Origin of the sequence: Vibrio sp. THAF64, assembly GCF_009363455.1 — a bacterium.
GTDB lineage: Bacteria > Pseudomonadota > Gammaproteobacteria > Enterobacterales > Vibrionaceae > Vibrio > Vibrio coralliilyticus.
Genome location: NZ_CP045355.1, coordinates 1,382,109 through 1,497,451, shown reverse-complemented (window position 1 = coordinate 1,497,451; position 115,343 = coordinate 1,382,109). Strand labels below are relative to the sequence as shown.

Sequence of the window (115,343 nt, the reverse complement as noted above, 5' to 3'; positions counted from 1 at the left end):
CCATAAACACAAAAACTAAACTGTGAGCCAAAACTGCCAAGCGTTGGTTGTCCGATTAAACGCTTGGTTATGGAAACCTGAGACAACCACTACACTCACCGTACAATACGAGCGCTTTGCAACCACAAAACACAACAAACTTGTATGCAGCAACCCAATGAGTCCAAAGAAGAAACCTAACAACAACGATACAGCGAACTAAAACAAAGAAGGGCCGCCCCGCTGAAGCCAAGTTTCAGGTAATTGCCGCAATACCGATATCACTTGGAAGCAGAACGCAAACGGCAGATTAGCCTTAATGAAAAACTCAAAGCGGCTTTTCACCAGAGATAAAATTTGGAACCTAGTGGACATGTGAGAATGGCTATGAAACTCACCTCTAACGCCAAACCACCAAGACAAATAACAACTAAATCTTGCTGCACCATAACGCTTGCAATAAGGTGTGCCACGATAAACTCACCAAGCACACTGAACTCCGAACCAAAACCGCCGAGTAAAAAGCATCACCTTGATTGCTTTGTTATGTGTCAAACTCTTCAGCAGTTGAGCTTTCTAAACTCATTGCTAAAAAACGAATTCCCGGACCCGACTCAAAATTTTGGACTTCAATCTGAGCATGTGACCACTGACGACAACTTATATCCACAATAGCCATACCTCCAAGATAACCATCGAAACCTTCTTCAATGGTTAGATTGGATACATTCATAAACTTAAATTTTCGGAAACCGCCAGCCCTATCATGAGTTGTCAGTTCGATAGAACTATTCAAAGGCTCCCAAGGGTCAATATTATATTTAAACTCAACTAAATCTGTGTTTGCGAAATCTGCAAACATCACCTTTTTTTGCATGTTTGCCTCCTGACACATAACGCCGCGTTAATGGGCAGACAACGCTACCACATACTTAACCCATTGTGGCATAAACACTAATGCCAAACTGTGAACCAAAACTGCCAAGCGTTGGATGTCCAATTGAACGCTTGGTTATGGAAGGTTAAGGCAGCCACTACACTCACAGCAAAGCATGAGCTTCTTTGCGGCCACGAAACCAAACAAACCGCTATGCAGCAACCAATTAAAGCCCGAAGAAGAAACCTACAACAGAGATACGGCCAACTAAAACTAAGAAGGGCCGCCCCACTAAAGCCAAGATTCAGCTAATTGCCGCAATTCCAAACCCACTTGGGAGCCAATTTCAAACGGCAGATTAGCCTTAACAACTTACTCAAAGCGGCTTTTCACCAGAGAGCAAAATTTGGAATCAAGTGATTGAGCAAAAACTGCTTTGAAACACGCAGCGAGCGATAAACCAACAAGCCAAACAAGAATAAACTTTGCTGCACCATAACGCCGCGTTAATGGGCAGGCAACGCTACCACAAATTTAAATCATTGTGGCATAAACACTAAAGCTAAACTGTGAGCCAAAACTGTCAAGCGTTAACTGTCCAATTGAACGCTTGGTTATGTGGAGACTAGCTCCACTTTTGCAACGCACAATCTAATGCCTTTAGAACTCTTTTACGATTGGATGTTTTGTTTAAGCCTTTTGGTAATTTACAATACCAAGGATGCCAAAAATGTTCAGATGGTGGGTGAGAGTCACGCGTTGAGGGATGAACTTTCTGCACAAAATACGCTTTGCATTCAATGATCTGCTCAATACTGACAAATTGAAATGTAAAACCACATACGTTGACAAAGTAAACCCATTGCTCCAAAAGGTTATCCCTACTTTTCTTTACAGGTACACCACCTTCATTATATGAGCTCATGAAATCAGAGTGCACTTTAGGGTCCGCTAACTCTCGCCATATTTTACTCATACTTTCTCCACATAACGCTCTGTTAAGGGGTGAGCAACGCAATACTGATGCCTCTGAAAACCACCTTAATCACTAAAACCAACGCATAGTGAAAATGCCACGCGTTGCGAATCCCTCTTGAACAGTTTGTTATGCATTTGCCACGTATTTCACATGAAGCTTTTCAAACTCAGCAACCAGAACCTTTAGGCAATCACTTAACTCATCCTCTAACTCAAAGAATTCATGTGATTTCTCATGGAGTGTATCCATATTCGGATTGTTGCCAATAGTAACAAGTAGAGCTTCATGGGCTATATAATTTCGCTGCTTTCTGAGTTTATTGAGACGTTTATGTAATTCTTTGTTGTCGTTTAACTTAACGAATGTGTTGAGTAGTCTTTCTAACGGATAATTTTCTACATCGTCAATCGAAAAACCAAAGTGGATTCGGTCACCAACAAGAGCATGAATAAAGTCATATGACTTTCCAATATACATTTTCAACGAAAGCTCTAGGAGCTGAAAATTCGTTAACAGCCCAACCGTTCTTTCGCGGTAAAACTCTTGCTCTTTCTTCATTTTATCTCCTGATGCATAACGCCGCATTAAGGGGTGAACAACGCAGCCACCCGACTTAACATATTGTGCCATAAACACTTAAATTGAAGTAGAAGCTGAAATGCCAAGCGTTGAGAATCCCTCTTAAATGCTTGGTTAGGTGTGGAGCCTTTATTTACGCTGGCAAAGCTTGTACTCGTTAGGCATTGTGCGTTCTAGTAAAAGTTTATTAGGATGACCTTTGGGTGCTTTGTGAAGACCATGATATACGATCCACTTGCCTATCTCTCGATGCCTAATTTCATGGCACTTTCTCCAAAAGCTAGGAGTAAGCTCTATCTCAACTAATTCATCATCTATTAGCAACCTTATGTTTGGCTGCGATTGAGAAAAGTTGGAATCTCGATCCACCCGAGCAATACGAACTCCTAAACCTGCACCTGTCTCATAATTGGGCTTACCACTCGTCCAAACTTTGACTTCCATTGTATTGGCCCCTTATGTAAAAACACCTAACGCCCGCTTAAGCGGTGAGCAACGCAATGCGATGTTTGCGCATACCACCTAAATCACTGAACTTAACGCATAGTAAAAATGCCACGCGTTGCGAATCCGTCTTGAAGCGTTTGTTAACTGTTTTTTTGTTCCGAAAAGCCTTGAAGATAATCTACCTCACATAGTTCAAATGATGTGATAGTTTGATCTGGCTTGAAATAACCTTTCATATCTAGGTCTTCGACATTCTCTGAATACAAAACATCAACGGTATACTCGCCAACTGTGTAGTAAAAATGAGCATATATCAGTCTTCCGTGTTTATCATGAAACACCTCAAAATCTGACACTGCACAATAACTTGCTGATTTACCATTATCACTATGGCGAAACTTTAAATATATATTAGGGTGAACGTCATTATTAACAATGGAGCTCGCTGTACAGGTTAAGTCAACGTCTAGGCCTGACTCTATTGCTTTGCAACCAAACAACTTAGCAAAGAATAGCTGTACATTAATCACGCTCTGGTAAACAGAGGATGGGAACACTTTCTTTAAGTCAACAGTCGAACAACGCTGTCTAGTTAATGACATTAAGGTATTTGATAGTGTTCGCCATGACTCATCATGTCGTTGAGTTAATCCGCCATTACAGTTTGAACATATACTTTTTTCGTATTTCAATGCTTCAGCATTAAGACTACCAATAGGTCGTTTTTGTTCTCCATTTTTTCTATGAAAGATAGGAGATTGCTGATTTACGACCCCAGGAAACATCTGTTTCAAATCACTTTTTTTGACTATGTGCTCACCACTATTAGCTGGAGCATTACAAATCCAACAATTGCTCAACTTTAATACCTTACTAAAAACAGTTAACGCCGCGTTAAGTGGTGAGCAACGCAGACCACTGCACTTAAAGCATTGTGCCTTAAACACTAAAGACGAAGTAAACCAAAAATACCATGCGTTGGGAATCCGTCTTAAACGCTTTGTTAAGTAGCATTCAAATTGCGTGCACTGACTAACGTAAGCAAGATTATCTTGTTGACCATAGGCACCATTAGCTTAGACTACTCACAATATGAAACTTGGCTCTATATAACATAATGAATACATGCATTGAAGTGCTCTCCTACGAGCAACTGTCAGCAATTTATGCACAGCAAACATCTGGTTTGATGGCTCAAACTTATTCTTGTGGCATAAAGTGGAACGATGGAAAAAACTCTAAAGCATTTATTAAACGTTTTAGCAAAACACGTACATTGGCTTTAGTGAACGAAATAACAGGTTATATCATCGCCAAACACTGTGGTTTGCCTGTCCCGCAACATGCCGGATTAATTAATACCACTCCGCAACAATTTGATGACGAAACAAACCAGTATGAAAACTGGGCGTTCGTTGTCAGTAGCCTCGATGGCGCAACACCAGGTAGCTTCTACGAAGTTGAAGATATTAAAGAATGTACAACCTTAATGAACTTGGTTGCTGGTTGGGATAAGGTTTCCGATGCCATCGCATTTGATGACTGGGTTGCCAATGAAGACAGGCACCTAGGCAATATAATGGTTGCGGGGAAAAACCGAATTTATCTTTTTGACCATAGCAATTTACCTATTACGTTGAATTGGCAAGCAAGCCAATTAGATCCTAACCACGTAGCAAAAAATGTTTTAACTAATAACCTCTTCGCCTTAAACTGCACACCATTACCAGTAAAGTCGATGGTTGCTCACGCAACGAACGCTCATGAAGAGGTCTACAATAACATAAGGCAGGAGCTATGTTATTGGTGGGATGTTTTACTTGCAAAAGATCCTGAAAGACGTGAAGCCCTTGAAACATTTATTGAAACAAGAGCTACTTTAGGTAATGAACGTGTTTGCGAAAGCTTGAGAATGTTGGCATAAATGATGGATACCTTAAACGATATTTTAAATTCCACCGCGCGTGTGACAAATGTTTCTGGGAACTGGTATCAGTTTCAGTGGACACCAGATATTTCAACGGGCGAAACGCTAAACATAGGTGTAGGATTCAAAGAGCAATCTGGTGAGTTCAGCGTACAGATGCTTGACTACTACGAGCGCATAAATTGCTTTTACGGTAAAGAAATGCAATTTCAGCTTGAACTAGCATGTAACGTTGCCCGAGAACTGGTCTTTAGAAAAGAGTTAAATGACTCACAAAACCTAACCCCACAAATAACATTAAAACGAATTGGTTTTGCCCAAGGGAAAGACGTTGCTGACGTACTGAATAACTTATACAAAAACACTATCCCATTGGGCAAAAAAGTACGTAAAGTTGCTACTAATCGATTCTCGTCGACGTCGAGAGATAACGTTTACAATAGTTTAAAGGAAAAACTCAAAGCTAATTTGGATGTTGCGTATTCAATGCATGTGCCTGAGAATCCATATCAAACGGTTAGTGAAGGAAACGTAATACATAACTTGTTTTTACCTTATAAGAAAGCAAACGGTACAGCCACGCTTGTATCTACAGCCTATTCAGACGTTCAGCGAGTGAAGTGCAATTTGTTTGACGGTTATAGAGATATAGATATTGCCTCGAACCACCTAAAAACCCATGCTAATGCAGTGTTTTTAATGCTACCTGATGACTCATTAAAAAAAGAAACACAGATTGAGATTGAGAACGAATTAGACAAATTCATTTGGCTTCTAAAACCACATAATTTCCATGTTGGTTCGCATGTAGAGATAGATTCATTAGCCGATGAAATTTCGGAATGGTGTAACGTCGACGTTGCGTAATGCTTTCAATGCAGCTTGTGTTTAAGTTACTTTTTACGAGCTGCTACTTAACATTTGTATACTACGCATGCTCATTTCTAAATGCCCGATTTTCAACAAATCTCCCTGATTCCTCTACAGAAAGATTGAAATAACGCCTGAACAAAACGCGCATGCGCACTTTGGTTGCGTAGTATCTCTTCACCAACTCACCTAACCCGTTGATTTTAAATTTACTGTGTTTTTATCACAAACATAAGTGAGCACAGGCGTGGTGATGATCACCATCTGCTTGGCATCTTCGATTCTAATTAGAAAAAACCGCTGGGCATGAGTGCCAGCGGTTTAAAAATTACATTGATGTAACAGTTAAGATTGTATTTATGCGACTTCGGTAATTGGTCGGGAGAAATACGTTGGGTACTTCTGGCGAATATGGCGTTGCTCTTCGACCATATTCTTAAACGTTGGTCCTTTCTTTAGCTTCACAATCACTTCATTCTGATCAAAACGAAGCACTGCGCCTTCAAAAGTCACTTGCTTGTTGTTGTGTAAATTGAGGGTACCTGACATAGCCAGCCCTTTGTACCAGTCGGTAAATGTATTCTTTACAACTCGAATACCACCTTCAGAAACTTCGGTCACGTGAAACAGCTCGTTAGAAATACGCACAGAAGGCCGTGCTCTTCTTGGGTATTTCAAGCGATAGAATTTACGTTTTTGTTCAAAATCACTCATCAACAATCTCCTATTACTTCGAGTGATAGCGTCCCGAAGATCCTTACCTTGTACTGGTGGTTTTTCGTCACCAATATCAATTAAATTTCCAGATAGTATAACTGTCGACTATTAAAAGAAAATCTTTAGCGCTTAGTTTTGAGCCTGTGATCTTGATACACTGTATAATCACTTAATCAAATCATTGTACCTCATTGTTTTTAAATGAATAAAAACCAGAAAACAACGACACAACAAACTTCTTTACAATACGCAGTTTTGCGCATACATTGCACGCATATTAATCGCTAGGTTTATTCGATGTCACAAGAACGTACCGGTAACTGGATGGCAGCGCTTTCATTCCTTCTATGGGGTTTACTGCCACTCTATTATCAATATTTGCCTAACGCGGCTTTAGACGAGCTACTTACCGTTCGATTGGTCGCGTCTGTGCCCTTTGGCATACTGATTGTGTTATTTGTCACCAAGCGAATGCCTGACTTTTCAGCTATTTTCGCGGATCGCCGCTCTCTTGCCATTACATTCCTTGGTAGTACCTTGATGTCTATCTCCTGGTGCGCTTTCACATGGGCAATCACCAATGATCGCGTTATCGATGCCAGCTTAGGCTTTTTTATCAGCCCATTGACGATGACGGCACTGGGCGTATTTGTGTTGGGAGAAAAGCTTTCACTTGGCAAGAAGGTCGCGCTGGTGCTGGCCAGCGCTGGTTTAAGCTATCAAGTGATGCAATATGGACAGGTACCCGTTATCGCACTCACGATGGCGATCTTCTTTACGCTGTATGGTTGGTGCAAGAAAAAGATCCGATACGAGTGGAGCACCTGTCTGTTTGTTGAAGCTCTAGCACTGACGCCATTTGCACTGGGCTACCTTATTTTCAAAGAAGCGACGGTTGGAACGGAATCTCTTAACTCTGGCTGGGAGACTTTTGCCCTCTACGTTGGCGCAGCTCCGGCGACTTTGATTCCACTGCTTTTCTATTCTCTCGCGATTCGTTTAACCAGTATGTCGACCGTCGGCCTAATGCAATATATTGAGCCGTCTATCCAGTTTTTGTTGGCGATCTATTTATTTGGCGAAGTCTTCGATGAAGTCAAACTAGTGAGTTTCAGCCTAATATGGGCAGGCTTGCTGTTCACCATTGCAGAAAGCGCCAAAAACCGAGTTGTACTAAAACGCTCATAAAAAATCCCCCAGTTGGGGGATTTTTTTAAAATGAAAGGCTAATCATGCCTTGCCACAACAGGCCAACAGCCAACACGGCGACCACACTCAATAGTCCAGCCCCTACCTTCTCTTTACCTTCGAATGGGTTAATACCCTGCTCTTTTTTAGCCTGAATGTAAAAGTACAAACCCGGCAGATAAAGAATGGCAGAAAGCAGTAAATAATTGAGCCCGGAAGCGTACAGCAACCAAAGCCCATACAAGGTTGCACCGATACCAATGGCTAGCAGGCTGCCTTTATTTTTCTGCTCTAGCGCCAGTTTTAGTACAAATGCGCCCACCAAAAAGTAAGGCACTAGGATCATTTCGGAGGCAATAATCAGTAAGGTATCGTACGTGCTACCCGCGAACATCACAAAGATGAGAGAGATTTGAACCCAAACATTGGTCAGGGTTAACGGTCTTACCGGACTGCCCGCCTTGTTTAACTTAGCGTACTTGGCTGGGAACATTTTCTCTTTGGCACATAGATACGGAGCTTCTGACGCCAAAACCGTCCAGCTCAAAAATGCACCACAAACAGACACCAATAAACCAATACTTATAACGTATTGCCCCCAAGGCCCAAGGATATGAGTCAGCACTTTTGCCATTGAAGGGTTCTGATAGTGGGCGAGTTCCGTTGGTTTAATAACGCCCATCGACAGTAACGTCACTAACACATAGATAGATAACGCGGTAAGCAGGCCTAATATCGTTGCGCGGCCAATGTCTTTCCGGTTTCGAGCTCGACTTGATACGACCACCGCGCCTTCAATACCGATGAAGACCCAAACGGTCACCAGCATGGTACTTTTTACTTGCTCCAATAACCCATGTCCTTCACCGAAATGAAGGCCACTAAAATCGAGCGTAAATGTGTCCCAGCTAAAAGCAAACAGAGCACATAGTATGAAAACAAATAGCGGCACCAACTTGGCGTAAGTCGTGACCATGTTAATCAAAGCCGCAGTCTGGACGCCGCGTAAAACCAGAGCATGCACCATCCACAACAAGGCAGAAGCGCCTAAGATCGACACCCAAGTATTACCCTGACCAAAAATAATATTGTCTGGTGTGTCAAACAGCATACCCAACGTGCTAAACACAATCACCAAATAAGAGACATTGGCTAACATCGCACTGAGCCAATACCCCCACGCAGAGCAAAAGCCGACGAAATCGCCAAACCCTTCTTTGGCGTAGCCGAATACACCACTCTCGATATGAGGCTTGTGGAAAGCTAACTTTTGAAATGAGAGAGCGAGAAAAACCATGCCGATCCCCGTGATCGACCAACCGATCATCACGGCAGCGGGGCTCGCAACAGCAGCCATGTTTTGTGGCAAGCTAAATACACCTGCGCCTATCATTGAGCCAATGACGATCGCAGTAAGAGAACTGAGCCCGAGTTTGTTGTTCATTGTTGTTTCCGGATTATAAATTCGAACGCTATGGAAGTGGTCATATTACGAAGAAATATCAATAAGCGGCAGAGCAGTTGTGATTGCTGTCGCAAAGATAGGTTCATAATCAAACACTTCATTGTTACTGATCAAACCAAGTCGCCATGGTAATATTTAATTCCACATATGCAATATATATTAGAATTTAAAACCACCACGAAACAAATTGGCAAATCAATAAATTATCAAGAAATCAAACCAAAGAATGTATGAAACCATCAAGAGGGGTTGGTTGACTGTGAATACCCAAACGAGAGAACGAAAAAAAGCGGGGCACTGTCGCCCCACTTTATTGTAGATTAATGGTGAGAGCCAGAAGGGTCATACCCGAATTCTGACTGCTGGTAAATGTCCGATAGCGCTTTTGTTTTTTTCGACTTAGCTGAACGCTTTGAAGTCCCTATATAGTGAACCTCTTGAGATTCTAACGCTTTCTCATGCGCTTTTGCCGAGCGAATAAATTCTGGGTCGTTAAGCGCCTCCTGACGCAGGCGATTAACACGTTCAAGGGTTTCCCACAACATAACTCACCTCCAGAAACTGTATTTATATACAGTATAGATATCCTCACCAATAGTTCAAGAAAAAGACTGTTTATTTAAACAGTATCTTTATTGCATATATGCATTAAGCATCCACATTAGCTTTTCTTGCTCTCGAATGTAGTCACCCATCAAGGCAGCTGTACCTTCATCTTCTGCATCCTCAGCTTGAGCCAAAATAGCGCGTTGCTGAGTCAGTAACGTGCTGAAACCATGAACAAGGCCTCTCACACATTCTTTACCTGTTGTCGCATTCTGGTGTTCTTCAATATCACTCTTGGCCAAGTATTGGCTAAAGCTGTGGTCTGGCGTTGATCCAATCGTCAGAATACGTTCCGCCAACTCATCAATTTTGGTTTGAAGATCTGTGTAGATCTCTTCAAATTTCACATGCAATTCGAAAAACTGCTGACCTTTGATGTTCCAGTGATAACCGCGGGTGTTCATGTAAAGCACTTGGTAGTGCGCTAACAACGCATTCAACTCGGCCGCCAGTGCTTGTGATTTTTCGTTGTTTAGGCCGATTAAGTTAATTTGGTTTGTCATCATGCATTCCTCATTAATTTCAATATTCTTAGGCTGTTGCCCTTCAATGACTTCACTATATCCATCACGATAAGATAGTTAAAAACGTTCATTTCTATACTTTCAATAGGAGTTTCCTATCTATAGTTTTTGCCTATTTCAATGATGCCTAGATCCGATTATCCGATGTCGTTCGCTGGCGTTATTCTGGATAAAACAATTGGTTGAGGACAAGATAGTGAAGGCTCTTGTTGTTGAAGGAGGCGCAATGCGCGGCATTTTTGCTGCGGGTGTGCTCGATACATTTATTGACGATGATTACTACCCTTATGACTTTGTCATTGGCGTTTCGGCGGGTGCGTCCAATCTACTCGGCTATCTTGGTAAGCAGATCGGCCGTAGCTATCATGTCATTACTGAACTGGCCACTGACCGAGATTTTTACAACCCTAAACGGTTTGTAAAAGGTGGTGATCTTATTGACGTGCATTGGTTGGTGTCAGAATCCGAGAAGCGCTATCCGCTAGACACACACCAAGTGTTCCAGTCGGCCCCAATGCTGGCTGTTGCCACTAATATCAATACGGGACAAGCTGACTACTACCAGCTCAATCACAGCAATCTCAGCCAGATCATTGAAGCCACCAGCGCACTGCCTATAGCGTATAAAACAACGCCCTGCTTCTCTGGTGGCTGCTACACCGATGGCGGCGTCGCAGACTCCATTCCTGTGATGGAGGCGTATCGCCGCGGTGCGACGGACATTACGGTTGTCCTATCTCACCCACTCAGCTACGAGATGCCTAAGCCGAAAAGCTCTTGGGTAATCAAAAAGCTGCTACGTAAATACCCGAAAATTGCCGAGGCACTGACTAGAAGAGCCGAAGGATACAACCAAGCGTTAGCCTTTATTCGCAATCCACCAGAAGGGGTTAAAGTGCGTGTCATCGCGCCACCAGAGAATTTCACCGTGAAACGATTAACAATGAAAAAACTGGCTTTAGATGAAGGTTATTTCATGGGGTTCGAAGAAGGGAGAAAGCACCTAGCCAGCCGCAAAGGCGCTTATGGATTAGATGCGGAGAATTGTCATTTCTGCCTGTAAAAAAAGACCGCCGATGGCGGTCTTTCCTATTTAAACAACGAATGCTTCGAGGGATTTGTCAGATTCGTTTTGGTCTTTCAGTTTCTGAACAGCTGTTCGCGTGTTCGACACCAGATCCGTCACCTCGCTGGATAAGGTATAGATGTTTGTCGCATTGGTGCTGATCTCTTCGACAACTAAACTTTGTTCTTCAGCGGCAGTCGCGATCTGTACGTTCATATCGTTGATCGATTGAACAGACTCATTAATAGTATTAAGACCCATCTCAACCTGCTTCATTCCACTAATCGCCTCATCCGCTTTGGTCAGGCTGACTGACATAGACTGCCCTACTTGCTCAGTACCAGTCTCCAGCTCTTCGAGAATTTTACCAATATCCGCCGTTGCGCTTTGTGTACGCAGTGCAAGCTGGCGAACTTCATCGGCAACAACAGCAAAACCTCGACCTGAATCCCCTGCTCGTGCTGCTTCAATCGCTGCATTCAGTGCCAACAAATTGGTTTGATCTGAAATGTCAGAAATGACGCTCAGAATTCCCTTAATGTTATCGGCAGACACATTGAGCTGTTTGACATCCTGTTCAGACTGAGCGACCTGCGCTGACAGCTCTCCGATGATGCAGCTGGCGTTTACCGCCGTCTGAACACCTTCAACCGATGCGTCGTGTGCCTGACTGGCGGCGTGAGCCGCACTTTGAGTGTTGCGCGCCATTTCCTGCGCGGTGCTGCTCATTTCATTCAATGCCGTCACAAGCTGCTCAACTTCTTGCTGTTGTTTAAGGATGGAAGCTTCAGAGCGCTCCGAGTTCTCCACAGCAGTTCTGGTTGTCGAAGTCAGGTCATTGGCAAATAGTTTAGAGGTTTGAATATTGTTTTGTAGCATTTCAACAAAGCCGTTAAACGCGCCCGCAATATGTGCAAACTCTTTATCAACTTTAGTTTCAAGGCGGTAAGTTAGATCTTTCTTATCACCTTCGCCCGAGATACTGTTAATGCCAGTCGTCATGTTCGATAGCGGCTTCATCAGTAGGTTGACCACGAAGCCCAACACAACAACTGAGATCATGATGACGGCCAGAAGATACATCAACGTCTGGTCACGCATGTCATCCAGTGATTGGAAAACAATATCTTCTTTCAGTACAGAACCGATGATCCAATCATGGCCTGTCAACGGTAGTTGCTGGACGATGTTCTTTTCACCATCAAGGGTCAGTACCTGGTCATCACCACCCAGTTTTAGCTCTGGGTACACCTCAGACAGCTGCTTACCGTTATAGTCTTTGTTTGGGTGAGAAATGATGTTGCCGTCTTTGGTCATCAAAAACAGATAACCCGCATTCAATGGTGAAATTCGGTTAATTTTCTCACTCAATACCGCAAGGCTAACATCAAAGAAAGTGACCCCTTTAAACTCCCCTTTTACAACGACAGGCGCTGAGATGGAGATCATCTGCTGCTGAGTATTAACATCGATATAGGGCTCAGTAATGATCAAAGAACGATGTGTCTTTGCATCCTGATACCAAGGGCGTTCACGAGAATCCCATGTGCTGTCTGGCACCCAGCCTGGTACATTTTCAATAATACCGCCATCTTCTTCTATGCCGATACCCGTCGCGACAAACAGCTCTTTTAATTTTGGTTGTTCAATGATCTGTTCGATACTTTTAGGTGCGTATTCGTGTTCAATGGTCTGAGTGGTCGATAACGCAAGGTTTTTCCACCCATCAATATCAGATTGCACGGTATTCTCTACACCAGTCAGAACTGATTCAATGGTGTTGTGGATCTCTTTTTCTCTGTCACTATGCAAAAATGAATACTGAAAATAAGCGAGTGCAACGAGTGAAATAACCAGTAGCGAAAGTTTGCTGATAAGTAGCTTGGCTTTAAAACTAAACACGTATACCTCTTGGCAAATAGCCTAGGCTGCGCGCTTAATCAAACTGCACTTTTCAGCCTAGTAGTATGATGACTGGCCCTCCTGGCATTCCCCGAACATCCGTATGGGCCAAGACAGTACATAAACCAAGCTGAAAAAGTTAATGATTAGTGATTAATCATAATTAACAGTGATAGCCATTATCGTTAAAATAGTAAATTATCCAAGTCTAATCAGTAAGGTAGACATAAAAACTTCTAAAAATATCATTTCCACAAGTGATAGATAAAACCAATAAATTTGCGTGATAAATGCAAGTTATCTAAAACGAAGATAGATTCAGTTCAACAGGTTTACCCAACCAGTAGGCAAACTCCGTATGATCTTCTAAGTCATTATCTGTTAGCGCATGGACCAAAACTGACAACTCGCCACGGGATTTATCCAACCACGGGATAAGAGCATCGAAGTCACCCGCTGTAAACGTCACAGAAAAGCTCCACATCGTATGAGGGCCGACGAGTTTCTGGTTGAAGCGCCCGACAGACAAGTCAAACTCGCGACGGATTTGCTCCCTCAGTTCAGAAGCAAAATCGTTGCTGTTAGCGTCAAAATAGACGTGTGCGTGGTAATCTTGATGGGTATTCTTAGGATAGGTCATAACAATAAAACAAGAACGTGTTCGAATACTTCATCCTAACACGTTCCCGATATTAACTCTCAAACACTTACATTCATTACACTTGGGATTAGCCGAGCAGCCCCTGCTCCACTGCGTACTTTGCGAGTTCAGCCGTACTGTGCAAATCCAGTTTCTGCTTGATGTTCTGTCGATGGGTTTCAACGGTTCGATAACTAATACTGAGCAGCGCTGCAATTTTTTTGCTGCTGTTTCCTTCCGCAACCAATTTAAGAACGGCTTCCTCGCGTCGACTGAGAGGGTTAGGTTTTTGCGCAGCAGGAATCACTTCTTGAGAAAACAAGGTTTGTGTAACCGATTCGCAAAAATAGGTGGAGCCTTGGTAAACCGTTTTAATCGCCTGCACCATCCGACGGGCACAAATCTCTTTCAGCATGTAGCCAACAGCACCAGCCTGCATCACCTTCATGATGTATTCGCGGTTATCATGCATGGTCAGCATCAACACCTTAATCTCTGGCAGCTCTTCCTTGATAAGACGCGTGGCATCGATGCCGTTCATTAATGGCATACTCACATCCATCAACACAACGTCTGGAGTTAGCTCCTTAACCTTTTCAATCGCCTCCAAGCCATTGCTGGCCGAGCCAATCACCTCAATTTCTGGTTCCAGTTGGAGCCGAGCGATAAATCCATCTAAGACGACCTGGTGATCGTCCACTATCACCACTTTGATCGGTTTATCCATATATTAATCCATCTAATTTCAACAGAACGGTAATCTCTGTACCAAACCCTGGTTCGCTTTCAAGCTCAAAATCGCCGCCCAAAAACTCTACTCGCTCACGCATATTGCGTAAACCAATACCCGACTTCCTTAACGTCGAGCCTACATCAAATCCGACACCATCATCACGTATGATCAGTTGAAGCATGTCACCCAATTGCTGCAGTATCACCGTCACCTGCTTGGCTTGGGAGTGCTTCTCTATATTGGTCAGCGACTCCTGTGCCACTCGGTAAAGCGTGGTCGCTACCTCTGATTTTAGCCTGCTCTGACTGGTTGACAATGACGCCTCAACATCGACGCCAGAATGCGCTTTAAAGTCCGTCAGCAAAGTCGTCATCGCAGCCTCAAGACCGATATCATCAAGGGCACTCGGTCTTAACTGATGAGAAATATGCCTAACTTCATTAATCGCTGTCATGAGAGAATTTTGCGATTTAGCCAGATGCTGCTTTTGAGTTTCGTCATCAAGTTTAGTGCCAAGCAACTCCAAATGGCATTTGCTTGAGATCAGAAGCTGGTTGATACCATCGTGAAGCTCCCTCGCTAAATGCTTTTTCTCGTCTTCCTGAAACATCACGGTTTTATGCGCCAGCTCTTTTAAGCTCTTATCCGCCAGTCGATGCTCATGTAAATTAACGGCTAATGTCAGAACCAGAATCACCGCAACGGTCACCACTACAATCACAATGAGTGAAAAGAAGGTCGTCTCGATATTATCGTTGACCGCTAATTGGAGGTTTGCCACTTCTTCAGTGACATCTTCAATGTACAAACCCGTACCGATCATCCAGTTCCATTTGCTTAACCAAGCCGCGTAACTCAGTTTAGGAACGCTTTCTCCTGTGGATGGCTTTTGCCACAAATACTGATGAAAACCGCCACCGGATTTTGCCTGCGCCAATAAAGATTCAATTAAGTGGTTGCCGTTTTCATCCTGAATGTGCAGCAGGTTTTGCCCCACCAGCTCAGGCATAATAGGGTGAACTAAGTTAGTCCCGTTCTTATCGTAAACAAAGAAGTAGCCATCTGTACCATATTGCAGACGACTGATGATCGCTTTGACCTGCTCCTTGGCCTGATGCTCTTCGATATTAGGATCGTTATAGATGTGCTCAATGGCATCAAAGGCCAAATCAACCAGATCCTTGAGCGCCGATTCTTTTGACTTAATGAGGCTGGAATGGAAGATTTTCACTTCTTTGTCACCCAGCGTTTTGGTTTGGTAGATAGCGATCCAACTTGTCAGCGCCATCACTAACAATAGCGGCAACAAGCTCAACAAAATCAACTTAGCTTTTAGAGGCATTCCTTCTCCCATACTAAAAAGCTGCCCATACGAGCAGCTTTACTTTAGCAAGAGTTGTTACATTTCTGTAATCGGGCGATCACATTCCATAGAATCCAGGGAAGACTAACAGTGATGCCAACACGAGGATCTGAATACCGATGAATGGCATCACGCCTCGGTATATGTCTCGAGTTGTCACCCCTTTCGGTGCTACACCTTTGAGATAAAACAGGCTGAAACCAAATGGTGGGGTCAGGAAGGAAGTCTGCAGGTTCATCGCAATCAAGATCGCAAACCAAGTCATGTTGATGCCCATAATCTCGGCAACGGGTGCGATGATTGGAACGATGATAAAACAGATTTCCACAAAGTCGATGAAGAAGCCCAGAACCAGAATCACTAACATAGTGATGATCAGGAAGCCCCATTTCTCACCCGGTATTTGTAGCATCCACTCTTCAACCAGGTAGTCACCACCCGTGTAAGTAAATGCCATAGAGAACGCTGTAGCACCAAGTAGAATCGCAAACACCATAGCGGTCACTTTAACCGTCTCTTTCGACGCTTCATACACCATGTTCCAGCTGAATTGCTTGTAAAGCAGAGACAGAACTATCGCACCAGCCCCACCAAGCGCAGCGGATTCTGTTGGCGTCGCAACACCAGCAAAGATGGAACCAAGTACCACTACGATAAGCGCAAGTGGCGGGATCACAGCTTTAAGCGCAGTGATGACTTCCTGCTTACGGCTTACCGATTCATCACGAGGAATTGGCTGCGCAGCTTCTGGATTCAGTTTGGCGTAAATCAGAATATAGAGAACGTAAGCGCCAACTAAAACGAGCCCCGGCCAAACTGCTGCCTGAAACAAATCCCCAACGGGTACACCTAACACATCACCAAGAAGGATTAAGACGATAGAGGGTGGAATGATTTGGCCTAACGTACCTGAGGCACAAATCGTTCCGCACGCCAGCCCTTTGTCGTAGTTGTACTTGAGCATAACTGGCAGAGAGATAAGCCCCATCGCTACAACAGACGCACCAACAACGCCTGTAGACGCCGCCAGTAAAGCACCCACTAACACGGTAGAAATCGCGATACCACCGCGCACACCACCAAACAGCTTACCCATGGATTCAAGCAGCTGTTCCGCTAGACGTGTTTTTTGAAGAACCAAACCCATGAAAACGAACAATGGCACTGCCATCAATACCGTGTTTTCCATGATGGATTGGATGCGATATGGCATGAAAGCAAACATATCCATGCCTTCGGCCCAAACGCCGAATATCAGTGCAATACCACCAAAGGTGAACGCAACTGGGAAGCCAAGCAGCAAAGCAAACAAGGCAACAAAAAACATTACAATACCGACCATTTTTGTCTCCTTACTTTTGCTCTGTTGAGTTGGCGTAAATTAAATGCGGGTTAAAAATCTTATTGAGAGAATGAAGCAGTAATCCAACACCACTTATTGCCATAAACATAAACGACAATGGAATCATGGCTTTAATTACCCAGCGATAGGGTAAGCCACCAGGGTCACCAGACGTTTCACCTAGGGCGAAACTCTCTTTAGCGAAATCAACGCCGTACCAAGCCACCAGCAGACAAAACGGAAAAAGAAAAACGATGGTACCGATTAAATCAATGATCGCCTGTGCTCGATGAGACAAACGCTCGTAAAAAAGGTCTACCCTGACATGGCCACCCGCTTTAATGGCATAAGGTACACCCAGAAGGAATACGGCAGAGAACAAGTGCCACTCCATTTCCTGAAATGCAATGGAAACATCGTTAAACACGTAGCGCATCACCACATCGTAAACGACATTTGCGAGCAATAAGATAAACAGGATACTCGACAGCCATCCTAGGAAATCGCCGAAGCGATTAAAGATGCGCTCTATATAGATTAGATTTCTCATTCCCTACTCCATGGAACTTTGAAATAACTCCGCTTGGCCGAAGCCTGCGGAGCTTTGTTATAGACTCTTCAAATTATAAGAGAGTTTTCTTGGGCTTCTCGTTGCCAGCTCAATCAAACTGGCAACGAATTTTTATGATTATTGTTGTGCCTGACTGTTTAGGTATGCGCGGTGCGAGATGTCAGACCAAGGACGAACTTGCTCGATGTAAGCAGCCTGAGACGCTTGGATCTCTTTTGCCATTTCATCTTTGTCAGCATGTTCTTTAAGTAGACGCTCGTTAGCTTCACGAAGTGCTGTCATGACTTCCGCTGGGAAGTTTTTCACCTGCACATTTGGATATTCAGACTTGATTGACGCCCAGTTCTTACCACTTTCGTGTTTAGACTGAGTGTACATATCGTAAGCCGCAGTCTTCATGGCAACCTGAAGAATCGCTTTCAGATCGTCAGGCAGGCGGTTCCAAGTGCGCTTATTGATCAGGAATTGCAGCTCTGTACCTGGCTCATGCCAACCTGTGTAGTAGTAAGGTGCAATCTTGTGGAAACCCATACGTAGGTCAAGTGATGGCCCTACCCACTCAAGTGCATCGATAGTGCGGCGCTCAAGCGAGGTATATAGCTCACCCGGTGCGATGTTGGTTGGTTTTGCACCCAGCTCCGCCAGAATCTCACCGGCAAATCCAGGGATACGCATTTTCAGACCTTTTAGGTCATCAACAGAGTTGATCTCTTTCTGGAACCAACCACCCATCTGAGTATCTGTGTTACCTCCAGGGAAAGACATCAGGTTATGAGGTGAATAGACTTTCTCCATTAACTCCATACCACCGCCGTAGTAGAACCAGGCGTATTGCTCTGTCGGCAGCATACCAAATGGCATTGAGGTGAAATAAAGCGTATTAGGCACTTTACCTTTCCAGTAGTAAGACGCAGAGTGCCCCATGTCATACTGGCCCGATTTCACCATATCAAACACACCCAGTGGCGCTTTGTGCTTATTTGCAGAGTCGATTCGAATCTGAAGGCGGCCATTAGACATTTCTTCCGCCATCTTCGCCATGTTTTTGGTTGCATCACCAAAGATTGGGAAGTTTGGGCCCCAAGTTTCCGCCAGCTTCAAGCGGTACACTTTTTCAGCAGCATTCACTGATGTCGCAGCAACAGCTAGTGCTGCTGCCATAGCCGTACCTTTCAGTACTCGTTTCAAAGATTGTCTGATTAGACTCATGTTCACGTCCTTTGTTAGATTCAGCAACTTTCCAGTTACCTTCTGTTCCATTACAGAGTGGTTTATCTACGAGAAATAGGAAATCAGCGCGAACACGGAGAAAAATTAACAAACCCAAATATACTTCAACCTTAGAATTACGTATTACTACGTAGGATAAAGGATATAAAAATTATAATTTACTAAGATTCAAATACTTATAAAAAATTGAGACACTATAAGTTTGGAGTAATACGTAGAGAACGATGCGTGGAAGATATAGAGTAAAAGATTTTATAAATGTGACAAATGTTAAATATTGATAGATATAATGATAAATCAATAAAAAGGAAGGTCCGAATGGAGAAAAACCCCGATAGGCATCGAGGTTCTTCTATTCGTCTGAAGAAGCAGAGGTGTCTGCTATTTCAAAAGAGGTCGCTAACAGTATGAATTAAACTGCTTTGTAGATAACTTTGTTACCTGCTAACTGCTCTTTTGCTACCAGGTTTTCTTCTAGTAGTTTTTTCAGTGCGCCAGTTGCCCAAGAAGCCGCTTTCGCTTCTTCCTGACCCGCCGCTAGGCCAATACCCTTAGGGTTGATGCCTTCAACGTTAGCAACAACAATGTCTAGTACTTGTTGTTGTTTTGGAGTTAGTGCAACGCTAACTTCTTTAGCCGCAACAACTTTCTCCGCTGCTGGTGCTACAGCTACTTTCTTCTCAACTACAGGCTTAGCTTTCTTAGTTGCTTCTACATTGGCAACAGTCGCCTTAACGCGTTTTTGCAATTTCATCTGCACTTTACGCTTATGAGCAAGTCTCATCGAGTTTCTCTCCATTTCACTGCATACGGAGCAGTGGTGAAAATTTGAAGCGCGATTTATACCAAAAAAATGCGGCCATTTACAGGGTATGAGGGGCTTTATCGAGCAAAAATGCGTGATATGCTGTCATCAGGCTACAATTTAATCAGTACCAATTATGATCCTTTTCATAACTACTGAATATATAAACAGAGGTTTAAGTTATCGCCAAGGAGTCGTAAATGCAGACATTGCATCTTACCAATCAACCTATTCGGCTATCTTCACCGATTGCCAAAATCCTTGCGACTATAGCTTCTATTGTATTGATTTCTCTTGTAATGTTTTCTCCAGATTTCCAGCAGGCAGTTTTGACGCTGGTCGCTATCCTGTCTATGCTCGGATTTGGCTACCTGTTGATTCTCAAAAGCACCGTCTCCTACACATTAACAGCCACCCACTTTCAGCAGCACCTGTTCAAAGGCGGTTGGGTGGTAAAATGGAGTAATGTCAGCAAGATTGGCATCTGCCATTATGATCAAGAAGGATGGCAGCAGCCTCTGCCTTGGATCGGAATTAAACTCAAGCACTATTCACCATACCTCGATAGTATTTGCCCTCGAATCGCCACGGAGATTCTGCTTAGCCAAAGAGCCTTGCTGTATCTTGGGGCCAAACAGAGCCAGCAAGGTACCCAATTTGAGGATATAGTTTTGGATTCCAAGCCGTATAAAAATACGCAAGGCGAACAGTATTCAGGACTACAAGCCATGCTTGCCAATAGAATGCGCTATCAGAGAAGTTACTTTGATTACGACATTTTCATTTCCGCACATGACTTAGACCGTTCTGCAGAAGAATTTGTCGGACTTGCAAGACGCTATCTTGCCGCTGCTGAGCCTGAAGAAGAATACGAATAATGGAATGACAGGCAATATAAGAAAAGGTCGCGCGAGGCGACCTTTTTCAGTAATTAGTAAAGTGGCATTTCATCCGCCACAAATGGGTTGGATGCACGCTCTCTACCAAAGGTAGATTCAGGACCATGGCCCGGCACGAATCGAACGTCATTACCTAGAGGCCAAAGTTTGGTTTTGATCGAGTTAATCAGAGTATCGAAGTCACCTTTAGGAAAATCTGTGCGTCCGACTGAACCGTTAAACAACACATCACCAACAAAGGCAAGCTTAGCTTCTTCACTGAATAGCACCACGTGACCTGGTGTATGGCCTGGAGTATGGTAAACATTGAGTATTTGATTACCAAACGCTACGGTATCGCCATCATTCAACCACTTTTGCGGTTCGAATGCTTCAGTTAATGGAAAACCAAACATCTGGCTCTGCCCAGCTAAGCCTTGAAGCCAGAAGTTGTCATCTTTGTGTGGGCCAACAATTTCAATACCGCCCAGCTCAGCGGACAAAGACTCTGTGCCACCAACATGATCTAAGTGACCATGTGTCAGAACCAAATTGACGACCTTAACACCCAACTCTTTAATCAGTGCCGCCAGTTGTTTTACGTCGCCGCCGGGATCAACCACTACGCCTTCCATGGTTTCATCACACCATACAATCGAGCAGTTTTGCGAAAAAGAAGTGACAGGAACAACTTGGTACTTCAGAGACATATTGAAACCTTACTGAATATCTAAACTGGCGAAACTATGACATTTGGTAAGGTTTTTGACAACCTTGTCTTATATGAAGACGCTTACCAGTGGCGGACTGGCCCAGTATCAATGTGGACAAAATTGCTTCTAGGGTAATAGCCGACACCGCCCGCTTTAAGCTCAATCGCAGCGTCGCGGACTTTTTTCAGATTGACACCGTCAAGACGAAAATCAATCGCCTGCCCTAGCATGTGGTAGCTCTTCTTCGCCACCCCACTTGATTTTGAGCGTAACGCTGCATTGGTGGCAGGAGAGCGGTAACCAGAAATGATCTGAACTTCTGCTTCAACACCAAGCTCAGATTGAATCAGTGAAATCTGATCGAACAGGTATTTGTCCATTTCATGGACTTCATTGCGGCGGAAGTCTCGGCAAATGTTATCAATGCGACTCAGTTCGTTTGCTACATAGTCCCGACCATCGAAGTAGCAAGATTCCAGTTCTTCCCCTGTATGGAGGTTATTAAAGGCCAATGCGCGAGGTTGATCTGGGTGAGCAGCGAAAGCAAGAGAAGGAGCACAGCTGGCTACAACTAAGCCACTACCAGCTAACTTAATAAAATCTCTACGAGAAAAATCCACGGTGAACAGCCTTCATAAAATCGTTGATGGAAACGTGTCGAACGGCGACACTACCTAACTCTAATATGAAGTGCAAATGCATAAACCATGCTCATAGATAGATTCTGAGCATAGAAATTTGCTTACTGCTTGACCTTATTAATAAAAAACTTTGTTGTGAGAAAATGTTATTTTTTGGTCAGGCTCACCCTTTGCCGTAACTAAAACGATCCCAGCGGTATATATCGTCCCTGTAATGGATCTTGCCGCCCTCTGACCAAGCTGTTTGGTAGATGATGTGCACCGGCACACGCTGTTTGAGCGGAATCGATTTGTTTGCCGCCAACTCTTCTTCGTCCAGCGTCGACATATCCAAGCCTTGGCTCTCTAGCAAACGCGTGGCAAATTGATCCGCGTGCTCAACCCTAATGCAACCTGAGCTGAATGCCCTGCTGGCCTCATCAAACAAATTTTTACTTGGTGTATCATGCAGATAGATCGCACGGCGATTAGGGGTGTTAAACTTGTATAGGCCGAGCGCATTGTTGTTTCCTGAAAGCTGCGTCATTCGATACGGAAACGCGCTGGGGCGCATGTTCTGCCAATCAATGTCCTCTGGATTAATCAACTCTTTCGATCCCCACTTAGGCACAATCGTAATATTTTGGCGAACCAGATACTCAGGATCCTCTTTCACTTTGGGGATGATATCTTCAACCATGATTTTCCATGGCACATTCCAAGTAGGATTAAGGATCAATGAATCCAGCTTGGTCGTCATCATCGGTGTTGGCCTGCCCTTACGCCCTACAACCACCTTAGACTCAAACACTTCTTGACCTGAGTACCAATACTTCATCTCAAACCCGGGCACATTCACCACAATGATGGTGTCACGCTCAATCGGCCATAACCTGCCGCGTTCTGCATTGAGCGCCAGTATAGATAACCGTTCACTCGGGCTGATGTTCAACCAACGAATCGTATCAGGGCCAATAATGCCATCGTCCGTTAAGCCATGGAGACGTTGGAACTGTTTTACGGCGGTTTCTAAGGTGGCGTCATACCAGCTTACATCTCGCCGAACATCTGACAAATCAACGTCGACCATTTCCATTCTGACTAGCAGAACTTCTCGATTTTTCAGTTTGTCCCCGACTTTTCTTAACCCTCTTTGGGTGTACTTAGGTAGATTCAGCTCTTCAAACTTTACAACGTGTAAGTAGCTGTCGATCAGCTTTTGGTAGTCGTCGCTATCCGGGGTGTAGACTTCTATTAGCTCACTGAGCTGCTGATGGTCCACCGCCACAGCAACGGCAATTAAATTGGTTTGGCTCAGTTTCGGTAAAGGTTTGTACAATTTGGATTCGAAGAACCAGTCATAACCAAGCAGTTTCGCTTGCTCAGCGTAGCTAATGTAGAGAAGTAACGTATCGGTGGCAAGTAGGTCATATTCATGCCAGCGATTGCTCTTACGATAGTACTCAAGGTATCTCAATTGACGGGCAAAAAGAGGGCTGAACCCCGCACTGGTGATGATTTCAAGTTGAAACTCAAGCCGAGTGCTTTGTTGAAGATCAAACCAGATCAACTGGTTGTGATTGCTCTGATAAATGTGTTCGACATCTTTGGAATATTGCAGGACCCGAAGGACATGACTGTCTGGCTCCAACCACCCAATACGCTCAAAATAGCTACTGGCCCAAGTCGGTATAGGAATAATTATCAGCAGTAATAGAAGGGGGTTAAGTCTAGCCATCTTACTCTCCAATCTAATCGCCCGAGATCAAAGTATGGCAGAGAAATAAGAGGCTAGGATGAAATGATGATGAGAATATTAATTTTCCCAAGCTTTACAATGAAGTAGGCTAAGAAATCATCGACCAGTGGTTATCCCATTGAATTCCCGACTGAATTTTTTTCTTCTCTTCTGGTGAGTATTGTGTGATCACGCCGCCAGCCCCCGAGCTAACTCGGAAAAAGCCGTTCTGTACAACGACACCTGAAGCGTCTGGCAATGAGGCCAATTCCACCATTTTTCTGGTTTGCTTAGACCAGATCCCGTAGCAGTTTCCGCGAGGTGATGTTGCCAAGATCCACTCATCCGTTGCCGCAATACTCGCAATGTAATGATTGAATCTTGCCCACTGTTCTGGTTCCCCTTCAAGAGGGATCATTTGACCACCTTGAGTATGCATTGCCAAAAGAGAAGGATACTCATCAGGCTCACCACGGTACTGCTGACCACACAGGACAGTTTTGCCACCATCATGCGCAAGGTGTCGAATACTCAAATGGTTATCTGGTAAAGCCACTTGCTCTGTCAGCTCACCATTGGAGTCCAAGTAGCTCAAGCTAGGTTTCATGGTTGCAATATTGAGCGGCTGTCGGCCATTGGTATGAACGCCGCCAACACCAATCGCTAGTGAACCATCCGGCATGGCAATCACTTCATGAGGCCCGAGGCCAAAGTTGGTAAACTCTGCCACCTTGTCGTACCCAGCCAGCACATCGTAAACACCAATAATGCCTCGGCTAGTACCACGCTCACCTTCTGTTGCGTACAGCCACTTGCCGTCGTTTGAATACACGCCATGACCATAATAGTGACGATTGGAATGGGCGGCTGAGGATTTGATCACTTCGCCAGTCACATAGTCAAAAACAACGAAAAACGTACCCGGACGACGAGCAAACGCCACCGCATGGTTAAGTTTCGCGTTTGTTGCGACGCCATGCCCTCTTGCAGGAAGAGGAACTTGTCTTATCGGGTGACCAAACTCATCCGCGACTACCGCAGAGTACTTGTCTCGACCATATAAGGAGCAACCGATCAGTGACGGCTGGCCCAATGTCTCTGACTTACTCGCGCAACCGAAAGGCAGCAAAGGCGTAGCAGCGCCAAACAGCGCTGCCTTGAGAAGGTTTCGTCTTGTGTTATCAGTCACCATCTGTTGCGTTAAACCCTATTACGACACCAAGTTCAATCGCCACTTCTTCGTGGATAAGATACTTCAGCTGCTCCAGCTTATTGTATTGAGCGTAAGCTTTGCGATAACCCTCTTTTGTCTGCAGCATGTCAAACAAGCTTTCATCGGTTGGCCATGTTTCCAATGCAGTATCAAACTGTTGAGCGATGCTGTCAGCAAGCTGTACTTTGCCACGCTCACGCAGCAGTTTATCCAGCCCGTTACCACCCGCTAAGTACAACGCCTGCATCGCTTCAATGTTAGCTTTGAGATTCTGCATGGAAGTTTCCGAGCGCCAGGATTCAGCGAAATAAGGTCTTGGTTTACCAAAGTTCGCTAAAGGACGACTCATCTTTTTCATGCTGTATTCAAGCTGATTAGAAAGAAGAGAAATGTACTCAGACGTCCATGCTTTTTCATCCAGCTCAACCCAAGGGTTAGTTTGCCATGCCGTAGCAATGGTCTCAGCATTCGCAGCAATGTTCTCTGCGATTGCAATACCGGTTTGGCAGGTAGCTTGTGATGAACTCAAAGAAGAGGCTTGGTCATACAACAGCCATTCTACCGAGCCTAAACCTTGAACCGTCACGCTCTGCTGTGAAATTTGTGCTTGCGTCCAAGTCTTGCTTTGGCCCGTCAGTGCAGTCATCTTGCGACCCGTCGTATTTTTCTTGTCTGGCCAAAACTGAATATTCCAGCTCTGCTCAAGTGCCTTTTCAGGCCCCCTTTCCTGCCCTTGTAGAGCCATCCAAGCAACCATGGTTTGATGCCATTGTGACTTCAGTGACTCCAATTCCGTCGCGTCCGCACAATAAGCTGCCATTTGAGCGGCCAGCTTATCAGCCTGATTAGAGAAAGTGTGCGCTGCGGCAAACTCTACTTGATAAACACCCTGACTAGGATGAGAGGTTTTCTGAGCGACAGGCATTGTGCTGCTGGTTGACTGACAGCCAGCCAGTAGCGTCATCGAGGCAGCCAGTGCTGATAAAGAAAAGATCTTCATCGTGATTCCTTACAATGAATTCAAGAAAGCGATCAAGGCATCGCGCTCTTTTTGATTGAACTTGAGAACGGTTTGTTTCGCGGGCTCAGCTTCACCACCATGCCACAATACCGCTTCCATCAGGTTACGTGCTCGGCCATCATGAAGGAAATAAGTATGGCCGTTGACTTCTTCGGTGTAACCGATGCCCCATAATGGCGCAGTTCGCCACTCGCGTCCATTCGCCAAATACTCAGGCCTGTTATCTGCAAGTCCTTCACCCATATCATGAAGCAGTAAATCGGTGTAAGGATGAATTTTCTGATTCGATAAAGCCGGTAGGCCTTCTCTCTTCATAGTTCTGGCTTCGCTCTTATGGCAGCTATCACACCCTGCTTTGGCAAATAAGTTCTGACCAAGCTTAACTTCCGGAGCATCCATATTACGACGAATCGGTACGGCTAAGTGCTGAGAATAGAATTCAACGAAATCGAGAATGTTGTCGCTCACTTCAGGAGCTCCACCGTTTGGCAATTCAGCACAAATAGATTGCTTCGACGTGCAGTTTTCATTCGGGAACAGGTTGCTGGTCAGGCCAACATCGCCGTTAAATGCTGCAGCATTTTGTTGCATCAGCGTAGGTTGCCCAGACTTCCAGCCAAAGCGACCAATGGCGAAATCATTCTTCTGTACATCCCAAACTTTGTTCACCTTGCCTGAGATACCATCGCCATTGGCATCATTTTCATCTGCCCAAGTTTGCAGCGTTTCATCAGAAATACTTTCTAATAGCCCCAGTCCAATCATTGGCGGCGCAACGCGGGCGGAAAATTGGGTATCAGAGTGCATCTCGCCGTAACCTAAATCGGTAATTTTTAGGTTGGGCTTACGTAGCACTACTTTTGTACCATCGGTAAAGGTCACTGGTACATCTGTGTAAGTAATGTTGATCTGTCCTTCAGGAGTTTGATCCTGAAGTGAAAAATCTTGTAGCTGACCACCATACGTTGGTTCAGGGATCACACCATCTTTAATGAAAGCTTTTTTCTGCTCTGGTGTCATCGCAGGAATGCTCAAACGCACCAGCATGGAAACGGCATGAATGTCCCCTTCTTCTGGTGGGTGACCACGACCATCTTTAATATGGCAGTTTTGACAACCATTGGTATTAAAAAGAGGCCCTAAGCCGTCACGGGCATCGGTAGAAGCCGGCGCTTGTACCCATGGGTTACGGAAAAAACTGTTACCTACACTGAAATCTAGTCGCTTGGACATTGGCAGGTTTCCAGCAGGCAAAGAGTATGCGTTTGCACCCTCTTTCTTAACCGCGGTACCGCCGCCAGATTTCATTTCATAACCAGAAACAGAAGCACTCACCAGTATTAGAGAGGCTAATATGGACTTTTTATACAACTTCATACCAATAGTTCTCGGGTAAAGACCAGCACCTTGTTAAGAAATATTCTCATTAAAAGTGTGGTTATAGAAACAGCAAAAGGGCTCACTAAGAGCCCTTAAAATTAATTAATTGTTTTTAGAATTCGTGGTCAGCTGTATCTGGGTTCAGGCTGTTGATACCAACGATTTTCGCCGCACGTTCGATAGATGAAGTTTGGGCAACTAGAGACATGATTGTCTCGTTTACTAATGCGTTACCTTGCGCGTTACCTGCTGCAATTAGCTGGTCAAAGTACTGACCGTGCTTTTCAGCAGAAGTTACAAGTTGACCTACTTGAGAACGTGTTACGTCGAACTGCTTCTGGATCTCTTTCGCCGCTGCTTTGTCTTTCTGAGCTACAAGATCTGCGATGCTAGGACCAGATAGAAGCGTACCGTCTTCACGTTTGTACAGACCAGTGTATACGTTGTAGATACCCTGCTCGTTGTAGTAGTGAGAGTTGTGCGTGTTGTCAGAGAAACAATCGTGCTCATCTTCAGTAGAGTTTGCTTCTAGAGCGACTTTCATACGCTCACCAGCAAGCTCACCTAGAGATAGAGAACCCATGCCGAATAGCATTTTGCGAAGGCCGTTGTCCGCAGAGTCGTTCAGAAGTTCTTCACGGTAGTTACCTTTTACATCTGAAGACCACTGTTTTTCCATCCACTGTAGATCTTGAACCAATAGGTCAGCCGCTGCTTTTAGATACTCACCACGACGGTCGCAGTTGCCGTTAGTACAACCTTTACCAACAACGAAGTCAGTGTAAGCACGCTCACCAGCACCAGCGTTAGTACCGTTTAGGTCTTGACCCCATAGCAGGAATTCAATCGCGTGGTAACCAGATGCAACGTTAGCTTCAGAACCGCCCACCTCGTTCAGATCAGCAATCGCTTCTGGAGTCAGTTGAGCAACGTCAAGTTTAGTTGCACCAATCGTTAGCTGCTTATTTGCAACGATATTTGCGCTTGCGCCTTCGTTACCTAGCTCATACTGGTAATCAGTTGATACGTAATCAATTAGGCCTTCATCAAGAGGCCATGCGTTTAGTTGACCTTCCCAATCATCAACAACCGCGTTACCAAAACGAAATACTTCAGACTGTTGGTACGGAACGCGAGAGTCAAGCCAAGCTTGTTTTACTTCAGCAAGCTTGGCTTCAGATGGAGCTGCAAGGAAAGATTCGATAGATTGGTCTAGTGTCTTAGCAGTTGTTAGTGCATCGGCAAATACTGCGTGAGCAACATCTGCGTAGTGTTCTACTACTTGCTCTTTTGTCACGTTCGCTGCAAAAACAGAACTGCTAGCAAGAACGAGAGAAGTTGCAACAGAGCGCGCTAAAAGTGATTTTACATTCATTGAAAAGCATCCTTGTTGAGCTTAATAATTATTCTGCATAATAAGTGCTAATTATTCTCATTTACACTTATAGGCGCAGATAATACAAACTTACATTTTTTTTGCAAGGGTTATACAAAAAAGCCTCACAAAAGTGAGGCTTTTATCAACATAGGCTGCTATTGGGCTAGAGCTTAAGATCGTGTTTTCCGTGTGATACCTTAGCTTTAAGATATCCTTCGTTACCATCTTTAATATGCGCAGAGGTGTTGACAGTATCTTCGATTTCAACGCCATGTTCTTTCAGTTCACGGATCTTCTTCGGATTATTCGTGATTAAACGGATCTTATTAACATCCAACGCTTTAAGCATTTGCGCCGCTTCCGTAAAATCACGCAAGTCATCACCAAAGCCTAAATGGTTGTTCGCTTCATAGGTATTCAGACCTTCACTTTGTAATTTGTACGCGTCAATCTTGTTGTAAAGGCCGATACCACGACCTTCCTGGCGCAAGTAAAGAATAATCCCGCCTGATTCACCCATTTTATTAATCGTCTCATCCAACTGTTCACCACAATCGCATCGAGAAGAATGGAAAACATCACCTGTCAGGCATTCTGAGTGCAAGCGAACTAAAGGGCTGGACTGAGTCTTGTCGGCTTGTTTGAAAATGATGGCTACATGCTCTTTGTCGGTCTTGAGTCCTTTAAAAGAAAGAAGCTCCGCTTCTATATCACTGTTTTTACCGACTTTAAAATCTACTCTGGCTCTAACTTCCGCCATATCCCTACTCACTTGAATCTTGCTATCTTCTATTTCTATCATTTTAGAAATCTCTTATGTATCTAACTATGGGGATTGATATCCGAGAAATCAATGGTCAGATCACTTTTTGTTATAATATAACAATTTATATTTAAGACAATAAAAAACCTCAGCGAATTTACTTCGTGAGGTTCTTTATGAAACTGGTCAGATAATAGAATTTAGTGGTTCTGCTTTTTCTTCCACATAGAGAGCTCAATCCAAAGAGCTTCGAGCACCTGAAGCTCTTCTTCAGTTAACAGAGAAAGCGTTGGTTTAGTTTGTGGCAAAGAATAAGCTTGCAGCGAGCTTATTTGAGCATAAAAATCTTTGCGTAATTGAGATATATTTGTATCCACTACTATTCCCTAAGTCTCTATCTATAAACCGATATAAAATGGTGACTCAAACCATTTGTCTCAAAAATGATAGCAAATTACATAAATTGCGCAAAGATATGAAGCATTTTTGAGCATTAAATCACATTTTATTCATCGGTATAATCTTTACAATTCAACAAATTACTTGATCAAAATTGATCTTTCAAAACAGTTCTACGTCATCCAAATGATCATTATCACCAGGTTCAGTTGCTCCGAGTATAAGATCTTCATAGCACTCGATTCGATTCCTACCGTGTTCTTTTGCACTGTAGAGTGCCACATCAGCATGACCTAAAATTGTCGGCAAATACTCGTGTCTGGAGATAGCACAGACTCCGCAGCTAAACGTCATATTATTTACTTGTGGAAAACGAAATGACTCAATGTGCCTGCGAAATAACTCCAGTTCTTTCAGCACTTGTTTCTTTTCCTGAGGTGGCAGTAGCACGACAAATTCCTCACCACCAAATCGAAACAATTGCTCTGAACCAGAAAAGAAATTCTGTAGCTGCTGAGAAAACATTAATAGCACTTCATCGCCAATCATATGACCATAGGTATCATTGATGCTCTTGAACAAGTCGAGATCAATAATAGCGACCCAGGCATACAAACCGGAATCTTGATTAACGGACAGATTAAAACAATGTGATAGGCGTTCTTCGAGTGTTTTTCGATTGAGCAGCCCGGTCAGCTTATCCCGTTCACTCTCATGCAACACCATCAAATAGTTGCGATATATCTTGGCAAAGCCATCGATCAATAGCTCAAACTTTACAGGGTCAGCCTCGGTTTCAATTTGCAACAATGCCGAGCTCTCTTCAGAAATCGGGATTGGATAACGGCATATATAACTCGACGTTTGTGGTTTTGTAACGTTAAATGCGCTTTCTTTATGATCATGCATGTAACACTGCTCTGGCGCCTGATCGTATGTCCATTGATACTCTTCTTGTTTGCTATTTCTGAATACTTTGGCGACAACAATAGATGTGTTGGATAGGTAATGGGTCAGGCTAATGGACTCAATGGGCATCATTTCAAGTAGAGTTGCAACCAGACAATGGCCAAGAGAGATCGAGTTTCTTTGCTCAGTGATTTCGACAACAGAGTTCAGAATCTTAGCTTCCATCCACCGATCCTAAATAGACTTAGTTCGTTAAATCACATTATAGACGTTAATACTATGGCGTGCGTTTTATTGCATATACTTAAAGCTGAGGGACAATAACCTAACACGAAAAGGAGAAAACTATGTTCCTAGTCAGATTGGTTTACACGAGCACAATAACAAAAGGGATTACAGATTCCGATATTCAGAATATTCTTGATGTGGCGAGAAAAAACAACTCTCTGGTTGACGTAACAGGTTTGCTTCTATTTAACCGTAATTACTTTTTGCAATGCCTCGAAGGTTCGAGAGCTCAAGTCAATAAAATTTACCACCAGATTCTAAACGACCCAAGGCATGAAAACATATTGCTGCTAGATTATTCAGAAGTTGCTGAACGCGAATTTAGTGACTGGAGCATGGGTTATATTCCCGAGATGAACTCTACTATGCCTGTGAATCTCAAATACTCCACTAGTTCAAAGTTCGATCCTTACAATATGTCTGGTCATAGTGCACATAAACTTCTGCTCAACTTGCGTAATGTAGTCACCATTGTCTGATGAAAAACATTAAAAAAAGCAGCCTTTACGGCTGCTCTTTTTAATCTCGATGTCCGAGTTTAACGTTACCTTCGGAGTCGAACCACAAGGCTTCTTTTCGTCTTCGACCAATTAGAATTGGGCCATCATCGTAAAACAAAAAGTTCTTCCAGTGCTTCTTAAATACACTCCATTTGGTTTCAATAACATTGTATTTTTCATAACAAAAATAAACAGTTACGTCATCTTGCCAATCGATAAACTCAGCTACTCCCTCAGGCAACGCCTCTTCATCAGCTTCCCAGGCAGCCATCCAATCCAAACTCTCTTTCCAATTAGAGTCTTTCATTGGCCAGTCACCTGAACTCAAGCGTTCTGCATCTGGGCTTTGAGCACTGATGTTCTCTTTCCAAAGATGCGCCGCTCTGGCCTGAGTCATTGGCTTTATCTGTGCTAAATCCTGCTCAGGAACAGGCATAGACTGGTGAGTGAAAATCCATTTTCTTTGGTATTCATCCAAAGTGAGATACGACATTCATTTTCCTCGTTATGGCATCTTCAGGCTTTTAGCCATCCTTTCTGGGTTGCTTCTTCAATCACTTGTTGAGCCTTATCCCACAAAGCTTGTGAGCCATATTCTATTTTTCTATTCACCGTCAGAGCTTGCTCACGAGTCACTCCGTGCTCCTGCCAACTCTGACCGTTGTTGTGATAATTAAGCAACATAGGAATGATCCTATCAAGTGCTTTACCAAATTTGGCGTCTGCCGATTCTGCTCGCTCAAACTCTAGCCATAACTCAAGCAGCTCTTTTCCCTGCTCTTCAGGCAACATCGCGAATAATCGCTGAGCAGCAGCAAGCTCTTTTTCTTCTTGTACTGCTGACGCGGCAACATCGTAAACAAAGGTGTCGCCAGCGTCGATTTCGACAATATCATGCAGTAACAACATCTTAACGACACGAGCAATATCCACCGGCTCATTGGCGTGTTCTTCCATGAGAATCGCCATTAGAGCAACATGCCAACTGTGCTCTGCACTGTTTTCAAGACGGCCATCAGCACTTTTGACTCGAGTGCGTCTCAAAACAGATTTCAGTTGATCCAGCTCCATCAATAAAGCCAGTTGTTGCTCTAATTTACTCATGCTTAACTCTCTTTCCAGTTGGGGTTAATCAGTGATGTCAGGTTATGGTCTTCCCAGCGGCCATCAATCAGTAAATAGTCCTCTGCAAACCCTTCTTGCTTGAACCCTAAACGATTCAATACCGCCTCACTGCGTTGATTGCGTGGCATGTAGCCCGCCATAATCCGATGAATATTCTGGATGCTAAACATGTAGTTCACGGCCATCTTCAATGCCCGTGTCATCACGCCCCTTCCCTGCGCATTCTCACCAAGCGAATAGCCAAGATTACATGCATGAAACGGAAATCTCGAAATGTTGCTAAAGGAGACGGTCCCTAACATCTCTCCCGACTCTCTATCAATAATGATCAGGTAGTAACCTAAACCCATACGATGCAACTCATTGAGCTTGATCAAACGCTGCGTCCAACCTGATTCAGAGAAGAAGGCGTCTTCGCGTCGTGGCTCCCATTGTTTCAGATGCGCACGATTGGCAATGAAGTAGTCAGAGATGAGCTGGCCGTCTGTTGGTTCTGCAGTGCGCAGGATGATATCCCCATCCTGCTCAAACACTTGCTGAGGAGTACTGAGTCGTTCCATTTAGTTTTTTCTTATTCCGTATTCACGTAGCTTGTTAGCCACGGAGGTATGAGAAACATTAAGGCGTTTTGCTAACTTACGGCTGGATGGGAAAGACTGATAAAGTCGCTCCAAAACCTGCGACTCATAGTCTTTCATGATTTCATCCAACGAACCGTCGAGGTTAATTGTCGGGCCTGTCGAAGCTGGGCTTTCTAGTTGAGGCAGGTGGAACAAGTCGATCGTTAAGGTATCTGAATCCAGCTCAGTCAACGCGCGGAGCACCATATTTTCTAGCTGACGCATGTTACCCGGCCATTGGTAATTCACCAGTTGATCAACCAGTGTTTCTTCCAGCTCAGGTTTCATGATGCCTAACTGCTTAACGTATTTAACAACAAATAGATCCAGCAGCGGGCCTATATCGTTAGAACGTTCGCGCAGTGCCGGAATATTGAGTGTCAGTACGTTGAGGCGGTAGAAAAGATCTTCTCGGAAGGATTTCGACTCTGCCAAATCGGCTAGATTATGGCGCGTTGAAGCAATCACGCGTACATCAACATGGATCTCCTGCTCAGCACCTACGCGACGGAAAGTACCATCTTGTAACAGGCGCAGTAATTTGATTTGCAGGTGCGGGCTCATTTCGCCAATTTCATCTAAAAAGACGGTACCACCATCTGCTTGTTCAAAAATACCTTTATGGCCTTGCTCATGATTGAATGAACCGGGAGCATGACCAAACAGTTCTGTCTCCGCTACATCATCTGGCATGGATGCACAGCTCAAGACTAAGAACGGAGCGGCAGCTCGGTGAGAACGATTATGACACGCTCTGGCGAGCATTTCTTTACCCGTACCTGTTTCACCCTGAATCAGCAGTGGCTGCTCAAGCATCGACAGCTTCTTAGCTTGGCTCATCAGTGCCTTGTGTCGATTAGACACACCGACAAAGTGTTCAAAACCAAGGTTATTGTGTAAAGGTAATGAATCTTCTAACGCCGACTTTTCTTGAGATGAGCGGATGATCATTACCGTACTGGCGAGAATCGATTCGTTGGATTCATCAGTAATATAGACCGGCATGATCTCCATGATGTAATCGAGACCACTGATAACGATATTTTCCCGCTGACGGGTAATTTTGCCTTCCACCCATTTGGAGAAGTTGAAGCTTGGTAGCAAGGTGCCTATCTGGTGACCAATCATCTCTTCTTCTTCGCAGCTGAACAGGCTTAGCGCTGCATGGTTAGCCATGTCAACATTACCTTTCAGATCGATGGCCAATACTGGCTCGGGAAGATTGTTCAACAGGGAGATGAGTTCGGTGTTATGCCTTTCCATCGGCATAAATTGAATTTTTCTTACGTCTCTTACACCTGATATACGACGTATCTCTGCCATGAGTTCACTGAAAGTATCGAAGTCAATATCTGGGCAATTCAGGTAGATAATGCCCGTAATGTCGATTTCGATCCCTCGCAAATCAATATTTTTAGAAGCCAGAATATCGAGCAGCTCACGAGTAAGCCCCAATCTGTCTTCACATGTCACTTCTAAACGCACTGATTAAATCCCTAGTCTGAGGTGTCAGGAAAAGTTGACAGTAGTTTCCCTTAAGCCTAGATCCTCGTCAAGCAAACCGACATTACTTGCTTCACATTCGCACTATTTGATTGTTATAGAGGCGATTTTTTCTACAATCTGTTTTCGAACCGCACCCAATTTCACCTTTCTATCTGGGTGCCAAGGTATTGGTCTTAACAATGCCATCGCTTTGACCCCAAGCCTTGCGGTCAGTATGCCAACACCCAGCCCTTGCCCTGCTCTGGCGGAGACTTTTCCTGCTAGATCCATAGACATCAGATCCATGCTGGCATCTATCGCTATTTCACTGGCACCTGCAGCCGCCATATTGATCAACGTCGCTTTGAGCAGCTTCAACCTAGACCAGTATCCAAGCTCTACACCGTAAACATCGGCAAGACTGTCGATCATTTTGAAATTGCGCCATGCCACCAGCAGCATGTCTGCAATAGCCAGTGGGCTTATTGCCACCAAAGCGGCTGATTCCGTTGCATGCTGCGTAACGATTTTGGTTGCTTTTTTGTCCTGTTCACTCACCACCATCGCGTCATACATGTCGAGCACTTCGGCGTCGCTGTGAGAGGCATTCACACTGTGTGTCCAACGATCATAACTTGGTGATTCTGTCTTAATGCCACTTTGCTTCGCGATAGATTCGCAAAACGCTTTACCTTGCCCAACGCTGTTTGCTTCTATCAAGGCTTCACTCTGCTCTTGAATAGAAAAGTGACGACGTAACGTTCTAAGCTTCCATAGCTCCTTTCCAATTGCCCCGACTCCTAACGCAGCCAACGTTGACATAAAACCAGCCCAGCCAAGCGCTAGCCAATCAGAACTTTGAACAGACGTAATAATACTGTCTATGGCTTGCCAACCAACCAAGCCAGAAAACGCCGTAAGTAACCCGCTCGCTAACCATCGGCGCCCTGTTTTAGGTCGAATCACCTGCTCCAGCTTTTCTTCAGCCTCGCTTTGCGTTTCTTCTGAGTTGATTGCCGTTGGTATAAAGGTTTCTTGTTCTTCAAACTGCATTTGGGAGGTCAAGTCCGGGTCGCTCCCCATAGGCTCTTGCTCCAATGTTTGAGTGAAGACTTGTTTTTGCTTTAGCTTTGCATCTTGAGAATCGGTCATTTCAGCTTGTCTCCAATCAGGTATTCCAGCGCTTTATCAATACGAATATGGGGCAGAGGATCATCTATCGAGCTAGGGAGTGGCCGGAAAGCAGTAAATTCGAACCCTTCGTTTTGCCAGAAACTCTTCTGAGGCAGTTTTTTTGGAACTTCGCCAGGAAAGATTGTCATTGGTTGTTCATCAAGGGTTATACCCTGAATAGCGGGAACTGATTCGGTACCACGATTGATGAAACCTGTTTTAGTTGCCTGAATAGACGCCATGGAGATACAACTCATTTCGATGTTTTCATAAGAGGCTGTCTGCCAAGCGGGATGCACCATCTGCTGCAATAAAGAAACTAGGTTTGGATGCTGCTCTGGCGTCACATGATCGGCTTTAGTCGCTGCAAACAATATCTTATCGATTCTCGGGGCAAACAATCTCTTTAACATATTGCTTCTGCCATAGCGGAAGCTGTGCATGATCTGTTCAATCGCATGGCGCATATCATGAAAAGACTCGTAACCGGCGTTCAAGGGCTGTAGACAATCAACTAAGACGATCTGGCGGTCAAAGGTCGAAAAATGATGCTTGTAGAAGGCTTTCACGACTTTTTGCTGATACTCCTGATACCGCGCTTTTAGCATGGCTAAATTGGAGTCTTTGCTGGCTTTGCTCTCTTCATCAAAGCGGCAAGGAAAAAACTGCAAGACTGGCGCGCCTTCTAGCTCACCAGGTAAGACAAACCTGCCCGGCTGAACCCAATGCAGCCCAGTATCCTTACAATCATGTAAATACTGGGTGTAGCTTTGCGCGATCGCCTCAAGCTCTCTTTCGTTGACGTCATCTGCTAGGTTTAGTTGTTCAAGTTTGGCTAACCACTCTTTTGCCAACTCTCCACGCTGACCTTTAAGAGCCGCGAATTGCGTCTGTGACCACTCATGAAAACTCATATCCAATAAAGGGAGATCCAGTAACCATTCACCGGGATAGTCAATGATATCGATGTGCAGCGTTGATGTGCTGCCAAACAACTTTTTGGACTTTCTCGTCGGCTTGTATTTCACTGCAAGACGAATTTCACTCACATCGCGAGTAGGCTCGGGCCATTTTGGTGGCTGCGTGAACACATGCTCCATCGCTTCATCGTAGGCAAAACGTGGCACCATCATATTGGCTTGGGGTTCACGCTTCGCACCCACTAGGCGCTTATCGCGTGCTGAAACCAGTAAAGGAAGATTGTCGTGAGTGGAAGTGTGCAACAACTGATTCACCAAGGAGCTGATAAACGCCGTTTTCCCCGCACTAGATAAACCAGTCACCGCGACACGCACATGAGAATCGACGCTGCGGTTAATAAAATCATTCACTTCCTGAGTAATACTCTTCATTTACTGTCTCTTTGTTTTGAACACGAGATTATCCTAACCATTGTAATCTTAATGAAAGATGAATAAAAAAGCCTCCGATATAAATCAGAGGCTTAGTATGTCACTTGGGTATCACATATTGCATTGTGTCTAGTCGTCTTCAATCAGCTTGTAGATGACAAACAACGCAATCTCCAGCAATACAAACAAAGCACAGGTGATCATTACGTACTTTTGATTAAAGATGCTGATGCCGTGAAGGACAATATCGTAGCCGATGAAAACACCTACAACCACGGCAATGATTAGCTGTAAGATTTGAATAAATCGAGGCATGAATGCTCCTGAAGTTCTTCAATGCAGAGAACAGTATATAAAAAAAGGCGCGGCCTCTGCCGCACCTTCATCAAATATTTGCTATGTAATTCAGCCGTTTCTCACAAAGATCAGGCTTGAGATTCCATTTCCTGAATTTTCACTTTCCAAGTATCAGGACCAATCTGGTGAGCATTAGCACCAGTTGAATCTACAGCAACGGTCACTGGCATGTCTTCGACTTCAAACTCATAAATCGCTTCCATACCTAGGTCTTCAAACGCCACAACGCGTGCTTTCTTGATCGCTTTTGCCACAAGGTAAGCCGCACCGCCAACTGCCATCAGATAAACCGCTTTATGCTTTTTGATCGACTCTACCGTCGCAGGACCGCGCTCTGCTTTACCAATCATGCCCATAATGCCTGTTTCTTCAAGCATCATATCGGTGAACTTGTCCATACGAGTTGATGTAGTCGGGCCTGCCGGACCAACCGCTTCGTCACCAACTGCATCAACAGGGCCTACGTAATAGATAAACTTCCCTTTAAAGTCGACACCTTCAGGCAGCCCTTCACCACTTTCTAGCATGCCCTGAATACGTTTATGAGCAGCATCACGACCTGTCAGGATTTTACCAGACAGCAGAACGGTTTCGCCGGTCTTCCACTGTTCTACATCTGCCTGAGTCACCTCTTCAAGGTTCACGCGACGAGTGTTTGCTCCCGCTTCCCAAGTGATATCTGGCCACTCTTCAAGTTTAGGTGGTGTAAGATCCGCAGGACCTGAGCCATCCAATGTGAAGTGAACGTGTCTTGTCGCCGCACAGTTTGGAATCAAGCACACTGGCTTAGAAGCAGCATGTGTTGGCGCTGTTTTGATCTTCACATCTACCACGGTAGTTAAACCGCCAAGGCCCTGTGCACCGATACCAAGTTTATTGACACGGTTGAAAATATCTAGACGTAACTCTTCTTCAGCGTTTTCTGGACCACGTTCGATCAACTCTTGAATATCAATGTGTTCCATTAGAGATTCTTTTGCCAGTACCGCTGCTTTTTCCGCAGTACCGCCAATACCTATACCCAGCATGCCCGGTGGACACCAACCTGCGCCCATCGTTGGCAAGGTTTTTTCTACCCACTCTGCAATATCATCTGATGGGTTAAGCATTACCATCTTAGTTTTGTTTTCCGAACCACCGCCTTTGGCTGCAATTTGGATTTCAACCGTATTGCCCGGTACCATATTGATGTGTACAACCGCCGGCGTATTGTCTTTCGTGTTAATACGCTTGCCCGCAGGGTCAAGAAGTACTGATGCACGTAGCGGGTTGTCAGGGTTGGTGTATGCCTGACGTACACCTTCATCGACCATCTGTTGTACCGTCATATCGGTCGAGTCCCATTGAACTTGCATACCGATGTTAACAAAACAGGTCACGATACCAGTGTCCTGACAGATCGGTCGGTGACCTTCTGCAGACATACGGGAGTTAATCAGAATCTGTGCCATAGCGTCTTTAGCCGCCTGACTTTCTTCTTTGTGATAGGCTTTTTCCAGGGCTTGAACAAAGTCCAGAGGGTGATAGTACGAAATGTACTGAAGTGCATCAGCGACACTGCTGATCACATCTTGCTTGCGAATTACCGTCATTGCATGCCTCGTTATAGTTATGCTTCCTTTATACCGCTATCAAAACGTTTGCTTATATAAGCAAGTTTAGAAGACTGACATCACCTTTTTATTATAAAACGTCAATGTAGCGGCGATAGTTCGCAATATGATACTCTTGGTTTCCCTCTCTTGCCATGCAGTGAACGAACTCTTTGTCACAAATTAAACAAATGAATAACAACGCGCCAAATTGCTTAGAAATCAAGCCGATTAACTATCACCCAGAGCTATCCAAGCAGCTTTTTAGCCCCATAGAATCTAAGCCTTGGGCAATGTTGTTACGTTCCGCATCAGAGAGCCATGTCGACAGCCGATTTGACATCTTGGTTGCTAATCCATTGGTAACATTGACCACATCGGGCAACACCACTCGAGTTGTCACTCCACAAGAGACTTTTGACTCTGACAGTGATCCTTTTACCTTGCTCGAACAGCAGCAAACTCAGTGGTTACCAGAGCAAAGCTATTCTGGCGAACTTCCATTTGTGGGAGGAGCGCTAGGTTACTTTGCTTACGATCTTGGCCGACGTGTCGAGCGATTACCTCAAATTGCACAACAAGACCTAACAACTCCTGACATGGCTGTTGGTCTGTATCAATGGGCAGTGATCGTTGATCACAAGCGACAGCAGGCATTTGTCGTAGGCGAAGAGGTAGAGCGCCACTACGATTGGTTGGTTTCTCAGTCTCTTCCAACTCAAACCGAGTTTGTTCTACAAAGTACTTGGCAGTCAAACATGACTAAAGGGAGTTACAGCGAAAAGTTTGCCAGCGTACAAGAGTATTTGCGCTCTGGAGATTGCTACCAAATCAACCTTGCCCAGCGCTTTCAGGCAAAGTATTCAGGAAGCGAGTGGCAAGCCTATCAAAAACTGGAATCCTACAATAAAGGGCCATTTTCAGCATTCGTTCGCACTGAACACAGTGCAATCCTCAGTGTCTCACCAGAACGCTTCCTTCAAGTTCATGATAGACAGATTGAAACTAAGCCAATCAAAGGTACTCGCCCACGCCATCTGGATGCTACTCAGGATGCAGCTTCAGCATATGAGCTCGCCCATGCAGATAAAGATCAGGCTGAGAACTTGATGATCGTCGATCTGCTGCGCAATGATGTCGGCAGAGTGGCGAAGCCAGGAAGTGTGCATGTACCTAAGTTGTTTGATATTGAGAGCTTCCCTGCCGTTCACCATTTAGTGAGCACCATTCGGGCAGAGCTGGATTCACCCTACTCTCCTGCTGATCTGTTACGAGCCAGTTTTCCGGGAGGATCCATTACTGGTGCACCCAAAATCCGTGCTATGGAAATCATTGAAGAGTTAGAGCCTCATAGACGCAGCGCCTATTGCGGTAGTATTGGTTATATCAGCCGCCATGGCGCAATGGATACCAGCATTACGATACGCACTCTCATCGCAGAAAATAATCAGATTTATGTCTGGGCTGGAGGCGGTTTAGTCGCAGACAGTGAAAATGACGCTGAGTATCAGGAAACGTTAGACAAGCTGTGTAGAATTCTGCCTGTGCTCGAAAGTTAAGCCCACTTTTCAAGCATCAATCTGAGATCTTTTGCGGTATAAGGTTTGGTTAAAATGTCATCCATACCGCACTGGATACACTTTTCACGTTCTTCAAGTGTCGTTCCTGCAGTCAAGGCAATGATCGGTTGGCTAAATTCTTGCTCTCTAAGATAACTGGTCGCCTCAAAACCATCCATTTCTGGCATTCGGCAATCCATAAAGATTAAGTCGTAACTGCTTCCCGACGCCGCTTTTATGGCTTCTAAGCCATTACTGGCAATATCAGGGGTGATCGATAACTTCTTCAGCATTTGATTAATAATGACTTGGTTCATCCGAATGTCATCCACCACTAAAATAGACAAGCTTTCTAGCGGTTTGGTGACACCACTGTCGGTTTTCTCGATCTTCGACTCTTGAGTGGCAACTTTAAGTGGGATGGATAGTTTAAACTGGGTACCAACACCTGTCTGGCTGGTAAAGCTGATTTCGCCTTTCATCAAATCTATAAGATTTTTACAAATAGCCAGCCCTAGTCCTGTTCCCTCAAAATTACGTTTAGCGGTTCTGTCTGCTTGTACAAAAGGATCGAAAAGAATCGCTTTCGCTCCTTCTGGTATCCCTATTCCCGTATCTTTGACCGAGATATGAAGGTTGTTTTCTTGCCAGAAGACTTCAACCTGTACAGAGCCCGCAGAGGTAAACTTGATTGCATTTCCGACTAGGTTAATCAGAATTTGGCAAATACGATCGAAATCTCCTATCAGAAAATTGGGGACTTCCGGAGCCGAGTGAATTGAAAACTGAATCCCTTTTTCCTGAGCTTTATTCGCAAACACGCCCTGAAGCATGTTCGTTAATTCTTTCCAAGCAAAAGTCGATGGAATAAGCTCCATCATGCCCGCACTGATCTTACTGAAATCAAGAATATCGTTGATGATATGTCTTAAAAAATCCCCCGTATGAGACAGATTTGTTAGCAAAGTACGCTGCTCTTCGTCTAGCGAGGTATCGGCGAGCAATTCAGCGCTACCAAGCAAGCCATTTAGCGGTGTTCTCAACTCATGATTAATCATGGCGACAAACTCTTTTGTCGCTCTTTCCGATTCTTCTGCTCTGGCTCTAGCTTCTTGGGTATTCGTTAACATAATTTGTCGGCTGATGGCGCTGCAAAGCAAATCCGCGACCAAGCGCATCTGACTAACTACAAATTCCTCCTCGATGTCTTGATCTTCTGTGAGTACCGATAACTCTCCCACCACCTTATGATCAATCTCTAACGGAAGAGATACTCTGTCTTCTTCCCAAAATGCATAGGGCTTGATCTCATCTACCTTGTCCCTTTGCGCGTGCCCGAAGCGGCTATCGTGAATCGTTGAAACAATATCGGTCGCTAGAAACAAACCCGATTCGGTCAACGCAGATGAGGAATCGAGTCGTTCAAGAAGATTAGAAAGCAAACCATCATCCAAGGTGCGACTGAGAAAAGCACGTCCAAAATGAATCAGAGTTTCGTTAATTTGCTCCTCGAACGCTAGCTTATGCAAGTCTTTGTGTGTTTGCCTTTTAAGCTGCGTAAGAACCAGTTTTAGGTGTTCATTCGCTTCGTAAAGTTCGAGGCTTTTCTGCTCCAGCAACAACTCAGCTTGCTTGCGTGCAGCAATCTCTCTGGCAAGTTTCCGTTCTAGCGCAGACTCACTACTCATTGATTTTACCCGACGACCGTAACCTTGAACCTAACATCATTACCACTTTTGTCGTTGTTTTCCATTGCAATATTAAGTGATTCATCAAAATGCTGGGCACATCCCTCAATCAAACCTAAGCAAACATGGGACATACAGCGGGCGCTTTTGTAGTCAAAGATCATTTCTGTTTCCGTTTCAGAAATGAATTCAAAGCGTGGAGGGTTAGCTTCTTGATAAAGTTTTTTCACTTCAATATGGATATAGTCCTCAACTAAACGAATAAACTGAAGAGAATTTTTACACCCTTGAAGGCTACTACGCTCAGGCAATGATTCGTAAAGGTTTTCGAAGACAGATTGCCCAAAAACGCGCTGTAGCTCTTCAGCAGGAATACCCGTTTGTTTACTCAACTGGACGATAAGTTTTACCAAAGCTTTGTGGTCATAACTGCCCACTGATGTGTATATGCCTTCATCACCCGCATCAGAAAGCAGTTGATCAAGAGCATCAAGACCAAACTTCTCTTCGACTAAGTCCATAAATTCTGTGAAGATAATTCCTTTCATATATTAAGCTATCCTTGGTATATGATGGTCTTTCAAGCATGAATCATAAAGTATAGTTTTTCAAATACGCATATGGAGCTAACGTGTTGTCAGAACTCAATAAAAATCAATTAATTCAGAAGTTCCAGTTACAGCAAACCGTCGACTACCACCACGAAGCAATAAAACGAGTTGCACATATCAATCATGCATCCTTACGTAAAGCCTCAGTACTTATCGGTTTTGTTGAGAGGGGCGATGGGCTGAACATCATTTTCACCAAGCGCGCAAAGCACTTAAAACATCATCCCGGGCAGGTCAGTTTTCCGGGAGGCAAATATGAAGATTGGGACAGTTCACTGGCTGATACAGCGTTAAGAGAAACTTACGAGGAAATCGGCATTGAACAAGGTAAGATTTCCATTTTTGGTCAGATGCCAGAACTGGTGACGATCAGCAAATTTACAGTAACACCTTTCCTAGCTTTCGTTTCACCAGACTATGAGACAACCATTGACACCAACGAAGTGGATGAGGTTTTTGAAGTACCCGCAGAAATTGTTCTTGATAAACATCACCTGCACAGTGAACGCTTTCAGTTCCGCAATCATTCACACCGTGTATTTGGCTTATCCTACGAGAAGCACTTCATTTGGGGAATGACAGCGCAAATTATCCATGCCATGCAGAAACATATTATGCATCAATATTAATAAATCTTAATATTGTTCGAAGTTTCATCACATTAGTTAAACTATTCATCAATAAGGCAAACGTTTTCTCGCGACATGCATAAAACAAATTTGCAACAAGATTAGTTTTTCTAATGAAAAGGATTAGCATAAATCACTAGTAGCACATCATTTTCGTGAGCAAAAACCTGTTTTTGACATATCATGTTATAACTCGTATCAATTCATGATTTAGATCTATTTTTCGTGCAAGATTTTTATGCAAAATTGCACTCGACTTATTTCCTGTTCCCAAAAATGAGTATCACAAAATGAATGCTACAAATTCAGCGGTTTCGACCGCACAATCGTCTAGTAAGTTTTCTTACAAAGACTTCACTTGGTGTCTGTCACTTTTCGGTACTGCAGTAGGTGCTGGCGTACTATTTCTTCCAATCAAAGCGGGTGCTGGCGGCTTTTGGCCATTAGTTATCCTTGCACTAATCGCAGCACCAATGACTTGGTTCGCTCACAAATCTCTGGCTCGTTTCGTTCTTTCTGCGAAAAACCCTGAAGCTGATATCACTGATACAGTGGAAGAACATTTCGGTAAAACTGGCGCAAACCTTATTACTTTTGCTTATTTCTTCGCTATTTACCCTATTGTTCTTATCTATGGTGTTGGTATCACAAACACAGTAGATTCTTTCCTAGTCAACCAAATGGGCATGGAATCTATCCCTCGTTGGCTACTATCTGGCGCACTGATTGCAGCCATGACTGCGGGTGTTGTATTCGGTAAAGAGCTGATGTTGAAAGCTACATCTGCGATGGTATACCCATTGGTATTCATCCTTCTTGCTCTGTCTTTCTACCTGATTCCTGACTGGAACAGCTCAATGGTTGAAGTCGCACCTGACTGGTCTGCAATGCCTTCTATCGTTTGGCTAGCAATCCCAATCATCGTTTTCTCTTTCAACCACAGCCCAATCATCTCTCAGTTCTCTAAAGAGCAACGTCGTGTGTACGGTGAAAATGCTGTTCAGAAAACAGATGCTATCACTGGCGGCGCAGCAATGATGCTGATGGGCTTTGTTATGTTCTTCGTATTCTCTGTTGTACTGTCTCTATCTCCAGAGCAGCTAGCAATGGCGCAAGAACAGAACATCTCTGTACTGTCTTACCTAGCAAACGTTCATGAGTCTCCACTTATCTCTTACATGGGTCCACTTGTAGCATTCGCAGCAATTACGTCTAGCTACTTTGGTCACTTCCTAGGAGCACATGAAGGTCTTGTGGGTCTAATCAAATCTCGCTCTGAAACACCAAAGAGCAAGATTGAAAAAGCTTCTCTTCTTTTCATCGTTATCACCACTTGGATTGTGGCTATTGTTAACCCAAGCATCCTTGGCATGATTGAAACCATGGGCGCGCCAATGATTGCAGCGATCCTATTCCTAATGCCTGTTTTTGCGATGCAAAAAGTACCAGCAATGGCGAAGTACAAAACTTCTGCGCCTGTTCAGATTTTCACAACAATCTGTGGTCTTGCGGCAATTAGTTCTGTAATCTACGGAGCACTTTAATCACACTAGTGTAGTGAATTAAGTGGTTAAACAAAAAATATAACGATAATAATAAGCCTCCCGCTCCCCGTTGGGAGGCTTTGTTTTGAGGAAATCGATATGATTAGTGTTTTTGACATCTATAAAATCGGTGTTGGTCCTTCAAGTTCGCACACTGTAGGCCCAATGAAGGCGGGCAAAGAGTTTATTGATGATTTACGCTCAATGGGAAAATTGCGCGACATCACTAAAATCACCGTTGACGTTTATGGATCGCTATCACTGACAGGGAAAGGTCACCACACAGATATCGCTATTATAATGGGTCTTGCAGGCAACACCCCTGAGAAAGTCGATATTGATTCTATTCCGGGCTTTATCGCTCGTGTAGAAGAAACGGAGCGCCTACCTGTTGGCATGCACTGTCACACAGTATCGTTCCCGAAAGATGGTGGTATGAACTTCCATACTACTAACCTTGAGTTGCACGAAAATGGTATGCAGATCCACGCTTGGATCGACAACGAGAAAGTGTACTCAAAAACCTATTACTCAATCGGTGGTGGTTTCATCGTTGACGAAGAAAATTTCGGCAAAGAAGAAGAAAACCCGATTAAAGCACCTTACGAATTCACAACCGCTGAAGAGTTGGTAAACCAGTGTAAAGAAAGCGGCCTCTCCATCAGTACACTAGTGATGAAGAACCAAGCCGCACTGCACTCTGAAGAAGAGTCTCGCACTTACTTTGCTAACATTTGGAAAACCATGCGCGAGTGTATGGATCGCGGAATGAATACAGAAGGTATTCTGCCTGGTCCACTTCGTGTACCTCGCCGTGCTGCGGCTCTTCGCCAGCAACTGATGACTTCTGAGAAAACGACTAACGATCCAATGGCTGTTGTAGACTGGGTCAACATGTTTGCTTTCGCCGTTAATGAAGAAAACGCAGCAGGTGGCCGTGTAGTTACAGCACCTACAAACGGTGCGTGTGGCATTATCCCAGCGGTTTTGGCCTACTATGACAAGTTTATCCAAACCGTCACTGAGAAAGATTACATCCGCTACTTCGCGGCTTCTGGTGCGATCGGTGGCCTTTACAAGCGTAACGCGTCAATCTCTGGTGCGGAAGTTGGTTGTCAGGGTGAAGTCGGCGTAGCGTGTTCAATGGCAGCGGCTGGTCTTGCTGAGCTTATGGGTGGTAGCCCAGAGCAAGTCTGTATGGCTGCGGAAATCGCGATGGAGCACAACCTAGGTCTAACGTGCGATCCTGTTGCGGGTCAGGTCCAGGTTCCATGTATCGAACGTAACGGTATTGCTGCCGTGAAGTCGATCAACTCCTCTCGTATGGCTCTGCGTCGTTCATCGGCTCCGACTGTGTCTCTGGATAAGGTTATCGAGACCATGCTAGAAACTGGTAAAGACATGAACGCAAAATACCGCGAAACTTCTCAAGGTGGCCTTGCAATAAAAGTTATCTGCTAACACTTTAAGATATCTTGTTTGGAAAGCCTGAGCAGTCGCTCGGGCTTTTTTATTTCCTGTCTCCCCCTCCTATCTGTTACGCTTGCATCCTTTTTAAAATCACGTAGTTAAATATATAAAAAAAGCTAAATAAGACACTATATCCTCTTACTTTGGATATGCTCGCAATACATCACATCCAACTTGTCTCATTATTGATAACTTCCCGCTACATTTAATCCCAGGAGCGCCTTCACAAATGATTAGGTTTGAATTAGGAAACCAAATCTGCGTTTGTTTGTCAGACAGCGACATCTCATTAGAATTAAACAACACACGACATTCTTCTCTTTCAATCAGCCAAAATGAATATCTGATTTTAAGTATCATCTCTTGCTACGGAACGTTAAATGCCCCGATAAGCCAGCGTTGTATCGAACGCAAAATCTCTCAACATCACAATGTCACGCTGCCTGAGAATGGATTTAAAAACATCGTCGCCTCGTTACGAAAAAAGTTTAAGCAACTGACCAAATCGCATCTGGATTCGCGCCAAAATGTCATCGAAAACATCCACCGAATTGGATATTTTGTGCCTTTTAAAAGTCATGACAATCAGCAAAATGGCGTTCAGCAGCAACTAAAAATCAGCAAAACATCTAAGCACACTATTCGTTACGCTATCACCCTATGTCTTACGGACAAAAAGCTCTATACAGACCTAGGGCTGACTTTAGCTGTCGCCAGCTTTATCTTTTTTGCCGTTTGCTATTACGCGATAAGTAGTATTTTGAATCAGGGGTATTTTGGCGATGTTGAAGACTTTACTGATGCACTATCCGAGCAATCTTGTTTTTCTGATCCGAACACACTGAAGTCACTTTTCGATGATGCCGAGCTTATTGAATCAAGCATGATGATCGACAAGTTCAATACCTACTGCCTGATCACTGCCGATTCTGTTATGCCGGTCAGCCGAGTCCAGTACGATGAGTGGTTTAAAAACAGCAGCTACACTACGCACTCAATGGAGAAGAACAACACCAAAATGACGGTACGGGTGAGGAACATTAACCTATATCGCTCAATTGATAACTATATTTCCAGCATGTTTCTAGCAGGAATGAAAGTATGCACCAACACCGGAAACTCGTTTAACATTGGTAGTACTGACGGGAAAGCGTTTGTTTCTAAAGAGCAAGGAGATGGGTTCAAAGAGTTTTTCTACGTTTCAAATCCAATTAAGAATATTTTACTCTTCACTGCGATGCTGATTGTCATCATTCGCTACAAACGCTTACTCGCGTTAATTCAATATTTTTGGGCAATTCGCCGATTTAATCTCAAACTGGAGCCCATTTACGATACAACCAGTCATCAGAATATTCACTACGAAACCCTATCTCGCTTTAGTGTTTCGAACACTCAGAAGTTCATTGAAACACTGATCGCAAACAAATTGCTGTTGCTACACACTCTATTGGTTATCCGCATTATCTTTAGCACTAGCAAGGCTCTGATTGCTCCTTTAAGTATCAACGTTTGCCCTTCCCTGCTAAGAGGTAAACGCTTCTCTGTACTTTATGAAGAGCTTAAACAATATGATTGCAGCTACTTGACCGTTGAGATTACTGAAAATGCGTCCATGTATTATACGAATGAGATTTATCAGAATATTACAAGACTGAAAACACTCGGCTGCTCTATCAGTATCGATGATTTTGGGACAGGAAATAACAACGTTGAACTTATTAGCAAGATTAAGCCCGATTACCTTAAGATTGATAGAGAGTTTGTTATGGGCCTCAAGAAGGACAACAAGCGCATCGAAACATTAAGGCAGTTGATTGCCATGGGAAAAGCAAACCAGTGTAAAGTAATCGTAGAAGGCGTAGAAAGTGCGGATTGCGCCCACCTTTTAACAACACTGGGCGCCCATATTCATCAGGGTTTCTATTACTCATTAAGCTGAAAATAAAAAGGCGGGATAGCCCGCCTTTTTGTTTAGATAACCTGAGAAATCAGCAAAAATCCGCCAAAAAACAAGGAAAATATCAGCATTAAGCTGCCACCTTCTGCGGTGTACCGAGTAGGTTCAACGTTCGCCAATCGAATTTTGTAGACCATTGCCAACGGTACGAAGACCGCGAGGAACACCAAAATGATTCCCGCGTAGCTAAGCACCGCAAGGAACTTGTCTGCTGCCATGAGAGCGCCCGCCAAAGGTAGAATGAAGGTAACAAAGTACGTAATGACCCTGTTCTTCCTCAACATGTCGGTATTTTGGTTGAATAAAGACATCGCCACGCCAAAAAACGAGGTCAACAACGCCAAACCCGTAAATACAGACAACACGGTGCCAATCCAAGGCGAGTGATGCTCAAAAGCTACTATCAACTCGGAGACATTAGAGAATTCGCCCAACTGTTCAGGTCTGAGGTTACCAACGACCGCAAACAACCAACACAAATAACAGATCAATGGAATGATCGAACCAAGAATAACCATGTTTCGTAGCTGTTGATCGCTGGCTTCATGGTTATAAGAAACCAATGATGGAATCACTACCATAAACCCAAAACTGGTAAACAGCACAGCACTGGTTTTAATCAACTCAACTTGGTCTTGGTTCATTACTTGCGACAGGTTCGACAGTCGAAAATCTGGCAGTAGTAAGAACAAACTTAAAGATAAACTCGCGATCATGATGAAGAACAAACTGCGATTTAGCTTGTCAATAACGCCTGTACCACAAGCCACCACTGCGCCTGCAATGAGAGTAAAGAGAATCTGGCTTTGACTTGCCGTTAAATCAAGACCGATGGAAGCCGTGAACTGACTTACCAAATCGGCAGCACCTAGGATATACGCCATCAATAAGCAGATTAGTAGTGCGTATAGCAGCAGGTTGGTAACCAATTGTCCAACCTTGCCGAGCGTTTGGCGCGCGATGGAGTTAAGCCCTAAGCCTCCACCCGCTTTCAAAGTTGCTTCAAGCAATAGCAATGCAGCATATGTTGTGCCGAAGCAAATAAAAATCATTAATAATGTTCCGTACCACAAGCCAAATTGTGCCAGAACCATAGGAATTGCAAGCATACCAGCACCCAGTGCTGTGCCGGAGATGATCAGGGAGCTACCCAGTAGTTTTGTATTCATAATTTTCGTATCTGATTTGATTATAAAAAAGATTGAGATGTGCGCGTACCTAGCGCGATGGCTAACAATCAGAAGCGATACGAATAGCGATGTTTAAAGAAGAAAACGCTAAGAAAAGAGTGACGTAGAAAAGAGATGTGACGAAACACTTGGGAAAAAGCTGAAGCATTGAGCAAAGCGTGGGGAGAACCTTCAGTCGGTTCAATGATAGGTGTTGTAATTTTGAAAATCATTTTAGGCGTCCGATAAAACTAGACAGTCCTTTAGAACAAAAATAGCAAATCCTCTGCTACCTGCTCTTCAACGTGAAGAGGAGATCCATCTTAATCATTGATGGTTGGATTGCAATGTCCGTACCTAAGAAAATGTCCAGTTTCATACCTGTGGACGCGTCCAGCCGTGCACTTATTGTTCCGGATGAGGCACTTCTTCGAGAATAATTTTTCCTTTCAACTCGGTTCCAGCATCTTTGATCAGATTGATTGGTGACATAATCACCCCTTTTACCGCGCCAGACGTTGCCTGCTCAGCAATTTTCTGGCTTTGATCGACAATCTCATCGGCCTTCGCCAACATTGGCGGGATCTCAACACGCAACGCTTGAGATTCTTTAACGACAAGAGGAATGGTTTCTTTTCTGTAACCTTCACTCTCAATCAATACTTTTGGTATCACTGTTGTCCGATACTGTTTGGCCTCTCCAATCACCAAAGGAATCACCGACTGGCGATATAGTGCCACTTCTTCGACTATGGACGGAATTTTTGCGTCAATGGATGCTGCTGTTTTGTTAGTTTCATTCACCGTCGCAGTCACGCCTTCAATACTCTGTATTGCTCCGGGTAGCAACTGCTCTAACGTATCGGCAACCGCCAGCCATTCTTTGATTTGCAGGTTTTCGGAAAGCGTACTGATGTCCTCAATGATTCGAGGATAAGTGTCGATGACCTCTCCCACTTTGGTGGTCATACTATGAATCGTATATCCCAAATAGAAGATAGAGAGCGCCAATATCAATTGAATCGCCGAGCCAATCTTTGCTGCCATAGAGTCACCCTTACCTGAATTACGTTTCATCCACTCAACAAGCCCCATATTGGGAGATTATTGATCTATAAAGATAATAAGCCTCTTTCTGGGACAAAAAAAGCCACCGCAATAGTGGCTCGCGGTTATCTTGCCCCTAGTTGATCATTTGAAAACTAGTCATCTCAGTTTCTGTATTCATCAACGGATTGAACATCACTATCACCTAGTCTTGAAATAACTATTCACGTCACACTCGAAGCACGTCGATATTACGTCACTACGTCAAACTTTTGATTACATAAGCCCCACATCACATTTACATAATCCACACATTGTGTAGGGTCACAATAACTATGCTCATCCATTGAGTGAATGTGCATATACGTCATTATATTTGACGTCTATTCCAATTCTAACAATTAAGCATTTGCAAATGAGCTCAACCATTACTACCAAATTGCTGGCAACCCTAGTCACGGTTTTCTCTCTGGTACTCGCCTCCTCCACCGCGTATCAGTATTGGCAACAAAAAGAGCTGATGAATTCCGTCCTCAGTGAGCAACTACACGACAAAGCCAGTAACTACTTCGACAGCCTCAATATGATGATGCTGACTGGAACCATGGCACAAAAAGAAACACTCCGCCAAAAAGCTCTAGCTCAAGATGGTATTGAGCAAGTAAAAGTACTTCGTGCTGATGCAGTCAGTAAGTTGTACGGGCCTGGCCAACCAAACCAAGCGCCTGAAGACGAGATTGATCAACGTGCGCTCAATGGTGAACTAGTCATCGAGCCCATCTCCGCTGAGTGGGGTAAAGGCTTAGTTGTCGCATTACCTATGAAGGCAAGCGAAAACTATCGCGGAACCAACTGTGTCTCTTGTCACATGGCACCAGAAGGTGAAGTGCTCGGCGCCATTCGATTGGAATACAACTTATCTCACGTCAACAGCATGATCAGTCAGCGCACGATTATCGCCGTGACCATAATGGCAACATTTGGCTTCATCGGCTTTTTGCTGACTCTGTTCCTGATCCGTAAATTCATTGTTCGCCCGATTCAAAAGACATCGCGTTACATGCAGAGCGTAAGCGAAAGTAAAGATCTCTCGAAGCGTATTCAGCATAAGAACAAGGATGAGATTGGTCAGCTATCTGTAGCGATCAATTCGTTTATGGATACGGTTAGCCACAGCTTAGAAAAAGTGCAGGAAACCTCTCATCACCTCACCAGTTCGGCTGCGGGGCTCACTGATGTTGCTCAGGTTACCGATCAAGCCGCTCACAACCAGCAAAACGAAACCTCAGATGTCCAGACCAACATCGAGCAAATGCAGTCTCAGCAAGTCCAAGTTGAACAAGCCACTGATGATGCCTCTAGCTTGATCAAACACACCACCAGCATCGCTGAACAAAGTGCTGGTCAGGCGCACAACGCTAGCACTGAAATCAAGAGTCTGGTAACCGATATTGAGCAAGTGAAAGTCAATATTGTTGAGCTCAACGATCAAACCGCGGAAGTCTCGACCATTTTAGAAGTGATCAAAGGGATTGCGGAGCAAACCAATCTATTGGCACTAAACGCCGCTATTGAAGCCGCGCGCGCAGGTGAACAAGGTCGCGGCTTTGCAGTGGTCGCGGATGAAGTACGCCAGCTCGCAAGTCGAACCTCGCAGGCAACAGGAAGCATCGAAAACATCATTTCTCAATTCCAAAAAGACAGTGAGACCTCACTGGCCTCCGTTGATACCGTGTGTGAAACCGCTCATGAACGCTCTAATGAGATAGAAGCGCTGTCTGTAGCAATGTCTGAAGTGGTGACCGAAATGCAACAAGCGCTCTCTCATGCGCAAAGCATTCAGCAGCAAACCAGCAATACCACTCACATTAGTCAGCAGGTGCAACATAAAGTCGAAATCATCACCCAGCATGCCGATGACACCTCTCAATCTGCCGCAAAAACGCGCGACATCAGCATGAATCTAGAGCAACTTTCAGAACATTTGGAGTCTTTAATCAACCAGTTTACGCTTTCGCGGAAGAATTAAGTCGATTTGGACATTTTTTGCGCCACTATTAGCGAATAAAGGTTGAAGCCTAAAATTTGAAAGGTAATATGTTCCATTGAATAGATGAAATTCAGTCCAACCCAATGTTTGATCACTTTTTATTCGGTGAGCCCACAAAAAACATTGGGTTGATTTTTTACTCAATGGAGAATATTTACAACATGACTTACGCGCCTGTATCAGACGTATTAAGCGGTAAGCTAGCAGTTGACAGTGAAGTAACTGTCCGCGGCTGGATCCGCTCGCGTCGTGATTCCAAAGCTGGAATCTCTTTCCTTGCCATCTACGACGGCTCTTGTTTCGACCCGATTCAGGCCGTGGTCCCTAATAATCTAAATAATTACAACGAAGAAGTTCTAAAACTGACAACAGGTTGTTCTGTTGAAGTGACAGGTACTATCGTTGAATCTCCAGCGAAAGGTCAGGACTTTGAGCTTGCAGCGACAGATGTAAAAGTCGTTGGCTGGGTTGAAGATGCTGATACTTACCCGATGGCTAAAACTCGCCACTCGATTGAATACCTACGTGAAGTGGCACACCTTCGTCCACGTACGAACGTGATTGGTGCAGTCGCACGTGTACGTAACTGTTTGTCTCAGGCAATTCACCGTTTCTACCACGAGCAAGGTTACTTCTGGGTATCTGCGCCACTTATTACCGCTTCTGATGCAGAAGGTGCAGGTGAAATGTTCCGTGTCTCTACGCTAGACATGGAAAACCTACCGCGCACAGAAGAAGGCAAAGTGGACTACAACGAAGACTTCTTCGGTAAAGAGACGTTCCTAACGGTATCTGGCCAGCTTAACGGCGAAGCTTACGCTTGTGCACTAAGCAAAGTTTACACGTTCGGCCCTACGTTCCGTGCAGAAAACTCAAACACCAGCCGCCACCTAGCGGAATTCTGGATGGTTGAACCTGAAGTTGCTTTCGCTGATCTTGAAGATATCGCGAAACTGTCTGAAGACATGTTGAAGTACGTATTTAAAGCAGTACTTGAAGAGCGTCGTGATGACCTTGAGTTCTTTGCACAACGCATCGACAAAGAAGCCATTACTCGTCTAGAGAAATTCGTTGAGTCTGATTTCGCTCAGGTTGATTACACTGATGCAATCCAGATTCTTCTAGACTCTGGCCGTGACTTCGAATTCCCAGTTGAATGGGGTATCGATATGTCTTCTGAGCACGAGCGTTACCTAGCGGAAGAACACTTCAAAGCACCGGTAATCGTTAAGAACTACCCGAAAGACATCAAAGCCTTCTACATGCGCCTCAACGAAGACGGCAAAACAGTAGCAGCAATGGATGTACTTGCACCGGGCATTGGTGAAATCATCGGTGGTTCTCAGCGTGAAGAGCGTCTGGACGTTCTTGATGCCCGTATGCGTGATATTGGCATCGACCCAGAGCACATGGATTGGTACCGTGACCTTCGTCGCTACGGTACAGTACCTCACTCAGGTTTCGGCCTAGGCTTTGAGCGTCTGGTTTCTTACGTAACAGGTATGGGTAACGTACGTGATGTTATTCCATTCCCACGTACACCGCGCTCAGCTAACTTCTAAGCTAGAAGCAAACCAATAGTGTTTCAAAGCCTCCTTCAGGAGGCTTTTTTGATCCCTGAAAAACGCTCAAATATGGCTCATAATTACTAAGTGGCTTTGTAGTGAGGAGTCAAACAATGAGAGTGTTTAGATTGGACGATTTGTCGTACTACGGAAGGCATGAGCATGCTATGGAATGGGATCATCCAAGCACTTCACATCCCTATTACTGGCATCCAGATTGGCTGCAGAATGCGGAAGATTTGATGGGGCTCTATCCCGATAATAGTCACCCTACCTCCGCAAATCCTGATGAGTAGTGCACAGCATTAAACCTCCCTTACGCAGGGAGGTTTATTTTCACTATTGGGAATCTTCCGCTTTTGAGGCGTATTTGATGCCGAACAGGCAAAGCCCAAACATGACAAACGGAATGGCTGCTGCGGTGTATTCAGTCCACACCATATCAGCAAAAGACTTAGCAAGAATCAGGTGACCAAAAATCAATAAGAATGCGCTGAAAATCGCGATGGCAATCAAACGAAATTCCTGCTTATAGCGTTGTTTTTCCATACTTTCCTCGCTAACTGTTTACATTTCTGGAGTATTTCATCACAGACCTCGTCAGTTAGCGCAGTACAGTTGAAGCGAAAAAAAGCCAAACAGTATTTAATCAGTGATCGCGTTAGCAATTTCTATCACGGTCTGTTCCAGCTCACTAGTCATCGGATAAGACGCATTCAGACGGACGCAGTTTTGGAACTGTTCGCGGGAACTAAAAAGGCGTCCATAAGCAATGGTAATGCCGCGCTTTTGCAATGTTTGATACAGCAGGTATGTGTCAACATTCTTACTCAACTCTAGCCAGATAAAATACCCTCCTTGAGGCTGACTGACTTTCGTCCCTTGAGGAAAATGGCGCTTTACGACCTCAACAAAAGCCTGTTGTCTGGCAGACAATTCCTTACGTAGTTTTCTCAAGTGATTATCGAGGCTTTCGTACTGAAGAAAATGTGCGACCCCTTCCTGAACGGGGACGCTGCCAGACAAGGTCGACACAAGCTGGAGCTTCTGTAAACGCTCATTAAACTGACCATTCACAACCCAGCCGACCCGATAGCCCGGGCATAAGGATTTAGACAATGAACCACACAGCAGAACCCTGTCTTCTTGATCCCAGTATTTAAGCGGCATCGGTTTACGATCGCCAAAATAGAGTTCGGAATAAACATCATCTTCCACAATGGCAAGCTGATGTTGGTTCGCCAATTCAATAACCTTTTGCCTGTTAGCCGACGATAGGCTGGCTCCGGTCGGGTTGTGGAAGTTTGGCATCAGCCAGCACGCCGTCACCTTATGTTTTTTAAGCGCTCGCTCAAACTTCTCCAAACATAACCCAGTTTCAGGATGAACTGGGACTTCGATGGCTTTTAGGTTCAATCGCTCAATCGCCTGAATGGCGCCATAGAATGCTGGGGCTTCAACGATCACGGTATCACCAGGCTGGGTTACCACCTGGAGCCCTAAATTCAGCGCTTCCATTGCGCCTGAGGTAATGACGATATCAGTATGAGAAACCGTTATACCTTGCTTGAGATAACGCTGCGCAATTTGGCGACGCAGTGCCTCGTTGCCGGGCGGCATGTTGTCAAACACACTGTTAAGCGGCATTTTACGCCCCGCACTTGCCAAATGACGGTTTAGTGATTGAAGAGGAAATAATTGAGGGTCAGGAAAAGCCGAACCGAGGGCAATATCGGCTTTACTGTTACTTTGTAAGAACTCATACAGCTTATCGTTAAATTCAGGTGCAACGACTTTGCTTTCTGGCTCAGGAGTTGGAACCCGTTCCATGATCGAAGTAACAAAATAACCTGACTGTGGTTTGGCGAGTAACCACCCTTGAGATTCAAGAAGTTGATACGCCTGAAGGACAGTTGAAGCGCTGACTGAACAGTTACGACTGGTCATTCTGACAGAAGGTACTTTCTCTCCTGCACGCCAAATACCATTCTCAATTTGTAACTTAAGCTGCTCAGCCAATTGTTGATAGCGATTCATACTTCCCTCACCTTTTCATTCAGGAGATAAAAGATATCACACATTTGATTCACACTGGCTTAAGCTAACTAAAACAATTTAGTTAATTTTTAACGCATTCTGTTTGTTGATACTAATCACATTAAATATTTACTTCTCTGTTACATTTAATCACGTATTAGTGATCCAAATAACTTAACGTAAGGACCGATAATAATGAAGAAATACGATGAGTCACATATCGAATACAAAGGTGAAAGCAACGGTGTTCATAGCTGGATTGCTCCACACGGTCAGCCATATTACTGGCATCCGGACTGGCTACACATCGCTGAAGACGCGACTGGCTCACACCCTAAAAAAGACATAGATGTGGACCAAAACGAGAAACCCACCGAAAAACACGCGGTAAAAGCAATTCTTTCACACTTAAATGACTGGGCAGCGAAAAAGCTAAAGTAACTATTTTCGAGCCCATCCCATAACTTCATCTACTAAGTCACACATCGGACGCGGTGTGTGACTTTATTTTTGCAGCCTTCAGGCCATTGATATCTCTCTCAATTGGTACAACCACTACTACTAAAGTTGCAAAAATGTATCTAAACTCGAAATTAAACGATAATATCGCGGGTCATTTTATAAATGAAGAATATGAAACTTGGCTTGGCGGAAGCTGAGTACGGCTATAAGAACAAGGGCTAGAAAATGGCTAACTCCAACTATGACGCGCCTCTAACACTTAAACTGTATGCGATTGCGGCTGTGGTTTTTGGTACTTATGGTGGGCGAGTCTGTCCCTTTCTAGAAACACTGACAACTCAAGAGATTTTATTCCACGTCGGTGTAACCTTTGGCGCTCTGTTTCTCGTTCGACATTTTTTGCTCAATAACCATTCTTTACTTGAAGAGCAGCGTCAAGCCCGACTCGATGCCACCCTGTTTTTTATGGGCAGCGTTCCACTCGCGATCTTCTATAACGTCCAATACGATTTTGGGCTCGACAGTAACCTCAAGGTTTTATTTGGGATGACCTTGTTTGGTTTCTTCTCCGGCTTAATTTTGCAATTAGTCTCCAAGATTGAGAAATTTGATCAACTGACCCAGACAGAACAATACCATTTTGAACTCAGTGGCGAACGTCAGTCGATGGTCAAACAAATGATCATGATGATCTGTATGTTGCTGATCACCTTGACGACCATGCTCACCATGGTTGCGGTAAAAGACATATTCTGGTTGGAACACAATCCTGAGCGCGTTCTTGATGGCAGTGGCACCATTAGTGTCATTAAAGAGTTTATCTACTTGTCTATAGTACTCGGCGCGTATGTAGTAACCATTCTCGTCCTATGGACCAAACTGATGCGCAAAGTTTTGTTATCTCAAGAGTGTTCTTTGCTGGAAGTCGCTCAGGGAAATATTTCCAAGCGTTTACCTATCTTTGAGCACAATGAGCTAGGCTCGATGGCCTCTCTGACCAACAAGATGCTCGATAGCCTGCAATCAACTCAAGACGAAGTTAAAACAACACGTGATGTCGCGATAGTTTCCCTCTCAGCTCTTGCTGAATCTCGAGATAACGAAACTGGCGCGCATATCTTGCGTACCCAAGAGTACATTCGCGCATTGGCAAACTACCTTTGCAAATTTGATAAACATAAAGCTCTTCTAACACCTAACTACATCGAACTGCTTTACAAATCTGCTCCACTGCACGACGTGGGTAAAGTGGGTATTCCTGACAATATCCTGCTCAAACCCGGTAAGCTCACCGATGAAGAATTCAAGACAATGAAGCGTCACCCTGAAATTGGCGCCAAAGCCCTCTCAATTGCAGAGAAGCATCTGGGCAGTAATTCTTTCCTTCAACTGGCGAAAGAGATCGCTCTGACTCACCATGAGAAGTGGGACGGTAATGGTTACCCGAAGGGACTAAAAGGAGACGAGATACCGCTCTCGGGCCGTTTGATGGCGCTTGCTGATGTGTATGACGCGCTAATCTCTGAGCGTGTTTACAAAAAAGCCTTCAGCCACGAAAAAGCCAAATCGATTATCCTTGAGGGCAAAGGCAGTCATTTTGATCCTGAACTGGTTGACGCCTTTCTGACTATAGAACAGGAATTTGTCGATATTGCAGACAAATATCGCAGTTTAGAGGCCGAAGAAAATGCGATGGCTTTGGAAGAACTTCAAGCCAACGCGCCAGCCTAAGTTCCTTCCAACGACTTCACATCTAATTGCTTAACTCAGTCGCTTTTGACCTGCTTTTTATTGGAAAAATGCAGGTTATGCGTTGAGTGATAACAAAATGTGCCTATTTTGTAATTTTCTTACTGGTTGATGTTGTCTCAGCAAGCGCAGATAAGGTATAAATAACCGAAATATTTATATCCTCCCTTCGACTAACATGGATGACAATTATGTTTGAAAAAGTAGTTGCTGCACCTGCAGATCCTATCCTTGGACTGACAGAAGAGTTCAAAAAAGACTCTCGCGCAGACAAAATTAACCTTGGCGTTGGTATTTACAAAAATGAACAAGGTGAAACCCCTGTTCTTGCAACCGTTAAAAAAGCGGAAGCAGCACTGATTGAAAGCGAAAAGACCAAGTCATACCTAACTATCGAAGGGACAGCTGAGTACGGTCTAGCGGTGCAGAAACTACTGTTTGGTGCAGATTCTGACATCGTTGTTAACAAGCTAGCAAAAACTGCTCAAGCTCCTGGCGGTACTGGTGCATTGCGCGTTGCAGGCGAATTCATCAAGCGTCAGTTGGGTGATGTGAAGATCTGGATCAGCAACCCTACTTGGGCTAACCACAATGGTGTCTTCACTGCAGCAGGTATCGAAACTGCTCAGTACAGCTACTACAACGCTGAAACAAAAGATAAAGATTTCGCGGCAATGGTAGCGGATCTTGAACAAGCATCAGAAGGCGATATTGTACTTCTTCATGGCTGCTGCCATAACCCAACGGGCATTGACCCAACGCTTGAAGAGTGGGAAACACTAGCCAAACTGATAGCAGACAAAAAACTACTACCTCTGTTCGACTTCGCTTACCAAGGTTTTGCGAAAGGCGTTGAAGAAGATGCGGCAGGTTTACGTATTTTTGCTAAATACAACAAAGAGATCTTAGTCGCGAGCTCGTTCTCTAAGAACTTTGGCCTTTACAACGAGCGTGTAGGTGCATTCACCTTGGTTGCGGAATCAGAGCAGACAGCGCGCACAGCATTCTCTCAAGTGAAAGCGATCATCCGTTCTATCTACTCTAACCCACCAGCACACGGTAGCGCAGTTGTGACGCACATTCTTAACAATGCAGAACTGCGCAATGAGTGGGAAGCGGAAGTAAAAGAAATGCGCGACCGTATTCAAGACATGCGCGAGCTGTTTGTTACGACACTGAAAGAGCAAGGCGTTGACGCTGACTTTAGCTTCATTGAACGTCAAAACGGTATGTTCTCATTCTCTGGTCTTTCAAAAGAACAGGTGACTCGCCTTAAAGATGAGTTCGGCATCTACATCGTAGGTTCAGGCCGCATCAGCGTAGCAGGTATGACTCGTTCGAACATGCTACCACTTTGTAAAGCACTGGCAGCTGTTCTATAAGCGACCAAAATCCAATAAAAAAGAGCCAGCTGATGCTGGCTCTTTTTTGTTTAATAACAACTAGAACAAATACCGTAGGCTCACGCCACCTTCATTGGTCGTCGTTGAACCATTGTTTCGATGCGTATAGAAACCGCCGAAGACCAATTTCGTCGACACCTGATAATCACCACGCATATTAAAGATATCCTCGTCCAGAATATCGCTCCGTCGTAATCCACCTGTCACTGACAACTCCCAGAACTTGTTGAATTCATATTTAAGCGTTAAATCACCGCCCCACATGAACTTGTTGTCACTCGAAATCTTCGCATCTGTAATATCATTGGTTTGAGTTGACCAAATATAACCAGCTTTCGCGCCTGCGACCAAATCCCACTTATCCTCTATTGGATACCTAAATGCGGCACCAGGCAGTAAAGTATAAATTTCTGTGGTGGTGTTTTGCGGATGGATGAACCTCGCTTCGTAATCCAATGTAGCGAGAAATTGATTGTCGATAAGCACGTTGCCGCCCACCGCTAAAGAAGTCACATTGCTGTTCACCCCTAAATTCTCACCAAGCGAGCCCGCACTTAAGTCCGCGTATAGAAAGTTGTAATTGAGGTTGTTAGTCGTACTTTGCCCGTAAGCAGACAATGACGCCGCCAAAAGCATTGGAGCAAGGAGATAAGGCAGTTTTACTTCCATGAATACCTCTTTATACAGACGAATAAAGCCAGTGTATGAGAGAGAACGCATTCTCGATAATGAGAAATGACTGCCGTTCTGGATTTGAAAGTATAGATCAGTTTGACGCAAGTTATTGAGAGATAAATAGGATTATCAGAAAAGAGAAAGGCCCGAGCTCGGGCCTTAGAAGGTAATGATCAACTCATCTTGCTGATGGCTTTCAATGTGAGTATTAGAACGGGTCCTCAGTTTTTCGATTTGCTCTAGCTCTAATTCATAAGGCATAACCAGTTTCAGCTCTTCAATGCCTTCACTTCTTGCCAGTTGCATTAGTGTCAGAATATTGGACTCATCACTGCGGCTTGCTGACAAGGATTTCATTGCCTGATCCCACAAGCGATCTTCCGCCGATACCGTTTCTTTAATCGTACTTTTCCAAGCCAGGCTGAAAATAGGTGCGAAGGTACTCATTGCTTCTAAGAAAGTCCATTTCTTACTGCACGACGCGCCAAGAAAAGAAGTATAGTCGAATACAACACTTGTCTTGCCCTGATGTTCCATATCAATCTCCTCTGGTAGGCAACACAGTGTCCTCAATATCGTCTATCATTAGCCATATAGCAATAGGATATAAAACAATCATCTTTTATACCCATTTTTTTGGTCAAAAAGCTATATCAAAACCAACCCGATAACAAAAGATGCACAAGATAGAGACATGGGTAATCAGTTGCGTAATATTTCAGGGTCAAAATTTATCCTAAGCCAATGGGTAATTATTCTGGCTAGCGGATATCTACTATTCGACTCGCTTTTTTGTATTGCACACGCCAACCTGCCCATCTCGGTAATTCCCAGCGTTTCGGGTCACCTTTACGTAAACCCGATTTATACACCACGTACACCAGCTTTTTCATCGGTTGATATTCGACGCTCAATTGCAGATCACCAATGTAGAGTTCAAACGGATACATGGCAGCAAAATCTTCATACTCCCAGTAAGGAATGCCTTCAAAAGGAAAATCGTCTGCGCTAAACATCTCTAGCTCCGAAATATCTGTTAATTCCAACATTTCGAGTTGTTCAGTAAACCAAGAGTCGAATGTCAACGATTCCTGAATCGGCGAGCCAGAGGATTTATCCAGTGATTGATACAATTTCCAGTGTTCGATCTGTTGATGCCGCTGTTTAGCAAATCCCGGTAGCAGCTCTTCACGCTTAACGGCTTCAAGTAGTGGTTTAATCGCAAGCTCGCCCTGTGCTTGGGCTTTTTTCGAGGCCACTTTTCGCCCAGCGTACATCATATGGAGTTCTATATGAGGAACGTCGTCCACACTGACCACATCGCCTTCCACCCAATCACCAATCTCTAACTTTTCAAAAAGAGAAAGCCTGACTGGCATCGTCACAGTAGCAAGAGTCAGTGTTTGTTTAACACCACGGCCCGGTAAGCTGTGGGTATCCAGCACCAGTGCCGCCTCAATGTTGTCAGGCAAACGACTTGCACGGCCCAAAGTGACTTCCATTTGACCGTTACCTAGGGCTTCGCGGCGCCGCTCTCTTCTGACAAACAACAGCTCAGGATGCAGAGATGCGATTGCTTCAACCAACTCATCGTGAGAGTAACGAGAAGCAACACTAAGCTCAGGTAGCTCGAATACTGCCCGCATTTGCTGACAAAGCGCCTGTGCTTCTTTGAGCACATCCTGATCAATGGTCACACCAGAAAGCACGTCCCCACGCACTACTTTAATAGCTATTTCTGCATCACACCCCAAAGGCTCTTCTTTTTTACCAAGCTGCTCTAGTGCTTCTTCATTTGAAGACAAACGATACAGAGACGCTGGCGTCGCCAGCACTGCGGTTAGATCCACCATGGCCTCTTGCAGCTTTCGCTGCGGCATACGAGTCACCAAATCAGCATACAAAGCATCAATCGGAAGCGGGTAAATACGTTGCCCGTGCGCAGTCGCTAGACCGGATTCATCGATAGCCCCCATTCCACGCAAAATGTTTGTTGCCTGAGCAAACGACTTTTCTGGCAATGGTTCCAAAAAGCTCAGCTCAGAAAGAGAATACCCACAACTGGCAGACGCTAACATGGCTTCGGTGAGTGTTTCCCGATGAAGCTCTGGTGGCGTAACGTCCGCTAACGCCGCATGTTCGCCATACAAGCGAATACAGATGCCATCCATCACCCTACCCGCGCGGCCGCTACGTTGTCTCGCGCTCGCTTTAGAAATATGTTTTAGGCTCAGAGTAGTTTTGCCGTTTCTTTGCTCAGTACGTCGCTCCAAACCAGAATCAACAACGGCAACCACATTCGGTATGGTCAGCGAGGTTTCAGCAATGTTAGTCGCGAGCACCACTTTCTGCTTCTCTTGCTGGTTGAGAGCAATCTCTCGCTGTTTATCGGTGACTGAGGCATGCAGCGGCGCTACTATCAGCTCTTCAATATGCGCGAGTGCGCTCTGACATTGGGTAATTTCTTTACGCCCCGGCAAGAAGACCAGAATGTCACCATCCAGATCAAGTAAGCTTTCCACTTCTGCCCGAACTTTTTCCTCCAGATTTCGGCTATCCGGCAGTTGCCTTGAATCCCCAGCACGATGAGCAATGGCTACCTCAAAATTACGTCCCTTTGCCTGCAGACGCTCGGCACCGACATAACGTGCAAGCTTCTCACCTTCAATGGTCGCAGAGGTAATCACTAAGCGATGTTGGTTATGCTGATTCAATAATGCCACCAGCAAGTCGGTGTCCCAGCGGCGCTCATGAAACTCATCAACAACAATGGTGTTAAAGTTGTTGAGTTGATTTTCAGAGTACCAACGTAGTGCGACGCCCGGAGTCACGAAGACAATCTGCGTCTCCTCATCACAGCGGTTTTCCAGCTTAATCGAATAACCCACTGAACGGCCAAGCGGCTCATTTTTCTGCTCTGCGAGAAACTGCGCTAATGAAGTGCAGGCGATACGCCGAGGTTCAATTACTAACACTTTCCCCTGTTCCGCCGCCCATAGTGGTAATCGGGTTGATTTGCCCGAGCCAGTTTCCGCTTCTACTATCATATGGTGAGCAGAAAGAAGGTTCAGAAAGTCGGTTTTGAGGGTATCTATAGGTAAGCTGAACATCGTTTGCGTTGAGATCATGGAAAAGGCGGAAAGTATATACTTAATCTGTGCCAGAATGCATGAATATTCGGTTTACAATATGATCACTAATCCCTATCATTTTCTGGTTCCCGTTCCTTAAGACCCTACGACAATAGGCAAGTGATGAATAACGACAAACGCCCCTTATATATTCCTTTCGCTGGTCCAGCGCTTCTTAGTACGCCTCTTCTCAATAAAGGCAGTGCATTCTCAGCGGAAGAGAGAGCATCTTTTAATCTGGAAGGCTTGCTACCAGAAACAACTGAAACAATTCAGGAACAAGTGGAACGTGCTTACCAGCAGTATCGCAACTTCGAAAGCGATATGGATAAACACATCTACCTACGTAATATTCAGGATACTAACGAAACCTTGTTCTACCGCTTAGTGCAGAACCACGTTTCTGAAATGATGCCTATCATCTACACACCAACTGTAGGTGCGGCATGTGAAAACTTCTCTAACATCTATCGCCGTGGCCGTGGTCTTTTTGTCTCTTACGCTAACCGCGACCGCATCGATGACCTACTTAACAATGCATCCAACCACAATGTAAAAGTCATCGTTGTAACGGATGGTGAGCGTATTCTTGGTCTTGGTGACCAAGGCATTGGTGGTATGGGTATTCCTATCGGTAAGCTAGCTCTATATACAGCGTGTGGTGGTATCAGCCCGGCTTACACACTACCAATCGTATTGGATGTCGGTACTAATAACCCTCAGCGTCTTGCAGATCCAATGTACATGGGCTGGCGTCATCCACGAATTACTGGCTCTGAATACGATGCATTCGTTGAAGAGTTTATTCAGGCTGTTCAGCGCCGCTGGCCAGATGCCCTTATCCAGTTCGAAGACTTCGCACAGAAAAATGCAATGCCTCTGCTAGAGCGCTACAAAGATCGTATTTGTTGCTTTAACGATGATATTCAGGGCACAGCTGCTGTTACTGTCGGCTCACTACTGGCAGCATGTCAGGCGGCTGGCACACAACTGTCTGAACAACGTGTAACTTTCCTTGGTGCCGGTTCTGCAGGTTGTGGTATCGCAGAAGCGATCATCGCTCAAATGGTATCTGAAGGTATTTCTGATGAGCAAGCACGCTCTCAGGTATACATGGTTGACCGTTGGGGCCTACTTCAGGAAGGTATGCCTAACCTACTCGACTTCCAACAACGCCTTGTTCAAAAGCACAGCAACACGGGTGACTGGGAAGCGGAAGGTAATGGTTACTCACTGCTTGACGTTATGCGCAACGCAAAACCAACGGTACTTATCGGCGTATCTGGCGCGCCTGGCTTGTTCAGTGAAGATGTTATCAAGGAGATGCATAAACACTGCCCACGCCCAATCGTATTCCCACTGTCGAACCCAACCAGCCGCGTCGAAGCTACACCGCATGATATTATGCGTTGGACAAATGGCGAAGCTTTGGTCGCGACAGGCAGCCCATTTGATCCGGTTGTATTCGAAGGTAAGACGTTCCCAATCGCTCAATGTAACAACAGCTACATTTTCCCAGGCATTGGTTTAGGTGTACTTGCAGTACAGGCGAAGCGCGTTACTGACGAAATGCTTATGGAATCAAGCCGTGCACTAGCGACATGCTCACCTTTAGCGATTAATGGTCAAGGTGCACTATTGCCGCCTCTTGAAGCAATCCACTCGGTATCGAAGAAGATCGCCTTTGCAGTAGCGAAGAAAGCCATTGAACAAGGTGTCGCGCTTGAAATCACTGACGAAGCGCTAGAAGAAGCGATTGAAAACCACTTCTGGCAGCCGGTTTACCGTCGTTACAAGCGTACTTCATTCTAATTTCTATATTGATTCAGCCCCTGGTAACAGGGGCTTTTTTGTTTATGATGATTTTTGAATTCCTTTCCCCTGCGGGAAAATATTTACTCCCATATTTAACTGAAATATCAACAGCTCTAATTGCTTGCTTCCTTGTGATGGCAGGGGGCGAGATCAACACTTTGCTAAGAAGAACGCTGCGAAACCACAACTTTGTACTCAGAACCGTAGTATTTGTCTTGATTAACGCCTTTGGTTACGGCTTAATCATTGTTAAAGCAACCCCTTACCTCGCTCGGACATTGCGTGATATGGACGCTGGCATCATGTTCTCAATTATTATTGTCAGCTTTATATTGATTGGTTCATGGGCTCAACGGAATCGACAAATTTAGTGCGAAGACTCTTTCACAGACCTAAACCCTCTGACCATTATTTAGCCTACGCGCTAAAGGGGCTTCGCTATATCCCACTCCTGCTTATCTGCGCGGCTATTTCCCTGTTCTTGATTGACCGCTGGGTCTCTTATCAGACCAAAGATCAGCTCTATACCAACCCAGAACAAATCGGCAATTTCGATGTTGCCGTTGTGCTGGGAACGAGTAAATATCTCGGCAAGATCCTCAATGATTACTACACCAATCGTATTAACGCCGCGATTGATTTATACCAGAATGACAAAGTCGATAACTTTCTGTTAAGCGGTGATAATGCTCACCGTTCCTACAACGAACCTTGGACGATGAAGCGTGATTTGCTTAAGGCTGAAGTGCCAGAAAATCATATCTATCTCGATTACGCTGGATTCCGCACCCTCGATTCTATTGTCCGCGCAAAAGAGATTTTCGACACTGATAACTTTTTGATCATCACTCAAAAGTTCCATTGCGAGCGAGCATTATTCATCGCCAATTTTCACAATATCAACGCTAAGTGCTTCGCGGTACCGGGGCCATCAACACACTCTGGTTATCAAATAAGGTTGAGAGAAGTATTTGCCCGCGCTAAAGCCGTGCTTGACCTGTATATCACCCGAGCCAAACCAAAGTTCCTTGGTCCTAAAGAGCCGATTAATACAAACGAAGCGGAGCAGCTCGTGGTTGAAGAAAGCGTGATGGAAAACGAAGCGATTACTAACTAATTTTTAATTCGGTTGCACCCATTAGTTTTCGCTTGGTACAAAGCTTCATCTGCTCGCGTCAGCTTTATCATTGTTCTGTTTAAAAAATCGAAATCTAAATAGATGCCAGATAAAGCTTTGCCGTGCTTGCCGTTGTACCGATAACACCAACTTCTGGCTTCGTCTCAACTCCATAATTCTCTTTATAAAAACTAGCACTTTTGTATGGTAGCAAAGGTAGCATTATTGCCGAATCGCTTTCTCTGCTACACTAGCTCTGAGTAAAACAGCTCGACTAAAACACCAATCCATATAAGAGCTGTAAAATATAAAAAAGAGCAATGTCATGTCTTTAATCGCAAAAGGTACGCTGAGTAAAATGCGTGCTTCCTTAGATGGTGAGGTTCACTATCGTCTTCCGGTTGGCGAAGAACTCGTCGACCTCAAACCTTTCATCGGCCAGAGCATCACCTTGACTTACACGGGCAACATTTTTTGTAGCTCTTGTGGGAAAAAGACTAAGAAGAGCTATTCCCAAGGTCACTGTTTTGTATGCATGAAAAAACTCGCCAGCTGCGATATGTGCATTATGAAACCGGAAACGTGTCACTATGATCAAGGCACATGTCGCGAGCCGCAGTGGGGCGAAGATAACTGCATGGTTGATCATTTCGTCTATCTTTCGAATACATCTAGCCTCAAAGTCGGAATTACCCGCCACACACAGATCCCGACACGTTGGATTGATCAAGGGGCAACCCAAGGTCTACCAATATTCAAAGTAAAGACTCGTCAGATCTCAGGGCTGATAGAAGTTGAGTTGGCAAAGCACATTGCAGATAAAACTAACTGGCGAACTTTGTTGAAAGAAGATGGCGAACCAATGCCACTTGAAGAGAAGTTTGCAGAGCTATTGCCTTTGGTTGAGGACAAAATCGCTGAGATCAAACAGCAATTCGGTGATGATGCGATTGAGATACTCAGCGCTGATATCACCTCCATCAGCTACCCAGTTTTGCAGCACCCAACAAAAATCACGTCGCATAATTTTGATAAGAACCCTGACGTGACTGGCGTCTTACAGGGGATCAAAGGTCAGTATATGATTTTTGATACTGGTGTTATCAACATCCGCAAATTCACTTCCTACGAAGTCGAAGTCAGCGCTTAATTCAAAGATACATTGAAATAACTAAAAAGCCCTTTCACTAAAAAATGAAAGGGCTTTTTGTCATACGGAGGCTTATTGGTCTAGCGGGCTGAGTATGTATTTGTACTTATCTGCACTTTGACCAAATGATTCAACAATACGAACTCTCACGTCATCTAACGTGATTGTTTTTGCCACCTCTCTTGCCTGAGCAAAGGCTTCCTCACCAAAACCATTCACTAAGGTTAAAGCACGGAACCAAGCGACATCCGAGGGGTAGTTGATCGTGTCTTCGAGGTACACATCCAACTGCTCCTTAGCAATAGTTAACTCCTCCTGAGTCACTGCAGCGATAAGTTCTTGAATGACCTTGTCTATAGCCTGCTCCACTTTAGGTAGGTCTTCCGCTGCAACTTGCGCTTCGAGCGTCCAATCGGTTGCCGGCTCATTGTGGTCGGTAGAATAAAAGTTGTCGGGTGCATAATCTAAGCTCAGCTCTTCACGCACGTAGGCATCTAATCGTCTGGCTAAAATACGCTGAATAACTTTATCAACCAATGCCAGCTTTGCATCCTGAGGCCGTGCCGATTTATTGATGGCACGCAATGTATAACGGCTGTTTTGTTCATTGTTAATCGCTAGATTAACTTTGCTATCGGAGCGCTCATTATAATTCACCTGATAAGACGGCATTGTTGCCGCTTCTAGTGGAATCGTCGAAACATAATTTTTCACGCCATGCACAACCTGCGATGACTCCAACCCTGCCACAATCACCAGTTTGCTATTGCGAGACTTTCTGAATAGCTCATCATACGCTTGTTGAACTTGATCTACCGTTACGTTTTCAAAGTCATGAGCGTAGGTAGGAAAATAGACGCTTTGCGGTGCGAAGGTGTTAGTCTCAATCGCGTCATACCATTGACCAAGTGGAGATTTAAGGTAAGACAGAAGTTCATCAGAGTATTCCTTCTTTAACACTTCGAGCTGCTGTTCACTGAACTTGGGATACGCCATTAGGTTGTACAGAAGCTTGAGAGCATCATTGGCCTGCTCTTTGGGAACACTAATTTCAAAGCCGTGTTCTGTGCCATTAATGTAACTTTGCACATCAATGTTGTTCTTACGGACATATGACTTGAGCTGCGTACCATTAAACTGACCGACGCCACTCTTTATAATCGTCGCAAGAAGCAACTGAGATGCGGGTAGCAGTTCTCTGTCTAATACAGCTTTACCCCCTGCCGACATATATACAATGTGGGCAAAATCACTGTCATTTTCAGGGTCAAATAGCACATCAATGCCATTATCCAAAGACCAGATTACTTCTCCATTTTTCCCATTTGTGGCGTCAGGCAAAGGGTTAATTGACTCAACTTCAATCAATCCATCTACGTCTGTACTAATACGATTACTGGCAACACCAGGCATTCCATACATGCTTTTCCACTCAGGTAGAGTTTGCTTCACTTGCTCAACCGATTCTGTGCGATCAGTACCGACGAACATATCATATGAATAAGATAGCATACTTTGTGCATGTTGATTGATGACCTCAATATCCGTTGTCTGCAGTAATTGATCGAGGCTGCGTTTGTAATCAGCTAACGACTGAGAAGGTTCACCTTCTGCCAATTGGAACGTTCGGTCTTCAGCAAAATCTTCAGCTCCCCGCTGAAACCAATCATCATCTGCATGTTCACGACTGCTTCGATATTCTGCCATTACTACGTCTAATTCCTCCTGACTCACACCATGATCCCTTATTGACGCCAAAGTCTTCAAAAACAGAGGCTGGACGGTATCTCTGTCTTGAGAAGAAAATGCAATAGACGTATCGTATACCCGTTCATTAACACTGGTGTAGATACTGGAATCAAAGCCACGCAAAGGTAACGCATGCTCTGAGTACACAGCGTCCAATCGGTGTGATATTAATCGCGCGACAATGTTATCCTTCCAGTATTCGATACGATCTTCTCTGGTTAAAAGCACATCATTACCAAGGTAGAATGTCAGTCCGGCCACTGACGGTTCATCGATACCCACTTGAGCAACAAAGTCGCCTTTATTGATCTCCGCTTTTGATCGAACCGGCGGTGGTAGGTCATTGGTCGGCTGCCAATCGGCAAACATCTTCTCAACTAAAGCTTTTGCATCTTTACGCTTAACATCCCCTACGATAATCAGTTCACTTGATTGAGGCTGATACCAAGTATCATAAAACGCTTTAAGTGATTGAGATGTCGCATTTTGGATAGTCTCAGGCGTACCAATCGCGTCTTTTCCTTCATAAGGCGTCCCTTTCACGCTGTTTTCATATACTTTATCGTAGAAAGACAGATGTTCAGGAACACCACGGCGATATTCCGCTAGCACAACGCCCTTCTCGCGCTCGACTTCATCTGGCGCGAATGTGACACGATTAGCAACATCTCTTAACCAAAGCATTGCCTTATCCAGTTCATCTTGATTAGGCAAACTCAGTGTGTAGACCGTTTCCTCATACGAGGTATAAGCGTTGACATCGTGTCCACTTGCTCCCGTCTTCTCCATCAGTTCAATGACTTCATTTGGCGTAAAGTTTTCACTGCCGTTAAATACCATATGCTCGACAAAGTGAGCGTATCCAAGTTGGTCTGGCGTTTCTTCCAAGGAGCCAGCATGAACAAACAAGCGAAGAGATATCGCTTCGGTATCAAGAGGATAAATGTGGTATCGCAGCCCGTTATCTAACTGACCAGACGTCCAGTTAGTATCTTGCTGAGTAGGAATGCTCGTACTTTGCTGAGCACAACCAGTCAGCAGTAAGACGAACAAAATCAGGACTTTCTTCATAATAGCCATACTTCTTTGTTTTTATATTTACCCGAAATATAACTTCTAACGTATTAATGTCGATAGTCAATTTAATGAGAATTTACTTACAAACGTCCCTCTTCTCCCCCTAGATGAATACTTTTCAAACGAACACGCGTTCAGTGCATAGCTCTCACGAAATATCTGAGTCTTTTGTCATTAAATATGTTTTATTTCAATACTTTGAAACATTTCAATATGCCAACTAAATTCAATTGGAGCACGATTTTGGTGCTTAACGTCAATCTATTAGTGAGAAGAAAAATGAAAACAACACAAAAGAACAGAAACGTTGGCTCTTCACCTCTACTTAAAGCGGCAACAACCACGGCACTGCTCGCTTTACTTGCAGGGTGTGTGGGGAACCCTTACGTGACCGAAGCTGAACGCAACGATGTGATTACACTGGGCGATTCCATTTTTGATCTTTCAGGAGAACTACAGCAATTTCTTGAAGGGCCAGAAATGGCCAATACCACGTTCCGTGATTACACCTTAAGCGGCGCAAAGCTGAGTGGAGGGGTTGTCGCCAAACCTGTTGTTGAGCAATATCAAGATGCTCAGAGTGATGACCCGAACATTAATGTCATTGTGATGGATGGCGGCGGTAACGACATCTTGTTGCCCGCAGCTGTCTTTGACCCTCATAAGTGTAAAACCACTTGGTATCGCCCAGAATTAAGCAGTAAATGTAAAAGCTTGGTTGACGATGTGTATGTCGAGACCGTGAACCTGCTAAACGAAATGGACCAAAATGGTGTTCAGCAAGTGATTTACCTAGGCTATTACTACACCACTGGTGATAAGGAAAACCTTCATCAGGCTATCGACTTTGGCGATAACCGTCTGGCTGATGCGTGTACAAACACCACAGTTTCTTGTCAGTTTGTCGACCCTAGACCCTACATCGCACCAGAAGATGTCTTGTCAGACAATATTCATCCCACCACATCGGGCTCTCAAAAATTGGCGCAGCTAATCTGGCCTTACCTACAAGCCGTACTGTAGTGACTTAAATTCAATCGCCGGTGGGCAACCACCGGTGAACTGTTGAAAACTGATAAGGAGAAAAGAATGAGTAAGTGGGTGTGGGCTTCAGCCGTTTGTGCCATTGTAGGGGTGGGAGTTTGGTTTGCGCCTATCGCAATCAACAGTGTTCCTGTCATCTTGTCTGCGGATGAGAGTACGGTTCACTCCGCCGAAGTGTTGTCTGACCGAGTCACTGACCAAGAAGAACGTAATGCATTCAACATCGTCAATAGCCTCGCGATTCAATTGCAAAATGAGCTTAAGGATCGTATCAACCAAATTGAAATTCAGGTTGGACTGCGTGATTTTAGAGACTACCTGGCAGAAAAATACCCAGACCAATCCCCTTCCCTTTTTCATGAGGTGATCAAACAAGCTTTTCCGGAATACGCAGACATCATCTTTGAGAAAATCGCTTTGATGGAGGATTATGAACAATGGCTACTCTCTGAAATGAAGCCTCTACTCGCAATGACATTTGAAGAGAAACAAATAGCGGTGTGGGCAAAACGACGTGAACTGTTTGGCGACGACGCCGATATCATTTGGTCAGCAGAGCTTGCCGAGCGGGAGCAAAGAATCGCTGATACGCAAAAGTCGATTGAATTGCTCAACAGCGCTTATGATATGGAAATCAATCAGCGTCTTTTTACACTCAAAGCCACCATTGAAACCAACTTTGCAGAACAAGCTGGAGGAAAAATCCTTAGCCCTGCAATGATGGCGAGCACTTTCTTCAGTCTTGATTCTGTCCAACATGACTTGAGCAACATGTCTCCCTACGAACGAGCGCAGCAGCTAGCCAGCATCCGCAGAGATTTAGGCTATAGCGAATCACAAATCGAAAAGGCGGCAAAGCAGGATGAAGAAAATGAGCTTCGCTGGCAAATTGGCTACCAATATATGGGGGAAAGGCAGGCACTGTTAGCCAGTCTATCCGGCGAAGAGTTAGACAATCAGCTAACTCAACTTCGTACCGACTACTTTGGCGATCAGGCGTCCACGCTCGAAAAAGAAGAGCAACAAGGTTTCTATCGATTTGAGCGCCCACGCGTATACGGCAGAAACTAGGCGGCGCTCACTTCGGCATGGTTTAGGCTGGCAGCAAATCAGAACCACGAACCGTCACACGATGAAGTCGGCGCGGCTGATCGCCATAATCGGTCACAGCAAAATGCTGAGTACAGATATTATCCCAGATAGCAACAGAGCCCGGTTGCCATGAAAACTGTACCTGATATTCAGGCTGTCGTGCTAAAGCAAACAGTTGCTCGAGCCGTTTTCGACTTTCTCTTTCTTCTAGCTCGTTAATACGATGGGTAAACTGCTCATTGACGTACGCGGTCAGATTGCCTGTTTCCGGATGACGGACAACAAGAGGGTGTTTAACAGGTGGATAGCCTTGAGATACTGTCGCTACGTGGCTCTCCCCTTGTTCATTAACGGAATCATAACGGCTGCCTTCAAACGCATGCAGTCCATGTGTCGCCGTTAGTCCCCGTAAAGTATGTTGATCATCGCTGGTTAGGCTTGACCATACCGCTTCCATCGATGTCCAAATGGTGTCTCCTCCATGCGGAGGACAATGCTGTGCTTGCAGGATAGAACAACGACACGGCGTAGCCTGCCAGGTTAAATCTGTATGCCAGAAGCTTTCACCGGGGGGATTACCGGGAGAAGTTTCAATCACAACCACTTGCTCTTCGTCATCTAGGTGAGGAAAAAACGGGTGTACCGGCTCCAAGTCACCAAAACGTTTTGCCAGCCCAATCTGTTGCTGCGGTGTCATTCCCTGATCTCGAAAGAACAATACCTTATGTTTGAGGTACGCTTGGTACAGAGCATCAAATTCTTGCTCACTCAGATTAGAAAGATCAACGCCTTCAACTAAAGCGCCAATGTGCTCTGAGAGCGGTGTTAGATTCACGGCTTATCCTTATTACATCCTGCTTAGAGAAATCAGACCGTCAGATAGAATAATTCCTTTCGCACGATCAAAAAAGACCCTACATGAGGGTCTTTATAACGGCTCAAAAGCCAGATAAAAAATCTCGGACCGCTCTATTGCCCTAAGATAAGTTTCAATTCATCAAACAAGATATCGACTTCTTCCAATGTGTTGTAGTGCATGAAACCAATTCGAACAACACCACCTGATTCCTCAAGACCAAGTTGGCGAACCAAGCCAAGTGCATAGAAGTGTCCGTTCCAGACACAGATGTTGCGCTTACCAAGTTTCTTAGCGATCTCTTCAGGCGAATGGTTGTCAAAAGTCAGAGCAAAAGTTGGTGTTCTAACTTCACTGTTGGCTTCATCACGACCTAATAAAGTCACACCTTCCAGTTCCGCTAAACGAGCAAGAAAACGTTCGCTGATCGCCGATTCATGCTGATTGAACTGCTGGAAAGAGTCGATCAGTCGAGTGCGAAGGTCATCACCATCGTTGCCCCATTGAGCCAGATACTTCACTGCAGCAATAACACCTGCTAATCCTTCAAAGCTCTGAGTTCCGGTTTCAAATCGCCCCGGACCGATATTGGTTCCGGGCTCGACTTTATATGGCTGTAAAGCCTGCAGCCACTTAGGTGCAACATAGGCAATCCCAACGTGCGGGCCAAAGAACTTATAAGCAGAACAAGCAAGGAAATCACAACCCAGTTGTTGAACATCGACCAGATGGTGCGGCGCGTAATGCACTGCATCAACGTAAACCATCGCCCCGACGTTGTGCGCTGCTTCAACTACACGTTTCACATCCACGACCGAGCCTGTGGTATTCGATGCGTAAGTCAGCGCAACAAGTTTAGTCCGGGGACTGATCAGCGATAGCAAATGTTCTATGTCTAGTGAGCAGTCTTGCTCGTTAACTCGAGCCTGAAGGACTTTCGCTTGCTTATCATCGGCCGCTTGCTGCCAGCTAGAGACATTAGAATAATGATCGAGAGACGTAACAATGATTTCGTCACCCGCTCGCCAGTTACGACTGATCGCTCGGCTAAGCTGGAAAGTGAGAGACGTCATGTTGGCGCCAAAGACAATGTTGTCGCTCGACTCTGCATTCACTAGCGTCTTTGCAGACTCTCTCGCTTGTTTCATCAAATCGGTGGTATGAGCACTGGAAAAATAGTGACCACCAAGATTCGAATTAAAAAAGCCCAGATACGCGGTCATCGCTTCAAGCACACAATTTGGCACCTGTGAACCACCCGGTCCATCAAGAAACATCACTGGTAGATCATTGTGACTTTGCTGTAGCGCACGAAACTGTGCGCGTACCAAATTAGGAGTGAAGTTCATTCACGGCTTCCTTCGCGGTTAGTACAAATACGTCCATATACCCTTCTTCGCCTTCAATAACAGAGCGAATAGGCGTCGCGTTATGCCATAGCTTGTTGTCAGCCAGCATAGCGACTTCACCGTTTTGCAGAACTTTACGGAAGAAAGGCGCCTCATTGAAACTGCTGTATAGCATCACATCACCGCCTTCGATGTTGTGGCGCCCCATCCCGATCAGAGCAATATGCTCAAAGCCATCCTGATGCACGCCTTCAGGGGCTACCTGCGTCTCATCAAAAATCGCAGAGATTCGCATTTGGTGAATTTCAATTTCCTGACCGTCCGCCAGCTTATTGGCATCTACAAAAAGCTGACAAATTTCACGCATACCTTCACTTTGGAGAGTCGGTGTTTCAATCGGCTCGAATTGACGCACGACATTACCCTGAAAACGGTTAATGTCATCCGTTTGCATGAACTCATTTTTTTGAAGATCAATAACCTGACCATCTTTAAACTGAATCACAGAGTAACGACGCAAACGGAATTTTCCATCTGCATGCTCGGTATTAGGTAGCTTTGTAAAAGACGGCGCCAACTGTGCAAAAGCAGAGTCACTTAGCTTTGTAAGCTGCAAAGTTGTTTCGCGGTTATGTAACATCATCATCTCCTTAATGAATGTTCACACTGAAATATAGGATTAACATCTTATTCACAATTATTATTTGCGCATTTATATCGCCAGATCAACAAATATCAGCACTTACATCCAACAAAAGTAATAATTAAGAACTTTAATCCAATAATTTATAAAATTTCAGTTATACGAACCAGTTTACAAGTTTCGCAACTCCAAAATTCAGATGACTTATCTATTAACAGCGGTATATATCTTTTAGCTCAATCGGTTAAGAGTAAAATTAGGCTTTGAAAGCGCTATCGTTTGCGTTCTAATCTATAACCATTAATTACATTTCCGCGACTTGCTAACGCTTTCAATAGCCCCCACTATTCCATACAATCGAAAGAAATTGATAAGCGTCACCGCTAATGGAGCACAAATGAGCGACGTAAAACACAGTAAGCTACTTATTCTTGGTTCTGGTCCTGCAGGCTATACAGCAGCGGTTTACGCTGCACGCGCTAATCTTAATCCAGTACTCGTAACTGGCATGCAACAAGGTGGTCAGTTAACTACGACAACTGAAGTTGAGAACTGGCCAGGTGATCCTGAAGGTCTAACAGGACCAGCATTGATGGATCGCATGAAAGAGCATGCCGAGCGCTTTGAGACAGAAATCGTGTTTGATCATGTCAACGAAGTTGATTTCAGCCAGCGTCCATTCCGATTGAAGGGCGACAGTGGCGAATACACGTGTGATGCGTTGATCATCTCTACTGGTGCATCTGCCAAGTACCTTGGCCTTGAATCCGAGGAAGCGTTCAAAGGTCGTGGTGTATCAGCATGTGCAACCTGTGATGGTTTCTTCTACCGTAACCAAAAAGTGGCGGTTGTGGGCGGCGGCAACACCGCTGTTGAAGAAGCGCTTTACCTCTCTAACATTGCTTCAGAAGTACACCTTATTCACCGTCGTGACAGCTTCAGAGCCGAAAAGATTCTGGTTAAACGCTTGATGGACAAAGTCGAAAACGGCAACATCATTCTGCATACCGATCGTACTCTGGAAGAAGTCACCGGAGACGATATGGGTGTGACGGGCGTTCGCATTAAAGACACCAAGTCAGATTCTATTGAAGAGCTAGAAGTGATGGGTGCTTTCATCGCAATTGGTCACCAACCTAATACTGGCATTTTCGAAGGCCAGCTAGAGATGAAAGACGGCTATATCATCGTTCAGTCGGGCCTTGAAGGCAATGCAACTGAGACTAGTGTTCCTGGTATTTTCGCCGCTGGTGACGTCATGGATCACAACTACCGTCAGGCGATCACGTCAGCTGGAACAGGCTGTATGGCCGCACTGGATGCAGAACGTTATTTAGACGCTATTACAGACAGTAAATAATATTTTTCATTTTTGACTCAAATCCTTAAAGCCTCGTGGTATTCCCACGAGGCTTTCTTTTGTATAATCGCGAGCTTCGACTAGTCATAATAATTATCATTAAGCCTTCACGATGGACAAAAAGAAACAGCGCAGCTTGAATAAATGGCTCAAGCAGCAAAGTAAGTTAGCGAAACGCTGGCTGATGATTGCTGTTGGCCTCGGCGTACTTTCAAGCGTGTTCTTGTTAGCTCAAGCAGCCTTGCTCGCCACCATTCTTCATCAATTGATCATTGAACAGGTCGACAAATATGAACTTGTTCCCTATTTTCTAGGTTTAGCCGCCGTCATTGGCGTTCGAGCGCTGTGCTCGTGGGGCCGAGAGATAGCAGGCTATCGCTGCGGCGAGCAAATTCGTATCTATATACGTCAGCTAATTCTCGACAAACTCCGAGAGTTAGGACCTGCTTACATCAAAGGTAAACCTGCTGGTTCGTGGGCAACATTGTTGCTTGAACAAGTAGAAGATATGCATGACTTCTTCGCTCGCTATCTGCCACAGATGTCCTTGTCTGTGTTGGTTCCTTTTGTGATTCTTATTGTTGTCTTCCCAGTGAACTGGGCAGCTGGACTAATCTTCTTGCTGACCGCCCCATTGGTACCGATGTTTATGGCCCTTGTCGGGATGAAAGCGGCCGACGCAAACCGCAAGAACTTCAAAGCATTACAGCGTTTATCCGGTCACTTTTATGACCGTTTACAGTCAATGACCACCATTCGTCTGTTTGATCGAACCAAAGCAGAAACTGAAGTGATGCGCGGGGCTTCTGAAGTATTCCGAACTCGCACAATGGATGTACTTAAGATTGCGTTTCTTTCATCTGCCGTTCTGGAATTCTTTACCTCTATTTCCATTGCACTGACAGCCGTTTATTTCGGTTTTGCCTTTATCGGCGAGCTTAACTTTGGCGACTATGGCGCGGGTGTAACCTTGATGGCTGGTCTGTTCATTCTGGTGCTGGCTCCTGAGTTTTATCAGCCGCTGCGTGATTTAGGCACTTTCTATCACGCGAAGCAACAAGCGGTTGGGGCTGCTGAAAGCATTGTTGAGTTTCTTGATACAGATGTCAGTGCTGTTCGTTCAGGTGACAAAACGCTCAGCGCGAATGACGCTATTTCCATCCAAGCAAAAGATTTAGAGGTGTTCTCACCTGAAGGCACTAAATTGCTTGGTCCGGTGAGTTTTGAACTATCGACAGCTCAGACAACAGCTTTAGTTGGCCCAAGTGGCGCCGGCAAAACCAGCTTAATCAATGCGATACTCGGATTCCTCCCATATCAGGGGTCACTCACCATCAATGGCATTGAGAGAACAGAGCTGAATCTCGAAAACTGGCGGGAAAAAATCAGCTGGGTTGGCCAGAACCCATTGCTGTTACATGGTTCTATTCGTGACAACATCACGTTGGGCAAAGACAACGTTTCAGATCACGCCATCCAAAACGCATTGCAAGAGTCTTTCTCAGCAGAATTCGTTGAACAACACGGGCTCGATTACGCGGTATCCGACCGCTCTGGTGGCCTTTCCGTCGGTCAGGCACAACGACTTGCTTTGGCAAGGGCAATGGTTCAAAACGGTCAGTTCTGGTTGCTTGATGAACCAACTGCAAGTCTGGATGCACGCAGTGAGCGATTGGTCATGCAAGGGTTAGCTGGTCAGGTCGAAGGTAAAACAACGCTGATGGTCACCCACCAGCTCAGTCCTCTACAAAACGTTGAACAGATTCTGGTCATGGAAAACGGCGAGATTGTTCAAAGTGGTCACTACAACGAACTCTCTAATCAAGAGGGGTTATTCCAAAATATGCTTCAGGCGAATTACGCTCTGAACCAAGCCAATAAGGGGAATCTCGATGCGTGATTTAGTTCCCTACCTAAAACTGTATAAAAAGCACTGGTTCGGCCTATCGCTGGGAATGCTGCTGGCCTTCCTGACTCTATTTGCTTCTATTGGCCTGCTTACTTTGTCAGGTTGGTTCCTATCTGCCGCTGCAGTGGCCGGGCTAACTATCGCCCGAGAAACCTTCAACTACATGCTGCCAGGGGCTTTTGTCCGTGGCTTTGCTATGGGACGCACCGCTGGTCGATGGGGGGAACGCGTAGTCAGCCATAACGCCACCTTCAAGCTACTGACCGACCTGCGTATTTTCTTCTTCTCTAAGCTAGCACCATTAATTCCGGGTCGAGTTTCAAACCTGCGTGATGCGGACTTACTCAATCGCCTAGTTGCCGACATCGACGCGATGGATCACGTCTATCTTCGCCTTGTCAGCCCTATGGTCGTCGGCACACTTGGCATCCTAGGTTTAACAGCGCTGATTTGCTGGTTTGACATGGAGCTCGGCTTAACGCTTGGCGCCATTCTTATGGCTTTACTGCTCATCTGGCCAGTGTTGTTCTACAAATTAGGTAAAACCAATGGCGCAGAGCTGACACAGAACAAGGCCGATCTGCGTATCACGACATTGGATTGGTTACAAGGCTACAGCGAACTAACCCTGTTTGGAGCCGAAGAGCGTTACCGCAATGCGATTTTAAATGTGCAAGAACGCTTGCTGAAGAATCAGCATTTTAATGCTCACTTTGCAGGTTTAGCACAAGCATTGTTGATGCTTGCCAATGGTTGGACGATCGTTCTGATGCTATGGCTAGCGGCAGATGGGGTCGGCGGTAATATGCCTGACCCTATGGTTGCCTTGGTGGTATTCGCTACAATGGCCAGTGTCGAGCTTCTTATGCCAATTGCCGGCGCTTTCCAGCATTTGGGTCAAACTCTGACTTCAGCACGTCGATTAAACGACATCATCTTGTCCGAGCCCGACGTTCAGTTCCCAGAGCAGAACACGCAGCACGACAACGCATATTCAATTGAGTATGAGAATGTCACTTTCCGTTATCCGGATGGCGACTCAAATACACTGCAAGACATTAGCCTGCAAATCCCTGCCAAGCACCGCATCGCAGTGGTAGGTCAGACTGGTTCCGGTAAATCGACATTAATGCAGTTGCTGAATCGCTATTGGGACACCCAGCAAGGCGACATTAAGATTGCTGGCCAATCCATTCGTCATTGGAGTGAAAGCCAGCTTCGTCAGGCAATCAGCGTGGTCAGCCAAAGGGTTGATATCTTGAATGGCACTTTGCGTGACAACGTGTTGATGGCCTCCCCTGATGCCAATGATGAAGCGCTAAGCGAATCTCTAACTAAAGTAGGACTTGAAAAACTACTCGATGATCAGGGCTTGGATACTTGGTTAGGTGATGGTGGTCGCCAATTGTCCGGAGGTGAGAAACGCCGCATCGGTATCGCTAGAGCGCTGCTTCATAATGGCCCTATTTTGTTATTAGACGAGCCGACCGAAGGCTTAGATAAGCAAACTGAGCAACAAATTATGCAGCTGTTTGAACAGCATTTTGAAGACAAAACGGTCGTCTTCATCACTCACCGTTTAGTCGACCTTGATAAGATGGATTCCATTTGTCTGATTGAGCAAGGTCAGATAGTTGAGCATGGCAGCCATCAGGCGCTGCTTGAAAAACAAGGGCGATATTTCGCGCTCAACCAAACGCTATAAACACAAGGGGCAATATCGATTGCCCCTTTTTTATCCCAGCCTCCCAATCGCTCTCATTCATACAGGGTTTGTCGTAATTGGAAATACCCGTTGTCGTATTTCCCACTCGCGGTTCCCTCAAGCGCAATTTAGTATCAGGGCTTCTGAATTCGCGAGGTTTCCATGATTCGATTTTTGCTTTGTAGCTTTGCTCTTGTTTTACTCTATCCCACGGCCATAGACCTGTATCTGGTTGGTTTACCGCAAATCGCTCAGGATTTGAATGCAACAGAAGCCGAGCTGCACATTGCCTTTTCAATCTATCTGGCAGGCATGGCTACCACTATGCTAGTCGCAGGTCGAATTGCGGATTCATCGGGGAGAAAGCCAGTAGCAATTATCGGGGCCGCCATATTTATCGCAGCGTCCATTCTAGGCGGTACATCGACCCAAAGTACTGAGTTTCTCATCGCGAGATTTGCACAGGGTATCGGAGCTGGCTCGTGTTACGTCGTTGCATTTGCGATTTTGCGCGATGTGCTAGACGACCAGCGAAGAGCCAAGGTTCTATCAATGATTAACGGCATCACTTGCATCGTGCCAGTCATTGCCCCCGTCATCGGCCATTTGATCATGCTTCAATACCCTTGGCCTGCGCTTTTCACCACCATGTCCGGAATGGGTGTGATCGTCTGTCTTCTATCGCTCTTTGCTCTAAAAGAGAGCCGACCTAAGACCGCCAAGCAACCTTTGAATGAGCCCGCTAACTTAGAGAGTGAATCTTTTAAAGACAGTTACTTCTTGAGTCGTCTGATGGTGACTTCATTTAGTGTCACCATGATCCTGACATACGTTAATGTTTCACCAATGCTGATTATGAGTGATATGGGTTTCGATCGCGGCGGCTATTCGACCGTTATGGCGCTCACTGCGTTAATCAGTATGCTCACGTCTTTCTCTGCGCCTCTCCTGCTGGCCCGATTTGAGCAGCGAAGTTTGAGCCTGTTATCCCAAACGTTTTTTGCGGCTTCCGCCACTACGTTAATCATCACTAACTTTATTCAATTGAGTCACATCGGGTACTTCATAGGCTTTGGGCTGTTGTGTGCTGGCTTTTCTCTCGGCTTTGGCGTGGCCATGAGCCAGGCACTCAGCCCTTTTTCTAAACGTGCCGGCGTTGCCAGCTCTTTATTGGGAATTTCACAAGTGTGCAGCTCAGCCTTCTACATATGGTTAGCGGGTATTTTGGGCATAAGTGCTCTAAACATGCTGATAATAATACTGGCGGCAGGTAGCCTAATCAGCTTTGCTCTAATACTATGGATACCAAAACCGACACCACTACATCGTTATGAAGAAATCTCTGGCACGGCTTGATCTCAATTTACTGTTTACATTGCAGCTTCTGCTTCAGGAGCTGAGTGTTTCCAGAACAGCGAAAAAGCTCAATGTTACGCCTTCGACCGTGAGTAAATCACTGGGGAAGCTGCGGGATTGGTTTGATGATCCTTTGTTTGTCAAAACTCCAACCGGACTGGCACCCACACCGCTGACCCTCAGTATGGAGCAAGACCTCAATGATTGGCTGCAAATCGGTGCCCAGATTGCAGAAAAGCGTACTCAAGAGTCTACGAAAGGGATTCAGTTTCATCTCGCGATAGAGTCACCTTTATTACTGACTTTACTCGGTGAGCTTCTTCAGCAGATACATGAACGCTACCCACAGGCCAAAATCAAAACCAGCAACTGGGATTACGACTCACTTGAGACCATCATCCGCGGCGACGCAGACATCGGTTTTACCGGTCGGGAAAGTCATCCCCGCTCTAAAGAGTCACTGGATCTTCTCCCCTACTTTGTGGATTACGAAGTCCTGTTTACCGATCTACCTAAAGTCTATTTACGTGATGACCACCCAGCGCTTAAGCAAGAATGGAATCTGGATACCTTTCTTCGTTATACCCACATTAACATCCTGTGGGAGAAGAGTGAGACTTGGGCACTTGATGACGTCCTTGAGGAACAAGGCCTGAGCCGATCCAGTACGTTAACCATGGCAAGCTTTGAGCAATCTCTGTTTATGGCAGCGCAATCTGGCCATGAGTACATCACTACCGCCCCAAATTACTGCAAGCATTACGTCAAACAGTTACACCCTAACCTCACCAGTTTACCTATCCCTGTTGAAGAAGAGTTTAAGCAAAAGTTGATGATTCCATTTACGTTAATTTGGCATAAGCGCAACGCATACAACCCGAAAATCACTTGGTTGCGAGAAAACATTAAGCAACTTAGTATGCGCAATCACACTTGATCGAAGCGGAATACAAGACATGGAATTGGACATCTATCAAGTCGACTCATTTACCACCGAAACTTTCAAAGGCAATCCAGCGGGTGTCTGCATTACGGACCAGCCACTTGAGGAGTCATTGATGTTTGCTATTGCCGCAGAAATGGCGGTGTCTGAAACGGCGTTTTTGTCCTTGAGCGATATGCGATTGCGCTGGTTCACACCTGAAGTAGAAGTCAAACTGTGCGGGCACGGCACGCTTGCTGTTGCCCATGTCCTAAAGCAACAAGGAAAGATTGCAACTGGCGACAGCATTACCTTTAATACCCTTTCCGGTTTGCTGAGTGTGAAGGTGTTAAGTTCGACTTATGAGTTGGACTTCCCAGCGCCCGAATTGGAATACAACCAACATTGCTCTGAAGAGAGACTCAATGCACTCGGGTTATCTGAACAACAGGTTGTCTCCTACTGTCAGTTTGATTCTAAAGAGCTGTTTGAGCTTACCAACGAACAAGCGGTGCATGACCTAAGCCCGGACTTTTCTTCATTGATTAGACAACCGGGGCGAGGGATCATCGTCACCGCTCAATCAACTCAGTCCAATAGCGATATCATCTCTCGCTACTTTGCGCCTTGGGTCGGCGTCAATGAAGATCCGGTGACAGGTTCAGCGCACTGTGCACTGGCTGAGTTCTGGGCAGGAAAAATCGACAAGCCTGTACTCACCGCCTACCAAGCATCCTCAAGGGGCGGCTATCTGGATATCGAACGAGTGGAAAGTGGGCGAGTCACGCTTTCTGGTAGCGCAGTGATTGCGCTCAAAGGCACACTATTTATCTGATTTTAGATACAAAAAAGCAGCCTATGTGGCTGCTTTTTTATTCATATTTCTAACGCTGGCGCTGTTTATTACGAGCACCTTGCTCGCCTGCACCTTTACGCGGTTTACGACGAGCTGGATTGTTGCTACGTCCACCACCGTTGTTCATTCGCTCTTCATGACGCTTAACTGCGCGACGAATTTTCTGGCTACGAGAACGCTCTCGCTTACGTGACGTGTTAGCTTTGTTTTCGTCAAGCATGGTCTCTTTTTCAGGACGCAGCTCTACCAATTCACGTAGGTAGTTTACCTCTTTAAGGTCTAGCTCCATCCATCCGCCACGAGGCAGTTTCTTATCAAGGAAGATATCACCGTAACGAACACGCTTCAGGCGGCTAACCGTACAGTCTTGAGATTCCCACAAACGACGCACTTCGCGGTTACGACCTTCGTTGATCACAACGTAGAAAGTGTGGTTCATACCATCACCGCCTGCGTAAACAACGTCTTCAAATCGCGCTAAGCCATCTTCAAGCTCTACACCACCAACTAGGTTGCGGATTTTCTTCTCGTCAACGTCACCAAATACACGCACAAGGTATTCACGCTCAACCTGACGACTTGGGTGCATCAAACGGTTAGCAAGCTCACCATCGGTTGTGAATAGTAGTAGGCCAGATGTGTTCGCATCCAGACGACCAACAGAAATCCAACGAGAACCACGGATTTTTGGCAGACGGTCAAATACAGTTCGACGACCTTCTGGGTCATGACGAGTACACAGCTCACCCTCAGGTTTGTAGTACGCAAGTACACGACAAACCACTTCTTCCTGCGCCTTCGCAGAAACAGTGTGGCCGTCAATACGAACTACCGCATTCTCGTCTTCTAGTCGTTCACCAAGCTTAGCAACAACGCCGTTCACACTCACGCGACCCGCTTTGATCAAAGCTTCAAGTTCGCGTCGTGAGCCATGGCCTGCTCGCGCTAATACTTTCTGTAATTTTTCGTTCATCAATCTACCTTTGTGTCGTCTTCTCAGACGTCGATTCTATTTTGCGACCCTAAATCGCGGTCGCGTATTATCGCAAATTCTCTAAAAAAACGCATGCATTATTTTTACTTTTGACACCAATCTAAGGTGGCAAAAAATTGAATAATCGTAAGGTTTTATATCCATGAAATACATGTCAATGCCGCCACTAGCGGCCTGAGTGCGGCGATCCTACTATTTTGGCTTCCGGTTCAGCTTGCCCCCATTGTTGACCTTCCAGCATTTGCAGCCAGCTAGTCAATTTGTCAGCAGGTTGTGGTCTACTTATAAAATACCCCTGCGCATGATCACAGCCATTGGCGACCAACCAATCCAGCGAGGCTTGGTCTTCGACACCTTCCGCGACCGTTTTAAGCCCAAAGCGTTTGGCGAGCTTTATCGTCGATTGTGCAATCGTCTGGTCTTGCTGATCACTGGCAACATTGAGGATGAAAGATTTGTCTATTTTCAGTTCCGTTGCGGGTAAATGTTTCAGTTGTGACAAGGACGAATAACCCGTGCCGTAATCATCAATTGAAATAGACAGCCCCCTCTCAGACAGTCGGCTGAGTATCGACAAAGCGTATTCAGGGTCTTCCGCCAGCGCACTTTCTGTGACTTCAATTGTAACCTCGTTTTCACTGCAGTCGGACTGGGATAGGAAAGTCAGTATTTTGTCGTCAAAGTTCTTCTGCTTGAGGTTAACCGCAGAGATGTTGATCGCCACACCTAATTCGAATCCGAGCTCTCGCCAGACTTGTAGTTGCTGCAAAGCACTGCGCATGACCCAGTCAGTCAACGCATCTATCTGACCAGTGGTTTCAGCAATTTCAATAAATTCATCCGGTGGGATCATCCCCAGTTCTGGATGAATCCATCTTACTAACGCTTCGACTTTATCGACCTGCGAAGTCTTAAGGTTCAGTTTTGGTTGGAAGTGCAGTATCAGTTGGTCACCTTGAATGGCTTCCGTTAGCTCATGGGTTAAGCGAACACGATTGATAGCGCTTTCTGCCATACTGGATGCAAATTCAAGGCTTGGAACTCTCATCTTCATCGCTTGTTGTAAGGCAATACCGGCGTTGTGTAGCAACTGACGGGCGGTTTCACCATGCTTAGGATAGCGGCAGTACCCTGACACCGTATGCACCGTCACCGAAATACGTTGTAAACTGAACGCTCCAGCCAAACATTGTAGAACCACATTGGCGCTGTGTTCATCCGACTGTTTGGTATTACATTGGGAGAGCAAAGCAAATTCTGAGGACTCGAGTTGATAAAATTGTGCTTTCTCTTCCAACGCCATTAATCGGCTTGCCGCCGCAACCTGAAGCTCTTCGCCAGTGTCTAACCCGAGACTGTAATTTAATTCTTCAAATTCCAAGACTCTGAAACGGATGAGTAAAAATCCGTCACATGATTTATTGATGAGATCGGCAATATCTTCAAACAACTTTTTCTTATTCAGCATTTTTGTTAGATCAGAGTGATAAGCGCGGTAGTTTAACTCAGCCTGTCGGTCGTTAACGGCCTGATTCATTAGGTTAAATTCATGGGCTAATACGCCAAGCTCATCTTTACGATTCACCACCAAGGCGTCACTGTTTTCCCCTTGAGCAATTTGCTTAGCTTTACTAACAAGTCCCTGCAATGGCTTAGCGATGCTTTTTGATAGTAAAAAGGCAGCGACGATCGAACAACCAAACGTCACCAAGACGATCAACATGATCTGTAGCCATCGGTTTTGTAGTGTTGCGAATAAGTCCGCTCTGGAGAGATAAAGGGATGCGATGAGATCTTTTTCGTCTTTAAAGCCAATCGCCACCTCAGTCGCAATAGTGTGTGCATCCGATTGTTGAGGCTCTATCGCGGAAGAGCCATTGCCCGCCTCTTCTACACTGCTGGCAAGCAATGACCATTGCCCGCTCTCCTGATAACCGATATCGACATTCATACCTGTCAGTAGCGCGAGTCGCTGCGCTAAAGTCTGGTCGATAGCAAAACCAAAACCTATCCAAGCGACCGTTTCAGCACCACTTTGGACTGGAACCAATACTAATTGAAACACCGCTCCCTGATAGTCATAGAGTATTGGGCGGTCCTCATCTGGAGCAGCGGTTTCCTCCATGGTCAGCATGTTGTTTTCTGTATCGGCACGGGTTCGATTAGTGCCTTTGTCGTAAACCAGCTTGCCGATGAAATTACCATTCTCATCAACTGCAATCGCCAAGTCGGCAGAAATCCGCTGGCGATGATTATTCAACGCCACTAAGAAACTGCGCGCGTCCTCTCTCAAAGCCTGTTTAAGGCCAAAATCTTTTGCGACGGTCTGAGCAAACCCGGTTAAATTACGCGTACGTTGTTCAAACTGGTTTTCAAACACCGCCTTTGCTGTGCTGAGGTGTATTTGCGCTCGCTCTTCTCTTTCTTTTTCATTCGATTGGAAAATGGAGTAAAACAAAATGCATTGAACAGCGATCAACACCGCGAGAAAAGAGAACAGTATTTGAGTCTGGATACTTTTAAATTGATTCATTTATAGGACCCGTAGAAATCAATCATCTGAGCATTTTTCTGCTTCGGTATCGGTGACATTTTCTTGGTTAACGCCAGTTCAAATTCTTGGTCACCCGCCACTTCCGTTTGCAGCGTTTCGTTCATCTGTGGGTGCCAAGCCGTTAACGTCACATTTTCCAAACCGTCTGGTAGCGTTATTCTGGCAACCCCTGACTTACCGGTAATGGTGTAATAAGGAGTATCGACAACCTTGATGTAACCACTCATCCAGTCATGAATGTTACATCCCATGGCGACCACGCCTTCACTAGGAAAAGATTTCTCAACACCCTGTTCAGAAGCACGAATCACAAAAGAAAAATCGAGTGGACCCGTAATGGAATAAATATGGTGGGAGATGTCGTCTTTGTTGGTAAATAGAACGGGCTGGTTGACTCTTACTACTGAAATATAAGGCTTAAAAGCACGGCCGTTTTGAGATACTTCGGTCACTAACGTTTCGTTAGTTGTCGTTTCCTCAGCGGGTAAGTTGGAAGCGGTAACATAGACCACGGCATCTTTTACTGGTTTGCCATTACTTTGTACAACGCGCACTTCGAGAGGTGCAGCAGAAGAAATAGCGGGAAACAAGAATAGAATAAGAAGCAAATGACGCATATTGCATATCTGATTTATTAGACTTAACAATCAGCATAGCAGTCACTTGGGATTTTTGCGGGTTAAAAGAGCATAGGTATCAACACACTATGCTCTGCTCATTGAAGTTTTTGCGAAAGCGAAGTTGCTACTCGAATGCAGCAGGGTCGCCCGAACCAACGCGGGCAATGACAGGCTCATCATCACTGAAATCGACTACAGTCGTTGGCTGCTCACCAAGGTAACCACCATTGAGGATACAGTCCACCGCGTGCTCAAGTTTATCGCGAATCTCTTCTGGGTCTGATTCAGTAACATCATTACCCGGAAGAATTAAGGACGTCGACATCAAAGGTTCACCAAGCGCTTCCAGTAAATCCAGCGCAATCTGGTTGTCTGGTACACGGATACCAATCGTCTTACGTTTAGAGTTCATCAAACGACGCGGTACTTCTTTCGTCCCTTTGAAGATAAACGTGTAAGGCCCTGGCGTATTGTTCTTTAGTAATCGAAACGCGGTGTTGTCGACACGAGCGTAAAGAGACAGCTCTGAAAGATCGCGACAAAGCAATGTAAAGTTGTGCTTTTCGTCCAATCGACGAATCTTACAAATTCGCTCTAAAGCCTGTTTATTTTCTAGCTGACAGCCCAATGCATAACCGGAGTCTGTCGGATAGATAACCACACCGCCATTACGAATGATTGCCACAGCCTGATTGATCAAGCGAGCCTGGGGGTTTTCTGGGTGAACGTAAAAAAACTGGCTCATTGTAATTCCTCATCATCGAGTCTCTCGACTCTATATTTGTAACGTATTGATTTAATAGCAATCTAAGTCACTAATCGCCACAACCTATGGTCAATCAGCTTGCGAAGGCTCAATACCCCAATCTTTCCATACAGGTTCTACACCTGATGGCAGCCACAAATTCCTGCCCAGCTCCATCCAAGGAGACGGATAATGGAAGTCACTGCCTTGAGACGCTAATAGTTTGTATTGTATAGCATAATCCGCCAAGTTGCGCCTTTCTTGTTGGCCCTGTTGTGGTTGGGCTACTTCCATCGCATCACCACCCGCTTCAACAAATGCTGCGAGCAGTCGCTTAATCCATTTTGCGGTGAGATCATAGCGCCCAGGGTGCGCAAGTACTGCTTGTCCGCCCGCACTGTGAATGGCATTGACAGCGTCAGCCATCGAACACCAACTCGGTGGTACATAACCTGGGTTATTGCGAGTCAGGTATTTCTTAAATACCTGTTGCATGGTTTTGGCGTAGCCGTTGTCCACCAGCCATTTCGCAAAATGCGCTCGCGTGATAGGTGCATCACCAGCAATGGCTTGCACCTCTTCGAGCACCCCTTCTCGGGTCGCTTTACTCAGGCGATGAGCGATCATTTCTGCTCGCCCTTCACGGTGCTTTTTCTGCTGTTCGATTAACTGAGCCAACTCGGCGGACTGCGGGTCTATATTCAACCCAACAATGTGGATGTCTTTGTTTTGCCACACCGTGGATATTTCAATACCGTTAATGATTGTTATGGGTAGCTGGTTGTCTTGAACATACTGATGCGCAATCTCTAAACCATCTACCGTATCGTGATCGGTAATCGCCAGCACATCGATATCAAAACCGAGCGCTCTGTCTATCAATTCGTTAGCAGGTAATCGTCCGTCAGAGGCCGTGGTATGGCTGTGTAAATCAATTCTCATAAATGTGTTTTTTTAGTTGACTTTTTACCTCTGCACTAGTTAACTAGTACACAAATACGAAGTACCTGAATTAAGGCTCACTATGTTACAAGAAATTAACCAAAACCAGAAAGCGAATATTGCAGCTGACTCTTTACGTGACAGTTCTGCAGACCTTGCTTGGTGGCGCACTTGGACAAGTTCTTGGTGGGCTAACGTATACTTTTAATTTACCAAATTAATGTTACCAAGCCCGCTACTAAAGCGGGCTTTTTGTTTTGTCGGATACTCAGCACTCAACTGGTCAAACATTCATCAAATAGAGCAAATTCCACATTGGGTGAACGTTTTCTTTGTGCGACTATGTACGGCAGGAAGTAAAAAAGATTACAAATGAAAAGGAGGTCTTGTGAACAAGGCCATTGAAATCAAAAAGCTGGGAAACCTTGAAGTTATCCAAGCATCTGCACCTTACACGCAGGATCCTACTCGTCTGTTTCATACTCTGTGTGAAAACAAAACCGACAGCCTGTTGTTGGAGTCCGCAGAGATCGATTCAAAACAGGATCTGAAGAGCCTGCTGATCGTTGATTCCGCTGTTCGCATCGTTTGCAACGGCCACATTGTGACCATGCAAGCACTGACCAATAACGGTAAACACCTGCTTTCTCATTTGACTCACAACATTCATAGCAATGTGGCTCATTCATTTGATGGCCAAACGCTGACACTAGAGTTTGAAGCGCCTTGCGATACACTTGATGAAGATTCTCGCTTACGAGAAGCGTCTTCTTTTGATGCGTTGCGTCTGGTCCAGCACAGTTTTGACCTTACTGAACATCAGCAACACGCGGTTTTCCTTGGTGGTCTGTTCGCATACGACATGGTGGCGAACTTTGAACCTTTAGGTGATGCAGAAGCATCAAACCAATGCCCAGACTACGTTTTTTACGTCGCAGAAACTCTGCTCGTCGTTGACCATCAGAGCGAGTCTTGTGATTTACAAGCCACATTGTTTGCGAATAGCGAAGAAAAATCGACGCTGGAAGCACGCATTGATAGCATTCAGTCACAGTGCGCTAACCTGAAACATTTACCGCAAGCGACCAAATTAACTGACGTTTCTCCACAGCCAAGCGTTTCAGATGAAGATTTCTGCCAAATCGTTCGAGATCTAAAGCAATACGTAGTGCGAGGCGATATCTTTCAGGTTGTTCCATCACGCCGCTTCACCCTGCCTTGTCCGTCACCACTCGCTGCGTATAAAGAACTAAAGCTGAGTAACCCAAGTCCTTACATGTTCTACATGCAAGATGAGCTGTTCACTCTGTTTGGCGCATCACCTGAAAGCGCGCTTAAATACGAAATCCATACTAACCAAGTCGAGATTTACCCAATCGCAGGCACGCGTCGACGTGGCAAACGCCCAGACGGCGCTATCGATTTCGACCTAGATAGCCGTATTGAACTTGAACTGCGTACTGATATGAAAGAGAACGCTGAACACATGATGTTGGTGGATCTCGCGCGTAACGACGTCGCTCGTATTTCCCAAGCAGGTTCTCGCCACGTTGCCGATTTGCTTAAAGTCGACCGCTACAGCCATGTAATGCACTTAGTATCCCGAGTGGTTGGTCAGCTTCGAGACGATCTGGACGCTCTGCACGCCTATCAGGCTTGCATGAACATGGGGACACTGACTGGTGCACCAAAAATCCGTGCGATGCAACTTATCAGAGATGTCGAAGGTGCGCGCCGTGGTAGCTATGGCGGTGCCGTTGGCTACCTCACTGGCGAAGGTACATTAGACACCTGTATCGTTATCCGTTCTGCTTATGTCGAGAATGGCATCGCTCAAGTTCAAGCGGGCGCTGGCGTTGTGTTTGATTCAAAACCACAAGCCGAAGCAGATGAAACTCGTGGTAAGGCGCAAGCCGTTATCTCTGCAATTCAGTCAGCGCATAAGGAGTCGTAGAGATGGCTAACATTGTATTTATCGATAACTTTGACTCATTTACTTATAACTTAGTGGATCAGTTTCGCTCACTCGGACACGACGTCAAAATCTACCGCAACCACATTGCTGCGGAAGCGATTGAAAACGCGGTCAACGAGCTAGACAATCCGGTTGTGTTATTGTCTCCCGGCCCAGGGGCGCCATCTGAAGCTGGCTCCATGCCGGAAGTCATCCAACGCCTAAAAGGTAAAGTGCCGATGATCGGTATCTGTCTCGGTCATCAAGCTATTGTTGAAGCCTATGGTGGTACCGTTGCTGGCGCGGGTGAAATTGTCCATGGCAAAGTGTCGATGATGGAGCACCAGAATCATCCGACATATGCTGACCTACCTTCACCACTTGCCATTGCACGTTACCATTCGTTAGTGGCTACACAGGTACCTGAAACACTTACCGTAACTGCAGAGGTCGATGGACTCGTCATGTCTGTGGTCCATGAACAAGATAAAATTTGTGGCTTTCAATTCCACCCGGAATCCATCATGACTACTCACGGCGCAACGCTGTTAGCCAATGCGATTGAGTGGGCTTTACAAGAATCAAATCTAACGTCAGTGCAGCAATAAGGAGCAAATAAGAATGGAAACGATCATCAACAAACTCTATGAACAACAACCGCTAACTCAGGAAGAAAGCCAACAGCTTTTTGACATCATTATTCGCGGTGAACTTGATCCAATTCTTATGGCATCGGCGCTGACAGCACTCAAGATTAAAGGTGAAACACCGGATGAGATCGCTGGTGCAGCAAAAGCACTGCTTGCCAATGCAAATCCATTCCCTCGCCCTGACTATGATTTCGCGGATATCGTGGGCACTGGTGGTGATGGCCACAATACCATCAACATTTCGACCACTGCTGCCTTTGTTGCTGCGGCATGTGGTTTGAAAGTAGCAAAACACGGTAACCGCAGTGTTTCAAGCAAATCTGGCTCTTCTGACCTGCTTGATTCATTTGGCATCAACCTAGCCATGAGCGCTGAAGATACTCGCACTGCGGTAGATAAACTCGGCGTTGCTTTCTTGTTTGCACCGCAATACCACAGTGGTGTTCGCCACGCTATGCCTGTTCGTCAGACCATGAAAACCCGCACAATTTTTAACATCTTAGGCCCTCTGATTAACCCTGCTCGTCCAAATATTGAGCTCATGGGTGTGTACAGCGAAGAGTTAGTCCGTCCTATCGCTGAAACCATGCTTAAGATGGGCATGAAGCGCGCTGCAGTAGTGCACGGTAGCGGCCTAGATGAAGTTGCAATTCATGGCGACACCACAGTGGCGGAAATCAAAGATGGGCAAATTACTGAATACACTTTGACTCCAGAAGACTTTGGCCTAACAGCGCATCCGCTTGAAGCAATTAAAGGCGGTGATCCTGAAGAGAACAAAGCCATTATTACCAATATCCTCACTGGTAAAGGCACCGATGCCCAGCTGGGTGCGGTAGCGGTTAACGTAGCGCTTCTCATGCGTTTATTTGGTCATGAAGATCTCAAGGCCAACACTCAGCAAGCTATTGAGGCTATGAACTCTGGTAAAGCGTTTGAGCTGGTTAATCAGCTAGCAGCTCACGCCTAAGTACCTTAAGGAAGAAACAAAAGATGACTCAGACGCAAGATAAACTTTCAGAGCACGTGTCCCTAAAAGAAGCGCAAATGGCAGAAGTATTGGCAAAAATCGTTCGTGATAAGTACATCTGGGTGGAAGAACGTAAAGCCTCTCAACCTTTGGAGCAGTTTAAAGAGGCGTTAACTCCGTCTGATCGTAGCTTCTATGACGCGGTAAGCGGTAAAAAAACTGCCTTCATCACAGAATGTAAGAAGGCGTCTCCGTCCAAGGGACTGATTCGTGACGACTTTGATCTCGATTACATTGCGTCCGTGTACAATAATCACGCTGATGCGATTTCAGTGCTCACAGATGAAAAGTACTTTCAAGGAAACTTCGATTTCCTGCCACAAGTGAGAAAGCAAACATCTCAACCGATTCTGTGTAAAGACTTTATGGTGGATACTTATCAGGTTTATCTAGCTCGCCATTATTCTGCTGACGCAATTCTGCTGATGCTATCCGTACTTGATGACGCCGAGTATAAAGCACTGGAAGAAGTAGCTCACTCACTCAACATGGGCATTCTGACCGAAGTCAGTAATGAGGAAGAGTTACACCGCGCAGTAAAACTTGGCGCTAAAGTTATTGGTATTAATAACCGCAACTTACGTGACCTAACAACAGATTTGAACCGCACCAAAGAGCTGGCACCAACAATACGTGAGCTGGCACCAGAAGCAACCATCATTTCGGAGTCAGGCATCTACACACACCAGCAAGTACGAGATCTTGCAGATTTTGCTGATGGCTTCCTGATCGGCAGCTCATTGATGGCAGAAGAAAACTTAGAGCTGGCAGTACGCAAAGTCACACTAGGTGAAAATAAAGTTTGTGGTCTGACACACCCAGATGATGCTGCAAAAGCTTACCAAGCAGGTGCAGTATTTGGCGGGCTGATTTTTGTCTCTAAGTCGAAGCGTTGCGTGGATTTAGAAACCGCTCGCCTAACCATGTCCGGTGCTCCTTTGAAATATGTGGGCGTATTCCAAAACCATGATGTCGACACCGTGGTTGGTATTGCGCAAGAGCTTGGCCTCTGCGCTGTTCAGCTGCATGGAGATGAAGACCAGAACTTTGTCACTGCGATCCATGAGCAGCTAGGTGATCAAGTTGAAATCTGGAAAGCTTACGGTGTTACTGACAGCTCACCAGAACTGCTAGACACTCCAGTCAGCCGCCACTTACTCGATACCAAAGTTGGTTCTCAAACGGGTGGTACAGGCCTAGTCTTCGACTGGTCATTGATTGGTGATAGATCAAAAGTGATGCTCGCGGGTGGCATTTCACCTTTCAACGCTCAGAAAGCGGCCCAACAAGGCTGTCTAGGTCTGGATTTAAACTCAGGCGTTGAAGTTTCACCCGGCAAGAAAGATGCAGAGAAGTTGCAACAGGCATTTGATGCGATTCGCAGCTACTAAATAGATTTATTAAAGATCAATTACTCATAATTAAAGAAATTTTTTGGTGTGCTAAACAGCAATGCCAAACTGAATTGAAGGAATAAAACCATGGCAAAACTTGATGCCTACTTCGGCGAATACGGTGGTCAGTATGTACCACAAATTCTCGTTCCTGCACTGGAACAGCTAGAACAAGCGTTTATCGATGCGCAAGAAGACCCAGAGTTTCGCAGCGAGTTTATGACCCTGCTGCAAGAGTACGCAGGTCGCCCAACGGCGCTAACACTGACTCGCAACCTGACCAAAGGTACTAAAACCAAACTGTACCTCAAGCGCGAAGATTTATTGCACGGCGGCGCACACAAAACTAACCAAGTGCTAGGTCAGGCACTGTTAGCTAAGCGTATGGGCAAAAACGAGATCATTGCGGAAACTGGTGCAGGTCAGCACGGCGTGGCAACTGCACTGGCTTGTGCATTGCTTGGTCTGAAATGTCGCGTGTACATGGGAGCAAAAGACGTAGAACGTCAAAGCCCGAACGTGTTCCGTATGAAACTTATGGGCGCGGAAGTCATTCCTGTTCACTCGGGTTCCGCAACTCTTAAAGATGCATGTAATGAAGCACTACGCGACTGGTCAGCAAGCTACGAAGAAGCTCACTATTTGCTGGGTACCGCTGCTGGTCCTCATCCATTCCCGACCATCGTGCGTGATTTCCAACGCATGATTGGCGAAGAAACAAAAAACCAGATTCTGGCTCGTGAAGGTCGCCTTCCTGATGCAGTCATCGCTTGTGTGGGTGGTGGCTCAAATGCAATCGGTATGTTTGCTGACTTTATTGAAGAGGAAACGGTTCGCCTGATCGGTGTTGAGCCTGCAGGTAAGGGTATCGATACCGACCAGCATGGCGCCCCTCTTAAGCACGGTAAAACAGGCATCTTCTTTGGAATGAAAGCTCCACTGATGCAAGACGTAAACGGGCAAGTTGAAGAATCTTACTCTGTTTCTGCAGGCCTTGATTTCCCTTCAGTTGGACCTCAGCACGCTCACTTAAATGCAATTGGCCGCGCGGAGTACGACAACGTAACCGATGATGAGGCTTTGGAAGCATTCCAAGAACTTGCCCGCAGTGAAGGTATTATTCCTGCACTAGAGTCATCTCATGCACTAGCTCATGCACTACGTATGGCTCGTGAGAACCCAGACAAAGAACAACTTCTCGTCGTAAACCTATCAGGTCGTGGTGACAAAGACATCTTTACTGTTCACGCCATTCTAGAAGAAAAAGGAGTTATCTAATGAGCCGTTATGAGTCTATGTTTGAGCGCCTGAACGAGAAAAACCAAGGTGCATTTGTTCCTTTCGTAACCGTGTGCGATCCAAACCCGGAGCAGTCCCTCAAAATTATGGAGACACTGGTTGAAGCGGGTGCCGATGCACTTGAACTGGGTATTCCGTTTTCGGATCCACTTGCGGATGGCCCTACTATTCAAGGAGCGAACATTCGCGCACTGGATTCTGGAGCAACTCCAGATATCTGCTTTGATTTGATTGGAAAAATCCGCGCCAAATACCCAGAACTCCCAATCGGCCTTCTGATGTACGCAAACCTTGTTTACGCGCGCGGTATCGATAGTTTTTACCAGCGTTGTGCGAATGCCGGCATCGATTCTGTGTTGATTGCTGATGTACCAACCAATGAAAGCCAAGAGTTTGTTGAGGCGGCTAAGAAGCACGGCATTGAGCCTATCTTCATTGCACCGCCAACGGCATCAGAAGAGACACTAAAATCAGTTGCTGAACTAGGTGGCGGCTATACCTACCTACTCTCGCGTGCTGGTGTAACCGGTGCAGAAACAAAGGCCAACATGCCAGTAAGTGATCTTTTAGATAAACTCAATAAATACGATGCTCCACCATCATTGTTGGGCTTTGGCATCTCTCAGCCAGAACAGGTTAAGCAAGCCATTGAGTCTGGTGCTGCTGGTGCGATTTCAGGCTCTGCTATCGTCAAAATCATCGAATCACACGTTGAGTCTCCGCAAGAAATGTTAAATCAGCTGGCTAGTTTTGTTTCACCGATGAAGGCAGCAACACAAAAGTAAAGTGCTAGCCATCTAAACTTCTATGAGATCGGTTTCTTAAATCATTAGAGAAACCGATCTTTTTTTTAACATGTCAGTGTAACTCCTCCACCCCACCGCCTAATCGCACAATGCATTACAAAGCCAAAATCCATCCAACAAACCAATAGCAAACGTTTGCTATTGGTTAAAAAATTATCACTCATCAATAAAAGTGCTTTTAATTGGCTCGATTGACTTTGCACCTTATTGCTAAATGTAAAAATAACGTGTAAAAAGCGAGGCGAAATTATTATCTAATTAAAATATTTAACTTAGATGGTAATTCTGGGAATTTAAATTTTGTTAGCACAGAGGTTATGGAAGTGTTAAAAGAAAAGAATTTGCTAAGCAACATTGGCGTTCAGGTTGTCATCGCTATGATTGTAGGTACTGCCGTAGGTGCCTTCATGGGAGACAGCGCTACCATCTTCGCTCCATTAGGTGCGATTTTTATCAATTTAATAAAAATGCTGGTTATCCCTTTGGTCGCCGTAGCCTTGATCTCAGGTGCTGCGGGTTTAGGTAATAGCCAATCTGCTGGTAAAGTGGGCTTGGTCACCTTAGGTTACTTTGGCTTAACGTCAGCACTTGCTGTTGCCCTAGCACTGTTTATGGGTGAAGTATTCAAACCAGGCATGGGTATCGATGTTTCAGGTATCGAGGGCATGTTCTCTTCTGAGTACGCTTCTAAAGGTGAACTACCTTCTTTCTGGGCAACCATCACAGGTATGATCCCAACAAACGTTTTCCAGTCACTGAACGAAGCAAATATACTGCAAATCCTAGTATTCTGTATGTTCTTTGGTATTGCGATTTCTAAGCAAGCAAAAGAGCGTCGTGACCCAATCATTAACGGTGTAAACTGTATTGTTGATGCGATGGTTTGGATGATCAACAAGGTTATGATCATTGCTCCGCTAGGTGTATTTGGCCTGATGGCAGAAGCCGTAGGAACATTCGGTTTTGGCGCCTTGATGGTGGTATTCAAACTGTTTGTTGTCTACATCGCTGCAATTCTTATCTTTGGTTTCGTGGCCTACCCTCTTATGGTACACATCTTCACTAAGACCTCTGCGAAGAAATTCCTGACAGCAATGAAGAAACCTCAAGCCGTGGCCTTATCTACTGCTTCATCAATGGCAACTCTGCCAGTCACGATGGATACCTGTGAGCATGAGCTAGGTGTAAAAAACTCGACAGCGTCTTTCGTTCTCCCGCTAGGCGCAACGATCAACATGTCAGGTAACGCCATTTACTACGGTTTGGTCGCTATCTTCTTCGCGCAACTATTCAACATCGATCTTGGTATGGGCGCGTACATTGCCATCATTATTACCTCGACGCTTGGTGCAGTTGGCCAAGCAGGTGTACCTGGTCCTTCGTTCCTAGTTGTTGCCGTTCTTCTGGCAGCAGGTATCCCTATCGAAGGTCTACCTCTACTGTTCGCTCTTGATCGTATCTTCGACATGATCCGTACCGCATTGAACATCACAGGCGACGCCGCTTGTGCTGTGATTGTTGATTCACTGATTGAAGAAGAAGCGAAAGAAGCTGAACTACATAAGCAGCAAGCTTAAGCGCTGATTTCAGGTAATAAAAAGCCCGGCTAGTAACATAGCCGGGCTTTTTCGTGATGTGTCTATTACAAGAAGTGGAATGTCGCGTTTAGCGAGAAGTTTTTCACATCGTCTTCTTTCATGTTGAATACGCTGTAGCTCGCGCCTAGAGAAATAGGGCCCATGACGAAGTATTCCGCACCAACACCATACATTACGTCGATCTCATCTTCTTTAAAACCACCATCGGCTTTAATATCATATGAGTGTAGACCGCCTTTCGCGTAAATATGCAGTGGACCAAAATCGAGACTTGGTTTAGCTGCAAAGTAAACTGAAGAACCAGTCAGGTTAGTTTTGATACCAGAGTAATCAACACGGTCGTAATCACCTAGGTTTTGATAGCCCGCTTCCAGACCGATGAGTGGCAAAATACCAGTACCGACATGAACGTTGTATGACGTTGCTGACTCACCACCTAAGTCTGCTTGACCTACACTTGCACTGCCGTAGATCCATGAGTCTGCTGATGCTGTTGCTGATGCACCCAATAATGCTAGTGCGAGTAGTGTCTTTTTCATATTAACCTTCTTTATTTTCCCTTAGCAGAAGCTGCCGCGGCAATCCTCTGCCAATCTCAGTCAAAATTTTGTTATGTTTAAATTTTTATGCAATTTATATACCTAACAATCGTCAATCGCGTTCTTCACGCGTTTGTCCGATACCGGATATGGCGTACCTAACTGCTGAGCAAAATAGCTGACGCGCAGTTCCTCAAGCATCCAACGTACTTCTTTGACGTTGTCTGGTACCGCCATTCCTTTAGGAATTTTGTTGAGCAATTCTTTATAGTCGTTGGCCACTGATTCAATCTTCAGCATATGCAGACGGTCCTTGTTAGGATCGATCGGCAACTTCTCCATACGACGCTCAATCGCTTTCATGTAACGCAATATATCTGGAAGACGTTTCCAGCCACACTCCGTTGCAAATCCTTTGAAGATAAGTCCTTCAATCTGAGCTTTGATATCTGACAAAGCAAAAGCCATTGTGAAGTCTATCTTACCCTTTAGCTTCTTATTAATACTGAACGCGGTCGTCAAAATTGTCTCAACTTGTTTCGCAATCTCAACAACAGTATCACCGAGCTCGGCTCGAACGTGTTCTTTAAGCTGCTCGAACTGCTCAGGCTGCCAAACTAGGCCGCCCTTTTCTTCAATAAGCTTATCGACACCACACGCGATACAGTCATCAATCAGATCGAGTACTTTTCCATAAGGGTTAAAGTAAAGACCCAACTTAGACTTGTTCGGCAAATTGCTATGCAGATATTTAATCGGAGATGGTACGTTAAGCAAAATCAGACGACGCTGACCCGCTCTCATCGCTGAAACCTGCTCTTGCTCTGTCTCGTAGAGCTTTATTTCAACACTGTCTTTGCTATCTACAATCGCTGGATACGCTTTAACATTGTAACCACCACGTTTCTGTTGATACACTTTCGGCAGCTCACCAAAGCTCCAAGTATGAAGGCCTTGCTGCTCGATATCGTCATCTGCAACTTTCGACAGGGTTTCCTGAACCTTGTCTTTCAGGCTTTCTTTTAGCTCATGAAGATCGCGATTTTCTTTCAGCTTCCGGTTTCTATGGTCCACGGCGCGGAATGTCACCTTGAGGTGATCTTGAACCTGATCCAAGTTCCAATCATCGCGCAGCACTTCAACACCCGTCATACGACGAAGCTCTTTTTCCAGAGCGTCAAGTAAAGGTGCTTCCATTGGCGTGGCACGAGCTAAAAACGCATCAGCGTAGTTCGGTGCAGGTACGAAGTTCTTACGAATTGTCTTAGGAAGCGATTTGATCAGGCTTACGACCAGTTCATGACGCAGCCCCGGAATTTGCCAGTCAAACCCCGCTTGTTCAACCTGATTCAATATAGGCAGAGGTAAGTGAACTGTCACACCGTCATTGTCTTCACCCGGTTCAAACTGGTAACTCAGTTTCAGTTTGAGACCATTTTGGTGCCAGAAGTTAGGGTAATCCAGATCGGTAACGTGGCTCGCGTCACCCTTAAACAGCATCTCTTTTTCAAAGTTCAGTAGTTCGCCGTTCTCTTTAGACGCTTTCTTCCACCACGTATCAAAATGGCGACCTGAGACTACTTCTGTACCAACTCGTTGATCATAAAAATCTGCCAACTCGTCATCATCGACCAAAATGTCACGACGACGGGACTTGTGCTCCAGCTCTTCCACTTCTTGTAGCAGCTTACGATTCTGTCTGAAGAATGCGTGCTTGGTATCCCATTCACCTTCAACAAGGGCGCTGCGGATAAAGATTTCTCGACTCACCGTCGCGTCAATACTGCCGTAATTCACCAGACGCTTAGGCACAATCGGAATGCCATATAGCATCACTTTTTCGTGCGCCATGACAGCTGCGCGCTTTTTCGACCAGTGAGGTTCACTGTAACTGCGTTTGATGAGGTGCTTCGCCAGCGGTTCAATCCATTCAGGTTGTATCTTGGCAATAATGCGCCCCCATAGCTTCGAGGTTTCCACCAGCTCCGCTGACACAATCCATTTCGGCTGTTTCTTAAACAAACCTGATGCAGGGAAAATATGGAATCTCGCATTGCGCGCACCTTGGTACTCATTTTTCTCTTGGTCTTTCATACCAACATGGGAGAGCAACCCGACCAAAATCGCGCTGTGAGTACCTTGATAACTAGCAGGTTCATCATTGAGCTTGAAATCCATTTCACGCATAGACTGGTGAATCTGGAAATAGACATCCTGCCACTCACGCACTCGCAAGTAGTTTAGGTAATCTTGCTTACATTGTTTGCGGAACTGGTTCCCGGTCAATGCCTTCTGCTGCTTCTGAACGTAATCCCATAAATTAACAAACGTCAGGAAATCCGATTCTTCATGGAAGAAGCGCTTGTGTTTATCATCCGACGATTGCTGTTTGTCGCTCGGCCTTTCTCTTGGATCCTGAATCGACAGCGCTGAAGCAATAACCATTACTTCTTTCAATGCACCGTATTTTGGCGCTTCAAGAACCATACGAGCCAAACGAGGGTCAATCGGCAAACGGGCTAACTGGCGACCAATCGAGGTCAGACGCTTTTTAGGATCTTTCGCATTTTCATTAATGGCACCCAGCTCTTCCAGAAGTCGCACACCATCTTGAATATTGCGCTTATCAGGTGCTTCAACGAACGGGAACGCTTGAATATCACCTAATCCTAATGCCGTCATCTGGAGAATAACCGACGCTAGGTTGGTACGAAGAATTTCTGGATCCGTAAACTCTGGACGAGATTCAAAATCATCTTCCGAATACAAACGAATACAGATACCTTCCTCAACACGACCACAACGACCTTTACGCTGGTTCGCACTCGCTTGAGAAACTGGTTCAATCGGCAGACGTTGTACCTTGGTACGATAGCTGTAGCGACTGATACGCGCCGTACCCGGGTCGATGACATACTTGATGCCCGGTACTGTCAGAGAGGTTTCAGCAACGTTGGTCGCCAATACGATTCGACGTCCTGCATGAGGTTGGAAAATTTTGTTCTGTTCACCCGCTGAGAGACGTGCATACAAGGGTACAATTTCAGTGCTTTTTAGATTGCGCTTTGCTAGCGCGTCAGCAGTATCGCGAATTTCTCGTTCACCGTTCATGAAGATCAGGATGTCGCCCAATCCTTCATCACACAGCTCATCAACTGCGTCAAAAATACCTTCTAACTGATCGCGATCGACGTCATCGTCACCACGTAGCGGACGGTAACGTGTTTCAACCGGATAAGTACGACCAGACACTTCGATGATAGGCGCGTCGCTAAAGTGTTTCGAGAATCGCTCAGGGTCAATGGTCGCCGAAGTGATGATCACTTTCAGATCCGGGCGACGCGGCAAAAGCTCTTTGAGATAGCCGAGAATAAAATCGATGTTGAGACTTCGCTCGTGCGCCTCATCGATAATGATGGTGTCGTACTGATTTAAGAAGCGATCGTGCTGAATTTCTGCCAGCAAGATACCATCAGTCATCAATTTGATTTGAGTATTGTCTGAAATCTGATCGTTAAATCGAACCTTATAGCCTACAAACTCACCCAGCTTGGTTTCCATCTCTTCAGCAATACGATTCGCCACCGAACGAGCTGCAAGACGTCTTGGCTGAGTATGACCAATCAAGCCATACTGACCACGTCCAAGTTCAGCACAAATCTTTGGCAACTGAGTGGTTTTACCTGAGCCTGTTTCACCGGCAACGATAACCACTTGGTTGTTTTCTATCGCCTTTGCAATGTCATCTCTTTTCTGACTAACAGGCAGTATTTCTGGATATTCAATGGTGGGCTTATAGCTGGCTCTTTGCTCTACATCCATCATGGATTTGGCGATATCCAATGCAATTTCGTCAAACACAGCATGACGAGACGCTTCTTTCTTTATTTTACTCGCGCCTGAAATGCGCTTGCTCAGACGAAATCTGTCTTTAAGCATGCACTGATTCAATGCCTTGCGAAGAGAGGCGGCGTTATTAGCCTGCCCTTTGTCTTCAGAAGCGGGATTTTTTTCTGGCTGTGACGAAGTCAAAGCGTTACCTATTCTTTTCACTACATAAAACTGTCGCGGATTGTATCACAGTCGCTATGGCAAATGTCTCAATGCGCAAAGCAAATTTTCCGTCAAAGCCAAGCCTGATTTTGCTGTAATCAAAGCCCAAAACTGCCAACAGATTTAGTTATTAACCCCAGGATTGGTGCTAATGCGCTGTATTTTATGAAATTTATATAATCAGAAAATAATAAGTTTAGCGTGATTTATAACAAGCTTATCGCCTTGTTATGTCTAATACCCTGCCTTGTTCCATTCTATGCCTCGTCCAAATGAGGTCACGAACGTTCATCTCGTGACCTTGCTTATAACGTCTGTCTGATTACGAAAAAGGCATTTTATGTTCAACGACGAAACACAAGATGTACTCGACTGTATTGTGGCATTGCAGCCAAGGGGGCGCAGAAGAAAGCGCAATACAATCAGCGTTGATAAACGCAAGCAGCTGGAAGAACTGAAGTTCCAGCTAAACATGGATCGTCTGGAAAGGAATGAGCTTCCTTACAACTTCAGCTAATTACACCAATAAACCTTTATATAGATACACTTAAGAGAAAGTTAATCATGAAATTGAAAACCGTCATCCTCCCTATCGCAGCGCTTCTTTTCGCCGGTCAAGTTATGGCAAACCCTTACATCGGTGCGAGCTTTTTGTACTCAGATTACCAAGTTAAAAACGACGATCTGGATCTGAGCGACACAAACAGTGGTTACAACCTTTACGCAGGCTACGCGATTAACTCACTGCTTTCTGTGGAAGCGGGTTACGCTGACTTTGTTGATACCAACAAAGACTTAGAGCACATCTACTCAAATGCTTGGCTAGCCAGCGCTAAGTTGACTCTACCTATCACTATTTTCGATATTTACGGCCGTTTAGGTGTGGGTCACTTCCAAAACAACATCAAAGACAGCGACGACATCTATTACGGTGTCGGTGCCGGTGTAAAGTTGGGCCCTGCACGTATTGCTCTTGAATACACACAGTACGAAGCGAAAGTGGTTGAGAACAGCTATGCATTGAGCGCTGAATTCCACTTCTAAAACGCAAAAAAGCCGTTAGCGAATTCATCACTAACGGCTTTATCTATCTTTCGGTTAAAAATCGAACTGAACATAGATGCTGTTGTAGTTACTGCCACCTTTAATCCGGCCATACTGAGATGCTTGCTCAAATATCGCGCTGCGGTGATGGAGCGAATACCCTACCCACATATTGTCCAAATCTCGATTATTGATCAGATCACCCACATTCACGTCGAAAGAGAAATCTAAATAGTTCAACAAATTACTCGCGTTATATCCCTTGGAGTCCATTTCAGTCTGCTCAATGTAGGTAATGCTATCAATGAACGACATACCCTCGGCAACGCCAAATCGCCACTGAGTGGGCCAGTTGAAGGTATAGTAAGCCTTAATCGCCGCAACATACTCAGTACTGGCAGATTGCACATCTGAGGACCAGTGATGAACAATACCCGGCGTAAAATAGATGTCCAACGGCACACCAAACAATTCATCTGTCAGTGGGTGTCCATAGAAGAAAGAGGTCATCTGGTTGTTGTAAGGATCCTTCTCTGTATTGAGCTTCATGATATCGCCGATGTTAGACGGCGTTGCCCAACCGTGCGCAATTCGGAAATAGCGTTTGTTCTTGAGCTCAGACTTCGGTGCTTTTGACTTGTCGTTGAAGAAACCAAAACCAATGTAAAACTCACCTTGATAGCGGTCTTCAACCGTACTGGAGTGATACGCATTGTTATCCAAGCGAGTTACGCTGGTGGAACCGAGCAAATATAGATTGGAATAAACATGATAACGAGCATCGATTCCCACATTCAGATCCACGCCACCACCGACATTTTCTTTAGTGACATCTGAGAAGGTGTAATACTGGCTATTAAAGTCGGCGTCTTTATAACGCAGGCGCGCATGTGGCTTAAGTTCCCAGTCCCCATATTCAAACTCGCCTGAGATACTCAAGTTGCTGTGAAAACGAAACTCATCATCCGTCATCAATTCAGCATCAAGATACCAATCATTTTCGAGGAAATAGCGTAACTGGCCACCAAAATCGACGGCGTCTCCTCCGTTCGAGTTTTGCTCTGAAGAAGGAATATCAACAAATCGCAGCCGCATCAATGCACTTAACTGAAAAGCTTCATCCTCTGGCTTGTAAAGATAAGCTCCGCCCTGCAAGCCTTCGACAAACACATGCTCGTTCTCGAAATACATCATAGGTACAAACGTACCAACCGTCTGGTCATTATTACCAGTATAAAAAGGGATAGAAGCCATACGGTAGACAGCCGCAATACCCCAATTCTGTTCACTGATGCTGGTTTCTTCTTCGGCTGTTGCAGAAAAACTGATGGCACTCGCGACCAACATCGTCAGTGCCAACTGTCTATTTATATTAATCATTTTTTGTCCAAAACTGACTGAACGACTCAAATTCTCATCAATCGATAAAGTTAATACTTATCTTTAAGCTCAATTCACCGTTAATATAAGAGTATATGTTCGCCTAAATCCAATAATTGTGAAAGCATCAGATTTAAAGAAACTACTCGACTCCCTTCCTGAAGGCCAAGACCCTAACATTGTCACGGGTGAAGAATGGCTGCCCGAACGCTTGGTCAATACACACCTAGACGATGAGATGCTGTTCTTAGAATTTGATAACGCGCCGGAAGAAGCTCAAGGTGAGGAGGAAGGACGTGGCTTTGTCGAACATGAAGTTGACATGATTCGTAAACGATTTGAACAAATTCTTGACGAAAGCTCCGATACAAAAACCAAAGCAGATGCTATGCTGGCCCTCTTTCTTATGGGTCATGAGATGTCGAGCTCCGAGATCATCGAAATCATGGAAGACCCTGAAGTACCTAAGGATCCAACAGAGAACCAATGAAACCGACGCCTGAATTACCCTTCCTATTAGCCGGCCCGATATTAAGAAAATCCACCGCAGAAGAGCTTGTCTTCTGGCTGGTCACCAGTCGCCCGCTTGAAGGCCAATTTGTCCTTCATCATGAACCGGATCATGGGGTGGTATTTCAGGAAAACCTCCATCACTGCCATCAAATTCAGGTCGGTACTCGCTGTTTTGTCACCTTGGCGCATTTCAAACATCATTTTCCAACCGATGTCGCTCTTAGTTACGAATTTGAGACTCAGCTAGGCCCGCTTAGTGAGCTAAATCCGCATTTACTGTACAAGGATGAAGAAAAACTCACGTTTAAGATTTCAACCAAAGCGGATTATGTTCTGCACGGCTCTTGTCGCAATCCACACCACCCAAGCAAAGATGCGTTAGTCAGCATCGATACTAAACTAGCCACTCAATCACTGGACGAGCGACCAGACATGTTGGTCATGAGTGGCGACCAGATCTATGCCGATCATGTTGCGGGGCCTATGTTGGATGTCATCCTGCAAACCATTGACATGCTTGGCTTACCTTCTGAATCGTTCAGTGACGCGCCGATTGATTCCACAGAAGCTTTGTACGCGCATCCAGACTGTTTTTACGGGCGGGATAAAATACTGCCCCACTATGTGGATGATGGCTCCTTACTAACCAAGTTTTTTCCTAAACGGCATGTGCCGATCTTCAGTTCTCGAGAGAATGAAAACCATCTGATCACCTTCGCTGAGTTTTTCGCCATGTACATCTTGGTGTGGTCACCGACACTTTGGCCGTGCCTCAATCTGACACGTTTGCTCGACGAAGCATTCACTCACAATGGCAAAACACTGTCGCCTAAATGGCAGCAGCAATGGCGTGAAGAAAAGCACATACTGGAAGATTTCATTCAGGGCTTACCTCAGGTCCATAGGCTGTTTGCCCACGTGCCGACTTACATGATTTTTGATGATCATGATGTCACAGATGACTGGAATCTGACGGTGGGATGGGAAAAAGCGGCGTACAGCAACCCGTTCTCTAACCGGATTATTGGTAATGGGTTAATCGCTTACTGGTTATGCCAAGGCTGGGGGAATGAGCCAGATAACTTCAATCATGAGTTTTTGTCTGTCGCTCTCAACTATTTAAAAAGCCCCACAGAACAACACCAAGACGACTTCATTCGTTATCTTTACAGCTTCGAAAGGTGGCACTTTACTATCCACACCTCCCCTAAGGTCGTGGTGTTGGATACCCGAACTCGAAGATGGCGCTCAGAATCTCGAATGAACAAACCATCTGGCCTGATGGATTGGGAAGCTCTGATCGAGTTTCAACAAGAGCTGATGCATCAGGACAAGGTGATCGTTGTTTCTGCAGCGCCTATGTTCGGTGTGAAATTCATTGAAGCGCTGCAAAAAGGCATGACGACCCTCGGTCAGCCACTAGTGATAGACGCAGAGAACTGGATGGCACATCCAGGAAGCGCTAATACGCTACTGAGTATTTTCACCCACACCAAAACACCAACCAACTTTGTTATCTTGTCCGGCGACGTGCACTACTCTTTCGCTTACGACATTAAGCTGCGCTTTCGACGCTCCAGTCCTAACATTTACCAAATCACTTCCAGTGGATTTAAAAACCAGTTCCCTGAGCCGCTATTGGCGGTGTGTGATCATATGGACAGGCTACTCTACTCACCTCGCTCGCTACTGAACTTTCTGACCAAGCGAAAGAGATTAAAAATCAAAAAGCGCGATCCTAATACCGAGGGCGTTCGCCGTTTGGTCAACACCAGCGCCATTGGTGAGCTGAAACTTGACGACCACGGAAAGCCTCTGCGCATTTCAATATTGACGGGTGACGGCAAGGAAATTGATTTCCCACCGATAAAAGAAAAGTAATCTTTTTGTAAAGACACTTGTGCTCGCCTCATATAATCACTATCTATAGAAATAGGAACAAATTTTGAGGCGCATCACATGTTGAATTCAATCACGACCCTATTTAAACAACTCATCGATGGTCAGGATCTAGGAAACCACGCAGGTACCGATCCAAATCTCGCTATCGCTTGTTTACTGTGCGAAGTCGCGGGGGCGGATCATCAAATCAATCAGACAGAGACCGAAGCCAAACTTCAACTTTTGACAAGATTGCTGGATCTAAGCAACGAAGAAGCCATAGCGCTACTCGACCGTGCAGAAGTAAAAAGTAAAGAATCTGCCTCCCTTTATGAGTTTACATCTCAGTTGAGAGAACTCAGTCAAGAAACCCGCTTCGATTTGATCAAAGCGATGTGGGAAGTTGCCCATGCCGACGGCGAGATTGACCCACTGGAAGATGCCGTCATTCGCAAAACCGCAGAACTATTGTATGTCGATCATAGTGAATTTATTCGCGCCAAATTACAGATAGTTGAAGGTAATAGTGAGTAATTTTCTTTTCATAGGTTGAATTTATTTGCTATCCAGTTCTACCTGTAAAACGAAAAAGGATACGTTGACTGCCACCTTTAGTTTAATGAGCCGAATCCAATAGGCTTTACTCCATACTCTCTAGGACATTGCCGCTCCAGCATTACACCGAGCTTAGTCATAAAACTTCGATGATATACGCTGCTATCAGAAAGGCTCTAAAATCAAAAAAGGGAGCCTAGGCTCCCTTTACATCTCTCTTTTATCACAGCATCGTCAATGCTAATTTGGCGAGGTTGTACGCGTCAACGTACCCAGAATGCTGCCGCCCTTCCCACTCAATATTTTGCGCTTCCTGAGCGGCTTTGTGACCAATGCGTTTATCTTTGAGGCGGTGTTGAACGCGATACAAAGTGGCTAAGTTGATGAATTCTTTAAACGGCATCTCAATGCCTTTGTCTTGGCATTCTTGCGCCAAAATACGATCATCACGACCCCACGACGCATAAATCTTATTCGCGCCGCCAAAGTTCTTGATCATCGACTTCAATACTTCTTCAAGCGGGCGGCCCTGCTTTTCAATTTTGCGTGGCGTAATTCCGGTGAGCTGCGAACAAAACAGGGACACTTCATCCTGTTCGGGTTTGACATAGTACTGAGCACGCTTAACGATCTCGCCTTTCACAAGATCGATTTCTGCCAGCCCGACTTCGATGATTTCACCCGTAGTACCGACACCGTTTTCATTCCAACAGCACATTTCCAGATCGAAACAAACTATACGGTTATGGTTCATTGCTCGCCTATGTTTAGTATTCTGATAAAGCGCCGAATTCTACCTCAGTTGAGGTCAAAACTCGAATGCCACCGATTTGATTGAGCAGATCTTCTGCAATCTTCTGTCGAACTGCCCAGTCATTTTGGTCAACTTACCTATAGTGTGACTAAAAATGACTAAAAACAAATCAATCAGGCCTGTTACCGCCTCTTTTCTGAAGGCCTGTAGACTTGAATGTGATAATATTTGCCCCAATTTAACCCAATAATTACGACAATAGCAGTCAAAGTGTGACTCCTATTTCTTCCATCAATTAAGAGAAATGTCATGACGTTCGATTTACAAATGATCCCTCAAACGTTCGATATGCTGCACGCTGGCCTGACGGCTTCAAGCGTCCTTTTACTTCTGATTGCGGTTTCGCGCAAATCTAAAGTCGTCGAAAAAGTGGTTGAGAAACCAGTTGAGAAAATCGTCGAAGTTGAAAAGCCTGTCGAAAAGATCGTTGAAGTAGAAAAAGTGGTCGAAGTTGAAAAAGTGATTGAGAAAGTCGTGGAAGTGGAATCAAAACTTGCTACAGCTTCTACCGACTCTGCCATGCAACTACTATCTATCATGCAGCAAGAAGCTCGCCTGATTGACTTCCTGAAAGAAGACCTGACATCGTTCTCAGACGAAGATGTCGGCGCTGCGGCGCGTGTTATTCACACTGGCGGCCAGAAAGTACTGAACGACTACGTGACGCTTGAACACATCCGTAATGAAGATGAAGAAACGCGCGTTACTATTGAAGAAGGTTTTAACCCACAAGAGGTTCGCTTAACGGGTAACGTGACTGGCAGTGCACCATTCAGCGGCACTCTGGTTCATAAAGGCTGGAAAGCACGCGAAATGAACCTTCCAAAACTGGCTGAAAACTACGATGCTTCTGTCATTGCTCCTGCTGAGGTTGAGCTGTAATGGAAAACCTGAACACCATGCAGGCTGAAACGCCAAAGTTTAGCGTTGGTATCGACTTAGGTACCACTCACTGCGTACTGTCTTATGTGGATACATCGAGCGAAGACGCGCGTGTTGAAGTCATGTCGATTTCTCAGCTGACCGCACCGGGCACCGTAGAAACTCGCAATCAGCTGGGCTCGTTCCTGTATCAACCACACGAGCACGAGATGACCCCTTCAGCTCGTGTATTGCCTTGGTCCTCTGAGCCTAAAGCTCTAGTGGGTGCAATCGCTCGTAACCTTGGTTCAAAAACGCCGATTCGCCTTGTAGCAAGTGCAAAATCTTGGCTTTGTCACGCTGGTGTCAACCGACGTGATGCGTTCCTTCCTGCTGGTAGTCCAGAAGAAGTAGAGAAAGTATCTCCGCTTCGCGCAACGGAGCTGTACCTTGAGCATCTCAAAGATGCATGGAACCACACTCATCCTAGCGACCCGCTTTCAGAGCAAGATGTGACGATTACCGTACCGGCGTCTTTTGATCCCGCGGCTCGTGATTTAACGGCTGAAGCAGCACGCAATGTTGGCTTAACTCACCTGACGCTGTTAGAAGAACCTCAGGCGGCTCTATATAACTGGATCGACAACAGCAATGACAAATGGCGTGATGAAGTCGAAGTTGGCGACATCGTGCTGGTTGTGGATATCGGTGGTGGTACCACTGACCTTTCTCTGGTTGAAGTCACCGAAGACGAAGGCAACTTGACGCTAAACCGTATCGCGGTAGGTGAACACATCCTACTCGGCGGTGACAACATGGACCTTGCCCTTGCGTACCGCTTGAAGATGAAGCTAGCGCAAGATGGTAAAGAACTACAACCATGGCAAGTTCAAGCGATGACGCACGCCTGTCGTGACGCGAAAGAAGCACTATTGAACGACAGCGAACTTCAGTCAGTGCCAATCGTAGTACCAAGTCGCGGCTCTAAACTGCTTGGCGCCACCTTGAAGACGGAACTGACGCAAGAAGAAGTTCAGCAAACACTAGTGGACGGTTTCTTCCCGAAAGTTGCCGTTACTGAGCATCCAGTTCAGCGTAATCGCGGCGCCCTGACTCAAATGGGTCTTCCGTATGCGCAAGATGCAGGGATTACACGACACATCGCGGCTTTCCTTTCAAAGCAGGCTAATGCTCAAGGTGGAGAAAGCGCTTCAACCGAGTTCAATCCATTTGCTGGAATGCCAGGTATGGGCGGCGCTGAAGCACCTTCAGCCGACTTTATCAAACCAACGGCCATTTTGTTCAACGGTGGCGTTTTAAAATCAGACCTGCTGGCTAATCGCCTAGAAGAAACCATCAACGAGTGGTTGATCGACGCTGATGCTGAGATGGCTCAACGTTTAACTGGCGTGGATTTGGATCTGGCGGTTGCAAGTGGCGCTTCTTACTATGGCTCCGTGCGTCGCGGCCAAGGTGTGCGAATTCGCGGCGGTATTGCATCGAGCTACTATGTGGGCATCGAGAGTGCTATGCCAGCGATTCCGGGCATGGCTCCACCAATGGAAGCTCTGTGTGTGGCACCATTTGGTATGGAAGAAGGCTCTGCGGTTGAAGTACCAAGTCAGGAATTTGGTCTCATCATCGGCCAGCCTGTGAACTTCCAGTTCTTTGGCTCGACGGTTCGCCGTGAAGACGAAGCAGGTACACACCTTGACCACTGGGGCCCTGATGAGTTGGAAGAGCTACCAGAGATTCAAGTTACTCTACCTGTCTCTGAAGGTCGTCGTGAAGGTGAAGTGGTGCCAGTTACCCTAGCTTCTCGCGTGACAGAGCTTGGTACGCTTTACTTAGAAGCGATTGCCGCAGATAACGGTCAAAAATGGCATGTTGAGTTTGATGTACGCGAAGACGCGAAAAGCGACTCAAACGAAGAAGAATAAATAAAAATCAAACGGCATCCAATCGGGTGCCGTTTTTAAATACACGAAGGTTTGTATGGCATCTCCTCGTTTTCTTGTTGGTATTGACCTTGGCACCACAAACACTGTGGTTGCCTACTGTGAAATCACCGACAACCTTGAACAATCCGAAGTATCCCTATTTGATATCGACCAATTGATTGGTCCGGGTGAAGTGGTTCGTAAGCCACTGCTGCCCTCTTTCCGCTACCACCCAGCCGTTGGTCAAATCTCCCCTTCTGACCTGACACTTCCTTGGGAAAACGAATCCGTTTCTGGCGACATAAGTAATGTCATCGTTGGTGAATGGGCGCGTGAATTAGGCGCGAAAGTAGAAGGCCGACAAGTTTCCAGTGCCAAAAGCTGGCTCTCGCACCAAGCAGTAGATCGTAGCTCAGATATCCTTCCATGGGCTGGTGCACAAGACGTCGACAAAGTCTCGCCTGTCATTGCCAGCGCAAGTTACCTCAACCACATTCGCCAAGCGTGGAACTATCGTCACCCAAGTAACAAGCTAGAAGATCAAGACGTCGTCGTAACTGTTCCTGCTTCGTTTGATGAGACCGCGCGTAAGCTCACTCTGGAAGCCGCTGAACTGGCGGGTTTGAAGAAAATCGTCTTACTCGAAGAGCCTCAAGCGGTGTGTTACGACTGGTATGCACGCCACCAGCAAACGGCTGCAGACGAGCTCAAAGAGTTGCCGCTAATTCTGGTCTGCGATGTCGGTGGCGGTACTACCGACTTAAGTTTGATAGAAGCGAAGTATCACAACGATGAGTTAGCATTGGATCGAATTGGTGTTGGCGAACACCTGATGCTTGGTGGTGACAACCTTGACTTAGCATTAGCACACCTCGCGGAAAGCCGCTTCAATCAAAGTAAGAAGCTCACCGCAGCAAGCCTAACTAAACTGATTCAACAAACTCGTAAAGCAAAAGAAGATTTGCTGTCAGTGAGCGCGCCTGACGAAGTAAAAATCACCATGCTGGGCAGTGGGTCTAAGCTACTTGGCGGGACAAAGAGTATTGGCCTCAGCAAGCAAGAAGTACATCAAATTGCTCTGGATGGTTTTTTCCCACTTTCTGATTTCAGTGAAGTGCCAGACAAACGCCGCAGTGCGATGGTCGAGTTTGGATTACCGTATGTTGCAGATCCAGCGGTCAGTAAGCACGTAGCAGAGTTTCTTAATCAGCATCAACAAGTCTCTTATTCCGCACTGGGACAGGAAGACACATCAACGCCTGCCGTTCCGGTCGGCCTGCTACTAAACGGTGGTGTATTTAATAGCGAGCTGGTTACCGAGCGAGTCACAACCCTACTTGGCAACTGGCGCGACGCTCCCGTGACAGTACTCGATAACCCACACCCTGATTGGTCAGTCGCTCTTGGTGCCGTCGCATTTGGTAAGGCTCGCCGTGGCGCTCAGCTCAAGATTGGTGGCGGTGCCGCACGTTCTTACTTCCTGCATTTACAGGAAAAAAATAAGATGGGCAAAGCACTTTGCCTTCTGGCGAAAGGCACGGACGAAGGGCATGAGATTCGCTTAAGTGGACGTCGATTCTCCTTAACACTGGGTGAGCCAGTTCGCTTTAACCTGCTGACGTCAACCCACGACACTCTGACTCACAACACCGAAATTCAAAACGGTGTGATGGTCGAAGTGGACCCAGATATCTTCTCGCCTCTTCCTCCCTATATTTCAACTCTGGAAAGTGAAGGGACTGATCTTCAAGCTAACCAGAAAGAACGTGTTGAAGTACAACTGGCCTGCCAGCTAACTGAAGTTGGCACGCTAAAAATGGAATGTGTCAGCGTTGAAAATGACAACAAACGCTGGGAGCTGGAATTCGAAGTTCGCAATCAAAAAGCGGACGAAACAGAGCAAGAGCAACTGCACCCACGCCTGACAGAATCTAAAGAGCTCATCTCTCGCCTCTACAGCGGCAACAAGAAAAGCGCCGACGCAAAAGAAATCAAGACACTTGCAAAAGACTTAGAAAGAAAGTTAGGTAAACGAGACGACTGGGATTTCACGACCTTACGTCACCTGTTCGATGCTTTTGCACAAGGCCGTAAACGCCGTCGCCGCTCAGAAGCTCATGAGAAAAACTGGCTTCGCTTGGCAGGGTTCTCACTGCGACCTGGCTTTGGCGATACCACCGACTCTTGGCGAATCGAACAAGTGTGGGGCCTTTACCAACAAGGAATTCAGTTCAAAAACCACCAAGGCTGGACAGACTGGTGGGTGTTCTGGCGTCGCATCGCGGGCGGGTTAAGTCAGGAGCAACAAGAAACACTGTTGGCTGATATTGCCAAATACTTACACCCCGGTGCGATGAAGAATCCTCAGTCAGCCAAAGCGGCACAAGATATGGGTTACGAGTCGATGGTTAGACTTTCTGCATCACTTGAGCATCTTGAAGTGGAAGATAAGGTGCTGTTAGCCAGCTGGTTCTTAAGCAAAGCCATCAACCACAATCAATTTGAACAAGCTCATTGGTGGGCGTTGGGCCGCCTAGCGTCACGCACACCTTTGTACGGTAGCCAGCATAGTGTGATTCCTCGTGAACAAGCTGAACAGTGGCTGCCTAAATTGCTCGAACAAAACTGGCTCAAGGAGCCGATGATTGCGTTTGCCGCCGTGATGATTTGCCGTAAGACAGGTGACCGTTTGTTCGATATCTCTGATGACTACCGCGAACAAGTTCTAACTAAGCTGAAACAAAGCAAGGTTCCAGAATCTTGGGTCTCGCTGGTTGAAGACGTCAAAGAGCTATCCGAAAGCGAATCGAAACGCGTCTTTGGTGATGCACTGCCAAGCGGTCTCACTCTCGTTCATAACTAAAACGTTAGTACCAATCTGCCAGCCATTTGCTGGCAGATTTTTTAGATCCACAACTCGCTCTAATTATTGACCAATTATATGATATAAATGAACTTTAAGACCAAATACTTATAAATGTACATTTATGCTCAAGTCTATACTTACTTCCGCAGTATCACTGTTTCTATTTGGCTGCCAATCAGTTTCAAATAGTAATGTTACCGAGTTAGGCCCTAAATCCGGAGATGGCTCAATCGTATTCCTCACTACCT

Annotated in this window: 103 protein-coding genes and 1 other annotated feature (1 of these 104 only partly in view); of the genes, 46 read left to right on the top strand and 57 right to left on the bottom strand. The window is 45.3% G+C overall.

Annotated elements, in window-relative coordinates:
* Positions 1-523: 523 nt before the first annotated feature.
* From FIU99_RS06805 to FIU99_RS06775, 5 genes are all read right to left on the bottom strand, one after another.
* Positions 524-856: a hypothetical protein gene (locus FIU99_RS06805; RefSeq protein WP_006958841.1), complete on the bottom strand. Its 333-nt coding sequence runs from the start codon at positions 854-856 to the stop codon at positions 524-526.
* 625 nt (positions 857-1,481) lie between these two features.
* A complete protein-coding gene (locus FIU99_RS06800) occupies positions 1,482-1,832 on the bottom strand; it encodes a hypothetical protein (RefSeq protein WP_039951605.1) in 351 nt (116 codons plus the stop codon).
* 129 nt (positions 1,833-1,961) lie between these two features.
* A complete protein-coding gene (locus FIU99_RS06790) occupies positions 1,962-2,393 on the bottom strand; it encodes a hypothetical protein (protein WP_006958821.1) in 432 nt (143 codons plus the stop codon).
* 150 nt (positions 2,394-2,543) lie between these two features.
* Complete coding sequence (locus FIU99_RS06785) at positions 2,544-2,858, bottom strand: hypothetical protein (RefSeq protein WP_039951583.1); 315 nt, start codon at positions 2,856-2,858, stop codon at positions 2,544-2,546.
* A 143-nt stretch (positions 2,859-3,001) separates the two neighbouring features.
* Positions 3,002-3,721, bottom strand: a complete 720-nt coding sequence (locus tag FIU99_RS06775) for a hypothetical protein (RefSeq protein ID WP_154351797.1) — start codon at positions 3,719-3,721, stop codon at positions 3,002-3,004.
* Between the two features lie 257 nt (positions 3,722-3,978).
* On the opposite strand from FIU99_RS06775, the gene FIU99_RS06765 reads away from it, so the two are divergent.
* Positions 3,979-4,785 carry a HipA family kinase gene (locus FIU99_RS06765; protein WP_152472144.1) on the top strand — a complete coding sequence of 269 codons (807 nt, stop codon included), beginning with the start codon at positions 3,979-3,981 and terminating at the stop codon, positions 4,783-4,785.
* The gene (locus FIU99_RS06760) at positions 4,786-5,655 is read left to right on the top strand and encodes a hypothetical protein (RefSeq protein ID WP_152472143.1); all 870 of its coding nucleotides are present in this window, start codon (positions 4,786-4,788) and stop codon (positions 5,653-5,655) included.
* Positions 5,656-6,015: 360 nt separating this feature from the next.
* Here the strand turns inward: FIU99_RS06760 and FIU99_RS06755 are convergent, their stop codons facing one another.
* Entirely contained in the window at positions 6,016-6,372 is a 357-nt protein-coding gene (locus tag FIU99_RS06755; protein WP_006958843.1) for a PilZ domain-containing protein, read from the bottom strand.
* Positions 6,373-6,672: 300 nt separating this feature from the next.
* Between FIU99_RS06755 and rarD the strand changes: the two genes are divergently transcribed.
* Positions 6,673-7,563 carry an EamA family transporter RarD gene (rarD, locus tag FIU99_RS06750; RefSeq protein ID WP_006958844.1) on the top strand — a complete coding sequence of 297 codons (891 nt, stop codon included), beginning with the start codon at positions 6,673-6,675 and terminating at the stop codon, positions 7,561-7,563.
* Positions 7,564-7,588: 25 nt separating this feature from the next.
* On the opposite strand, the gene FIU99_RS06745 is transcribed toward rarD, so the two are convergent.
* From FIU99_RS06745 to FIU99_RS06735, 3 genes are all read right to left on the bottom strand, one after another.
* Positions 7,589-9,007: a basic amino acid/polyamine antiporter gene (locus tag FIU99_RS06745; RefSeq protein ID WP_006958845.1), complete on the bottom strand. Its 1,419-nt coding sequence runs from the start codon at positions 9,005-9,007 to the stop codon at positions 7,589-7,591.
* 341 nt (positions 9,008-9,348) lie between these two features.
* Positions 9,349-9,573 (bottom strand): hypothetical protein, encoded by a 225-nt coding sequence (locus FIU99_RS06740; RefSeq protein ID WP_006958846.1) that lies wholly within the window; start codon positions 9,571-9,573, stop codon positions 9,349-9,351.
* An 87-nt stretch (positions 9,574-9,660) separates the two neighbouring features.
* Positions 9,661-10,137 (bottom strand): Dps family protein, encoded by a 477-nt coding sequence (locus FIU99_RS06735; protein ID WP_006958847.1) that lies wholly within the window; start codon positions 10,135-10,137, stop codon positions 9,661-9,663.
* A gap of 247 nt (positions 10,138-10,384) precedes the next feature.
* Between FIU99_RS06735 and FIU99_RS06730 the strand changes: the two genes are divergently transcribed.
* Complete coding sequence (locus tag FIU99_RS06730; RefSeq protein ID WP_006958848.1) at positions 10,385-11,221, top strand: patatin family protein; 837 nt, start codon at positions 10,385-10,387, stop codon at positions 11,219-11,221.
* 30 nt (positions 11,222-11,251) lie between these two features.
* On the opposite strand, the gene FIU99_RS06725 is transcribed toward FIU99_RS06730, so the two are convergent.
* The 8 genes from FIU99_RS06725 to FIU99_RS06690 all read right to left on the bottom strand — a co-directional run bounded on the left by FIU99_RS06725 (position 11,252) and on the right by FIU99_RS06690 (position 19,789).
* On the bottom strand, positions 11,252-13,126 hold the full coding sequence (locus FIU99_RS06725) for a methyl-accepting chemotaxis protein (RefSeq protein WP_006958849.1): 1,875 nt from the start codon (positions 13,124-13,126) through the stop codon (positions 11,252-11,254).
* Between the two features lie 301 nt (positions 13,127-13,427).
* Complete coding sequence (locus FIU99_RS06720; protein WP_006958850.1) at positions 13,428-13,766, bottom strand: DOPA 4,5-dioxygenase family protein; 339 nt, start codon at positions 13,764-13,766, stop codon at positions 13,428-13,430.
* Between the two features lie 88 nt (positions 13,767-13,854).
* Positions 13,855-14,493, bottom strand: a complete 639-nt coding sequence (locus FIU99_RS06715; RefSeq protein WP_006958851.1) for a response regulator transcription factor — start codon at positions 14,491-14,493, stop codon at positions 13,855-13,857.
* Positions 14,486-15,841, bottom strand: a complete 1,356-nt coding sequence (locus FIU99_RS06710) for a cache domain-containing protein (RefSeq protein WP_006958852.1) — start codon at positions 15,839-15,841, stop codon at positions 14,486-14,488. Before FIU99_RS06710 ends, FIU99_RS06715 begins: the two co-directional genes overlap by 8 nt.
* A gap of 79 nt (positions 15,842-15,920) precedes the next feature.
* On the bottom strand, positions 15,921-17,204 hold the full coding sequence (locus FIU99_RS06705; protein WP_006958853.1) for a TRAP transporter large permease subunit: 1,284 nt from the start codon (positions 17,202-17,204) through the stop codon (positions 15,921-15,923).
* Between the two features lie 10 nt (positions 17,205-17,214).
* Complete coding sequence (locus tag FIU99_RS06700; RefSeq protein WP_006958854.1) at positions 17,215-17,754, bottom strand: TRAP transporter small permease subunit; 540 nt, start codon at positions 17,752-17,754, stop codon at positions 17,215-17,217.
* A 138-nt stretch (positions 17,755-17,892) separates the two neighbouring features.
* Positions 17,893-18,984, bottom strand: coding sequence for a TRAP transporter substrate-binding protein (locus FIU99_RS06695; RefSeq protein ID WP_006958855.1), 1,092 nt, complete (start codon positions 18,982-18,984; stop codon positions 17,893-17,895).
* A gap of 433 nt (positions 18,985-19,417) precedes the next feature.
* Positions 19,418-19,789 carry a hypothetical protein gene (locus FIU99_RS06690; RefSeq protein ID WP_006958856.1) on the bottom strand — a complete coding sequence of 124 codons (372 nt, stop codon included), beginning with the start codon at positions 19,787-19,789 and terminating at the stop codon, positions 19,418-19,420.
* A 221-nt stretch (positions 19,790-20,010) separates the two neighbouring features.
* Between FIU99_RS06690 and FIU99_RS06685 the strand changes: the two genes are divergently transcribed.
* Positions 20,011-20,688, top strand: coding sequence for a DUF2982 domain-containing protein (locus FIU99_RS06685; RefSeq protein WP_006958857.1), 678 nt, complete (start codon positions 20,011-20,013; stop codon positions 20,686-20,688).
* 53 nt (positions 20,689-20,741) lie between these two features.
* Here FIU99_RS06685 and FIU99_RS06680 read toward each other — a convergent pair whose 3' ends face one another.
* From FIU99_RS06680 to FIU99_RS06640, 10 genes are all read right to left on the bottom strand, one after another.
* Complete coding sequence (locus FIU99_RS06680) at positions 20,742-21,398, bottom strand: MBL fold metallo-hydrolase (protein WP_006958858.1); 657 nt, start codon at positions 21,396-21,398, stop codon at positions 20,742-20,744.
* A gap of 83 nt (positions 21,399-21,481) precedes the next feature.
* Positions 21,482-22,021: a YcbK family protein gene (locus FIU99_RS06675; RefSeq protein WP_006958859.1), complete on the bottom strand. Its 540-nt coding sequence runs from the start codon at positions 22,019-22,021 to the stop codon at positions 21,482-21,484.
* 184 nt (positions 22,022-22,205) lie between these two features.
* Positions 22,206-23,759, bottom strand: coding sequence for a murein L,D-transpeptidase (locus FIU99_RS06670; RefSeq protein ID WP_152472142.1), 1,554 nt, complete (start codon positions 23,757-23,759; stop codon positions 22,206-22,208).
* Between the two features lie 109 nt (positions 23,760-23,868).
* Positions 23,869-24,951, bottom strand: coding sequence for a DUF1513 domain-containing protein (locus tag FIU99_RS06665; RefSeq protein ID WP_152472141.1), 1,083 nt, complete (start codon positions 24,949-24,951; stop codon positions 23,869-23,871).
* Positions 24,941-25,972: an imelysin family protein gene (locus FIU99_RS06660; RefSeq protein ID WP_152472140.1), complete on the bottom strand. Its 1,032-nt coding sequence runs from the start codon at positions 25,970-25,972 to the stop codon at positions 24,941-24,943. Before FIU99_RS06660 ends, FIU99_RS06665 begins: the two co-directional genes overlap by 11 nt.
* A 9-nt stretch (positions 25,973-25,981) precedes the next feature.
* Positions 25,982-27,370 carry a di-heme oxidoredictase family protein gene (locus FIU99_RS06655; RefSeq protein ID WP_152472139.1) on the bottom strand — a complete coding sequence of 463 codons (1,389 nt, stop codon included), beginning with the start codon at positions 27,368-27,370 and terminating at the stop codon, positions 25,982-25,984.
* 115 nt (positions 27,371-27,485) lie between these two features.
* Complete coding sequence (locus tag FIU99_RS06650) at positions 27,486-28,748, bottom strand: imelysin family protein (protein WP_152472138.1); 1,263 nt, start codon at positions 28,746-28,748, stop codon at positions 27,486-27,488.
* A gap of 166 nt (positions 28,749-28,914) precedes the next feature.
* Positions 28,915-29,511, bottom strand: a complete 597-nt coding sequence (ribA, locus tag FIU99_RS06645; protein WP_045986962.1) for a GTP cyclohydrolase II — start codon at positions 29,509-29,511, stop codon at positions 28,915-28,917.
* 203 nt (positions 29,512-29,714) lie between these two features.
* Positions 29,715-29,891 (bottom strand): hypothetical protein, encoded by a 177-nt coding sequence (locus FIU99_RS27310; protein WP_006958866.1) that lies wholly within the window; start codon positions 29,889-29,891, stop codon positions 29,715-29,717.
* 184 nt (positions 29,892-30,075) lie between these two features.
* Complete coding sequence (locus FIU99_RS06640) at positions 30,076-31,047, bottom strand: GGDEF domain-containing protein (protein WP_006958869.1); 972 nt, start codon at positions 31,045-31,047, stop codon at positions 30,076-30,078.
* Between the two features lie 122 nt (positions 31,048-31,169).
* Here FIU99_RS06640 and FIU99_RS06635 point away from each other — a divergent pair, with 122 nt between their 5' ends.
* Positions 31,170-31,589 carry a BLUF domain-containing protein gene (locus FIU99_RS06635; RefSeq protein WP_006958871.1) on the top strand — a complete coding sequence of 140 codons (420 nt, stop codon included), beginning with the start codon at positions 31,170-31,172 and terminating at the stop codon, positions 31,587-31,589.
* 40 nt (positions 31,590-31,629) lie between these two features.
* On the opposite strand, the gene FIU99_RS06630 is transcribed toward FIU99_RS06635, so the two are convergent.
* The 8 genes from FIU99_RS06630 to FIU99_RS06595 form a co-directional block, all read right to left on the bottom strand.
* Positions 31,630-32,103 (bottom strand): DUF2947 domain-containing protein, encoded by a 474-nt coding sequence (locus FIU99_RS06630; protein WP_152472137.1) that lies wholly within the window; start codon positions 32,101-32,103, stop codon positions 31,630-31,632.
* A 23-nt stretch (positions 32,104-32,126) separates the two neighbouring features.
* Entirely contained in the window at positions 32,127-32,714 is a 588-nt protein-coding gene (locus tag FIU99_RS06625) for an HD domain-containing protein (RefSeq protein WP_006958875.1), read from the bottom strand.
* Positions 32,715-32,716: 2 nt separating this feature from the next.
* Positions 32,717-33,295 (bottom strand): ribosomal protein S5-alanine N-acetyltransferase, encoded by a 579-nt coding sequence (rimJ, locus tag FIU99_RS06620; protein WP_006958877.1) that lies wholly within the window; start codon positions 33,293-33,295, stop codon positions 32,717-32,719.
* Positions 33,296-34,840, bottom strand: coding sequence for a transcriptional regulator TyrR (gene tyrR / locus FIU99_RS06615; protein WP_006958879.1), 1,545 nt, complete (start codon positions 34,838-34,840; stop codon positions 33,296-33,298).
* 102 nt (positions 34,841-34,942) lie between these two features.
* The gene (locus FIU99_RS06610; RefSeq protein WP_006958881.1) at positions 34,943-35,992 is read right to left on the bottom strand and encodes a YcjF family protein; all 1,050 of its coding nucleotides are present in this window, start codon (positions 35,990-35,992) and stop codon (positions 34,943-34,945) included.
* Positions 35,989-37,365 carry a YcjX family protein gene (locus tag FIU99_RS06605; protein ID WP_152472136.1) on the bottom strand — a complete coding sequence of 459 codons (1,377 nt, stop codon included), beginning with the start codon at positions 37,363-37,365 and terminating at the stop codon, positions 35,989-35,991. Before FIU99_RS06605 ends, FIU99_RS06610 begins: the two co-directional genes overlap by 4 nt.
* Positions 37,366-37,494: 129 nt before the next feature.
* Positions 37,495-37,680, bottom strand: a complete 186-nt coding sequence (locus tag FIU99_RS06600) for a hypothetical protein (RefSeq protein WP_006958884.1) — start codon at positions 37,678-37,680, stop codon at positions 37,495-37,497.
* A 110-nt stretch (positions 37,681-37,790) separates the two neighbouring features.
* A complete protein-coding gene (locus tag FIU99_RS06595; RefSeq protein ID WP_006958887.1) occupies positions 37,791-39,314 on the bottom strand; it encodes a fumarate hydratase in 1,524 nt (507 codons plus the stop codon).
* 191 nt (positions 39,315-39,505) lie between these two features.
* On the opposite strand from FIU99_RS06595, the gene pabB reads away from it, so the two are divergent.
* Positions 39,506-40,873, top strand: a complete 1,368-nt coding sequence (gene pabB, locus FIU99_RS06590) for an aminodeoxychorismate synthase component 1 (RefSeq protein ID WP_039951614.1) — start codon at positions 39,506-39,508, stop codon at positions 40,871-40,873.
* On the opposite strand, the gene FIU99_RS06585 is transcribed toward pabB, so the two are convergent.
* Positions 40,870-42,561: an ATP-binding protein gene (locus tag FIU99_RS06585; protein WP_006958891.1), complete on the bottom strand. Its 1,692-nt coding sequence runs from the start codon at positions 42,559-42,561 to the stop codon at positions 40,870-40,872. The genes pabB and FIU99_RS06585 overlap by 4 nt on opposite strands.
* 5 nt (positions 42,562-42,566) lie before the next feature.
* Positions 42,567-43,109 (bottom strand): heme NO-binding domain-containing protein, encoded by a 543-nt coding sequence (locus FIU99_RS06580; RefSeq protein WP_006958892.1) that lies wholly within the window; start codon positions 43,107-43,109, stop codon positions 42,567-42,569.
* 83 nt (positions 43,110-43,192) lie between these two features.
* Between FIU99_RS06580 and FIU99_RS06575 the strand changes: the two genes are divergently transcribed.
* The 4 genes from FIU99_RS06575 to FIU99_RS06560 all read left to right on the top strand — a co-directional run bounded on the left by FIU99_RS06575 (position 43,193) and on the right by FIU99_RS06560 (position 48,757).
* Positions 43,193-43,801, top strand: coding sequence for a CoA pyrophosphatase (locus FIU99_RS06575; protein WP_006958894.1), 609 nt, complete (start codon positions 43,193-43,195; stop codon positions 43,799-43,801).
* A gap of 290 nt (positions 43,802-44,091) precedes the next feature.
* The gene (locus FIU99_RS06570) at positions 44,092-45,345 is read left to right on the top strand and encodes an aromatic amino acid transport family protein (RefSeq protein ID WP_006958896.1); all 1,254 of its coding nucleotides are present in this window, start codon (positions 44,092-44,094) and stop codon (positions 45,343-45,345) included.
* 99 nt (positions 45,346-45,444) lie between these two features.
* The gene (locus FIU99_RS06565) at positions 45,445-46,806 is read left to right on the top strand and encodes an L-serine ammonia-lyase (RefSeq protein ID WP_006958899.1); all 1,362 of its coding nucleotides are present in this window, start codon (positions 45,445-45,447) and stop codon (positions 46,804-46,806) included.
* Between the two features lie 238 nt (positions 46,807-47,044).
* Positions 47,045-48,757: an EAL domain-containing protein gene (locus FIU99_RS06560; protein ID WP_006958901.1), complete on the top strand. Its 1,713-nt coding sequence runs from the start codon at positions 47,045-47,047 to the stop codon at positions 48,755-48,757.
* Positions 48,758-48,789: 32 nt separating this feature from the next.
* Here the strand turns inward: FIU99_RS06560 and FIU99_RS06555 are convergent, their stop codons facing one another.
* Together FIU99_RS06555 and FIU99_RS06550 are read right to left on the bottom strand one after the other, a co-directional pair.
* Positions 48,790-49,944 carry an amino acid permease gene (locus tag FIU99_RS06555; RefSeq protein WP_006958903.1) on the bottom strand — a complete coding sequence of 385 codons (1,155 nt, stop codon included), beginning with the start codon at positions 49,942-49,944 and terminating at the stop codon, positions 48,790-48,792.
* Between the two features lie 405 nt (positions 49,945-50,349).
* Complete coding sequence (locus FIU99_RS06550; protein WP_006958904.1) at positions 50,350-50,991, bottom strand: hypothetical protein; 642 nt, start codon at positions 50,989-50,991, stop codon at positions 50,350-50,352.
* 415 nt (positions 50,992-51,406) lie between these two features.
* Between FIU99_RS06550 and FIU99_RS06545 the strand changes: the two genes are divergently transcribed.
* The 3 genes from FIU99_RS06545 to FIU99_RS06535 all read left to right on the top strand — a co-directional run bounded on the left by FIU99_RS06545 (position 51,407) and on the right by FIU99_RS06535 (position 54,902).
* Positions 51,407-53,020 carry a methyl-accepting chemotaxis protein gene (locus FIU99_RS06545; RefSeq protein WP_006958905.1) on the top strand — a complete coding sequence of 538 codons (1,614 nt, stop codon included), beginning with the start codon at positions 51,407-51,409 and terminating at the stop codon, positions 53,018-53,020.
* Between the two features lie 182 nt (positions 53,021-53,202).
* The gene (gene asnS / locus FIU99_RS06540; RefSeq protein ID WP_029236143.1) at positions 53,203-54,603 is read left to right on the top strand and encodes an asparagine--tRNA ligase; all 1,401 of its coding nucleotides are present in this window, start codon (positions 53,203-53,205) and stop codon (positions 54,601-54,603) included.
* Between the two features lie 116 nt (positions 54,604-54,719).
* Positions 54,720-54,902, top strand: coding sequence for a hypothetical protein (locus tag FIU99_RS06535; RefSeq protein ID WP_152472135.1), 183 nt, complete (start codon positions 54,720-54,722; stop codon positions 54,900-54,902).
* A 43-nt stretch (positions 54,903-54,945) separates the two neighbouring features.
* Here FIU99_RS06535 and FIU99_RS06530 read toward each other — a convergent pair whose 3' ends face one another.
* Both FIU99_RS06530 and FIU99_RS06525 read right to left on the bottom strand, forming a co-directional pair.
* Positions 54,946-55,155: a hypothetical protein gene (locus tag FIU99_RS06530; protein ID WP_006958908.1), complete on the bottom strand. Its 210-nt coding sequence runs from the start codon at positions 55,153-55,155 to the stop codon at positions 54,946-54,948.
* A 96-nt stretch (positions 55,156-55,251) separates the two neighbouring features.
* Complete coding sequence (locus FIU99_RS06525; RefSeq protein ID WP_006958909.1) at positions 55,252-56,643, bottom strand: PLP-dependent aminotransferase family protein; 1,392 nt, start codon at positions 56,641-56,643, stop codon at positions 55,252-55,254.
* Between the two features lie 195 nt (positions 56,644-56,838).
* On the opposite strand from FIU99_RS06525, the gene FIU99_RS06520 reads away from it, so the two are divergent.
* The 3 genes from FIU99_RS06520 to FIU99_RS06510 all read left to right on the top strand — a co-directional run bounded on the left by FIU99_RS06520 (position 56,839) and on the right by FIU99_RS06510 (position 60,236).
* On the top strand, positions 56,839-57,084 hold the full coding sequence (locus FIU99_RS06520) for a hypothetical protein (protein WP_006958910.1): 246 nt from the start codon (positions 56,839-56,841) through the stop codon (positions 57,082-57,084).
* Between the two features lie 246 nt (positions 57,085-57,330).
* A complete protein-coding gene (locus FIU99_RS06515) occupies positions 57,331-58,836 on the top strand; it encodes an HD domain-containing phosphohydrolase (RefSeq protein ID WP_006958911.1) in 1,506 nt (501 codons plus the stop codon).
* A gap of 209 nt (positions 58,837-59,045) precedes the next feature.
* On the top strand, positions 59,046-60,236 hold the full coding sequence (locus tag FIU99_RS06510) for an amino acid aminotransferase (protein WP_152472134.1): 1,191 nt from the start codon (positions 59,046-59,048) through the stop codon (positions 60,234-60,236).
* Positions 60,237-60,296: 60 nt separating this feature from the next.
* Here the strand turns inward: FIU99_RS06510 and FIU99_RS06505 are convergent, their stop codons facing one another.
* The 3 genes from FIU99_RS06505 to FIU99_RS06495 all read right to left on the bottom strand — a co-directional run bounded on the left by FIU99_RS06505 (position 60,297) and on the right by FIU99_RS06495 (position 64,042).
* Positions 60,297-60,926 carry a hypothetical protein gene (locus tag FIU99_RS06505; RefSeq protein ID WP_006958913.1) on the bottom strand — a complete coding sequence of 210 codons (630 nt, stop codon included), beginning with the start codon at positions 60,924-60,926 and terminating at the stop codon, positions 60,297-60,299.
* Between the two features lie 165 nt (positions 60,927-61,091).
* Positions 61,092-61,469 (bottom strand): hypothetical protein, encoded by a 378-nt coding sequence (locus FIU99_RS06500; RefSeq protein WP_006958914.1) that lies wholly within the window; start codon positions 61,467-61,469, stop codon positions 61,092-61,094.
* Between the two features lie 224 nt (positions 61,470-61,693).
* Entirely contained in the window at positions 61,694-64,042 is a 2,349-nt protein-coding gene (locus FIU99_RS06495) for a helicase-related protein (RefSeq protein WP_039951766.1), read from the bottom strand.
* A 144-nt stretch (positions 64,043-64,186) separates the two neighbouring features.
* On the opposite strand from FIU99_RS06495, the gene FIU99_RS06490 reads away from it, so the two are divergent.
* The 4 genes from FIU99_RS06490 to FIU99_RS06475 all read left to right on the top strand — a co-directional run bounded on the left by FIU99_RS06490 (position 64,187) and on the right by FIU99_RS06475 (position 68,145).
* On the top strand, positions 64,187-65,875 hold the full coding sequence (locus tag FIU99_RS06490; RefSeq protein WP_006958916.1) for an NAD-dependent malic enzyme: 1,689 nt from the start codon (positions 64,187-64,189) through the stop codon (positions 65,873-65,875).
* A gap of 44 nt (positions 65,876-65,919) precedes the next feature.
* Complete coding sequence (locus FIU99_RS06485; RefSeq protein WP_019276089.1) at positions 65,920-66,249, top strand: DUF3392 domain-containing protein; 330 nt, start codon at positions 65,920-65,922, stop codon at positions 66,247-66,249.
* Entirely contained in the window at positions 66,249-66,995 is a 747-nt protein-coding gene (locus FIU99_RS06480) for a vancomycin high temperature exclusion protein (protein ID WP_019276088.1), read from the top strand. Before FIU99_RS06485 ends, FIU99_RS06480 begins: the two co-directional genes overlap by 1 nt.
* Positions 66,996-67,320: 325 nt before the next feature.
* Complete coding sequence (locus FIU99_RS06475) at positions 67,321-68,145, top strand: DUF2797 domain-containing protein (protein WP_006958920.1); 825 nt, start codon at positions 67,321-67,323, stop codon at positions 68,143-68,145.
* 72 nt (positions 68,146-68,217) lie between these two features.
* Here FIU99_RS06475 and FIU99_RS06470 read toward each other — a convergent pair whose 3' ends face one another.
* Positions 68,218-70,965, bottom strand: a complete 2,748-nt coding sequence (locus tag FIU99_RS06470) for a pitrilysin family protein (protein ID WP_006958921.1) — start codon at positions 70,963-70,965, stop codon at positions 68,218-68,220.
* Positions 70,966-71,250: 285 nt separating this feature from the next.
* On the opposite strand from FIU99_RS06470, the gene FIU99_RS06465 reads away from it, so the two are divergent.
* Together FIU99_RS06465 and FIU99_RS06460 are read left to right on the top strand one after the other, a co-directional pair.
* Entirely contained in the window at positions 71,251-71,994 is a 744-nt protein-coding gene (locus tag FIU99_RS06465; protein WP_006958922.1) for an SGNH/GDSL hydrolase family protein, read from the top strand.
* Between the two features lie 66 nt (positions 71,995-72,060).
* A complete protein-coding gene (locus FIU99_RS06460) occupies positions 72,061-73,086 on the top strand; it encodes a hypothetical protein (protein ID WP_152472133.1) in 1,026 nt (341 codons plus the stop codon).
* Positions 73,087-73,108: 22 nt separating this feature from the next.
* On the opposite strand, the gene FIU99_RS06455 is transcribed toward FIU99_RS06460, so the two are convergent.
* The 3 genes from FIU99_RS06455 to FIU99_RS06445 form a co-directional block, all read right to left on the bottom strand.
* Positions 73,109-73,942 (bottom strand): TauD/TfdA family dioxygenase, encoded by an 834-nt coding sequence (locus FIU99_RS06455; protein WP_006958924.1) that lies wholly within the window; start codon positions 73,940-73,942, stop codon positions 73,109-73,111.
* 134 nt (positions 73,943-74,076) lie between these two features.
* A complete protein-coding gene (locus tag FIU99_RS06450) occupies positions 74,077-75,312 on the bottom strand; it encodes a cysteine desulfurase-like protein (RefSeq protein ID WP_006958925.1) in 1,236 nt (411 codons plus the stop codon).
* Positions 75,296-75,955 carry a 2OG-Fe dioxygenase family protein gene (locus tag FIU99_RS06445; RefSeq protein ID WP_031343163.1) on the bottom strand — a complete coding sequence of 220 codons (660 nt, stop codon included), beginning with the start codon at positions 75,953-75,955 and terminating at the stop codon, positions 75,296-75,298. The genes FIU99_RS06450 and FIU99_RS06445 overlap by 17 nt, the downstream gene beginning before the upstream one ends.
* Before the next feature lie 397 nt (positions 75,956-76,352).
* Here FIU99_RS06445 and trxB point away from each other — a divergent pair, with 397 nt between their 5' ends.
* From trxB to FIU99_RS06415, 6 genes are all read left to right on the top strand, one after another.
* Positions 76,353-77,315 carry a thioredoxin-disulfide reductase gene (gene trxB, locus FIU99_RS06440; RefSeq protein WP_006958927.1) on the top strand — a complete coding sequence of 321 codons (963 nt, stop codon included), beginning with the start codon at positions 76,353-76,355 and terminating at the stop codon, positions 77,313-77,315.
* A gap of 112 nt (positions 77,316-77,427) precedes the next feature.
* Entirely contained in the window at positions 77,428-79,215 is a 1,788-nt protein-coding gene (cydD, locus tag FIU99_RS06435) for a cysteine/glutathione ABC transporter permease/ATP-binding protein CydD (protein ID WP_006958928.1), read from the top strand.
* Positions 79,208-80,929: a cysteine/glutathione ABC transporter ATP-binding protein/permease CydC gene (cydC, locus tag FIU99_RS06430; RefSeq protein ID WP_006958929.1), complete on the top strand. Its 1,722-nt coding sequence runs from the start codon at positions 79,208-79,210 to the stop codon at positions 80,927-80,929. Before cydD ends, cydC begins: the two co-directional genes overlap by 8 nt.
* 162 nt (positions 80,930-81,091) lie before the next feature.
* Entirely contained in the window at positions 81,092-82,285 is a 1,194-nt protein-coding gene (locus FIU99_RS06425; protein WP_006958930.1) for an MFS transporter, read from the top strand.
* The gene (yidZ, locus tag FIU99_RS06420) at positions 82,260-83,222 is read left to right on the top strand and encodes an HTH-type transcriptional regulator YidZ (RefSeq protein ID WP_039951616.1); all 963 of its coding nucleotides are present in this window, start codon (positions 82,260-82,262) and stop codon (positions 83,220-83,222) included. The genes FIU99_RS06425 and yidZ overlap by 26 nt, the downstream gene beginning before the upstream one ends.
* A gap of 19 nt (positions 83,223-83,241) precedes the next feature.
* The gene (locus tag FIU99_RS06415) at positions 83,242-84,042 is read left to right on the top strand and encodes a PhzF family phenazine biosynthesis protein (protein ID WP_039951618.1); all 801 of its coding nucleotides are present in this window, start codon (positions 83,242-83,244) and stop codon (positions 84,040-84,042) included.
* A 49-nt stretch (positions 84,043-84,091) separates the two neighbouring features.
* On the opposite strand, the gene rluB is transcribed toward FIU99_RS06415, so the two are convergent.
* The 5 genes from rluB to FIU99_RS06390 all read right to left on the bottom strand — a co-directional run bounded on the left by rluB (position 84,092) and on the right by FIU99_RS06390 (position 89,918).
* A complete protein-coding gene (rluB, locus tag FIU99_RS06410) occupies positions 84,092-85,036 on the bottom strand; it encodes a 23S rRNA pseudouridine(2605) synthase RluB (protein ID WP_006958933.1) in 945 nt (314 codons plus the stop codon).
* 187 nt (positions 85,037-85,223) lie between these two features.
* A complete protein-coding gene (locus tag FIU99_RS06405; protein WP_006958934.1) occupies positions 85,224-87,590 on the bottom strand; it encodes a bifunctional diguanylate cyclase/phosphodiesterase in 2,367 nt (788 codons plus the stop codon).
* Positions 87,587-88,228, bottom strand: a complete 642-nt coding sequence (locus tag FIU99_RS06400) for a hypothetical protein (RefSeq protein ID WP_006958935.1) — start codon at positions 88,226-88,228, stop codon at positions 87,587-87,589. The genes FIU99_RS06405 and FIU99_RS06400 overlap by 4 nt, the downstream gene beginning before the upstream one ends.
* Before the next feature lie 127 nt (positions 88,229-88,355).
* Complete coding sequence (locus tag FIU99_RS06395) at positions 88,356-88,976, bottom strand: L-threonylcarbamoyladenylate synthase (RefSeq protein ID WP_006958936.1); 621 nt, start codon at positions 88,974-88,976, stop codon at positions 88,356-88,358.
* A 90-nt stretch (positions 88,977-89,066) separates the two neighbouring features.
* Positions 89,067-89,918, bottom strand: coding sequence for a PHP domain-containing protein (locus tag FIU99_RS06390; RefSeq protein ID WP_006958937.1), 852 nt, complete (start codon positions 89,916-89,918; stop codon positions 89,067-89,069).
* An 82-nt stretch (positions 89,919-90,000) separates the two neighbouring features.
* On the opposite strand from FIU99_RS06390, the gene FIU99_RS06385 reads away from it, so the two are divergent.
* The 8 genes from FIU99_RS06385 to FIU99_RS06350 all read left to right on the top strand — a co-directional run bounded on the left by FIU99_RS06385 (position 90,001) and on the right by FIU99_RS06350 (position 98,628).
* Positions 90,001-90,126 carry a trp operon leader peptide gene (locus tag FIU99_RS06385; RefSeq protein WP_039951621.1) on the top strand — a complete coding sequence of 42 codons (126 nt, stop codon included), beginning with the start codon at positions 90,001-90,003 and terminating at the stop codon, positions 90,124-90,126.
* Positions 90,073-90,175, top strand: a sequence feature (Trp leader region). Its footprint overlaps the gene before it by 54 nt.
* Positions 90,176-90,306: 131 nt before the next feature.
* Positions 90,307-91,872: an anthranilate synthase component 1 gene (locus FIU99_RS06380; protein ID WP_152472132.1), complete on the top strand. Its 1,566-nt coding sequence runs from the start codon at positions 90,307-90,309 to the stop codon at positions 91,870-91,872.
* Positions 91,873-91,874: 2 nt separating this feature from the next.
* Positions 91,875-92,480 (top strand): aminodeoxychorismate/anthranilate synthase component II, encoded by a 606-nt coding sequence (locus tag FIU99_RS06375; protein WP_006958939.1) that lies wholly within the window; start codon positions 91,875-91,877, stop codon positions 92,478-92,480.
* Positions 92,481-92,493: 13 nt separating this feature from the next.
* Positions 92,494-93,492, top strand: coding sequence for an anthranilate phosphoribosyltransferase (trpD, locus tag FIU99_RS06370; protein WP_006958940.1), 999 nt, complete (start codon positions 92,494-92,496; stop codon positions 93,490-93,492).
* Positions 93,493-93,515: 23 nt separating this feature from the next.
* Positions 93,516-94,943 (top strand): bifunctional indole-3-glycerol-phosphate synthase TrpC/phosphoribosylanthranilate isomerase TrpF, encoded by a 1,428-nt coding sequence (trpCF, locus tag FIU99_RS06365; RefSeq protein ID WP_006958941.1) that lies wholly within the window; start codon positions 93,516-93,518, stop codon positions 94,941-94,943.
* A gap of 90 nt (positions 94,944-95,033) precedes the next feature.
* A complete protein-coding gene (gene trpB / locus FIU99_RS06360; RefSeq protein ID WP_006958942.1) occupies positions 95,034-96,224 on the top strand; it encodes a tryptophan synthase subunit beta in 1,191 nt (396 codons plus the stop codon).
* Positions 96,224-97,030, top strand: a complete 807-nt coding sequence (gene trpA, locus FIU99_RS06355; RefSeq protein WP_006958943.1) for a tryptophan synthase subunit alpha — start codon at positions 96,224-96,226, stop codon at positions 97,028-97,030. The genes trpB and trpA overlap by 1 nt, the downstream gene beginning before the upstream one ends.
* A 338-nt stretch (positions 97,031-97,368) precedes the next feature.
* Positions 97,369-98,628, top strand: a complete 1,260-nt coding sequence (locus FIU99_RS06350) for a dicarboxylate/amino acid:cation symporter (RefSeq protein ID WP_006958944.1) — start codon at positions 97,369-97,371, stop codon at positions 98,626-98,628.
* Positions 98,629-98,693: 65 nt separating this feature from the next.
* Here FIU99_RS06350 and FIU99_RS06345 read toward each other — a convergent pair whose 3' ends face one another.
* Entirely contained in the window at positions 98,694-99,188 is a 495-nt protein-coding gene (locus FIU99_RS06345; protein WP_006958945.1) for an outer membrane beta-barrel protein, read from the bottom strand.
* Positions 99,189-99,290: 102 nt separating this feature from the next.
* A complete protein-coding gene (hrpA, locus tag FIU99_RS06340; protein WP_172856433.1) occupies positions 99,291-103,220 on the bottom strand; it encodes an ATP-dependent RNA helicase HrpA in 3,930 nt (1,309 codons plus the stop codon).
* A gap of 361 nt (positions 103,221-103,581) precedes the next feature.
* Between hrpA and FIU99_RS27305 the strand changes: the two genes are divergently transcribed.
* Together FIU99_RS27305 and FIU99_RS06335 are read left to right on the top strand one after the other, a co-directional pair.
* Complete coding sequence (locus tag FIU99_RS27305) at positions 103,582-103,758, top strand: hypothetical protein (protein WP_006958948.1); 177 nt, start codon at positions 103,582-103,584, stop codon at positions 103,756-103,758.
* A gap of 47 nt (positions 103,759-103,805) precedes the next feature.
* Positions 103,806-104,285, top strand: a complete 480-nt coding sequence (locus FIU99_RS06335) for a porin (protein ID WP_006958949.1) — start codon at positions 103,806-103,808, stop codon at positions 104,283-104,285.
* A 54-nt stretch (positions 104,286-104,339) separates the two neighbouring features.
* Here the strand turns inward: FIU99_RS06335 and FIU99_RS06330 are convergent, their stop codons facing one another.
* Positions 104,340-105,632 (bottom strand): MipA/OmpV family protein, encoded by a 1,293-nt coding sequence (locus FIU99_RS06330; RefSeq protein WP_006958950.1) that lies wholly within the window; start codon positions 105,630-105,632, stop codon positions 104,340-104,342.
* Positions 105,633-105,783: 151 nt separating this feature from the next.
* On the opposite strand from FIU99_RS06330, the gene FIU99_RS06325 reads away from it, so the two are divergent.
* From FIU99_RS06325 to FIU99_RS06315, 3 genes are all read left to right on the top strand, one after another.
* Entirely contained in the window at positions 105,784-106,155 is a 372-nt protein-coding gene (locus FIU99_RS06325) for a hypothetical protein (protein WP_006958951.1), read from the top strand.
* Entirely contained in the window at positions 106,152-108,059 is a 1,908-nt protein-coding gene (locus tag FIU99_RS06320; protein ID WP_006958952.1) for a hypothetical protein, read from the top strand. The genes FIU99_RS06325 and FIU99_RS06320 overlap by 4 nt, the downstream gene beginning before the upstream one ends.
* A 78-nt stretch (positions 108,060-108,137) precedes the next feature.
* Complete coding sequence (locus tag FIU99_RS06315; RefSeq protein ID WP_006958953.1) at positions 108,138-108,593, top strand: TerB family tellurite resistance protein; 456 nt, start codon at positions 108,138-108,140, stop codon at positions 108,591-108,593.
* Positions 108,594-108,837: 244 nt separating this feature from the next.
* Here FIU99_RS06315 and FIU99_RS06310 read toward each other — a convergent pair whose 3' ends face one another.
* Complete coding sequence (locus FIU99_RS06310; RefSeq protein WP_006958954.1) at positions 108,838-109,368, bottom strand: 3'-5' exonuclease; 531 nt, start codon at positions 109,366-109,368, stop codon at positions 108,838-108,840.
* A 309-nt stretch (positions 109,369-109,677) separates the two neighbouring features.
* On the opposite strand from FIU99_RS06310, the gene FIU99_RS06305 reads away from it, so the two are divergent.
* From FIU99_RS06305 to FIU99_RS06290, 4 genes are all read left to right on the top strand, one after another.
* Positions 109,678-110,310 carry a DUF2760 domain-containing protein gene (locus FIU99_RS06305; protein WP_006958955.1) on the top strand — a complete coding sequence of 211 codons (633 nt, stop codon included), beginning with the start codon at positions 109,678-109,680 and terminating at the stop codon, positions 110,308-110,310.
* Complete coding sequence (locus FIU99_RS06300; protein WP_006958956.1) at positions 110,310-112,229, top strand: Hsp70 family protein; 1,920 nt, start codon at positions 110,310-110,312, stop codon at positions 112,227-112,229. Before FIU99_RS06305 ends, FIU99_RS06300 begins: the two co-directional genes overlap by 1 nt.
* A gap of 55 nt (positions 112,230-112,284) precedes the next feature.
* Positions 112,285-115,092, top strand: a complete 2,808-nt coding sequence (locus FIU99_RS06295) for an Hsp70 family protein (protein WP_006958957.1) — start codon at positions 112,285-112,287, stop codon at positions 115,090-115,092.
* Between the two features lie 124 nt (positions 115,093-115,216).
* Positions 115,217-115,343: the 5' end (the start) of a hypothetical protein gene (locus FIU99_RS06290; protein WP_039951626.1), read on the top strand. The gene runs 422 nt beyond the window's last position; only the first 127 of its 549 coding nucleotides appear in the window; its start codon is at positions 115,217-115,219; the stop codon falls past the right edge of the window.

Excerpts from the sequence above, each read along its gene's own strand:
- FIU99_RS06510 (WP_152472134.1), top strand. The coding sequence starts at position 59,046 with ATGTTTGAAAAAGTAGTTGCTGCACCTGCAGATCCTATCCTTGGACTG.
- FIU99_RS06635 (WP_006958871.1), top strand. The coding sequence starts at position 31,170 with ATGTTCCTAGTCAGATTGGTTTACACGAGCACAATAACAAAAGGGATT.
- FIU99_RS06335 (WP_006958949.1), top strand. The coding sequence starts at position 103,806 with ATGAAATTGAAAACCGTCATCCTCCCTATCGCAGCGCTTCTTTTCGCC.
- FIU99_RS06425 (WP_006958930.1), top strand. The coding sequence starts at position 81,092 with ATGATTCGATTTTTGCTTTGTAGCTTTGCTCTTGTTTTACTCTATCCC.
- cydC (WP_006958929.1), top strand. The coding sequence starts at position 79,208 with ATGCGTGATTTAGTTCCCTACCTAAAACTGTATAAAAAGCACTGGTTC.
- FIU99_RS06295 (WP_006958957.1), top strand. The coding sequence starts at position 112,285 with ATGGCATCTCCTCGTTTTCTTGTTGGTATTGACCTTGGCACCACAAAC.
- FIU99_RS06300 (WP_006958956.1), top strand. The coding sequence starts at position 110,310 with ATGGAAAACCTGAACACCATGCAGGCTGAAACGCCAAAGTTTAGCGTT.
- trpCF (WP_006958941.1), top strand. The coding sequence starts at position 93,516 with ATGACTCAGACGCAAGATAAACTTTCAGAGCACGTGTCCCTAAAAGAA.
- FIU99_RS06630 (WP_152472137.1), bottom strand. The coding sequence starts at position 32,103 with ATGTCGTATCTCACTTTGGATGAATACCAAAGAAAATGGATTTTCACT.
- FIU99_RS06460 (WP_152472133.1), top strand. The coding sequence starts at position 72,061 with ATGAGTAAGTGGGTGTGGGCTTCAGCCGTTTGTGCCATTGTAGGGGTG.
- FIU99_RS06345 (WP_006958945.1), bottom strand. The coding sequence starts at position 99,188 with ATGAAAAAGACACTACTCGCACTAGCATTATTGGGTGCATCAGCAACA.
- rimJ (WP_006958877.1), bottom strand. The coding sequence starts at position 33,295 with ATGGAACGACTCAGTACTCCTCAGCAAGTGTTTGAGCAGGATGGGGAT.
- FIU99_RS06550 (WP_006958904.1), bottom strand. The coding sequence starts at position 50,991 with ATGGCAGCAAAGATTGGCTCGGCGATTCAATTGATATTGGCGCTCTCT.
- FIU99_RS06485 (WP_019276089.1), top strand. The coding sequence starts at position 65,920 with ATGATGATTTTTGAATTCCTTTCCCCTGCGGGAAAATATTTACTCCCA.
- FIU99_RS06700 (WP_006958854.1), bottom strand. The coding sequence starts at position 17,754 with ATGAGAAATCTAATCTATATAGAGCGCATCTTTAATCGCTTCGGCGAT.
- FIU99_RS06470 (WP_006958921.1), bottom strand. The coding sequence starts at position 70,965 with ATGAAGAAAGTCCTGATTTTGTTCGTCTTACTGCTGACTGGTTGTGCT.
- FIU99_RS27305 (WP_006958948.1), top strand. The coding sequence starts at position 103,582 with ATGTTCAACGACGAAACACAAGATGTACTCGACTGTATTGTGGCATTG.
- FIU99_RS06395 (WP_006958936.1), bottom strand. The coding sequence starts at position 88,976 with ATGAGCCAGTTTTTTTACGTTCACCCAGAAAACCCCCAGGCTCGCTTG.
- FIU99_RS06525 (WP_006958909.1), bottom strand. The coding sequence starts at position 56,643 with ATGAATCGCTATCAACAATTGGCTGAGCAGCTTAAGTTACAAATTGAG.
- FIU99_RS06450 (WP_006958925.1), bottom strand. The coding sequence starts at position 75,312 with ATGAACTTCACTCCTAATTTGGTACGCGCACAGTTTCGTGCGCTACAG.
- FIU99_RS06385 (WP_039951621.1), top strand. The coding sequence starts at position 90,001 with ATGTTACAAGAAATTAACCAAAACCAGAAAGCGAATATTGCAGCTGAC.
- pabB (WP_039951614.1), top strand. The coding sequence starts at position 39,506 with ATGAATAACAACGCGCCAAATTGCTTAGAAATCAAGCCGATTAACTAT.
- FIU99_RS06580 (WP_006958892.1), bottom strand. The coding sequence starts at position 43,109 with ATGAAAGGAATTATCTTCACAGAATTTATGGACTTAGTCGAAGAGAAG.
- trpA (WP_006958943.1), top strand. The coding sequence starts at position 96,224 with ATGAGCCGTTATGAGTCTATGTTTGAGCGCCTGAACGAGAAAAACCAA.
- FIU99_RS06405 (WP_006958934.1), bottom strand. The coding sequence starts at position 87,590 with ATGAATCAATTTAAAAGTATCCAGACTCAAATACTGTTCTCTTTTCTC.
- FIU99_RS06790 (WP_006958821.1), bottom strand. The coding sequence starts at position 2,393 with ATGAAGAAAGAGCAAGAGTTTTACCGCGAAAGAACGGTTGGGCTGTTA.
- FIU99_RS06465 (WP_006958922.1), top strand. The coding sequence starts at position 71,251 with ATGAAAACAACACAAAAGAACAGAAACGTTGGCTCTTCACCTCTACTT.
- FIU99_RS06755 (WP_006958843.1), bottom strand. The coding sequence starts at position 6,372 with ATGAGTGATTTTGAACAAAAACGTAAATTCTATCGCTTGAAATACCCA.
- FIU99_RS06785 (WP_039951583.1), bottom strand. The coding sequence starts at position 2,858 with ATGGAAGTCAAAGTTTGGACGAGTGGTAAGCCCAATTATGAGACAGGT.
- ribA (WP_045986962.1), bottom strand. The coding sequence starts at position 29,511 with ATGGCGGAAGTTAGAGCCAGAGTAGATTTTAAAGTCGGTAAAAACAGT.
- FIU99_RS06315 (WP_006958953.1), top strand. The coding sequence starts at position 108,138 with ATGTTGAATTCAATCACGACCCTATTTAAACAACTCATCGATGGTCAG.
- FIU99_RS06730 (WP_006958848.1), top strand. The coding sequence starts at position 10,385 with ATGCGCGGCATTTTTGCTGCGGGTGTGCTCGATACATTTATTGACGAT.
- FIU99_RS06310 (WP_006958954.1), bottom strand. The coding sequence starts at position 109,368 with ATGAACCATAACCGTATAGTTTGTTTCGATCTGGAAATGTGCTGTTGG.
- FIU99_RS06535 (WP_152472135.1), top strand. The coding sequence starts at position 54,720 with ATGAGAGTGTTTAGATTGGACGATTTGTCGTACTACGGAAGGCATGAG.
- FIU99_RS06505 (WP_006958913.1), bottom strand. The coding sequence starts at position 60,926 with ATGGAAGTAAAACTGCCTTATCTCCTTGCTCCAATGCTTTTGGCGGCG.
- FIU99_RS06690 (WP_006958856.1), bottom strand. The coding sequence starts at position 19,789 with ATGAGACTTGCTCATAAGCGTAAAGTGCAGATGAAATTGCAAAAACGC.
- FIU99_RS06595 (WP_006958887.1), bottom strand. The coding sequence starts at position 39,314 with ATGACGGTAATTCGCAAGCAAGATGTGATCAGCAGTGTCGCTGATGCA.
- FIU99_RS06545 (WP_006958905.1), top strand. The coding sequence starts at position 51,407 with ATGAGCTCAACCATTACTACCAAATTGCTGGCAACCCTAGTCACGGTT.
- cydD (WP_006958928.1), top strand. The coding sequence starts at position 77,428 with ATGGACAAAAAGAAACAGCGCAGCTTGAATAAATGGCTCAAGCAGCAA.
- FIU99_RS06565 (WP_006958899.1), top strand. The coding sequence starts at position 45,445 with ATGATTAGTGTTTTTGACATCTATAAAATCGGTGTTGGTCCTTCAAGT.
- FIU99_RS06560 (WP_006958901.1), top strand. The coding sequence starts at position 47,045 with ATGATTAGGTTTGAATTAGGAAACCAAATCTGCGTTTGTTTGTCAGAC.
- FIU99_RS06530 (WP_006958908.1), bottom strand. The coding sequence starts at position 55,155 with ATGGAAAAACAACGCTATAAGCAGGAATTTCGTTTGATTGCCATCGCG.
- FIU99_RS06495 (WP_039951766.1), bottom strand. The coding sequence starts at position 64,042 with ATGTTCAGCTTACCTATAGATACCCTCAAAACCGACTTTCTGAACCTT.
- FIU99_RS06330 (WP_006958950.1), bottom strand. The coding sequence starts at position 105,632 with ATGTTGGTCGCGAGTGCCATCAGTTTTTCTGCAACAGCCGAAGAAGAA.
- FIU99_RS06665 (WP_152472141.1), bottom strand. The coding sequence starts at position 24,951 with ATGGTGACTGATAACACAAGACGAAACCTTCTCAAGGCAGCGCTGTTT.
- FIU99_RS06720 (WP_006958850.1), bottom strand. The coding sequence starts at position 13,766 with ATGACCTATCCTAAGAATACCCATCAAGATTACCACGCACACGTCTAT.
- FIU99_RS06490 (WP_006958916.1), top strand. The coding sequence starts at position 64,187 with ATGAATAACGACAAACGCCCCTTATATATTCCTTTCGCTGGTCCAGCG.
- FIU99_RS06375 (WP_006958939.1), top strand. The coding sequence starts at position 91,875 with ATGGCTAACATTGTATTTATCGATAACTTTGACTCATTTACTTATAAC.
- FIU99_RS06415 (WP_039951618.1), top strand. The coding sequence starts at position 83,242 with ATGGAATTGGACATCTATCAAGTCGACTCATTTACCACCGAAACTTTC.
- FIU99_RS06350 (WP_006958944.1), top strand. The coding sequence starts at position 97,369 with ATGGAAGTGTTAAAAGAAAAGAATTTGCTAAGCAACATTGGCGTTCAG.
- FIU99_RS06680 (WP_006958858.1), bottom strand. The coding sequence starts at position 21,398 with ATGTCTCTGAAGTACCAAGTTGTTCCTGTCACTTCTTTTTCGCAAAAC.
- FIU99_RS06670 (WP_152472142.1), bottom strand. The coding sequence starts at position 23,759 with ATGGCTAGACTTAACCCCCTTCTATTACTGCTGATAATTATTCCTATA.
- FIU99_RS06735 (WP_006958847.1), bottom strand. The coding sequence starts at position 10,137 with ATGACAAACCAAATTAACTTAATCGGCCTAAACAACGAAAAATCACAA.
- FIU99_RS06800 (WP_039951605.1), bottom strand. The coding sequence starts at position 1,832 with ATGAGTAAAATATGGCGAGAGTTAGCGGACCCTAAAGTGCACTCTGAT.
- FIU99_RS06515 (WP_006958911.1), top strand. The coding sequence starts at position 57,331 with ATGGCTAACTCCAACTATGACGCGCCTCTAACACTTAAACTGTATGCG.
- FIU99_RS06695 (WP_006958855.1), bottom strand. The coding sequence starts at position 18,984 with ATGAGTCTAATCAGACAATCTTTGAAACGAGTACTGAAAGGTACGGCT.
- FIU99_RS06685 (WP_006958857.1), top strand. The coding sequence starts at position 20,011 with ATGCAGACATTGCATCTTACCAATCAACCTATTCGGCTATCTTCACCG.
- FIU99_RS06445 (WP_031343163.1), bottom strand. The coding sequence starts at position 75,955 with ATGATGTTACATAACCGCGAAACAACTTTGCAGCTTACAAAGCTAAGT.
- FIU99_RS06650 (WP_152472138.1), bottom strand. The coding sequence starts at position 28,748 with ATGAATGTAAAATCACTTTTAGCGCGCTCTGTTGCAACTTCTCTCGTT.
- FIU99_RS06305 (WP_006958955.1), top strand. The coding sequence starts at position 109,678 with ATGACGTTCGATTTACAAATGATCCCTCAAACGTTCGATATGCTGCAC.
- FIU99_RS06610 (WP_006958881.1), bottom strand. The coding sequence starts at position 35,992 with ATGACCGATTCTCAAGATGCAAAGCTAAAGCAAAAACAAGTCTTCACT.
- FIU99_RS06765 (WP_152472144.1), top strand. The coding sequence starts at position 3,979 with ATGAATACATGCATTGAAGTGCTCTCCTACGAGCAACTGTCAGCAATT.
- trxB (WP_006958927.1), top strand. The coding sequence starts at position 76,353 with ATGAGCGACGTAAAACACAGTAAGCTACTTATTCTTGGTTCTGGTCCT.
- FIU99_RS06660 (WP_152472140.1), bottom strand. The coding sequence starts at position 25,972 with ATGAAGATCTTTTCTTTATCAGCACTGGCTGCCTCGATGACGCTACTG.
- FIU99_RS06805 (WP_006958841.1), bottom strand. The coding sequence starts at position 856 with ATGCAAAAAAAGGTGATGTTTGCAGATTTCGCAAACACAGATTTAGTT.
- FIU99_RS06655 (WP_152472139.1), bottom strand. The coding sequence starts at position 27,370 with ATGAAGTTGTATAAAAAGTCCATATTAGCCTCTCTAATACTGGTGAGT.
- asnS (WP_029236143.1), top strand. The coding sequence starts at position 53,203 with ATGACTTACGCGCCTGTATCAGACGTATTAAGCGGTAAGCTAGCAGTT.
- yidZ (WP_039951616.1), top strand. The coding sequence starts at position 82,260 with ATGAAGAAATCTCTGGCACGGCTTGATCTCAATTTACTGTTTACATTG.
- FIU99_RS06760 (WP_152472143.1), top strand. The coding sequence starts at position 4,786 with ATGATGGATACCTTAAACGATATTTTAAATTCCACCGCGCGTGTGACA.
- rluB (WP_006958933.1), bottom strand. The coding sequence starts at position 85,036 with ATGAACGAAAAATTACAGAAAGTATTAGCGCGAGCAGGCCATGGCTCA.
- FIU99_RS06705 (WP_006958853.1), bottom strand. The coding sequence starts at position 17,204 with ATGGTCGGTATTGTAATGTTTTTTGTTGCCTTGTTTGCTTTGCTGCTT.
- FIU99_RS06520 (WP_006958910.1), top strand. The coding sequence starts at position 56,839 with ATGAAGAAATACGATGAGTCACATATCGAATACAAAGGTGAAAGCAAC.
- trpB (WP_006958942.1), top strand. The coding sequence starts at position 95,034 with ATGGCAAAACTTGATGCCTACTTCGGCGAATACGGTGGTCAGTATGTA.
- FIU99_RS06745 (WP_006958845.1), bottom strand. The coding sequence starts at position 9,007 with ATGAACAACAAACTCGGGCTCAGTTCTCTTACTGCGATCGTCATTGGC.
- FIU99_RS06600 (WP_006958884.1), bottom strand. The coding sequence starts at position 37,680 with ATGCCTCGATTTATTCAAATCTTACAGCTAATCATTGCCGTGGTTGTA.
- FIU99_RS06585 (WP_006958891.1), bottom strand. The coding sequence starts at position 42,561 with ATGAGTAGTGAGTCTGCGCTAGAACGGAAACTTGCCAGAGAGATTGCT.
- FIU99_RS06715 (WP_006958851.1), bottom strand. The coding sequence starts at position 14,493 with ATGGATAAACCGATCAAAGTGGTGATAGTGGACGATCACCAGGTCGTC.
- FIU99_RS06320 (WP_006958952.1), top strand. The coding sequence starts at position 106,152 with ATGAAACCGACGCCTGAATTACCCTTCCTATTAGCCGGCCCGATATTA.
- trpD (WP_006958940.1), top strand. The coding sequence starts at position 92,494 with ATGGAAACGATCATCAACAAACTCTATGAACAACAACCGCTAACTCAG.
- FIU99_RS06605 (WP_152472136.1), bottom strand. The coding sequence starts at position 37,365 with ATGAAGAGTATTACTCAGGAAGTGAATGATTTTATTAACCGCAGCGTC.
- FIU99_RS06400 (WP_006958935.1), bottom strand. The coding sequence starts at position 88,228 with ATGCGTCATTTGCTTCTTATTCTATTCTTGTTTCCCGCTATTTCTTCT.
- FIU99_RS06570 (WP_006958896.1), top strand. The coding sequence starts at position 44,092 with ATGAATGCTACAAATTCAGCGGTTTCGACCGCACAATCGTCTAGTAAG.
- FIU99_RS06640 (WP_006958869.1), bottom strand. The coding sequence starts at position 31,047 with ATGGAAGCTAAGATTCTGAACTCTGTTGTCGAAATCACTGAGCAAAGA.
- FIU99_RS06555 (WP_006958903.1), bottom strand. The coding sequence starts at position 49,944 with ATGAATACAAAACTACTGGGTAGCTCCCTGATCATCTCCGGCACAGCA.
- FIU99_RS06390 (WP_006958937.1), bottom strand. The coding sequence starts at position 89,918 with ATGAGAATTGATTTACACAGCCATACCACGGCCTCTGACGGACGATTA.
- FIU99_RS06710 (WP_006958852.1), bottom strand. The coding sequence starts at position 15,841 with ATGCCTCTAAAAGCTAAGTTGATTTTGTTGAGCTTGTTGCCGCTATTG.
- FIU99_RS06475 (WP_006958920.1), top strand. The coding sequence starts at position 67,321 with ATGTCTTTAATCGCAAAAGGTACGCTGAGTAAAATGCGTGCTTCCTTA.
- FIU99_RS06500 (WP_006958914.1), bottom strand. The coding sequence starts at position 61,469 with ATGGAACATCAGGGCAAGACAAGTGTTGTATTCGACTATACTTCTTTT.
- FIU99_RS06625 (WP_006958875.1), bottom strand. The coding sequence starts at position 32,714 with ATGAGTAAATTAGAGCAACAACTGGCTTTATTGATGGAGCTGGATCAA.
- FIU99_RS06740 (WP_006958846.1), bottom strand. The coding sequence starts at position 9,573 with ATGTTGTGGGAAACCCTTGAACGTGTTAATCGCCTGCGTCAGGAGGCG.
- rarD (WP_006958844.1), top strand. The coding sequence starts at position 6,673 with ATGTCACAAGAACGTACCGGTAACTGGATGGCAGCGCTTTCATTCCTT.